This window comes from Corynebacterium faecale (assembly GCF_030408735.1).
Taxonomy (GTDB): domain Bacteria; phylum Actinomycetota; class Actinomycetes; order Mycobacteriales; family Mycobacteriaceae; genus Corynebacterium; species Corynebacterium faecale.
The window spans coordinates 690,846-806,188 of sequence record NZ_CP047204.1 but is presented as its reverse complement, the minus strand read 5'-3'; the positions used below and the strand labels follow the sequence as shown (position 1 = coordinate 806,188).

The window sequence follows — 115,343 nt, the reverse complement described above, 5'->3', positions numbered from 1 at the left end:
GTGAAATGGCTCCAGGACAACAATATCCGCATCTGGAATGAATGGGCCGATGAAAACGGCGAACTCGGTCCCGTCTACGGCGTGCAGTGGCGTTCCTGGCCCACCCCGGACGGTCGCCACATCGATCAGATCGCAGGAGCACTTGAGACCCTGCAGAACAACCCGGATTCCCGTCGCAACATTGTCTCCGCCTGGAATGTCTCCGAGCTGGAGAACATGGCCCTGCCGCCATGCCACCTGTTGTTCCAGCTCTACGTGGCCGATGGCAAGCTTTCCTGCCAGCTCTACCAGCGTTCAGCGGACATGTTCCTGGGTGTGCCGTTCAACATCGCCTCCTATGCCTTGCTGACCCACATGTTTGCCCAGCAGGCAGGCCTTGAGGTTGGTGAATTCGTGTGGACCGGCGGTGACTGCCACATTTATGACAATCACAAGGAACAGGTGGATGAGCAGCTCTCCCGTGAGGCACGCCCCTACCCCACCCTGGAGTTGAACAAGGCGGCGTCCATGTTTGACTACACCTTCGAGGACATCGCGGTCAGCGGTTATGATCCGCACCCACTCATCCGGGGCAAGGTCGCCGTATGACCCTCGGCGCGATCTGGGCCCAGAGCCTCGACCGGGTGATCGGTGACGGTCAGGGCATGCCCTGGCACATCCCTGAAGATCTCAAACACTTCAAGGACATCACCATGGGTGAGCCGGTGATCATGGGCCGAAAAACCTGGGAGTCCCTGCCGGAGCGATTCCGCCCGTTGCCGGGCCGTGAGAACTTTGTGTTATCCAGGCAGGCCGCCGGCGCCTGGTCCGCAGGCGCCACCATCATCCGAGAACTGCCTATCGACGGGTGGATCATGGGCGGTGGTGAAATCTACGCCGCCACGGTAGCTGACGCCGACGTTCTGGAAATCACCATCGTGGACGCCACTTTCGCTGAGGAACTGGGTGACAGAGCCGTCTACGCCCCGGAGATTCCTGCAACCTTCACCCTGGATGAGGAAACCGACTGGCAACAGGGTGAAACCCATCGTTTCAAGTTCCAACGCTGGGTGAAAATACAACCAACTGCTTAAAATCCAAGGAGATAACCATGTCACACGCCACTATCTACGCCACCGACTGGTGCCCCTACTGCGCATCGCTGCTCAGAGGCCTCAAAGACCTTGATCCATCCGAGTATGAGGTCATCGATGTGGACCAGGATGAAGAAGCTGGCGAGTGGGTGAAATCCGTCAATGACGGCAACCGTATCGTCCCCACCGTGAAATTCTCAGATGGCACCCATGCCACCAATCCCCCGGCTGCTGACGTGATCATCAAGATCCAAGACCTGTCCTAGCCCCCGAACCATGGGTGTGTACCCCGCCGCACCCCTTGCATCGACCCCGCAAAACAACAATGACGCCAGACAACATGACCACCCTCCATAACGAGAGTGTCCATGTTGTCTGGCGTCAACGCCGATGATGATGTTCTATCTACTCATCATCAAACATACGAGCCATGTCTTCTGGCGACAGATCCGTGTTTACACCCGCAAACGTGGCGGAGAAGATCTCCTGCAGGTAGCGATCGCAAGCAGCGCTGAGCTGCTTGGCATCGTATTTGTTGAGCAGCAGGACGCGACGGGTGGAACCGTCCTCCTGGATCTCATCAACTGCCAGTGCTGGGACATTATCCTTGGTGATCTGACGGACAACGATTGGTCGGCGCTGCACATCGTGGAACGAAGGCTTCAGCTCAGACATGATGACTCCTTGAAGTAAGTTTCGAATACCACTCAAGTCTACTGAGTAACAGCGCCTTCCGAGATAATTTCGGGGTTATCTTGCCCCATTTTTACCCCTCATGTGGTCATGCGCTAATCTAGTCCAGTACGCCTTGGTAGCTCAGTGGATAGAGCACCGCTCTCCTAAAGCGGGTGTCGCAGGTTCGATTCCTGCTCAGGGCACAATGAAGCTAAGCAATCCCCGCCCACCAGCACAGATACCGCATGGTGAGGCGGGGTTTGCTCCATCTGCCCATGTCCCAGACTGCGTTTTCATGCAAGCTGCGAACAACAGAGTCCTGCAATACAAACGATGATATTTTCCCTGCCACCCCTATATGCGAATAGGTTCCCCCTTCCCGGATCCTGCAATTTCCGCCCCGGGGGCGGACAAGTTGGGGACTTCGACCTTCGAAGGAAAATCAGCGATATACCCCGGGCCAAAGGAAAAACCATTAATTATATTCAGTTTTTATGGGTATATCTCCTCACACTCGTCAGCGGATGCCCCCTACCGTGATTCGGGAACTTATTTTGCAAGGAAAAAACCTTAATAAACCTTAAGGTTTCTGCAGCTAATGAGGGGGAAATCCCACTTCCTTGACAAGCTTGTCCACGTGGCTGGAAAGCTGCCCCTACACCCCTACACCCCTACACCCCTACCCACAACGCCAATAAATAGCATTTACCTCTCAGTTTCCTCTTTTTTTCGATGAAACCTCTTTTTCTTTAGTCGTACCATTGTTATTCTTTATAGATACTGTCGGGCTCTACTAAAGAAGGGACTAATTCTTGGCTCCGTCTATAAAGAAAGAGACGATCTCTCACACACTAGGTTTTCGTGGCTACACAGCCATCACCATGGCAGTTCTACTCTCCTTTGCCTACGGGTTGCAGATGTATGCAACCGTCCCAGCATTTGGTGCACTGTCAGAAGAATTCTCACTTGATTTAACTCAGATCGGCCTTCTGGTCTCTGTCTGGTTCCTCGGTTATGCCATCGCGCATGTGCCTGCTGGCTTTGCCGCAGCAGCCTGGGGAATAAAAAAAGTAGCAGTCTGGGGCGCTTTCGCCCTCGCTGCATCCACCCTCATCTTTGTCTTCGCTGAAAGCTACGGGATGCTGATCTTCTCCCGCGCTATCGGTGGAGTGGCAATGTCTTTCATGGCAGGTGCCGCCTTCCCGCTGGCCACTGCATGGGCCCCACCACAGCATTCACGCATCATCGTCGGCGGACTGGTCAACGGTGTTGGTTTCACCGGCGGTTCTGCACTGGGCCTTTATGTCTGGACCATGCTGCTCAATTCCTACGGGTGGCGGAATGCAACTTTCATCGCTGCCGTAGTGGCATTAGTGATAGCCATAGCCTCCATCTTTTTCGTGAGCACCCCGGCTCATCTACGTGAGCTCAACGGTGGGCATTTCTCCCTTAAATCCACCGGTCAGGTACTGCGCTCCCGTTCCATCTGGGCAATCGGCATCGGAAGTATCTGCGGCTATGGTGTCCTCTTCACCGTTTCCCAGCTTGGCCCCACGTATGTGGAATCGGAATTCGGATTCTCTGCAGAGTCAGCTGGGCTGCTTGGTGCGGTGATGTTGTTGCTGGGAATCCCGGCCGCACTCATCAGTGGTCGCATCGCAGATAAGGCACGATCTTTCCTGCCGACCCTATGGATACCAGCCGGACTGCTTGTTCTCATGCTGGCAGTTATGCCATTCATCAGTGGTACCCTCCTCTGGATTGCACTTCCCCTGGTGGGCATTCTGGGATCGATGTACTTCTCCCCCGCCACTGTTGCCCATGCTGAATACCCAGATGAGGTCTCACCGCAAAACTATGCCACCGCTTTCGGGCTGGTGCTCTCTCTGGGCAATATCGGCGCCTTCCTCTTCCCTTATGTCTATTCCCTCAGTACCGGCTATGTCGGCGCCCGGTGGAGCTGGATGGTGCTGGCTGCAATTTCTGCCGTGGCATGGCTCGGTTTCTTCTTTGCCAAGGAACCTCGTACCCCCGAGAAAATGAAATCCGAGACCCCCAAGGCTCGAAAGTCCACAGATAATTACGCATTGTGGCAATGACTTCTCATTAATTCATAATTTGGTTTTGCCACCTCGGCAGCCCCCTGGAGGATCCCTATCCTCAAAGTATCGCTCGACTAATTCACCTGTGTCCCCTGTCCCGGGAGATTCCCACGGCCAGGGGCACAGGTATTTCTTTGGCCCTAGGCCCCGAGGACATGGCCCCACAGGCCTGGGAGCCGCCCTGAATAGAGCTTTACCGGCTGGCGGGGTTTCGGCATGCCCAACAGTCAGACAGAGACTTTCGGGTATCGCGACAACCTGAGGGGACTACACCGCAGGGACGGTTCAGTACGGCTGTGCACAGTGCCTCCCTCACGCGCCAAGGAAATACCCGAGATTCACAAACAGGGGGTAGGGGAAAAGTATTTTCCCGGCCAGGAACAGCACACCCCCACACTGGGACCTTCCCCGTTACTTTGAGAGTATCCCCATAATGGGGATAGTCGCTGGGCCCGGTATGGCTTAATCGCCCTGTAGTTCACATGATCCGGGGGGTGTTGCCGCCGGGACTCCAGGACAACCGTTGACTGCTAATAGGGACACGGACGAACCAGTTGAGGTTCAGTTCTCTTTGTAACGTGGGTGCCAGCATCGGATGTCATGACACCAGCGACGAGTTTGACCCGTCACTGTTGCTACGACATTCAAGGAGGCCGGTAATGACCACCGGCAACACCCATGACGTCACCATCGGACTCGACGTCGGAAAAACCGCCCACCACGCTTGCGCGATGCTCAGCTCAGGCGAAATCATCTACGACAAACCCCTACCCCAAGACGAAACCCAGCTCCGGAAAGTCTTCACCGACCTGCAGCAACATGGCACAGTCTTGATGGTTGTCGACCAACCCAACACCATCGGTGCCCTGCCCATCGCCGTCGCCCGCGATGCCGGCTGCCTGGTTGGTTACCTCCCAGGTCTGGCCATGCGCAAGGCCGCTGATCTCTATCCAGGGCGGTCCAAAACCGACCGTCGGGACGCCTTCATCATCGCCGATACCGCACGGACCATGCCGCATACCTTGCGTGCTGTCGACCGCGACAACGAAGTCTTGTCAGCGTTGAAGATGCTGTCAGGCTTTGATGACGACATCGCCAAAGACTGCACGAGAACCATCAACCGATTGCGCAGCGTGCTCACCCAGATCTACCCCAGCTTCGAACGAGCACTGGTCGGTGATGTGATCACCCGACCCTTAGTGTTAGAGATGCTGATCCATTACGGCGGACCAACGAAGATGAAAAAGGCGGGATACCAGCGTGTTCACACCTGGATGAGTAACCGCGCGAAGAAGGATCCCACGAAGCTGGTGGATGCTATCTTCGACGGTTTGAAAGCCCAAACCGTCACGGTACCTGGAACCGCAGCTGCTGAGATCGTCATCCCGCAGTTGGCCACCAACATCAAGTCCCTGCTGGAACAGCGCAAAACTATCGCTGAACAAGTTGAGGAGTTACTCGAAGAATTCCCTCTTCACCAGGTCTTGATATCTATGCCGGGAGTTGGCATCAAGACCGCAGCCAATATCCTCCTGGCTGTCGGTGACTGTTCTGACTTCCGATCCGCAGGGCACCTGGCCGCTTATGCCGGGATCGCCCCGGTGACACGAAGATCTGGCACATCCATCCGTGGCGAGTTCCCCGCTAGATCAGGCAACAAAAGGCTCAAGAATGCGTTGTTCTACTCCGCGTTCGCATCCTTGCGATCTCATGAAGCATCGAAGACCTACTACGAACGGAAACGAGCCGAGGGCAAGCGCCATAACGCAGCCATCATGTGTTTGGCCAGGCGGCGGTGCAATGTCATCTACGCGATGTTGACCCGAGCTGAGTTCTTCCGGGAGGTTCCCTCCAGGGCCGCTGCCTAATTCACTGCCAGCACGATCAGCTGGTCAACAATGAACACGCTGACCAGCCGATCAGCCATGCTGATTACGAGAATTAGAAGTTACCCCCGAAGTGGTTTCCTGAGTACAGGGCCCACCTCTTGACAAAAACATAGGGACACCCCCCCTCTGGAAGTATCCCTACCCGCAGCCACAAATTTTCCCCCAGCAAGCAATCACCCAGGGCATCCCCCAGAAATGGCACATGAAAGCGATTCTTGGAACCTGCAGGAAAGCTCCTACCACAAGCCCCTCACACTGCCCGATAAATAGGCAACCGCACCAATTTGATAAAAATTAATAATCATATCATATTCAAAACTTAACTTAAAACCGTCAAACTTTGATTAGTTTGGATTGATAAATCCTGTTATATTGATCCAGCACTCGAATCACCCCGCAAGCAGAGTTACGTGTATTAGCTTTTAAACGGGACCGGAAAGTCGCGGCTTTTTGCCCCGACCACCTCATGCTTCGGGTTCAACTCAATACTTCGGTCCCGAAGTTATGGAGGAGATTTGGACGGCTTTCAGTTCAGTTCATGGGCGACTATTTTGATGTTAGTCGGATTCTTCGGAGTAACTTTTCTCATCACTCTGACAATCCGGGAACGTAAAGAAAACGTCGACGGTTTCATGGTTTCCAGTGGAGCTATCGGCTACGGTTTCTCAGCCTCATCAATGACCGCGACCTGGGTATGGGCAGCTTCCTTCTACGCTGCAGCCGAGGCAGGTTATATCTACGGAATCTCCGGCCCCATCCATTATGGATTGTGGGGCGCGCTGATGATTCTCTGCATTTACCCCTTCGGAATGCGTTTCCGAAAGCTTGCGCCACATGCGCACACTCTCGCTGAGCTGGTTCACGCTCGGCATGGCTCTTCAAGCCAGATGCTGCTCGCAGTGTCGAATATCGCCGGCAGTCTCATCAGTCTGACCGCCAACTTCACCGCCGCCGGTGCGCTGATCTACATCCTGACCCCCTTCAGCTTCGGCACGGGCGTCCTGGTTGTTGCAGTCGGTGTTCTCGGCTACACCATCTGGTCCGGCTTCCGTGCCTCAGTCCTTACAGACTATGTACAGCTGGTGGCCATGATGGGTGCAGCGGCGATCATCATTCCGGCGATCTTCTATGCTGCGGGCGGACCCGACATGCTCACCATGGGCATGGAGACCCTGCGGGATCAGGATCCACAGAAGGCTGACTTCTGGTCGCAGGATGCCTTCCTCTACCAGGGTGCCCCCTACATGGTTGCTGTCCTTGCCTACGCAGTTGGCAACCAGACCATCACCCAGCGACTCTTCGCTGTGCGCATTGACCGCATCAAATCTACCTTCGTGACCGCCACCCTGGGTTATGCCGGTACCGTCATCGGTCTGGGCATGATCGGTGTTCTTGCGGCCATGATCGGTATGGATCCTGCAGATGGCAACACCAATAACCTGATCCCACAGATGGCAGTGGAATTCCTGCCGGCCGCTCTGATTGTGGCGCTGTTCATCATGGTGATCGGTTCCCTGTCCTCAACTGCGGATTCTGATCTCTCCGCACTTGCCGCCATCGCCATGACCGACATCTACGGCAAGAATATTGCCCGCGGAAAGGTCAAAACCAAGACAATGCTGCTCGTGGGCCGCATGACCATGATCGGTGCAACTGCAGCCGGTGTGGGCTTGGCATTCGCCAACTTCAATATTCTGGATCTACTGGTATTCGTGGGCGGACTCTGGGGCGCCCTGGTGTTCCCGGTCATCGCCAGCTTCTACTGGAACCGCATCACCAGCCGTGCATTCGTGATCTCCGTGGCTGTTGCAGTGGCCTTCTTCCTGCTGACCCGCTTCGACCTGATCCCAATGTTCGGTGTTCAGGCAGTTATCTTCGAGCTGCTGGCTGCCACCGGTGCCGCCGTTGCAGTGGGACTGCTCGCCTTTGGTTTCCTCGGCCGCTGGGCTGGTGGAATTGCCGGCACATTGATGTTCGTGGCCATGGTGCCACTCTTCCTCGGCTTCCTGCATGACTACCCGACCCTGCTCAGTGCCCTGGTTGCCTACGGTATCAGTGCCGTGCTGTGCGTGGGCATCAGCCTGCGCAGCAATGAGCGCTTCGACTTCGATCTCATTGATGAACGTGTGATGTCCTTCCAGGGGGCTGCGGCACAGCCAACGCTTTCCACTGAGCCAACAGCTCTGATGGAAGAGGGCGCCGGAGCCACCGCCGCCCACGTTGCTCCGAAGGGAGGTACCCGATAATGGTAACCGCAATGACTTTCTACATCCTGGTCTGGCCGGTACTGGCTGCGCTGGTACTGATCCAGCTCACCATCGGTGTCATCAATGACTACCGGGATGCACACCGGGAGGGCCGCAAGGTCGTCTAAACCACCTATCCCCTTTCACCACCGCGGCAGTTGCGCACGATGCAACTGCCGCGGTGGTTTTTCTTCCTCACCGACCCCCTCGAAATCTCCCTCCCTCCCCTTCACCTGCGCGAAAAGTTCTGCGGTGAACGCAGCTGGTGTCCTTCCGTTGGGGATATGCTGGAATCAGCTGAGGTATTAAATCTGATAATCCTTAGGGGAAGGCAGCATGATGCAACCGTTCTACGATATCTCCGGGCCCTGTAAGAGAAGTGACTTCACGGAGGTGAAGGGAACCTATTATTACTCCCCTACTCTCCGCACGATGTTTGTGCAGGAAGGTGCACAGGAACGCAAAGAGTTCTTTTCCCTTGTCACCCTGGTCCCAGAACCTGATAACCCCTATAGCAGTTCCGGCCATGCGATCTCAGTTCGGTGGAATGCTCAGGTAATCGGTCATATCCCCTCAGGAATATCTACTGAGTATCGCCAGATCGGCCGTATCGCTGCCAGTGGTTTCACCGCACTGACGGTAGCCCGGGTCTGGGCTACAACCCGCTCAGATGGTCAACGCGGTTATTGGGTATCGGTGGCGCTGCCTGAACCATCCCTCCTCTATCCCATCAACGCTGCGCCATCACAAGCCTGGACGCTTCTTCCCGGGGGATCTGTTTCCCAGGTAACCAAAGAATCAGACCACAGGGATGTGCTCAGTGCTTATTGCCCGAAGACACAGGAAAACCATATTCTTGTCACCCTCCATCTGATGCCACCCACAGAGAAGCGCCCCTGGGAAGGCGTCGAGGTCCGCCTCGATGGCAACCGTATCGGTGAGCTGACACAGTTGACCAGCGGAAAATATGTTTCCACTGTCCGTCATTACAGTATTCAGGGTGTGCTCAGTGTTTCCCGGGCCACCCTTGACCGGGCCGGCGAGGTGAAACTTTTCGCCGCTACCGCTGATCTGCTCAGGCCAGAGGATCTCACCCTCAGGCCTGATCTTCCTGAACTCATCCCCTATGAGGCGGATCCCTCGAATTATGATGTTCCTCCCGCATATCAGGAAAATTCCTCTGATAAGAATAAAAAGGCAACGGTTCAGCTACCATCCAACTCTGGAGCTCTGCTGGATTCCACCCCCTGGGCGCAACTCCTCGAGCCTGATACCTCCCCCAGGGCAACGCCTTTCCAACGGGGTTATACCCGGTCCGCCATCAGCAGAAGTTTTCCCAATACCCGTGTGCCACGCTTGGATTATGCCAGTGTCGGACAGTGCGAGAAGATCCTCCACTATTTCAACCAGCCGGTAGAAAAGCTGCATCAGGGCGGACGTGATTCCCTGAAGCTGTGGTGGCTCAGCATCGTGTTCTTCCTGCTCACCGGTTTGGCGCTCTCCACAGTCATCCTGGGACAGATCATTTTGTTGCTCATGGCGGGTGTGAGCATCCATCACTTCTGGACCCGCACTAAACTTCAACCCCCCTTCCACCAACAGAGATAAAAATCCGCCCCGCACCCCTGCCCTGTTCAAAAGGAAGGAGATGCGGGGCGGATTCTTCTCTCAGGCTGGTCCCCTACCCCAGTCCGCACAACAGTGGGATGAGGGGGAAGGTGACCTGTGAAACTACCTGTTATTTGCCAGCTGGGTAGGTGCCATCAGCACCGAGGCGGGCTTCTGCGTCGATAAGCAGGTTGATCTCAGCCTGGTGTCCGCCGCGCTCAGGCAGGCGACGTCCGTCGATCTGCTCGAACAGTGGCGCACGACCGACCATGCCGGCCTCCAGGCGGTTGGCACCGGCGCGGAGACGCTCGGTTGCGCGCTTGCGCCATGCCTCGACGTCCAGGCCTGCGTTGCGCATGGCCTGCTCGAAGACACCGCTGGTGGCCATGACCACCACGGCAGCGACGTGACCGAAGCCGAGGGAGGTCAGGACGCCCGCCTTGATGGCGCCTGCTCCCAGATCCAGAGGCTCACGGAGCCAGACGAAGTTCTCGCCCTTGGCGGCCATCTCCGGATCAACGCAGTCCAGGGACGCGTTCTGTGGCAGCTTGCCGGACTCGAGCACGGACACCAGACCACCGATCTGGAACAGCGCCGCACCGCCCTTGGAGTGACCGGTCAGCGACTTCTGGGAAATGATGAACATCGGGTTGTCCGCTTCGCGGCCGATGGTCTTCCACAGGATGTTGTGCAGCTCGGACTCGTTTGGGTCGTTGGCGTTGGTGGAGGTGTCGTGCTTGGACACCACGCGGACATCGTCCGGGGTGAGGCCCAGGCCCTTGAGCTCCTTGGCCAGGCGGGAGTTGGTTCCACCGCGGGCCGCACCCAGTGCACCGAGACCCGGTGCCGGGATGGAGGTGTGTGCACCGTCAGCGTAGGACTGTGCGTGTGCCACCACGGCCAGAACCGGGAGACCCAGCTCAGCTGCGAGGGAGGCACGAGCCAGCAGCACGGTACCGCCACCGGCGGCTTCGAGGAAGCCTGCGCGACGTCGGTCGTTCGCACGGGAGATGAAGCGTGGGTCGATTCCCTTGTCCAGCATCGCCTGGGTATCGGCGGTGGCGTTCATGTCGCCGAAGCCGGTGAGGGATTCAACCTGGATGTCATCGATACCGCCGGCGACAACGAAGTCAGCCTTGCCCAGACGGATCTTGTCCACGCCCTCCTCCACGGAGACAGCTGCGGTTGCACATGCTGCGACCGGGTGGATCATCTGACCGTAACCACCGACGTAGGACTGCATGGTGTGTGCAGCAACCACGTTCGGCAGGGTCTCCTGGAGGATGTCGGAAGGACGATCCTGGCCCAGGAAGCGGTTGACGAACAGCTTGCGCAGGGACTGCATGCCACCGATACCGGTGCCCTGGGTGGAGGACACATCAGCTGGGTGGACGGACTGCAGCAGCTCAGCTGGGCTGAAGCCGGAGGACAGGAAGGCGTCCACTGCGGTGACCAGGTTCCAGGCTGCGATGTTGTCCAGCGCATCGATCATGGAGGCTGGGATGCCCCACTTGGCTGGATCGAAATCGGTCGGCAGCTGACCTGCAACGGAGCGGGTCAGGGTGGCCTTGCGTGGCACGAAGGAGGTGGAACCCTTCTTCTTGGTCACGGTCCACTCACCGTCAACCTGTGAGATCTCAGCGGTGGCGTCGGCGTCCTGATAAGCCAGGGCCTCGTCCTCGGAGGTCACGGAGAAGGTGATGTCGCGGTCGAGGAAGATCTCGGCTGCGTCCATGGAACCGCCCTCGACCAGGAATGCGTCGTTGACCAGCTCGCGGATGCCACAGCGTGCGACAACCTCATCACGGTAACGGTCGAAGATGTCCTCTTCAGGAACCTCGGTGCCGTCAACGTCGTACCAGCCCGGACGTGGATCCTCGGACCAGGTGATCAGGCCCATCATCCAGGCGAGTTCGACAACACCGGCGGCGGTCAGCTCAACGCTGCCGTCACGCTGGATGCCGTACTCGGCCTCGAAGCGGGTGCGGCCGGAACCCCATGAGGAGATCTCGCCCACGCCAACCATGACGATCATGTCATCGAGATCAGTGGTGACCTCGCCGACCTCGGCACCTGGAACCTGAACTGGGCTCTTAGGTGAAGGCAGAGCCTTGATGATGGCTGTACCGGAGTTATCTGCTGCAACCTCATCCTGCTCGAGGGAGGCAGCCAGCTCGGCGATGGAGATGCCGCCACCGAGACCACCGGTGAGGTCGTAGTCGATCGGAGCCTCGAGAGCCTTCTTGCGGGACTCTGCAGAACCCAGGCCGAGCAGCTCGGAGGAGATCTCCTCCGGGGTGTAGACGTGGATGCCCAGCTTCTCAGCGGCAGGGATCAGGACGTCGTTGCGGCCCATGAGACCGGTTCCGGCGACCCAACCGATGCGTGCCTGTGCCAGGGTGACGTGGTTTGGCCAGCCGGTCTCGGAGCCCCACTTCGCCAGGATGGCGTCGAAGGCTGCCTTGACCTCACCGTAGGCGCCGTCGCCACCGAACATGCCACGGTTCGGGGAACCCGGCAGGACGATGTGGACGCGCTCACCGGCACCACGGGATGCAAGGTCAGCGAGACCTGCGATGGTGCGCTCCACGGACCAGAGCAGCAGGCGGGCCTGGTTCTCGGTCTGTGGGCCTGCATCGGAGAGGTTTCCGGAGACAGACGGCGCGGCGAATGGGTATGCCAGGGTCGGGGTCAGAGCTGGCTTGGTCACGGTGACGGTTGAACCGACGGTGACGCGCTGCTCATTGCCGATCCAGTCGATGACTGCATCAACGTCGCGGTAGGAGGACATGTTGGCTGGGACGATCCACAGCTTCGCGCTCGGGGAGGCGTGCTGGGCGTACAGCTTACGGGCGTACTCCTTACGGGCCTGGGACACGTTGGAGGCGGTCATGATGACGGTTGCGCCCTGTGCCAGCAGGCGGCCGGCGACGGCACCTGCGATGGACTCGGGAGCTGCACCGGTGACCAGTGCGACGTCCTCGGCGTGTGGCTCATCAGCGGTTTCGAGGGCAACCTTGGCTACCTCGGAAAGGGTGGTGGCAAGGGTTGCATCCTCGACGTGATCAGCCCACCATGCGGCCTGCTTGGCCACGGTCTCGCCGGTGCCGGTGAAGCGGTCGGTGGCGATGTCTGCGCCGTTGGCCAGACGTGCCAGATCCTCGCGTGCGGAAGCCCAGCGGTCATCAAACAGGATGGCGCGCTCAGCGGAGAATACCGGGGTGACCATCTTCTGCCAACCTGCACCCAGCTCAGCCTCAACGGCTTCGTAGAGCTCGGTGTCAGCCTCTGCCGCCTCAACCTCGTTCTTGGCATCCAGGCCGAGCTGGCCGAGGATTCCGCGTGCGATATTGGCCAGTACGCCCTCTTCACCGGTGACGGTGGAGGCATAAGCGTCCAGGGCTGCGGAGTCGACGACCCCACCACCTGCGGCGGAACCACCGGCGGACATGGACACGGAGGTGCCGTTGGCTGCTGCGACGTTGTTCACAGCGGCGTCGATGAGGGAATCAACCTCACCCTTGTTGGCTGCAGACTCAGGCAGGGTGCCCAGGTTGCCGCCACGGACCGACTCGCCCTCGCGGGTACCGAGCAGGAGCTCGACCTCCACGTGTGCGACCCAGCTCTCGGGCAGACCCCAGGTACCGGTGACGCGGTCACCGACATAGGAGGCCTTCAGGCCGGCTGCACCCAGCAGGGCACGCAGGCGGGCACGGATGGCCTCACCCAGGACCGGCCCGAATGGCTTGTAGCCCGGTGCTGCGGTGACCACGCGGCCCTGAAGTGTTGCCACATCAGCGTCGGCTGCGCCGTCAATGGTCGGAACAGACAGCTCGGTGGACATGTCCATGAGCATCTGGTTACGACGTGAGGAGACACCGTTGGTCAGGGTCTCGGAGGTGTCGGCTGCGGTGATCTGATCGATCTTGATCTTGTTCTGCAGTGCGAACAGGGTCATGATCGCGTTGGAGGCGTTGTACTTCAGCTCTGGGGCGTCGGCAACGGCAACCGGTGCGGCAGCCGGAGCTGCAGGGGCCGGGACAGACTCGGTGACTGGAGCCTGGGTGGCGGCTGCGGCCGAAGCGGACTCGGCAGGTGCGTCGTCCTCTTCGATCTCAACAACCGGTGCCTGGCGGACATCATTGAGCATGACCTGATCCTGGTCGCGCTCGACGTTGAAGACCGGGCGGTGCTCACCGATGACATCCATGGTGCGCAGTGCCAGGTTGGTCAGGGTCGGGGATGCTGCGAGGCCGACCTCGATAATCTGGTCGACGGAGTCGATGATCAGGGCCTGGGTCTCGATCCAGCGGACCGGGGAGGCGAACTGCCAGGACAGCAGCTCGATCAGGAGCAGACGCGCAAGGGCGTTTTCCTCCATGTCCTCCACCTTGAGGCCCTTGAGTCGCTCGGAGGGAACGACAGCCAGGATGGTGTCCACGAAGTCCTGGGTCAGCTCGAATGGACGTGCCACCAGGTTCGGGATGTAGCGGCCGCGCAGAGCATCGATGTCGATGGTCTCCGGGAGCAGCTCATCCAGCTTCTGTGCGAAGGCGGGAACGCCAGGGCGCAGGACGCTGGAGTGGAATGGGACGTCAATGCCCGGGATGTCCACGTAGGCACGTGGGTTCGCGGTGGCGGAAGCCTTGAGAGCCTTCAGGCCCTTCAGGGTGCCGGCGACGGCGTACTGCTGGCCATCAACGTTGTAGTTGACGATCTGCAGGAACTCACCGGACTCTTCAGCAACGCGGTCGATCCAGTTCTCCACCTCAGTGCCGGACAGTCCGATCATGTTCGGACGGAAGGCCGCCAGAGCGTAGTCGGAGCGGCCCTGTGCATCACGTGGGACCAGGGAGTGCATGGCGGAGCCGCGGGAGTACACCACATCGATGACACCTTCGAGTTCGAAGATATTGCCCAGGGATGCCAGGGCGGTGTATTCACCGAGGGAGTGACCCGCGTAGAGCGAGTTGTCCACGATGGCGCCGGCGGCCTGCAGGCGTGCGGTCTGTGCGTAGGCGACCACAGCGAGTGCGACCTGGGTGAACTGGGTCAGGTTGAGCACGCCCTTCGGGTGGACGAAGGTGGTGTCACCGACCTTGAGCTCGATCGGGTTCTCATCGATGACCTGCTGGATGGAGAAACCGAGGTTGGCGCGGGTGTGTGCATCTGCACGCTCCCAGACGGCGCGGGCCTCCGGGCTGGCGTTGCGGTCGCCCTGGCCCATGCCCTGGGCCTGGATGCCCTGGCCCGGGTAGACATACGCGGTGGTCGGAGCCTTGAGCAGTGCCTGGCCACGGGAGACCACGTTGCCGTCGATGCGGCAGGTGACCTCGTAGGCAGGCTTCAGGCCGGAACGACCGACGCGCTCGACGGTGATGTCGACAACATCGTTGAGCTGGACCATGCCGTACATGGAGTAGGTCCAACCGACAACCTCGGAGCCGAGGCCGGCCAGGTGCTGGGCGGTGGCGGACAGCCACATGCCGTGCACCAGGGGCGCGTCGAGGCCGACGAGCTTGGCGGCGTTGGCGGAGGTGTGGATCGGGTTGTAGTCACCGGAGACCATGGCGAACGGGGTCATGTCGGCCGGTGCGGTGACGGTGGCGGAGCGGACGAAGGAACGAGGGGTGTCCTCGATGACCTCGTCGCGTCCACCGTAGGACTCAGCAGGCTGTGCCATGTCGGTGGTGGTGATGCGTCCGCGGATGGCGAAGCGGGTGACCAGCTTGGCCACCACCTCACCCTCGGAGGACAGGGTCAGACGCACGGTGACGATGCGGCCCGAGGAGGACTCCTCGATGGAGGCACAGCGGGATTCAACGTCGATGGTGCGGCCGTCGGCAAGCTCCTCCAGTGGGACGCGCAGGTCCAGGAGGTGGTCGAGGTGGACGGCGTTGAGCAGACCCTCGATGACGGGGTAACCGTCGGCAAGCTTGCCGGTGCCCAGTGAGGCGTAGAGGGCGGGCCAGCAGACGCCGACCAGCACGTCGCCGGTGCCGACGTTGTGCTCCTCCAGTGCTGCGCCGGTGACGGCGGTGTGCGCGACGAGCAGTTCGCGTGGCAGGGTGAAGGAGTCGCGGACATAGCCGAACTCGGTACCATCGTCGATCTTGGTGGGCAGTGCCTCGATCTTGTCGCCTGCGGCGGAGACGGATCCGACACCGGCCACGCCTGCGAGCAGTGCGTAGACGGACTCGGGCAGCTTCTCACGGGAGACAACCGGGGAGGCGCCGGTGGCCACGGCATCGCTCAGCTCGACGGGGATGTCGACGTGCTTGACCAGGTACGGGCGCTGCTCGACGGGGATGTCATCGAAGACGGAGTCGGCCAGGATGCGGATGATCCAGTAACCGTCCTCCTCGATGAGCTCGAAGGCGCCGTCCTTCAGGACGTTGGCCGGGTTGTCGATGAGGTTGCCGTGCCAGACGATATGCGGTGCGGACAGCAGCAGCTCACGTTCGTTCTTGGCGTCGTTCAGACGGGCGTAGATCTCCTCCGGCTCACCGTCGAGGGCCTCAACACAGGCCTCCTCGAAGCGGCCGAGCAGGTCGGCGACAGGCTCGTCGACGCGGTCAATGCCGGCGACGGAAACTGGTCCGGGGATAACGCGGACAGCGTTGGCATCGTAGCGCTCATTGTGTGCCTGCCAGAGGGTGTCCAGGCCCCACCAGCGGGCGAGGTCGGCATCGATGGCCGGAACCCACGGCATGGGCTTGTGGTGCTTGCGGCACAGACCGATGAACCACGCGGCGTCGCGCGCGGAGACCTTGAGCTCGCGGGCGTTCGGGTAGGTGGCAAGGAGCTTATCGACGGCTGCCGGAGCATCCTCGATGGAAGCCAGATCCGGGAACAGGGTCTCGATCTCACCGTGGTCGGCGTCATTGAGGCGTGCCTCAAGGCGGTGCACCAGGTCGAAGAGACGATCATCCCAGGTTGGATCCTGTGATGGGTGGGCAAGGTCAACCCAGCGCTCGATCCACTCGGCGTAGGTCATCTCCTCGAGATCGCCGAAGAAAGGCTTGGCGGTCTTGTTGAGTGCTGCGATGAGCTCCTCGCGGTGCTCATCAACATCATCGGAATCGATGGAGGAGATCAGACGGGATGCTGCTGCGGAGTCATTGTCCAGCTCGTACATGTCGGCGTGGAGGTGGGACAGACCGGAGGTGACGCCACCGCGGGAATCACCGCGGCCGACCCAGCCACCGGCATCCTGTGGGTCAACACCTGGGGTGTCAACGAGTGCCTGCTTGACCTGTGGGGAGGTGGTCGCCTCCTTGGTGGCCATGGCGGCGGTGCCCACGATGATGCCGTCAACCGGCATCTTCGGGTAGCCGAGGTCCTCGGACCACTGGCCGGTCAGGTAGTAGGCAGCCTTCGCCGGGGTGCCGATGCCGCCACCGATGGCGAGCACGACGTTCTTGCGGGCACGGATCTCCGCGTAGGTGGTGAGCAGGAGATCATCGAGGTTGACCCAGGAGTGGTGTCCACCTGCATGTCCGTCCTCCACCTGGATGATGATGTCGGAATCCGGGTTGCCATCAGCAATGGCCAGGGTTGCGCGGATCTGATCCACGGTGCCCGGCTTGAAGGCGATATAAGGGAAGCCGTCCTCGTTGAGGCCGTTGATGAGCTCGGTGGCCTCCTCGGCTTCAGGGATACCCGCGGAGACGACAACGCCGTCGATGGCGGTTCCGGCGGCACGCGCACGGGAGACGATGCGCTGGGCACCGAACTGCAGGTTCCAGATGTAGCGGTCGAAGAACATGGAGTTGAACTGGGCTGCACGGCCCACGTTCAACTGCTTGACCAGGCCTTCCTTGTTACGGGTGAAGACCTCCTCTGAGTACTGTCCGCCACCGGCCATCTCGGCCCAGTAGCCGGCGTTGGCGGCTGCGGCGACGATGGTCGGATCAACGGTGGTCGGGGTCATTCCGCCCAGCAGGATCGGTGAATAACCGGTCAGGCTGGAGAAACGGGTCTGGACCTTGGTTTCACCGGTGGGGAGCTTGACCAGCTTCGGTGCGAACTCGGACCAGTCGGCGGAGGTCGGGATCTGGAAGCCCGGGCGGGCCAGGTTGTCGCGTTCTGCGGCGGTGTAGGCGGGCAGCTGGGTGATGCCGGTGCCATCGAGCAGTGGCGCGGTGAACCGTGCCAGGCCGGAGTCCAGGGTGAGGACATAGTCAGCCTTGAGGTCAGCGATCTGGGCGACCCAGTCGGAGGACTCGACGAGGATGGCGTAGGCCAGCTTCTTCGCGTCAACATCCAGTCCGCAGGTGGTGGACCACTCAACAGCCAGGTCGGCTGCTTCCTGCATGGAGGAATGGTGGAAGGGGATGGCAACCGGCAGGTAGTCGAACTTCGGCTCGAGCAGGGAGCCGCCCTTGCGCTTGTCGGTGATGTCCTCGTTGAAGGAATCAGCTGCGCGCTGGAGGGCCGCTGCGGCCTTCTTCAGCTGGGCAGGCTGGGCGGAGATGACGAAGTGGGTGCGTGCGTTGCGCAGTGCCACTTCAGCACCGTCGACCTCTGCGATGGCTGCTTCGACGGTATCGCGGTCCAGGCCGCGGACGGAGAGCATGTGATCGCCCTTGCCGGCGAACTGGGATGCGGCTGCACCGAGCAGGATGGCGAAGGCGAGGACGTCTTCCTCGTTGACGGCCGCCTCGACACCGAGGATGCCCTGGGAGTGGCCCAGGCGGGTGGCATTGTCCACATCCAGACCGAGATCACGCAGCTGACGGGAGGCGGCGACCTGGCCCAGGACGATGCCCGGGATGGAGACTGCGGGCTGCGGATCGATATCGGAAGCATGGTCCGCGTCTTCACGGGTCAGCTCATCCAGACGTGCGAGGGATCCCGGCACGATGGAGGTGACCTGACGCGCGAAGGGGGCGGTCTTGGCGCGGGCGCGCGACAGCAGCTCGCGGAGGTGCGAGGCGGCGATGTGGTCGACGCTGGCGTCGGCGATCACCTGCTGCCAGGCGGATGCCTGACCTGCGTACAGAATTGCTGGTTCCTTAAAGGAATGCAGCGGTGTCAGTGAAGAGATGCTCACGAATTAAAGCTCCTAAGTCTTGGGAATGGGCACAGGTGTCCCATGACCACTTACGAATGCGTAGGTTACGCGAACGTATCCCAAGAAGGTGAACAAACCCTCACGTTTCTCTCCGTAGTGTTTGTTTCCGCAGGAAAATGATGACCCTGTGTGTGTAAAATCACAAAATCACGGCGCTTCACAGGTGCGTTTATCACGAACCCTGGCTACGCCGATTACATGTTGTTATTGTTAGCCATTGTTAAACGTGGGACCTAAGTGAAATCGGAGACCCCTTCATGAACACACCCATCAACCGCAGGACCTTTCTCAAGGTGGCCGCTGGCGCAATGGTCATTGACGCAACCGGTATCGTCGCCGCACCGAGGGCCTCTGCACGCGGGCCAGTCCTGGGAACGGTCATTGATTATGCCGCCGGTGTCCCCAGCGCAGCCTCCATCAAGGCAGCAGGGCACCTCGGTGCGGTGCGCTACGTATCCCAGCCTCGCCCGGGAACGGAAAACTGGATGCTCGGCAAACCGGTGACACTGGCTGAGACACGCAGCTTCGAGTCCCATGGCCTCAAAACCGCCTCGGTCTACCAGTTCGGCAAAGCAGACAATGCAGACTGGCTGAACGGCGCCGCAGGTGCAGCCACCCACGCCCCGCAGGCCATCGCGCTGCATGTGGCTGCCGGTGGCCCCACCGGTCGCCCCATCTACGTCGCCATCGATGACAACCCCTCCTGGAATCAGTATGCAAACCAGATCCGTCCCTATCTGCAGGCCTTCCGGGTGGCCCTGGAAAGTGCCGGATACCGCCTCGGCATCTACGGCAACTACAACGTCATCGACTGGGCGGTCAACGATGGCCTGGGTGAATTCTTCTGGATGCACAACTGGGGCTCCGAGGGCCAGATCCACCCACGCACCACCCTGCACCAGATCCGCATTGACAGGGACACCCTTGACGGCGTGGGCATTGATATCAACAATGTCTATGCACACGACTGGGGCCAGTGGACGCCGGGCGAAGTCATCGATGGTGTGATCCCGTCGATCCCGGACTATCAGTACCCCGCCCCGGACTCGCCCCTCAATCCCCAGGCCATCACCGACCTGATGAAGCTCCTGGGTAACCTCTCAAGCTAGTAGAGTGTCGTGACTAATAGTCTCGGTTGAGGGATGATGATGGTGGTGGGTTCCTTCCCCCAATCACCCACCGTAGGTGAGGGTAGTAATGGCCAGACCAAAATCCCGACCGGTCACACTCAACGAGGCTGACCGGGCATGGTTGACCACCAGAGTCCGTACCGGCTCCTTCCCGGCCCAGCAGGTACGCCGAGCCCGGATCCTCCTGGAGCTGGACGAACACCACCCCGAGCGATTGCACCGCGGTGAACCGGTACCCACCCAGGCCAAGGTCGCCGAACTCGCCGGGGTATGCACAGACACCGTGGTTAAAGTGGCCAAGGCCTACGCGCAGCGTGGCGGCGACGTAGCCGACACCGTCACCCGTAAGCGGCGTGTGACCCCACCGGTGGCACCGAAGGTCACCGGCGATGTCGAAGCCCGTCTGATCGCCCTGGCCTGCAGCAACCCGCCGGAGGGGCATGCCCGGTGGAGTCTGCGGCTGCTGGAAAAACATGTCCTGCTCACCGAGGGTCTGCCCCCGCTGGATCATTCCACCATCGGCCGGGTGTTAAAAAAACGAAATTGCAACCTCACCTAAAGGAATATTGGGCGATCCCGCCGACAGCCAACGGGGAGTTCGTCGCCCGGATGGAAGATGTCCTGGAGGTCTACGCGAGGGCGTATGACTCGGAGGTCCCGGTGGTGTGCATGGATGAAAAGCCCTACCAGCTACTGGACTACACCCGACAGGCCATCGACGCACAGCCGGGTCGGAGCCGCAAGGAAGACTACGAGTACTCCCGCAAAGGGGTGTGCTCCATTTTTGTGTGGGGCGAGCCCCTGGCCGGGCGACGCCGGGTGCACGCCAGGCCCCGGCGTACCCGGGTGGACTGGGCACATGAGGTCGAGACACTGCTCACGGTGGATTACCCCGACGTGGACAAGGTCGTGCTGGTCATGGACAATCTCAACACCCACACGCTGGGTTCGCTGTATGAAGCGTTCCCTGCGGCCAGGGCTCGGGAACTGGCCAACCGATTAGAGATCCATTACACCCCGAAGCACGGGTCCTGGCTCAACATCGCCGAGATCGAACTCTCGGCCCTGTCACGGCAATGCCTCTCCCGGCGGATCCCCGACATCGGCACTCTGAACCGGGAACTCCAGTCCTGGCAACAGGCCGTCAACACCGAGCAACGACCCGTGAACTGGCAGTTCACCACCGACGACGCCCGCACCAAACTCCGTCATCTGTACCCAGAACATTAGTCACGACACTCTACTAGAACCTGATCAGTCCTCATCCCCGTTGACCTCATCCAGCTGGTTCTGCACCAGCCGGGTGAGGTCTTCTGCATCTCCCGTCACTGCGGCCGCGACCACGAAGCCCTCCCCGAAAGACACCGAGGAATGCAGCTGGCGATCATCCGACCAACCCCATTTGGTGCCGATCACCCCGGGCAGCACATAGGTCCCCCAGTTCTGCTCATAGCCGTCCGCTGCAACCGGATCCGAAGCCGCCATGGCCACCAGGATCGGTGAGGTGGGATCCTTGTCAATGAGGGCAGCCAGGAACTTGACCACATCGTAGGTTGAGGTGACTGAATAACCCCAACGTTCCGCTCCCCTGGTGGACAGCAGCCCGTACTTGTCCGCGGTGGCGTCGATGGCCTCCGGATAAGCATCAAACAGCACCTCCGCAGAGGAATCAGAGGAGGTGCTCACCATATCCACCGCGAGATACTTCTCATCCAGGTCGCCGTGTTCGAACACATAGTCCGCGATATAGAGCTTGCTCAGGCTCAGCGCAGGACGGGCGAAACGTTCTGTCGCGGTGCCGGTGCGGAAATCATCGTTCAAGCTGAGAAAGGACACCTGTGAACCGGTGGAGTTCTCTACAAAGCTGGAGTACTCAGAATGGCCGGTGACATCAGAGCCCGCGCTCGCCTTCCGGGTGGGCGCATCCTCACTGGCAGCACTCCCCTGCTGCTGATCGTCAGATTCCGGGAGGATCAGGAAGGGACCGACCACCGCGATGACGGCGACCAGCATAAAGGTGGAGAGCCGCCACCCGCGGTGAACCTGAGAAGAAGTTGACACGCCGACTTATCCTAGTACATGCAGAAACCACCGCTGTTCCGTATGAAACAGGAACAGCGGTGGTTTCCAGTGTGTGCGGAAGGATCTGGAATCAGATCACAACCTTGAGCGGGAGATTAGTGGGTAGCTGCCTTCTCAACACCGACACCGGTGAGGGAACGAACTTCCATCTCAGCTGCCAGGTCATCCATGTTGTCAGGCTTACCAACCAGGGTGCCGATATAACCGGCGATGAAGGCCAGTGGGATGGAGATGATGCCTGGGTTCTTCAGTGGGAAGATAGCCCAGTCCGCGCCCGGAACCATGGAGGTATCGGTGCCGGAAACCGCCGGGGAGAAGAAGATCAGCAGCAGTGCGGAGATCAGGCCGGTGTAGATGGCGGCGACTGCACCGGTGGTGTTGAACTTCTTCCAGTACAGGGAGTACAGGATGGTCGGGAGGTTGGCGGACGCTGCGATAGCGAAGGCCAGGGCGACCAGGAAGGCGACGTTCTGGGTCATCGCGAGGATGCCGAGGACGATGGAGATGATACCGATCACGATAACGGTGATGCGGGAGACGCGGACCTGCTCAGCTTCGGTGGACTTGCCGTCACGGAGAACAGCGTTGTAGATATCGTGTCCGACCGCTGCAGAGGCGGTGATGGCAAGGCCTGCAACCACGGCGAGAACGGTGGCGAAGGCAACCGCGGAGATCAGCGCCATGAAGATGGAGCCGCCGAGTTCGAATGCCAGCAGTGGAGCAGCTGCGTTCTGTGCGCCCGGTGCTTCGAGGATGCGGTCCGGACCAACGAGTGCTGCCGCGCCATAACCCAGGATCAGGGTCATCAGGTAGAAGGCACCGATGAGGACGATGGCCCAGGTAACGGACTTACGTGCCTCGAGAGCGGTAGGAACGGTGTAGAAGCGCATGAGAACGTGTGGCAGACCAGCGGTACCCAGGACCAGTGCGATGGCCAGGGAGATGAAGTCCAGCTGGCTGGTCAGGTTCGCACCGTACTGCAGGCCTGGCTCCAGGATCTGGGTGGCCTCATAGCCCTTGTTGGCGAGGTTGTCGGAGACAGCGTGGGTGGCAACAGCCTCATCCAGGAGGGTGGAGATGCCGCCGCGGACCTTCCAGAAGGTGAATACGGTCATGACGCCAACGCCGCCGACCAGCAGGACAGCCTTGATCATCTGGACGTAGGTGGTGCCCTTCATGCCGCCGAGGAGAACGTAGGCGATCATGACCACGCCGACGATGGCGACCACAACGGCCTGCCAGACGAACTCGTGGATGTTGAGTAGAACGGACACGAGGGAGCCTGCGCCAGCCATCTGGGCGATCAGGTAGAAGAGGGTGACGGCCAGGGTGCCACAGGCTGCGGCCACACGGACCGGCTTCTGCTTGAGGCGGAAGGAGAGCACGTCCGCCATGGTGAAGCGGCCGACGTTACGCAGTGGCTCAGCAACCAGCAGCAGGGCGACGAGCCAGGCGACGAAGAAGCCGATGGAGTAGAGGAATCCGTCATAACCGTTCAGTGCGATGGCACCGACAATTCCGAGGAAGGACGCAGCGGACAGGTAGTCACCTGCGATGGCCAGACCGTTCTGAGTACCGGAGAAGGACGCGCCGCCGGTGTAGAAGTCGGTGGATTCACCGGAGCTCTTGCCCACGCGCATCACCACGGTCATGGTGACCACGATGAAGACGACGAAGACCGCAATATTGAGGATCGGGTTACCGACACCTTCTGGTGTCGCTTCCTGAGCGAGGAGGATAGTGGAATTCATAATGGATTAACCTTCCATCTTCTTGCGGATCGCAGCCTGACGTGGCTCCAGGTTCTTGTTCGCGAACATGATGTAGACGTAGGTGATCACGAATGTGGTGAGGAACTGAAGGAGCCCGAAGAGCAGGCCGACGTTAATGGAACCAAACACAGGAGTGGACATCCACTCTGATGCAAAGGTCGCGATCAGAACGTAGGCGATGTACCACACGAAGAAGGCAACGGTCATGGGGAATGCAAAAGAGCGGAATTTGCTTCGGAGTTCGCCGAATTCCTTACTCTCTTGCATCGCCCGGAATTCTTGAGCAGTCGGCTGGCGACGCTCCCGGATAGTAGGTTCTGCACTCACTGGAAATTCATCTCGCTTTCATATCCCTCGAGCAGGGAGTTGGTAACCGGTTACCTCGGAAAGTGCCGGCTTTCCTGGTAACTGAATGTTCTTCAAACGTCTGGCCCACGACCGCGAAGTATGTTGTCGATCACAGCTAAACGTGTGAATGTGAAGTTACCTAACTCACATTGCAATGCGATAGCGATTCGTTAAAGTTTTCCCAAATTTTCACACCCGACCCCCCAGTCAAATGCATTGACCAGCCTTTATAGCGATTTACGATCTACCCCCAAAAGGGCACCCTCGCGTGCCTTTGTTATTTTTGCAAACCTCTGCTTGCAATAGTTAACGGGCTTCACAGAAGGTGATTTTGGTTAATCTTGGGAATTTTAAACAGGAAAATTCCGTGGATCAGTGTATAGGCGACCCGATCCCCCACCGTGATCCATGGCTGTGAGGCTGGAAACCTCATCAATCGAAAGAGTGAGTTTATTGACATTGAGATTCTCCAACAGCCGTTGACGATGAGCCGTTTTAGGGATCGCCACCAACCCTGATTGCACCAGCCAACGCAGAACCACCGCGGCAGGATTCACCCCATGTTCCTGCGCGATCCCGGTGATCACCGAATGGTTCAGCACATCACCCCGCGCCAGGGGCGCCCACGCGGTGGTGACAATTCCGAGTCGCTCATGAAGGGCCCGCAAGGGAGCCTGACTGAATCCCGGATGCAGTTCCACCTGGTTGACCGCCGGCACGATCCCGGTCGCGCTCACCAGATCCTCCATCACCTCCTCGTAGAAGTTCGCCACCCCGATGGATTGCACCTGCCCCAGTCCCTGGATGGTCGCGATCGCCTCAAAGGTCTCGTTGTACAGTCCCCTCTGCGGGCACGGCCAGTGCACCAGATAGAGATCCAGATAGTCCAGACCCAGCAGAGTCAGTGAGGTCTGGAATGCCTTCTGCGCCTTCTCCCGACCCTGATCGTCATTCCATACCTTGGACGTGATGAAGAGTTCTTCCCGGGTCACCTCCCCCGCCCGGATGGCATCCGCGATGGCGCGGCCCACCTCCACCTCGTTGTCATAGAGCGTGGCCGTATCGATGTGCCGATACCCCATCTCCAACGCTGCCCGGACCACCCGATAGGCATCATCGCCATGGAGCATCCAGGTGCCCAGACCGATCTGTGGGATCTCGGAGCCATCGGCGAGGGTCAAGGTCGGGACAAAAACATCATTGTTGGCCATAAACCCCATTCAACACCACCCCATCCGGTGGCGAAACGCTGTTTTCACCCGAGTTGACCCCTCTTGAGCCGATAGTGTTTAAAACATGACACGCACTTCAGCGAAGGATCTGATCGCACAGGTTTTGGATGATGGAAGCTTTTCTTCGTGGGACACCCCACCGGAATACGGGGACATCGATGATGACTACCGTGCGGCCCTGGCCCGCGCCCGCGAGAAGTCAGGGGTTGATGAGTCAGTGATCACCGGTGAGGGCACCGTCGATGGTGCCCGGGTGGCGGTCATCCTCTCTGAGTTCGCCTTCCTCGGTGGATCGATCGGGGCAGCCACCTCCCGGCGTCTCATCCAGGCCATCCACCGGGCCACTGCGGAGCGTCTCCCGCTGCTTATCTCTCCGGCCTCCGGTGGTACGCGCATGCAGGAGGGCACCCCGGCCTTCACCATGATGATCTCCATCACCACCGCTGTGTACCGCCACAAGGATGCCCACCTCCCTTTCCTGGTATATCTGCGCAATCCCACGATGGGTGGCGTGATGGCATCCTGGGGTTCGGCAGGACATTTCACCTTTGCGGAACCGGATGCACTCCTGGGGTTCCTGGGCCCCCGCGTGGTGGAGTTGACCACAGGCACCCCCATGCCCGATGGTGTGCAGACGGGTGAGAATCTGGCGGAGCACGGGGTCATCGATGGCGTGGTCTCCCCCACCCAGCTGCGTGCCGCCGTGGTGAAGATCATGAGGGTGTTGAGTCAGGCGTCGCCAAGCACACCCCGCGAATTGGCCGCACCTAGCGGCCCACGCAGTGCCTGGGAGGCCATTGTCAAAACACGCGAACCCGGTCGCGCCGGCATGGTTGACCTGGTTGACCACCTTGGCCACAACGTAATCAAACTCTCCGGCACAGGCGACGGGCGTGTCTCCCAGGCCACCACGGTGGCCCTGGCCCGTATCGGTGGGAGGCCCGTGGTGCTCATCGGGCAGGATCGACATCACCTGCCACTGGGCCCGGCCGCACTCCGTTTCGCACGCCGCGGTATTTCGCTGGCGAAGGAACTCCAGCTGCCCATCGTCAGCATCATCGACACCCCCGGCGCGGAACTGTCCCGCGATGCAGAAGAGAAGGGCATGGCCGGCTCCATCGCCCGCACCCTGGGAGAGCTTGTCGACGCTCCGGTGCCCACCGTCTCCGTCATCCTCGGCCAGGGCTGTGGTGGCGGCGCGCTCGCCATGTTGCCCGCTGACCGCGTGCTGGCGGCGGAGAACGCGTGGCTGTCCCCGCTCCCACCGGAGGGGGCGTCCGCGATCATCTACCGCGACACGTCCCATGCGCCGGAGATGATGGAGCGGCAGGGGGTATCAGCCCATGCGATGCTGGGATCCGGCATCATTGACGGGCTGATTGCTGAAACCGATGATTTCGTGGGCGAGGTTGTCGCTGCAATCGACAACACCCTCCACGAATTGGAAACCAATCCGGAGAGGGTGGGTCGGGAACAGCGCTTCAGGCACTATGAGCGCCTGGCTGAGCTGAACTAAGACATCAGTTATGCGCTGATCAGATCGATCATGAAGACCAGGGTGCGGCCGGACAGGGGGTGTCCGCTGCCCTCTGGGCCGTAAGCGGCCTCCGGTGGGATGGTCAGCTGACGGCGTCCGCCGACCTTCATGCCCGGGATGCCTTCCTGCCAGCCGGCGATGAGTCCATTGAGGGGGAACTGTACGGACTGTCCGCGGTCCCAGGAGGAGTCGAATTCCTCACCGGTCTCGAAGTCAACGCCGACGTAGTGGACCTCGACGACACCTCCGGGCTGTGCCTCAGCACCCTCGCCCACGATGATGTCCTCGATGACCAGGTCTTCCGGTGCTGGACCGGACTGGGCGTCAATCTGTGGCTTTTCCATGTGGTTCACATACTCCTTGAAAGATCGTGAAATTTTTGGCTCCGGACACAGCGAAGGCCGGAACCATCGCCTGTCATTATGACAGATTCATGGGCTCCGGCCGAAGCTGAGTGCACGAAGGTAGCGTGATCTAGGTTTTAGCGCTCTTCGCGGGGAATGATCTTGCGTGCGGTCTCACCGGTGTAGATCTGGCGTGGGCGGTTGATCTTGGCACCAGGGGCACCGAGCTGCTCGCGGTAGTGTGCAATCCAGCCTGGAAGGCGGCCGATGGCAAACAGGACGGTGAAGAAGTCCTGTGGGAAGCCCATGGCGCGGTAGATCAGGCCGGTGTAGAAGTCCACGTTCGGGTACAGCTTGCGGGAGATGAAGTACTCGTCGTTGAGTGCGATTTCCTCCAGCTTGAGAGCCAGATCCAGCAGTGGGTCGCCACCGAGGTGATCGATGATCTCGTGTGCGAGATCCTTGACGATCGCAGCGCGTGGGTCGTAGTTCTTGTACACGCGGTGTCCGAAGCCCATGAGGCGGACACCCTGCTCCTTGTTCTTCACGCGGTTCATGAAGTCGGTGGCGTCGCCACCGTTGGCGGCGATCTCCTCGAGCATCTCGAGAACAGCCTGGTTGGCACCACCGTGCAGTGGGCCGGAGAGTGCATTGATACCACCGGCGATGGAGACGAACATGTTGGCCTGTGCGGAACCAATCATGCGGACGGTGGAGGTGGAGCAGTTCTGCTCGTGGTCAGCGTGCAGGATGAGCAGCTTGTCCAGAGCCTTGACCATGATCGGATCGATCTCGTATGGCTCGGTTGGGTAACCGAACATCATGCGCAGGAAGTTCTCGCGTGCGTTGAGGGAGTTATCCGGGTACATGTACGGAGCACCGTTGCGTGCGCGGTGAGCGTACGCGGCCAGCATGGGAATCTTCGCCATCAGGCGGACAGTTGCCTTGTCCAGCTGTGCCTCATCCAGTGGGTTCAGCTGATCCTGGTAGTAGGTGGAGAGAATATTCACCGAGGATGCCAGGGTTGCCATTGGGTGGGCGTCGCGTGGGAACACGTTGAACTGGGACTTGAAGTCCTCGTCCAGAAGGGTGTGGTGGCGGATCTCGTCGTTGAACTTATGGAGCTCTTCCGGGGTTGGTAGCTCACCGTTGATGAGGAGGTAGGAAACCTCATTGAAGGTGGCGTTCTCTGCCAGATCCGCAATGTCGTAGCCACGGTAACGCAGGATGCCTGCATCACCATCGATGTAGGTGATCTTGGATTCGGTGGAGCCGGTGCTCACATAGCCCGGATCAAAGGTCACCAGGCCGGTATCAGACAGCATCTTGCCCAGGACGACACCGGAGTTACCCTCGGTGGCCTCCATGATGTCCATCTCAAACTCGCCGCCGGGGTAGTGCAGTACAGCCTTGTTGTTATCAGTAGCCACGATTTCCCTTTCAAACTTTTTTAGTCGGTACTTCTCGGATTGCGGGAAGGTACCAGATTATAAAACCAGGTCGGACGTATCACGTGTAGTGAGATTGTTGTCGCGCGACACAAAAGTTTCCAAACTGGTCCGTTTTACACGCTATACCGACGATTGCCGTTTAGCCATATCCCGGTAGAAGGCCACTTCCCCCCTCTACAGACTTGGATCCCCATGACTCCCGGCCACCCACACCCACCGATATCAGTGAGTGCGGTCACGCCTGGGATTGTGCCGTCTTCCTGCTATGGAATTATGTTTCGTCATATCTTTCGAAGCCGTGAATCCAGGAGTGTTTCCCGCATTTCCAGACCACGTTTCCGTCACGCCAAGTGGAGCATGGCACAGTTTAGCAAAGTTTGTGATGTGCATGACATTAAAGCGGATATTTCCCCCTTCCCCACGTAGACCCAGCAGAGAAAACCCATCTACAACGGATATTCGCAGCGTTGGGAAACATTTTTCACATCACCTCCCGCAGTACCCCCATTATGGTGATAGATCACATACCGCTAATACTGCAGTGGGTGTGGGAACACGTCGAAAAGCACCGTTGCACACCACAACGGGCGGTGCACGCCGCCACCGGTGTGCGCCCATCCGGGATGCATTCAACTGGTTCCCGACGGCATACGGTTATAGTGATCAAGTCAGATAAAGGCGATGGCCGCTACGCGACCTCACACTCAAGCCCCACTTCCAAGCGCAGAAAGTTGCCCGAAGACATGACCGACTTCCCCACCCTGCCCTCCGAGTTCATTCCAGCCGACGGACGTTTTGGTTGCGGCCCGTCCAAGGTCCGCTCCGAGCAGATCCAGGCGATCGTTGATGGTGCATCCTCCATCATCGGCACCTCCCACCGTCAGCCAGCAGTGAAGAATGTCGTCGGCTCTGTCCGCGACGGCCTGTCCGAGCTGTTCTCCCTGCCTGAGGGCTATGAGATCATCCTCTCCCTGGGTGGTGCCACCGCTTTCTGGGATGCCGCAACCTTCGGCCTGATCGAGAAGAAGTCCGGACACCTGTCCTTCGGTGAGTTCTCCTCCAAGTTCGCCAAGGCCTCCAAGCTGGCCCCATGGCTGGATGAGCCAGCCGTGGTCACCGCGGAACCAGGGGACGCCCCGGCGCCACAGGCTTTCGAGGGTGCCGACGTCATCGCCTGGGCCCACAATGAGACCTCCACCGGCGCGATGGTCCCCATCGTCCGCCCGGAAGGCTCCGAGGGATCCTTGGTCACCATCGACGCCACCTCCGGTGCCGGCGGCCTTCCGGTGGACATGAAGGATGCCGATGTCTACTACTTCTCCCCTCAGAAGTGCTTCGCCTCCGACGGTGGTCTGTGGCTCGCCGCCATGAGCCCGGCCGCCCTGGAGCGCATCGAGAAGATCAACTCCTCCGACCGCTTCATCCCCGAGTTCCTCAACCTGCAGACCGCAGTGGACAACTCCCTGAAGAACCAGACCTACAACACCCCGGCCGTGAGCACCCTGCTCATGCTGGACAACCAGGTTAAGTGGATGAACGAGAACGGTGGCCTGGACGGCATGGTCGCCCGCACCACCGCCAACTCCTCCACCCTGTACAACTGGGCCGAGGCACGCGGGGAGACCACCCCGTATGTCGCCGACGCCGCGAAGCGCTCCCTCGTGGTGGGCACCATCGACTTCGATGACTCCATCGACGCCGCCGTGGTGGCCAAGATCCTGCGTGCCAACGGCATCCTGGATGTTGAGCCCTACCGCAAGCTGGGCCGCAACCAGCTGCGCGTGGGTATGTTCCCAGCCATCGACACCGTCGACGTGGAGAAGCTGACCAAGGCCATCGACCACATCCTCGATGGTGGATTCGCCAAGAAATAACCCCCTGAAGCTGCACCCTTTGTTGCAACTTTGATGAGACGCGCTGACCCCTTGGCACGGGACAGCGCGTTTTTTCGTTAAGCTTGGGCAATACATCGCGGTGGTCATACCCTAAGGAGCGGTCCGGTTCACCACCGTTCGCACAACTGCCATCACCGTCACCACCTTCATTATGTGAAGCTAAAGGAGTCAACATGCGGGAAATTTTCCTGGTCAGCGGTGATTCCACCGAATCATCGCTGGTATTCAAGTCCTCTGCTGAGGACGGCGCCGAGGAATTCTTCATCGCAGTCACCGACGATCTCCGCGCGATCGTGTCCGGCATCAGGCCTGCGGCCGACGAGGATCTGGCCGGACGGGACTGGTCCCACAACAGCAGCGAAACTTCCGGTGGCACGGAACGAGGCTCCTACACCGTGGCCACCGGTCCGACCCCCAGCTTGTCCTCCGTCGATGGCGAGGACCACACCGGGGAGAATGTGACTGCCCCCGCAGCGGAAACCGGAGCGGAGGCCGCTGAAGGCGGCACTGACCGGGTTGAGGGAGCTGCCGGCACACCAGGGGACTCCCCGGCTGTTCCCACTCCCAGCGCCGGTGCAACCCCGTTGCGACACCCCCGCGAGGAACGGGAGATTGATCCAAGGATCAGCGCACCATTGACCATGCCACCGCGTGAGATCCAGGCACGAATCAGATCCGGCGCCACCATCGTAGAACTGGCGGAGGAGAACGGTGTCACCGAGGCACGCATCGAGCCCTATGCCCACCCGGTTCTCCTGGAACGCGCCCGCATCGCGGAGCTTGCGAAACAATCCCACCCCGTGCGGGAGAACGGTCCGGCCAAGCTCACCCTCTGGGAGATCCTCGCCACGGCTTTCGCCACCCGCGGTCATGATCTGACCACCGCCAGGTGGGATGCCTACCGTGACGCCTCCAACCAGTGGATCGTGCGGGTCGACTGGAAGGCCGGCCTGAGCGACAACCACGCGGAATGGTCCCTCAACCTACACAACACCAGCTCCCCCACCTCAGACCCCCGCACCCCGGTTGCCGCCGATCTCATCGACCCTGAATTCATCCAGCCGGTACGCACACTCACGTCCATCGGCGGCGGGCAGCAGTACGCAGGTGACCATGGAGATCACTCAGGCGATTCCTGGGATGACAGCGAGCCTCACGGCGAGAGCTCAGGCAACGAAGACACCACTGATGGCTCCAGCCAGGAGTCCACGCAGGATCACAGAGACGGCCCGGAGCATGACCCCGGTGATGGATCCGCTCCGGAGCCGGGCGCAGAGGATGCGCCCCGCAACAGGCGGCGCAAGGCGGTCACACCGCACTGGGAAGATGTTCTCCTGGGAGTTCGCGCCAATACCCGGCGCCCGAAGAAATAGGACTGATGACCCATGCCCCGACAGCTGGGAGAGAATGCGGCGATCGTCACCTTCTGGTTTGTGACGGCAGCTGATCCGCAGGCAATTATCCGTTCAGGACCCCGTGCAGACAGGGGATTCGGCCGCAAGTACCTGGCCCAGTTGAATCCCTCATGGCCCATCACACCGATCGGACAGTTCTCCCTGAACAGGTCTGTCCCGGCATCGGCGAATGAATTCTACATCGCCGGCTTCCCCGGAGTGACCATCCTCCAGACCGCTCTGGAGGATGTCACCTCACTCAGCCGACTTGATCCCCGGATCCTCAACTCGATCCCGGCATCCGAAGTCTATGTTTTCGCCGTCAACGACGAGACCACCCTCGGCGGATTCGCCCACCTCAAAGGCGGAACGGTGAAAAGATCATTCATCGCACGGGAGGAACGGGTCTTTGAGGACGTCGGAGTTCCCGGCGGCTTCGAAACCCCGTACTGGGCAGGAAAAATGGGTGAACGGAGATCACCGTTGTCCCTTCCCTTCAATCCCATCGAACTGGTGAAGGAAGCGCAACGCGCCTGGTTGGGTTTCGACGTGACCAGCTCCCCGGATATCAACGTGGTGGCTTTCGCGGTGGATGGCCGCCCAGAACCCAGGATCTCCACGCCCCGGCCCCGGCCCACGATCAGCACCGTGGATGACCTCACCCAGAGCTCGGCTGAGAAACTCGGCTTCCGGGAATCCTCCGACTATGACGACTATGAACGCCATGACACCCCTGACCGCGTGGTCCCCCGCCGTGCCTCCACCAGCGCGAAGCAGGTGGCCCGCTCCGCGCAGAGTCTGGGGAAAACACTCTTCAGGGCCGGACGCGAGCTAGGTTCCACCATGGCGGAGAAACTCCGTCACACGGACCGGACCGCACCCACTGGTCGTGTCTCAGAGCCTGGTGGAACCCCCCAATCAGAGCGCCCAGACCACTCTGGCTACACTGACCACCCTGACTCAAAGCGTCCTGAACCGCGGCCCCGCCCCGGTGATGATCTCTACACCGACACCCCCGAAGAGAAGTAGGGGCAGGGCACGAAGTCAGCTCCGTGGCCGCTGCGAACGATCGCGTTCATAGAAGGCGATGGCAGCAGAGGTAGCCAGATTGAGGCTGTCGGTGCCGGGTGCCATGGGGATGCGGGCACGGACATCGGTGGCACGCATGGCGTGCTCGGTCAGCCCCGGTCCTTCCGCACCGACGAGCAGCGCCACCTTTTCCCTGCCTTCCAGTGCATCCTCGAGGTGCACCGCAGCCGGATCCGGAGTGAGGGAGACGAGGTGGAAACCGGCCTCGCTGAGTTCCTGCAACGACCGCTGCCAGGTGGTGGAACTGCCGTCGAGGTGCGCGTATGGGAGGCGGAGGACATGCCCCATGGATACACGCACCACACGGCGGTAGAGCGGATCAGCACAACCATTACCGAACAGAATGGCATCCACGCCCATGCCGGCGGCGTTGCGGAACATTGATCCGATGTTTTCGTGATCACCCACACCTTCGAGCACCACCACGGTGCGTGCGCCGTTCAGCACATCGGCCACCGTGGGTTCAGGCACCCGATCCGCGGCAGCCAGAAGACCCCGGTGCATGTCGAATCCGGCGACCTCAGCCAGTGTCTCGCGGGTCACCTCATAGATGGGGACGTCCCCCACCTCGTGCTCCGCCAGGAAAGCATCCAGCTTCGCCCGGAAACCGATCAGGGCACGCACCGGGAACCTGGATTCCAGGAGTCGGCTGATCACCAGTGGGCCCTCCGCGATAACCAGTCCCTTGCCACCGGGGAGATCAGGGCGGGAATCGGAGCGGTTGAGGTCGCGGATATCATCCAGGCGGGAGTCCGCGGGATCGGAGACGGTGACCCGGTTCGCAGCTGTCATCGTCAGGACACCGCGTCCATGATCGGATCAATGGCGAAGAACACCACGAACAGGCCGGCAACCAGCCACATCAGCCAGTGAACCTGCTTGCCCTTTCCTGCTGCCGCGGACATCACTGTGTACAGGATGAAGCCGACGCCGATGCCGTTGGCGATGGAGTAGGTGAAAGGCATGGTGACGATGGTGAGGAAGGCCGGGAAGGCAATGTAGAACTTGGAGAAATCGATGTCCCGGACCTGTGCCATCATCATCGCTCCCACGACGACCAGAACCGGTGCTGCAGCTTCGATCGGGACGATTTCATACAGCGGGGTGAGGAACATCGCCAACAGGAACATGGAACCGGTGACGATATTGGCCAGGCCGGTGCGGGCACCGTCAGCGACACCCGCGGAGGAATCGGCGAACACCGTATTGGAGGACGCGGAGACCGCCCCGCCGACGATGGCACCTGCTCCCTCCACCACCAGTGCCTTTTTGATATCCGGGAGGTTACCGTCCTCGTCGGTCAGCTTGCCCTGCTTGCCCAGGGCGGTCATTGTGCCCATGGCGTCGAAGAAGTTGGCCAGGACCAGGGTGAAGATCAGTAGCGTGGCGGCGAGGACACCGACCCGTGAGAATGCACCGATCAGATCAACGGCACCCACCAGGGACAGATCAGGCATCCCTCCGAAGGAGTCGGGAATTCCCGGAACAGCCAGGGACCATCCCTCGGGGTTGGGCTCACCATCTTCGAAGGACGGGCCGGCACCGAAGATGGCCTCAGCGATGATGGCCAGGAGGGTGGTGCCCAGAATGCCCAGGAACAGACCCCCTCGGACATTACGAACCACGAGAATGCCACACAGAAGTACGCCGAGCACGAAGACCAGGGTTGGCCAGGACGCGATGGAGCCGTCAATTCCGAGAACCACCGGGACCGTGGTGCCTGCCGCATCTGGGATACGGCGGACGAAACCGGCATCAACGAGGCCGATCATGGCGATGAACATGCCGATGCCCACGCTGATGGCGGCTTTCATTGATGGCGGGATGGCACGGAAAACCGCGACGCGGAACCCGGATACCGCCAGGATGACAATCACCACACCATCGAGAACCACCAGGCCCATTGCTTCGGGCCAGGTCAGACCTTCACCCGCAACGAGGGTGACAGCCACCATGGTGTTGAGACCGAGGCCGGCGGCGATACCGAAGGGGTACCTCGCGATCATGCCGAAGGCGATGGTCATGACACCTGCGGCCAGAGCGGTCACCGCGGCCACCTGGGGAATGCCGAGGGTGTCGCCATTAATATCCTCGGTGGTGCCCAGGATCAACGGGTTGAGGATGATGATGTAGGCCATTGCGAAGAAGGTGACCACACCTGCGCGGATCTCCGTGGCGATCGTTGATCCCCGTTCGGAGATCATGAAATAACGGTCCAGGGTGCCCCTGGTATCCGTTGCATTTTTCGACGTCATAACCGCAAACCTGATTTCTATGTCTGTGGAGCACCTCACCGAGGCGCATGGAAAACGATCTGAGTGGCACCCGCCTGATGATTCCGGCGGTGACATGGCTCAAGTGCCCCTTCTGGCTGAAAAGAGCAGAGAGTACCGGTGACAGGCGGACACTGTTGGTACTACTAGTGCGTAGAAATTGTTTCACCTGTTTGTCTGCCCAGGCAACTCCAGAGCGCTGTAGGAGGTGAAATGTGACCCGGATCAGGCAGTGCGATACTACCGATGCTACTGTTTGGCTATCTTAATAGAGGTCTTCCAGACCTTAAACCTAGTTGGAAAGGTTCAACTACGCACCGTGGTGACCACAAGTTTTCACATGGTTAACGGACGTGTCCGTTACTTTTCCGGACATCTGCGAAGGTTGACCGACACCGCCCCCTATGCCTCAACATACGAGCAGGACATCCGCCAGCGTTTAAGGGGCGCCGGTTCTGATGTATTCGCAACGGTCCAGGTGGAGAATCATACATTCAACGTGGAGATCCGTCCTCCGCGCCCGTTCCAGACCACCCTCACCGTGGATGTCCACGGCCACCGCGATGAGCGCCTGCGGCCCGGCATCAGGGGGCGCGACCAGGCCTGGCAGTCACGCACCCTCGCCACCTCACGGCGGCGTGGTGCGGATGCGGGTCTGCTTATCGACGAACGCGGACACGCCATCAGTCCCATCGAAGGATCGCTTCTGGTGTTGAAGGGTGAGATGGCCTTCCATTCCACCCATGAACGCGCATTGGCCTCCGTTCTGGAGGAACCCGTTCTGGAGTACCTGGTGAAGCAGGGATCCACCCCCAAAGCCCGCCCGGAGGGTTTCAACATCGAAGAGCTCCGTGGCGCTGAAGTCTGGTTCTTAAGCTCCTACACCGGAATCCAACTGGTGACGGCATGGCTGGAATACAGCAGCACCTTCAAGGTTCCGGAGAAGCGTCCCGTCGCCCCGTTTGTCCCCACATTCTCAGAAGTGAACCATTACCTGTGGGATACGGCTGAGGAAGTCTAGAATCCTAGGTCATGCCCCTCGCTAAACTTCTCACCTCCGCCCTGCTGTCCACATCCCTTCTATCCTCCGGTTGTTCCGTGGATGATCCCGGCCCAACGGGTCCGGATGATATCGATGACACCGGGGTTCAGCGCCTGGTACCTGAGATCGTGGACACCCACCCTTTCGATGAAACAGCCTTCACCCAGGGACTGGAAGTTGATGGCGACACCCTGATCGTGGGCACGGGCCAGTACGGCACGTCGGAGATCTACCGCACTACCCTTGATGGCGAGCGATCTGATGTCCACCGCCTGGAGGATCGGTTCTTCGGCGAGGGGATCACCCGCGCCGATGATTATGTCTGGCAGCTGACCTGGCAGGCCGGCATCGCCTTCAAACGTGATGCCGTCACCCTCGAAGAGATCGAACGTATTTCTTATGAGGGCGAGGGCTGGGGCCTGTGCTCCATGGGGGACACCCTGATCATGTCTGACGGCACCGCAGAGATACGGCATCTCGATGCCGACACCTTCACGGAATCGGACAGGATCACCGTCACACTCGATGGCACACCGGTTCCCTCCATCAATGAACTCGAATGCGTTGACGGCCAGGTGTACGCCAATCTTTTCCTGGATACCGACATCATCCGTTTCGATCCCACCACAGGTGTGGTCTCCGCGGTCATCGACGGCTCGGTTCTGCCCAACAACGCACAACCCGATCCTAATAACGTCCTCAACGGTATCGCCCACATCCCGGGCACCGACCGTTTCTACCTCTCCGGCAAGCGTTGGCCCGACCTCTATGAGGTCCGGTTCATCGAGGCTGGCTAGAATCAGGACTCATGGCGAGCCGGAGAACCAAGACCAAGAACATCATCCAGATCGGCGCACTCCTCGTGGCAGTGCTCGTGGTGGTGGTGATCTCCGTTGTGTTCCAGAACTGGTGGAACGATAGACCCGAACCGGAACCGGACACCGTCTCCATCACCGCCACATCACCTGCCGGCGAGGTTGAGGTGTTCCCCTTCAGCATCTGCGAGCCTGGTGTGGAGTGTGAAGAAAATGACATCCCCACGCTTGTCGTAGGTGAGGACGAGGAACTCCACCTGGCCATCCCGGAGACCATCCACGATCACGACTGGTACCTGCTGACCATCTATGATGACCCCGCAGCAAATGACGAGTTCTACCACACCAGCTATGAAACCACTGAGGCCACCGTCCCTGGTTCCGTCGATCCTCTGGTGGAGGGCGGTGAGCGCCCCCGCCTGATCGTGGTGGAGATCGCCTCGGTCATGATCGGAACCGACGACGAGGGAGTGGAAACCCCCTACACCACGACCTGGTCACTGACCACCGTCGAACAATAACGTTTCAGACCATCTCCCCCGAGATAGCTCAAGGCGGGTGGAACCGTAGATCATCACGGTTCCACCCGCCTTGTTGTCGTGTTATTCCTAGATTTCCAGTTCCTTGGCCACGGCGCGAAGGATCTTCGCCACCTGCTCCCCCACCTTGCGGTCCGGGTAGTGACCTTTCAGCAGAGCGGGCTGGACGGTGCCCTCGAGCATGGTGACCATGTCCGAGATGATCCCGTTGAGCTCCTCTGGCTTGTAGGTGTGCTGCGGGCGGCGGCGTGGGGTCTCCAGGACTTTGACGCGCAGAGCCTGCGGTCCCTTACGTCCGGCAGCGAAATCGAATTCGATGCGCTGACCCTGGTGAAGTTCCGTGACCCCCTTGGGAAGCACCTGCTTACCCACGAAGCAGTCCTCTTCGCCGGGATTGGAGACAAAGCCGAAACCACGCTCAGCGTCATACCATTTCACAGTTCCGACGGGCACTTGTCCTCACCACTTTCTTCTCAGTAGAACCGCCCAACTGTCATTGGGCCGAAGAAATTATTATACACTCGCTTCAGTCTGGCTGAAATTCGTAATCCCGCCCTGTTTCATTACGGATCTACCTCAAATGTGACATAGTTCATATCCTTGGTTTTATTGACCTTGACCTGCATGAACCAACTGAATGCGAGAATTCCTCAATCAAGTTCTCATAAAAAACGTGACACAATCGTGACTTTCGGTCTACGGTATCCCACAGGCACCGTGAGAGTTCATCCATTTCCGGCTCATCGCCAAACCCTGTCTGGGGCCGGCGGATGAAATTCCTATGCGGGTGCGCAGGACTTAAAACCATAAACCGCTTCTATATCAATAGAAGAAATTGCAGACAGGGACGGGGAAACCACCCGCTCATTCATGGGCACCGGAGGTAACTCCTTGGGGTGAAGCCGGATCCTTCCGGCAGGGCACATCCTCCGCCCTAACCCGACAGCTAACCTCGACGGCGACAAATGAGAGGAAACTTTTCATGGGACGTCATTCAGCCAAGACCAGCACCCCGTTCGTGAAGATGGCAGCCACCACCGTGGCCTTCGGCGCAGCCGCAGTCGCCTTCGCACCGGCCGCTTCCGCCGCCCCTGACTCCGACTGGGATCGCCTCGCACAGTGTGAGGCCGGTGGCAACTGGGCCATCAACACCGGCAACGGTTACCACGGCGGACTGCAGTTCTCCCCCTCCACCTGGCGTGCCTACGGCGGCGGCGAGTTCGCCCCGACCGCCAACCAGGCCACCCGCGAGCAGCAGATCGCTGTTGCCGAGCGCACCCTCGCCGGACAGGGCTGGGGCGCATGGCCAGCCTGCTCCCAGCGCCTGGGTCTGAACTCCGCTCCGACCCCACGTAACCTGAACGCACCTGCACCAGCTCCGGCACCGGCACCAGCAGCGGCTCCGGCCCCCGCTGAGTACCAGGCGACCGCTGGCGCGAACAACAACATCGCCATCGGCTCCACCGACCTGCAGACCATCACCAGCGTCTACGGTGCTGTCGCCGGCACCCTCGCGCAGTACGGTGTCCAGATTCCAGCTGAGGTCGAGGCCTACTACAGGTCCGTCGTCGGCTAAACAGTGTTCACTGTAGGATCCCCTACCCGGCGGATCCACAGAGCTCACAAAAGGGAGTGCACGTCACCTGGTGACGTGCACTCCCTTTTGCTTTATTGACAATCAAAACGACAGCGGGAACACGAACAGTAGGGAAAACGGTCAGAGTTGGCCGACCGTTTTCCCTACTGTTGTCTTAGCTTGTCTTAGCTGTCCGCTCCGCTGTTAGCGGTTGATGCGGGTGTATGGGTGGAGGTAACCGACGGTCTCGGCAGGAACCGGGAACTCGTTGTCATCTCCCCATGGGCTGGATGCGCCAGCGTGCGGCGCGGTGAGTTCAGTGACTACGTGACCTTCGCTCGGGTCGTGATCGGGCCAAGCCGGATCCACGTACCCCTTCTTCTCTACATTTGCCATGTGTCCCATTCTTTCAAACTCTGCGATCAAAAGTCACCTCAACTGTGCCTAAACTTGTAGACATCATGAAAAAAGACTCCCCCGTTCCCACCCTCAGGGGGTGGTTGGAACAACTCGATGATGATCAGCTGTCTGGAATCCTCCGAAACCGACCCGACACCGTACTCCCCCTCCCACCCGGAATAGGGTCCCTTGCTGCGCGTTTACAGCTCCGGGCCTCCCTCCAGCGGGCCATGCACAAGCTCAACGCCTTAGACCTCGCCGTTCTGGAGGCCGCAGCCAACGCAGGCGCGGAGCTCCACCCCGTCACTGCCCCCGAAGTGGTGGAACGCCTGGGGCGCGCACTGCGCCACCACGATGAGAAGCCCACCACGGATCAGATTCAACAGGCACTCGACAGGCTGCGTGGATGCGCGTTGATCTTCGGCACTGACCAGTTCATGATCATGCAGGAGGCCATGTCCACACTGCCCACCAGCTGGCAGCTCCTGCCGGAGGAACACGGGGCTTCCCTGTCGTTGTTGTCGTTTGAGGAGGCGTCGCAAAGCATAAAAGCCCTACCGGCGCGGCACCGTAAGATCCTGGCCACGCTGGTCACCTCCGGCGGCCTGGGGTTGACGCGGGACGCCGCGCTGTCGGCGGACCCCGGCCGACCCATTCCACAGTTGATCACGGCCGGTCTGCTCGCCCGGGTGGATGAGCAGACCGTCAAACTGCCCGCTGTGGTGCGCAGGGTGCTGGAGGGGCATGAGGCGGTGGCGTGGCGTGTGGTGCCGGTGGCACCCAATGCCATTCCAGGTGCGGATGATGCCGGTATCGCGGCCGGGTTGGAGGTGGTGCGGCAGCAACGCATGCTTATCGACGCCCTCTCCCTCGCCCCCGCCTCCACCCTGAAGGAGGGCTCCCTCGGGGTGAGGGTGCTGGCGCGACTGACCAAGGCCCTCCAGGTGGATGAGGAACACATCGCCCGTCTCGTGAGCCTGGGTGTGGCAGCCAACCTGCTGCGCCGTGGAGTTCCCGATCCTCTGCCCGAGGACGATGACGGCGGAGACTACATCGCCCCAACCGACCTGGCCGGGGACTGGCTGCAGGCTCCCCTGGGCGAGCAGCTGGCCGTGCTTCTGCGGGGTTGGTGGACACAGAACCTCGCCGCCTGGCTGGTGGGTCGGGCGGATGAGAAGGATAAACCGATTCATCTGCTCAGTCCCGCCACCAAACGCGACACCCTTCCGGAGACCCGACGCATGGTGGTGGAATCCCTGTCGCGGGTCACCGAGGCCGATTTGGAGGATGATCTCTTCTTCCACCACCCGCTGGCTGCCTCCCGCATCACCGGTGAGACCATCTCACATCTGTTGGATGAGGCCCGCTGGATCGGGGCTGTCGCCAACGGCGGGGTCACCAGCGCCGCCCGGATGCTCGTGGCTGCCCCGCCGGGTGCCGTACCCGGAGTCGACGACCTCGCCGCCGCCATCAAGGCTCCGGCACCCGTGGATTATTTCATCGTCCAGGCAGATTTCACCATCATGGTCCCGGGGCCACTGAAACCTGCGATGCAGAAAACCATGGAACAGCTCGCGGACCTGGAATCCCCGGGGCTGGCCAGTGTGTACCGCATCAACGAGAAAACCTTCCGCCATGCGATGGACCTGGGACTGACGGCCACCGACATTGAGGAGTTCCTCACCCACCACAGCGCCACCGAGGTTCCCCAGTCGGTCATGTATCTGCTCCGGGATATCGCCCGCAGGCACGGCACACTCCGCGGCGGGCCGGCGATGTGTTATCTGCGTTCTGATGACCCAGCGCTGCTGCACACCGCGGTGGAGGCTGCCACTGAGCTGGACCTGCGCCAGATCGCGCCCACCGTGGCGGTGTCACAGGCATCGCTGTTCCAGGTGATCAGCCTGCTGAGGAAGGCCGGTATGCAACCGGTGGCGGAAGATGCCCTGGGGGCCAGCCTCAGCCTGGCACCGTCACCGGCGCGCGTGCCGTCCGCGGAACAGCCCCGGCCCAAACCGCAGCTGGATGAGAGCCGCATCCGGGCTGCGGTGGCGGCCATCCGTCGGGAGGAGGCCGCTCATGCCGGCACCGTTTCCGATCAGCCCACCCTGGCTGTGCTCCAAGCTGCCGTGCGGGGCAACCGATCCGTCACGCTGGGATTTGTGGATAAACAGGGCGTGGCGGTGCACCGGGTGGTTAAACCGCTGACGGTCACTGCAGGGCAGGTGGATGCCCTCGATGAGAGCACAGGCTCGGTGCACCGGTTCATGCTGCACAGGATCACAGAAGTGATAGTGGATTAACGGGAAAACAGTGACATAATGGAGGTTTGTATATCGATAGGAGACATATTTCGTGGCCTTTGGCGATGGACCCCTGATCGTCCAGTCCGACAAAACCGTACTACTTGAGATCGGCCATGCTGCAGCCGGTGACGCCCGCGCCGCGCTCGCACCCTTCGCGGAGTTGGAGCGCGCCCCTGAGCACATCCACACCTACCGCATCACCCCGCTGGCACTGTGGAATGCCCGCGCCGCGGGCCATGATGCCGAGCAGGTGGTCGACGTGCTCGAGCGCTACTCCCGTTTCCCCGTGCCCCAGGCACTGCTTGTCGACGTCGCCGAAACCATGTCCCGATACGGTCGCGTGCGCATGCACAAACATCCCGCACACGGCCTGATCCTGGAATCCGCTGAACCTGCCATCCTGGTGGAGATCTCACGCCACAAGAAGATCAAGCCGATGCTCGGCCAGCAGCTGGATACTGAAACCATCGCGGTGCATCCGTCTGAGCGTGGCCGGCTGAAGCAGGAACTGCTCAAGATCGGTTGGCCGGCGGAAGATCTGGCCGGTTATGTCGATGGTGAGGCGCACCCGATCGCCCTGTCCACCGACACCGAGGACTGGTCACTGCGTGATTATCAGAGTCACGCCGCCGATTCCTTCTGGGAGGGCGGTTCCGGCGTGGTGGTCCTCCCCTGTGGGGCGGGAAAGACGATGGTGGGTGCAGCCTCCATGGCACGTGCCCAGGCAACCACCCTCATCCTGGTCACCAACACGGTCGCTGGCCGACAGTGGAAGGATGAACTGCTGCGTCGAACCACCCTCACCGAGGATGAGATCGGTGAGTACTCCGGCGAACGCAAGGAGATCCGTCCCGTCACCATCGCCACCTACCAGGTGGTCACCCGCCGCACCAAGGGTGAATACAAGGCCCTGGAGCTCTTTGATTCCCGTGACTGGGGCCTGATCATCTATGACGAGGTCCATCTTCTCCCCGCACCGGTGTTTCGCATGACCTCTGATCTGCAGTCCAGGCGCAGACTGGGCCTGACCGCCACCCTTGTGCGCGAGGATGGTCGCGAGGGAGATGTCTTCTCCCTCATCGGCCCGAAGCGTTACGACGCCCCCTGGAAAGACCTGGAAGCCCAGGGATTCATCGCCACCGCCGATTGCGTGGAGGTCCGCACCACCATGACGGATTCGGAGCGCATGGTCTATGCCACCGCCGAGTCAGCCGACCGTTACCGCCTGGCCGCCACCGCCCACACCAAGGTCCGTGTGGTGCGCAAGATTCTGGAACAGCACCAGGGCCAGCCCACGTTGATCATCGGCGCCTACCTGGATCAGTTGGAGGAACTCGGGGCGGAGTTCAACGCCCCCATCGTGGACGGCAAGACCTCCAACAAGAAGCGCGGGGAACTCTTTGATCAGTTCCGCTCCGGTGAACTCACCGTGCTCGTGGTGTCCAAAGTGGCGAACTTCTCCATCGACCTCCCCGAGGCCGCCGTGGCCATCCAGGTCTCTGGCACCTTCGGGTCGCGCCAGGAGGAGGCCCAACGTCTGGGTCGCCTCCTGCGGCCCAAGGCCGATGGTGGCGAGGCCCACTTCTACTCAGTGGTCAGCCGCGATACCTTGGATACCGAGTACGCCGCCCATCGCCAGCGGTTCCTGGCTGAGCAGGGTTATGCCTACCGGATCATCGATGCTGATGATCTCCTATTTCCCATTACAGAGAAAGAAAAATAAATGCCCAACTTCTCCTTCGACGTGGATGAAGCCTACGCAAAAAAGAACAACGAATTCCTCCGCGACACCAAGCGACTCCAGGTCTCTGCGTTGCTCTTCGGTCTGGTGCTCCTCGCCGTCGGTGGTGGCCTCTACTACCTCGCCGACGGTGCCGTCTGGGGCTGGATTGTGCTGATCATGATGGCCATCATGGCCCTGATCAGTTTCATCATGATCCCAATTCTGCCCCGCCAGGTCGGTTCCGCACAGTCGCTCTACAACCAGTATCCGCTGGTGCCTGCCGTGGTCGCAGAGATCAACCCCCGCGATGTGGTCCTGATGGCACTGGTCAACCTCAACGTGGATGAGACCCGTCCCCCACGCTGGGCTCTTGCCCTGCGCACCGTCACCCGCCTGGGTGTGCATCAGCGCAAGCTCGGTGAGCGGGTGCCCGCGGTTGCGGTGAGTGGTCGACGTACCGTCCGTGATCAGGAGCGTTGGGATGAGATCAGCCCCATGCCGATCACCTGGGGCACCACCGACACCGATGTTGTCCGCACTGCCGAGAAAACCATCCCCCACGACCTCTGGAACAAGCTGGAGAAGAACCGCAACAAATTTGATCAGGTCAAGGAAACCCGCATGAACCTGTTGGAGCTCTAGAAAAGCTCATAACCGGGAGCGCCCACCACATTCACGTTGGTCAGCGCTCCCGGTTTTCTCTTTCCTGGGGTACAGGATCGCAGAAAATCTCAATGAGTTGGATGCTCACCTGATTTCCCTGCACCCAATCATGTCCTCAGTGCCACATGCTGAAATCTGGACGGCTACAGATTTTTAAAGAATCCCTGCTGCCCTGAATCGTTCTGCGGCGGCAAGCATCGTGTCCTCCTTCTTACAGAAGGCAAACCGCACCTTCGAGGACCACTGTTCAGGATTATCGACGAACGCCTGCACCGGGATGGCCGCAACCCCGACCCGTTCGATCAGATCAAAACAGAACTCCGCCCCATCCCGGTTCCCGATATCAGCAACAACAAAATACGTGCCATGCGAGGCATGAACCTTCACCCCTGCGTGTGTGAGCGCTTCTGAGAGAACATCACGCTTGGTCTGCAGGTTTTTGCGCATCTGATTGATCCACGGCTTTTCATTGACAACAGCATGCGCGACAGCTGGCTGGAATGGAGTGGCCCCCACATAAGACATGAATTGTTTGGCCCTGATGATGGCATCAAGGATCGGCGCCGGCGCCAGAGCCCACCCGGTTTTCCACCCTGTGACATTAAAGGTCTTAGCCGCCGATGAGACTGTGATGGTGCGATCCCACATACCGGGGAGACTCGCCACCGCGGTGTGCTCAATCTTGTTGAAGGTCAAGTGCTCGTACACCTCATCAGAAAGCACCAGCAGATCATAGGCACGTGCAATGCCCGCCAGGGCCTCCAATGAACGCTTGGAGAAAACCGAACCAGTCGGATTATGCGGACTGTTAACAATGATCATTGCAGTTTTCTTGGTCACTGCTGCATGGAGCGCATCGATATCGAGAGCCCAGGTGTCCCCATCTTCCTTAAGCGGCACTGCAACGCGGGTTGCACCGGCCAAAGCGATGGCGGCTGCATACGCATCATAATAGGGTTCAAAGACGATCACCTCTTCCCCTGGTTCCACCAGACCGAGCACGGAGGCAGAGATCGCTTCAGTGGCTCCGACAGTAATCAGAACTTCAGTGCCCGGATCATATTCAACCTTGAAGCGTCTATATCTATCCTCAGCAATCGCAGACCGTAGCAGCGGATCTCCCCTGCCTGCCGAATATTGATTGTTGCCATCCAGGATCTGCTGCGTTGCGATCTCCAGCATGGATCGTGGACCATCCTCATCAGGAAAACCCTGCCCCAGGTTGATGGCTCCTGCGTCCGTGGCCTTTTGCGTCATGGTGGCGAAAATGGTCTCACCGAAGGGACGGAGACGATCAACAACAAATTTGTTCTTCATGCGGGCAACTCTATTGGATGGGGTAAGACAGGGCAGACATAAGTCCTGTCAACCTCAGAGCAGAAACAAAAAAAGGGGGGTGGTGGCCCCCATTCAGGACCACCACACCCACACCCCCAGAAACAACAAAAGAGGAAGGATACACACAATCACTTGTGTGTATCCTTCCTCTTCTTACATCATTAAGTTTTAGGTCGGCGGTAACCTACTCTCCCACACCCTCCCGAGTGCAGTACCATCAGCGTAACCAGGCTTAGCTTCCGGGTTCGAAATGGGACCGGGCGTTTCCCTGCTACTATCACCACCGACACAACCAACAGGCCACACACCACCAAGGGGTGTGTACGTGTGCTGTGCTAGACACTGCATAGTGGACGCGAACATCATATTGTTCTGTTTTGTTACATTGCGTTAATATCCAAACCACTAGGGTTTGTGTCGGTAAATTAGTACCAGTCACCTCCACACCTTACGATGCGTCCAGATCTGGCCTATCAACCCCATAATCTATAGGGAACCTCAAAAGAAACCTCATCTCGAAACAGGCTTCCCGCTTAGATGCTTTCAGCGGTTATCCCTTCCGTACGTAGCCAACCAGCCCTGCTCCTGGCGGAACAACTGGCACACCAGAGGTACGTCCGTCCCGGTCCTCTCGTACTAGGGACAGCCTTCCTTAAGTTTCAACGCGCGCGGCGGATAGAGACCGAACTGTCTCACGACGTTCTAAACCCAGCTCGCGTACCGCTTTAATGGGCGAACAGCCCAACCCTTGGGACCTACTCCAGCCCCAGGATGCGACGAGCCGACATCGAGGTGCCAAACCATCCCGTCGATATGGACTCTTGGGGAAGATCAGCCTGTTATCCCCGGGGTACCTTTTATCCGTTGAGCGACACCACAACCACAAGTAGGTGCCGGATCACTAGTCCCGACTTTCGTCCCTGCTCGAGCTGTCACTCTCACAGTCAAGCTCCCTTGTGCACTTACACTCACCACCTGATTACCAACCAGGCTGAGGAAACCTTTGGGCGCCTCCGTTACATTTTAGGAGGCAACCGCCCCAGTTAAACTACCCACCAGGCACTGTCCCCAACCCAGATCATGGGCCAAGGTTAAGACATTCAATCCGATCAGAGTGGTATTTCACCAACGACTCACACACAACTAGCGTCACATGATCAAAGTCTCCCACCTATCCTACACAAACCGAATCAAACACCAATACCAAGCTATAGTGAAGGTCCCGGGGTCTTTTCGTCCTGCCGCGCGTAACGAGCATCTTTACTCGTACTGCAATTTCACCGGGCCTGTGGTTGAGACAGCAGGGAAGTCGTTACGCCATTCGTGCAGGTCGGAACTTACCCGACAAGGAATTTCGCTACCTTAGGATGGTTATAGTTACCACCGCCGTTTACTGGGGCTTAAATTCTCAGCTTCGCCTTTAACAGCTAACCGGTCCTCTTAACCTTCCAGCACCGGGCAGGCGTCAGTCCGTATACATCAACTTAAACGTCTTCGCACGGACCTGTGTTTTTAGTAAACAGTCGCTTCCCTCTATTCTCTGCGACCCACACCAGCTCACAGTGTAAAACTGGTCACCTGTGTGGGCCCCCCTTCTCCCGAAGTTACGGGGGCATTTTGCCGAGTTCCTTAACCACAGTTCACCCGAACGCCTTAGTATTCTCTACCTGACTACCTGTGTCGGTTTAGGGTACGGGCCGAATATGCACTCGCTAGAGGCTTTTCTCGACAGTACAGGATCACCGAATTCACCCCAAAAGGGCTACGCATCACGCCTCGAACACAATGAGATACGGATTTACCAATACCTCGTTCTACACGCTTACACCACAATCCAATAAGTGGCTCAGGCTACCTCACTGCGTCACCCCATCACTTAGCTACTACCAGATCAGGTCCCACGCACGCCACCACCACCAACCCGAAGGTCAGTAGATGATCTTGTGGGTGGTTAGTATCACTGATTCACCATGGGCGCGCACACTCGGGTACGGGAATATCAACCCGTTATCCATCGACTACGCCTGTCGGCCTCGCCTTAGGCCCCGACTCACCCTGGGAAGATTAACTTGACCCAGGAACCCTTAGTCATCCGGCGGATGAGTTTCTCACTCATCAATCGTTACTCATGCCTGCATTCTCACTCGCACACACTCCACAACACCGTCACCAGGCTGCTTCAACGCATGCACGACGCTCCCCTACCCAACAACACCAAAAAGATGTCATTGCCGCGGCTTCGGCGGTGTACTTAAGCCCCACTACATTGTCGGCGCGGGATCACTCGACCAGTGAGCTATTACGCACTCTTTCAAGGATGGCTGCTTCTAAGCCAACCTCCTGGCTGTCTTCGCGACCCCACCTCCTTTTCCACTTAGCACACCCTTAGGGGCCTTAGCCGGCGATCTGGGCTGTTTCCCTCTCGACTACGAAGCTTATCCCCCGCAGTCTCACTGCTGTGCTCTAACTTACCGGCATTCGGAGTTTGGCTGATGTCGCTAAGATGTTGGTCCCGCTAAACCATCCAGTAGCTCTACCTCCAGTAAGAAACACACAACGCTGCACCTAAATGCATTTCGGGGAGAACCAGCTATCACGGAGTTTGATTGGCCTTTCACCCCTACCCACAACTCATCCCCTCAGTTTTCAACCTAAGTGGGTTCGCGCCTCCACGACGTCTTACCATCGCTTCACACTGGCCATGGGTAGATCACTCCGCTTCGGGTCCAAGACATGCCACTCAAAACACCCTAGTTAGGATTCGGTTTCCCTACGGCTACCCCACACGGGTTAACCTCGCGACATGCCGCTGACTCGCAGGCTCATTCTTCAAAAGGCACGCCATCACACCACAAAGGATGCTCTGACGGATTGTAAGCACACGGTTTCAGGTACTATTTCACTCCCCTCCCGGGGTACTTTTCACCATTCCCTCACGGTACTAATCCGCTATCGGTCATATCAAGTATTCAGGCTTACCGAGTGGTCCCGGCAGATTCACAGCAGATTTCACGAGCCCGCTGCTACTCGGGTATAACAACCACATCACCACAATGACCTTCATGTACAGGACTTTCACCTTCTACGGCAGGCGTTTCCACACCACTTCCACTAATCATCATGCGCAACGCCAGTGTCCGGCAGAACACAATCGTCATTACCCCACAACCACCTACATGCAACCCCTGCCGGGTATCACACACATAGATTTTAGCCATCATCCGCGTTCGCTCGCCGCTACTAACGGAATCACAATTGTTTTCTTCTCCTACGGGTACTGAGATGTTTCACTTCCCCGTGTCAACCTCCACACCGACTATATATTCACCGGCGGGTAACCACACATCACTGCGGCTGGGTTTCCCCATTCGGACATCCTCGGATCAACGCTTAGTTGGCAACTCCCCGAGGCATAACGCAGCCTCTCACGTCCTTCATCGGCTTGATATGCCAAGGCATCCACCGTGTGCCCTTAAAACAAACACTAAACACACCAACCACAAAGGCTGGTGCCACGTTCGGATACACAATAAAACTTACAAAAAATAAAGATGCTCGCGTCCACTATACAGTTCTCACACAACACAACACCCACACCAACAACAACCACACACAAGGTGATCCTCATTGATCTGAATGCCCAAGGGAATAACCAATGTCATCCCAGACACCCAACAGCATGCCAAATATTTACTTCCCACAAGTATGGGTTTGTTTGCCGAACACAGGGTCATGATCCACCCGATTATTATTTGTTGATGGCAACCACGAACGGGTTCCAACACCAACACCCCAACAACATCAACACTGTTGATCGTGGGGTTAAATTTAAAGCTCCTTAGAAAGGAGGTGATCCAGCCGCACCTTCCGGTACGGCTACCTTGTTACGACTTCGTCCCAATCGCCGATCCCACCTTCGACAGCTCCCTCCCGTAAACGGGTTGGGCCACTGGCTTCGGGTGTTACCAACTTTCATGACGTGACGGGCGGTGTGTACAAGGCCCGGGAACGTATTCACCGCAGCGTTGCTGATCTGCGATTACTAGCGACTCCGACTTCATGGGGTCGAGTTGCAGACCCCAATCCGAACTGAGGCCGGCTTTAAGAGATTAGCTCCACCTTACGGTGTGGCAACTCGCTGTACCGACCATTGTAGCATGTGTGAAGCCCTGGACATAAGGGGCATGATGATTTGACGTCATCCCCACCTTCCTCCGAGTTAACCCCGGCAGTCTCTCATGAGTGCCCACCATCACGTGATGGCAACATAAGACAAGGGTTGCGCTCGTTGCGGGACTTAACCCAACATCTCACGACACGAGCTGACGACAACCATGCACCACCTGTACACCAGCCACAAGGGAAGCTACATCTCTGCAGCGATCTGGTGTATGTCAAGCCCAGGTAAGGTTCTTCGCGTTGCATCGAATTAATCCACATGCTCCGCCGCTTGTGCGGGCCCCCGTCAATTCCTTTGAGTTTTAGCCTTGCGGCCGTACTCCCCAGGCGGGGCGCTTAATGCGTTAGCTGCGGCACAGAAGACGTGGAAGTCCCCTACACCTAGCGCCCACCGTTTACGGCATGGACTACCAGGGTATCTAATCCTGTTCGCTACCCATGCTTTCGCTCCTCAGCGTCAGTTACTGCCCAGAGACCTGCCTTCGCCATTGGTGTTCCTCCTGATATCTGCGCATTTCACCGCTACACCAGGAATTCCAGTCTCCCCTACAGCACTCAAGTTATGCCCGTATCGCCTGCACGCCCGAGGTTAAGCCCCGGGATTTCACAGACGACGTGACAAACCACCTACGAGCTCTTTACGCCCAGTAATTCCGGACAACGCTCGCACCCTACGTATTACCGCGGCTGCTGGCACGTAGTTAGCCGGTGCTTCTTCTCCAGGTACCGTCACATATTCGCTTCGTCCCTGGCGAAAGGAGTTTACAACCCGAAGGCCTTCATCCCCCACGCGGCGTCGCTGCATCAGGCTTTCGCCCATTGTGCAATATTCCCCACTGCTGCCTCCCGTAGGAGTCTGGGCCGTGTCTCAGTCCCAATGTGGCCGATCACCCTCTCAGGCCGGCTACCCGTCGACGCCTTGGTAGGCCATTACCCCACCAACAAGCTGATAGGCCGCAGGCTCATCCCACACCGCAAAAGCTTTCCACCCCCCACACTAAAGGGGGGTCATATCCGGTATTAGACCCAGTTTCCCAGGCTTATCCCGAAGTGCAGGGCAGATCACCCACGTGTTACTCACCCGTTCGCCACTAATCCACCCTGCAAGCAGGGCATCATCGTTCGACTTGCATGTGTTAAGCACGCCGCCAGCGTTCGTCCTGAGCCAGGATCAAACTCTCCACAAAATATGAAAACAAAATTTCCAAGGCCGTGAAAAGCCTGAAAAACCTAGCAAAACAAACAACACACACCCACCCTAAGATGAACTGCGTGTCTGGCTGTTTCAACCAAATAATGGTTAATAAAAAAACATTCTTCCCAACCCCCACTTAAATCCCTGACGGGGAAAAGCATGAAGGAGGCCAGGTGTTATCGTAATAAACCATGCACAAAATTAAACGACACCAAGGACCAGCCTTGGTAGCCTTTATTTACAGTGGTTAGGGTATATGCATCCCCACCACCCGGCATGACCACTACCACCCCAAAAGAGGCGATAGTACGACAAACAAAAAATAAATGGCACACTATTGAGTTCTCAAACAACATTCACACACCACATCCACACAACACATTGTGTTGGTCTCTGTTGGCAGCTTGATCGACTATATAGATTCACTTGCCAGAAGTCAAAAACCTTAACTGGAGTGTTTCTCATGTCTTCGCCACTCTGTAACCTCTCGGCTGTCTCGGTGGCGTGGTCATTAATTTACCCAAGGTTCATGTTCTTCACAAATCCGCAGGTAGAACGTCTTTAAACCCTAGAAATGACAGTCCCAAGCTCACCCGATGGCTCTTTCTTTACTGTGGGGGCCGGGTTTTTCGTCGTCAAGCAAAAAAGAAGGCCCCGGGGAGCGAACCCCGGGACCTATCTATTACGTCTTTCTTTAGTGATAACAGGCGATCCTGCCGTGTGGGCCCTCAATCACCTGAATCTCGGTGTTGAAGATATCCGAGAGAATGTCATCGCGCATGATCTCTTCCGGAGTACCCTCCTTCTCAATCTTGCCGTGTTTAACCGCCACGATGTAGTCGGCATAGCGGGCGGCGAAGTTGATGTCGTGCAGCACCACGATGATGGTACGACCGAATTCCTCAGCGGCGTGCTCGAGGTGCTTCATCATTTCAACCGAGTGCGCGATGTCGAGGTTGTTCAGTGGCTCATCAAGGAGGACATAGTCTGTCTCCTGGCATAGGACCATGGCAACATAAGCGCGCTGACGCTGGCCGCCGGAAAGCTGATCCAGGTAACGGTCTTCCAGCTCGGTGAGATTGAGGAAGTCGATATAACGGGAGATGATCAGCTCATCATCCTCCGTGAGGCGCCCCTTGGAATACGGGAAACGTCCGAAACCCACGAGCTGACGCACGGTCAGCTTGGTCACGAAATGGTTCTCCTGGCGCAGGATGGAGATGATCTTGGCCAGATCCTTTGAAGAGGTGGAGGAAACATCATATTGCGCCACCTTGATATCGCCCTCATCGATTCCGAGGAGACGTCCGACCATGGTGAGCAACGTTGATTTGCCGGCACCGTTGGGTCCGACGAGTGCGGTGATGCCCCCGGCCGGGATCTCAAGGTTAACCGGGCCGATCGCAACGGCGTCGGAATACTGCTTCCGGACGTTGGTTAATGTGATCACAGTCTGCCCTTTCTGAGGATGACGATGAGGAATACGGTGCCGCCCACCAGCTCAATGATGATGGAGACAACGCCCTGTGCGCGGAACACGTGGTTCATGATGAAATACGCACCGGTGAGGACCAGGTATCCGATCAGTGCGGCCATGGGAAAGACAAAACGATGGTCATAGGTGTCGGCGAACTGATAGGCCAGGGTGGCCACCAGGAAACCGAGGAAGGTCATCGGTCCGACCAGCGAGGTGGACACCGCCATCAGAACAGAAACGAGCACCAGGGTGAAGATCGATGCTGCGCGGTGATTGATGCCAAGGTTGGTGGCGGTATCCCGGCCCAGTGCCACCACGTTGAGTGTCTTGGAGAATCCGACAAGGAGGACGGCCGCGATGACCACGAGTGGGATCGCAATCGGGAAGTACTGCGTCTCGGCGTTGTTGACCGAACCGAAAAGCCGCGCGGAGAGAATATCGAACTCGGATGGGGTGAGCATGCGCTGCATGAACGTGGACACCGACCCCAGTCCACCGCCGATGACGATGCCCACCAACAGCATCGCGTGCATGTTGCCACGCTTGCCGGTCAGCAACCAGGTGTAAAGAGTCAGCGTCAGCAGGATCATCACCACCAGCTGCCCCACGAACATCTCCAGATTGCGGGTGGCCAACAGGGCCGTCGCACCGAAGAGGAACACCGTGCTGGTGTGGATGACCGTATAGAGGGATTCGAATCCCATGATGGATGGGGTGATGATGCGGTTATTGGTCACCGTCTGGAAGGCCACGGTGGCCAGTCCCTGACAGATGGCCACGATCAGCATCACGAAGACCGCTTCCATGCGGCGTTCCGCGATGGCTGCGAATGCGGGGTGCCCCACCGGCATGGGGTTCTTGTACCAGATCAATCCCCAGGTGAAAGCCAGTGCTGTGACCAGCAACATCGCCATGATGATCCAGTATTTGCGCTTGGATCTCGCCGTCTGGAAGGCGCCGGAAGAGCGCCTGGATCCGATCGGGTTGGCCAGCTCTGCGTCGACGTAGCCCTCCACCTCATAGGATTCACGCATGGTCTCCATGCGCTCGAGGTAGGTCGGGTCAGATGAAATGTGTTTATCCACGGCCACGCTGCCTCACAATCAGGTAAACGAAGACCACGGCACCAATGATGCCCAGCACCACGGACACCGGGATCTCAAACGGTGCGATGATGGTGCGGCTGATCAGGTCACAGACCGTCACCACCGCCACGCCGGTCAGGCAGACCCACGGGAGGTTGGAACGGAGATCATCACCACGGAACATGGAGACGATGTTGGGCACGATCAGGCCAAGGAACGGAAGACTGCCCACCACGACGGTGACTACACCGGTAGCCACGGCGATCAGGCCGGTACCGATGAGGATCATGCGGTTGTAGTTCAACCCCACGTTGGTGGCGATCTCCTCGCCCAGACCAGCGACGGTGAGACGGTCCGCGAAGATGAATACCGCGATCACGATCACCACGATGATCCAGAGCACCTCATACTGTCCGCGGTACACAGTGTTGAAGGATCCTGCGAACCAGATGCCCAGCTGCTGGAGCATATCGGTCTGCAGTGCGAAGAAGCTTGATACGGAACTGACCACGGCGCCGAGCATGATGCCGATGATCGGGACGATGAGCGAGGACCGCAGGGTCACACGCTTGAGGAACATGAAGAACACCATCGTGCCGATGAAGGAGAACAACACGGCGCCCACCATCCGGTCCAGGATGGTGGCGGCGGGGATGAAGTACATGACCGCCAGCAGGCCGAGACCTGCCCATTCCGTGGTCCCCGTGGTGGTGGGTTCCACAAATTTGTTCTGTGTGAGCAGCTGCATCACCAGACCGGACATGGCCATCGCGGCGCCCGCCAGGATCAGTGACACTGTGCGGGGGATGCGGACCGCCTCGAACATCAGCTGGCCGTCATCACCACCGAAGATGTCGTACTGCCCCGTGAACAGCGACAGCACAACCAGCAGACCCACCGCGATGAATCCAACCAGGAGTTTCCAGTCAAAGAGTTTCGTGCGGGTGCGTTTACCTCGCCCGTCGGCACCTCGTTCGGTCCCGCCGGCAGCGGTCGATGACGCATTGATGGCTTGTGACATCAGCGTCGTCCTCTCCTGCTGCGATATGCACTGGATTGTGCGTTCAACATTCGTTGTTACCTGGTTTCTAGCGGTGTTCTTCTCGGTCTGATCACTATCGCCCGGACTCTCAGAAACACCATCTCTGGCCCTCCATCACGTCCGAGCATCATTTCTGTCAATCTGCTGCAGCAGGAACTAGCGTCCCTGCTTCATATATGACAGCCTGTCATATTCAAGCCTTACCTAAGAAATCCATTCCGGATTCTTGTCAGCTCATCCCCTACGTGGGCTGCCGGCTGGGGTCGGGCGTGGGGGCTGAAGGGCCCCACACGCATGCTTATCGACGCCCCACCATTCGCCCCGGTGGGGACACTAGTCCTGCGCAGCTTCCTCGAACAGGTCTGCCAGTCCATTGAGGATCTCCGTGTAGGTGATGATGTTCTCGTTGGTGTAGGTATCCGCAGGTGCGATGTAGACCTTGCCCTCCTTGATTGCGGTCACATTGGCCATGACCTCACTCTGGGTGATGATCTGCTCGGCTGGGGTGTACTCAGCCTCATCACGGGAGGTGGTGCCGCCATCGCGGTCCATGACGAGGATGAGGTCCGGGTTGGACTGTGCGATCGCCTCGACGTTGATGTCATCTCCCTCATGGTTGGTGGAGGAGTTCTCCACCTCCAGGGCAGGGGTCAGTTCGAGCAGGTCAAAGATCGGACCGTAGGTGCGTCCAACTGATGGTGCGATGAAGTTGATATTTCCACCGGAGACATTGACGGCCATCACAGACTGGTCGGAGATCTCAGCATAAGCCGACTTCGCACGCTCCAGGGCCTCGTTGAACTCATCAACCAGGGTGGCGGCGTCGTCTTCCTGGCCGAAGATCTGGCCGAGGCTCTCCACCTGACGGATCAGTTCCTGATCCAGTGGCTCACCGTCACGTGGGTCCAGCTCCACGATGGTGGCACCCGGTGCGAGGGTCACGATGTCATCGTAGTACTGGGCGAAGCGCTGACCGTTGATCACCAGATCAGGCTGCGCGGCGGCCATGGCCTCCAGGTCGGGTTCGCGGTGGGAACCCATGTCGGCGATGTTCGCATCTTCCTTGTAGGAGGTGACGGTGAACGGAACCAGGGTGACCGGTGCTGCAACCAGGTCTACATCCCAGCGATCCAGCAGCTCGAAGGCACGGTTGTCAGTTGCGGCGACAGCGTCAGCGGAAGTGATCTCCTGGGTGCCATGGTTGTCCTCGATGGTGATGACCTCAGCTGCGGCCGAGGTGGTCGCACCGTCAGAAGAGGTGTCGTCGGTCGAAGAGCAACCGACAAGTGCGAGTGCTGCAACGGTTGCGACGGAAATGAGCTTGAAGCGAGTGTTAACCATGACGTCCTTTATGGATTCTGCATTCTGGGAGGCGTCCCTAAAGAAACGCCCCGAAGTTTGTGATGATGTACGGCCCATGTAGGCCCGTGAGCACGACAACCCCTCTAGCGATGCCACCGGCCATCATCCGTCCGGATAATAGGTGACACTTACTGAGGTTAGGGTACCTAAACCAAAAAGCTAACACAGGGAGTTAACTTAGCCAAACCTTTGCAATTCAAATCACACCCTCACCCCTTTATGATCCAAGCGATCCCGACGATGAGTCACACTGGGCCGCCCGCCACTCCCCTCCCCCACCATTGCGAATATCCCCTGCACCCCGCACCGATCACATTCCTGCCAATTATTCGCCAGCCCCCTGTGACATTGCCCCCTCCCCCTTTCATCCACACCCCCACCGCCTACACTTATTTTCCGACAGCGCTCCACAGCCTTATCCCCCTGATGTGGGTTCACGGGCGCATTATTCGTTCACGCCGGAGGTTTTCCAGTGTCCACACCAGTGTCCACACCAGTTTCCGCACCCGTGTCCACGGACACTCAGACACGCCTTCCCTCCCCACCTGCATGGCTGGGTTGGGTGCTGCTCATCGGTGGCCTCATCGGTCTGGCATGCTCGGTCATCATTATGAGTGAGAAACTCATCCTCCTGGAGAACCCGGACTACGTCACCAGCTGCGATCTGAATGAGGTCGTGTCCTGCGGGAGCGTGATGAAATCCGGCCAGGCCGCCGCCTTCGGCATCCCCAACCCCCTGTTCGGCATCGCAGGTTTCGCAGCAGTGGCAGCCATCGGCGCCGGAATCCTCGCTGGAGCACGCTTCCGCGGATGGTTCTGGTTCATCGCCGAGATCGGTCTGCTCTTAGCCACCATCTTCGTTCACTGGCTCGCTTATCAGTCGATGTTCGTAATCCGCGCGCTCTGCCCTTACTGCATGGTGGTCTGGGCTGTCACCATCATCATGTTCGTCACGGTCACCGCCTGGAATGTGAAAACCTACAGCGGATATGACAATGGCATCGTCCGTGGGCTCTACAAGTCCCAGATTGTGATCGCATTGGTCTGGTTGCTCATCATCGCCGCAACCGCCGCCTGGCAGTTCCGTTTCTACTTCTAGATTTTCTGGGGCATAGCCAATTGCCCCTACGGCCACCACACCAACGAAAGAGCGCTCCGGTCGCTCAATCACTGCTCACTCAATAGACTTCAGACATGGCAAGCACCCGCAGTCAACCCTTCTGGAAGAACGCCCTCGCCTGGCTTTCCTTTGCGCTCAGTGGAGTGGTCCTCATTATGTCCCCCACCATGGGATCCTTCCGCGATTTTCTTGCCGGGGCGATCATCGGAACGGCCATCCTTCTTCCCGGCATCTGGTGGACCATCTGCAACTTCCGGGATGCCAAAGCACGCAATACCTATATGGACAGCCTCCGGACACACGAGGAGCTCACGCTCCTTCTCGGCCCCACGGACCCTTCGGTGGTGCGCGGCATGGGTATTCTCCGCCCACCTAAACCTGTGAAGCGTCACTGGATGTACTTGAGCATCGTGTCGGTCCTGCTGGTCTTTGTCGCGGGAATGGTCGCACCTCCGGTCGAGGAAGTCGGCGAAACGCAGCCGAATATCAGCGAAAGTCCATAGCTCTCAGCCGTGCAAGGCTTTCCCAGCGCTTACGGGAATGAGAAGAGCCCCTCCCCCTGAATTACCAGGTGAGGGACTCTTTTGTGGAGCTGCCGGTCGCGGAGGATTTCTTCTCACACTTGAAGACCGAAATGTATCACCATTACGACTTTAAGAATCATCTCTCGGCTAGGACAGCGGTGATGGAATATATCAAGGGGCAGGTCACAACCGGCGCCGCCCGCATAGTAATAATAAGGGGCTGTCACCGGCGAATGCTTTGACCGCATATCAGCAGCAGTATGGATTAGCAGCAGCGTAAGAAGAATGATCAATCAAGCTGTCTCAAAAACTTGATGAGCGCACGCATTGCAGTGTGCTGGATCTGAGACTTCACCGTTGCTTTGGGCCTAAACAACTACTGGGCATTCTGCCGCCTTTTGTTGACTTCTATCTCCATGTGGAGGGTGGAAAGCTAAGCTCCTTGTAACAACCTGCAAGCGCGTGGGTTGTAGAACTGGGTGTCAGTGAGGTGGACACAGATGTCCCTTATCTCTTGTTGGCCCTACACCTCGATGTCATCGCTGATGCACTCAGCATCACCATCTTCAAGAACGATTGTGCCCAAAATGTGCCCAAAGAGAATGATTAGCCCCAAAAAATAGGGATAGAAAAGCCCCCTACCTGCATTAACAGATAGGGGGCCTCGGTGGAGCTGCCGGGAATTGAACCCGGGTCCTACGCTACTTTGCCAGGGCTTCTCCGTGCGCAGTTCGCACTATGATCTCTGCTTGGCCCTCCGGCTAGGACGAACACTTCCGGATGATGAGCCCAGTCGGCGGTAAGAGTCCCATCCAAACCCCGCTGACGCGGTCGGATAGCAAGTTCCTAAGTCGATGCCAGGATCCAGGGCAGGAACATCCCTGGGCTGACAGACACGCGGTCGCTACTTAGGCAGCGAGGGCGTAGTCGCGCTGAGACTTCTCGGCGCTTATTGGTTTGCTGCGACGCTCACGGTGGTCTCCAGCCTTCACCGGCACGCTTCCCCTGGCTCAATCAACGTAGTCGAAACCATGTCAGCCCCGTTGGTTGTCTGCGGTGGGCTCGTGCGAGTTCCGCAGGATGCTCCACGTTACTGCATCCGCCCCTATTTTGGCAAGGGTGTTTCATTAAGCCATTCCATCAACACCACCGCGTGGTTGTGTTCGCGGTCGGCGGCGCCATAGAGCAAGGTGACATCCACTCGGGCGGCCTCACCCAGCAACTTGTCCAGATCCTCCGCGTCGCGATCATCCAGTTCGGCCCGGTATCTCAGGCTGAATTCCTCGAACTTTTCCGGATCATGGTTGAACCACTGTCGGAGCTCGCTACTGGGTGCAACATCCTTCAACCAGTAATCGGGCTGGAGTTCCTCTTTGGACACACCACGCGGCCACAGCCGATCCACCAGGATGGTGGTGCCGTGAGTCGGTGCGCCCTTGAGCACATCGTGAACCTTCGCGATGTGGATGGGCATCAACCGGTGATGCCCTTGATACGGCGGCCCAGTTCGCGGGTCACTTCGCGTTCCTCGGTGCGGCGTTTGATGTCCTGGCGCTTGTCGTAGTCCTGCTTACCCTGTGCCAGTCCCAGTTCCAGCTTGACCCGGCCGTTCTTCAGGTACAGCTTCAGTGGAATCAGGGTGCGGTTGCCATCGCGGACTTTACCCATCAGCGAGTCGATCTCCTTGCGGTTGAGCAGGAGCTTTCGTGTTCGCTTCGGGGTGTGGTTGGTCCAGCTGCCCATTGAATAGGTGGGGATGTGCAGACTGTGGAGCCAGACCTCGCCGTTGTCGATGATGGCAAAAGCATCAACCAGAGATGCCTTTCCTTCACGCAGGGATTTGATCTCAGTGCCCACCAGCACCACGCCCGCCTCCCAGGTGTCAAGAATCTGGTAGTCATGGCGGGCCTTGCGGTTGGTTGCGAGAACCTGGTTGTTCTCATCAACTTTCTTCTTTTTCTTCGCCATAGTCTTACCAGTGTACGGCAGGGCCTCTACTTGCGGACGTAATACCTCAATGTCACCTGCGCGATGAGTCCTGCCACGACCACTCCGATGCCGGAAATGACGGGCGCGATGGTCCAGATGTCGGTGGTGGTCACCGGGGCGATCAGCTGTGATTCATACAGCCCACGCAGGGCCTTGTCGATCACCAATTCCTTGCCCAGGAACAACCCTGCGGTGGCCAGGACCGCTCCGATGAGCGTGGCCAGCACCGCTTCCAACACAAACGGTGCCTCGGTGTACCAGCGCGAGGCGCCAACAATACGCATGATCTCTGTTTCCTCACGCCTGCTGTAGGCGGCGATCTGCACCATGTTGGCAATCAGGAAGATCGAGGCCAGGATCTGTACAGCCGCGATGAGGAAGGTGGCGTTGCGGATGGAATCCAGGTTGTCGGTGGCACCGCGGAGATCATCAACCTGGTCAATGACAGCGGTGACCTGGGGTAATTCACGCAGCGGGTCCAGCACATCCACGGCCAGTGGGTCCTCGAGACGGACATGGAAGGCCGCCGGCAGTGCATCCGGGGAGGTCTCGGCCACCAGGATCGGGTCGGTGTATTCGAAGACCTCCACAAACCGTTGATAGGACTGCTCACGGGAACGGTAGGTGATGGAATCAATGCCGTCCAGGCCCTCGAGCTGTTCACGGACCTCCACGCAGGACTCATTCAGGCAGTCAGCATCGGTGGCGGAGGTGTCCTCATCCAGCTGGATCATCACTTCAACGCGGTCGAGGTAGATGTCCTTGGTGCGGTCGGTCATGTTGGTCACCAGGAAACCGGTGGCCAACAGGGCCAGGGAGATGGAGGTGGTGATGACCAGTGCGAGCGTCATGGTGAGATTGCGACCCATGCCGCGCAGGGCCTCACGGAGAACGTAGAAGAATGACATGTCAGATCCGCCCTATCGCATTTCGCCGTAGACACCGTGGGCATCATCGCGGACCAGCTTGCCCAGACGAAGCTCAATCACACGGCGACGCATGTCATCAACAGTTCGGGCGTTGTGGGTGGACATGATCACGGTGGTGCCCAGTCGGTTGATGCGGTTGAGCAGGATCATGATCTCATCAGAGGTGTCCGGATCGAGGTTGCCGGTTGGTTCGTCGGCAAGCAACACCAGCGGGCGGTTCACAAACGCGCGCGCAATGGCAACGCGCTGCTGTTCACCGCCGGAGAGCTCATTGGGCATGCGGTTGGCCTTGCCTGCAAGGCCAACCATCTCAAGGGTTTCCGGCACGAGATCGGAGATGCGGTCCTTCTTCTTCCCGATCACCTCGAGGGCGAAGGCCACGTTGTCGTAGACATTCTTGTTCTTCAACAGTCGAAAATCCTGGAAAACATATCCGATCCGCTGACGCAGCCTGTTCACCTGCGCGCCTTTGAGTTTGTTCACGTGGAAGTCAGCAATGTGGAGATCACCGGAACTCAGGTTCTCCTCGCGGGTCATCAGCTGTAGGAAGGTGGATTTACCGGAACCCGAGGGGCCGATGAGGAAAACGAACTCGCCTTTGTCAATGGTCAACGAAACGCTGTCCAGAGCCGGGCGGGTTGATGTCCTGTAATTTTTGGTGACATTCTCGAACGTGATCACGCGTCACACTCTATCCAACCCCGGGTGCCCGGTGAAACGCCTGCGGTCATATTAGCCGGGTATTGGCAGAAACAGGCCTTAATTCTCCTGCTGCTGCGCCATGCGCCAGCGGATGCCCGCCTCCAGGAGACCATCGATATCACCATCGAGGACCTTGGATGGGTCTCCCACCTCATAGTTGGTGCGCAGATCCTTGACCATCTGGTACGGGTGCAGCACATAGGAGCGCATCTGGTTACCCCAGGATGCGTTGCCGCCAGCGCCCAGGGCGTCCATCTCGGCGCGTTCCTCCTGGCGCTGCTTTTCCAGAAGCTTTGCCTGGAGAACCCTCATGGCCGAAGCCTTGTTCTGGATCTGGGATTTCTCGTTCTGGCAGGTCACCACGATTCCGGTCGGGATGTGGGTGAGGCGGACGGCGGAGTCGGTGGTGTTCACGGATTGACCACCCGGGCCGGAGGAGCGGTAGACATCCACGCGGACATCGGCGTCCGGGATGTCAATGGAGTCCACATGTTCCACCACGGGCAGCACCTCAACCTCGGCAAACGAGGTCTGGCGGCGGCCCTGGTTGTCGAAGGGACTGATGCGGACCAGACGGTGGGCACCCTGCTCCACCGAGAGTTGGCCGTACATGTAATCACCGTGCACCACGAAGGTGGCGGACTTGATGCCGGCTTCCTCCGCGTATGAAATGTCATAGACATCCACCTTGTGACCATTCTTCTCAGCCCAACGGGTGTACATGCGCATGAGCATCTCAGCCCAGTCAGCGGCATCCACACCACCGGCACCGGAGCGGATGTTAATCACTGCTTCGCGGGCATCATATTCGCCGGAGAGCATGGTCTTGACCTCCAGGGCGTCAATGCCCTTGCGGAGATCAGCCAGCTCCTCGTCCACGATGGAGGTATCGTCGCCCTCCTCCTCCGACAGTTCATACATGATCGGAAGATCGTCCAGTCGCTGACGCAGGTCGGTGACTTTACGCAGTTCGGCCTGCACATGGGACAGTTCTGAGGTGACCTGCTGTGCGTGGTCGGGGTTATCCCATAGACCCGGATCGGCGGCCTGTGCCTCCAGTTCGCGAACGCGGTCGGACAGCTCCTCTGGGTTGAGGATCTTCTCAATGGTGGTGAGGGTGCTGTCGAGCTCGGAAAGTTCTGCAGAGATTTCGGGACGCATATCTGAATATGTTACCTGCTCTCAGTTTTCACTCCTCTATTCCTCTCTGATCCAACCCGCCCCCACATTCAGCAGAGTCAACAGCCACGATGCACAATAGAGGGCATGAGTAATACTGAGCAGGCGCATCCGGCCGCAACACTTGATGACATGATCGCCACCATCACCAAGACCTTCGTGATCGCCCATGAGCAGGACTCGGATGAGCACCTGGCTCAGGCACTGGTGTACAACGCCGGCCGTCTGGCCTGGCGCATGCGCGAAAACGGACTGGATACCGACTTCAAAACCTCGGTCTCCGACGTGGTCACGGATGCTGACCGCGCAGCGGAAGCTTTCGTCGCCGGTGCGTTGGAGGCCCTGCGCCCCGAAGACGGTGTCGTGGGTGAAGAGGGTGCCAACCGGGCGTCGCAAAGCGGGCGTTTCTGGGTCGTTGACCCGGTGGATGGCACCTATAATTTCACCCGCGGATCTGATTATTGGTGCAGCGCCATCGCGCTGGTGGAAGGCGATCCCAGCGCTCCGGAGCGTCTGCTGTTCGGTGCGGTGCACCGCCCCGCGATGGGTTATACGTGGTTCGGGGGGCCGGGAATCCGGACCACCCGCGATGGCAGGGAACTACCTGTGCTTATCGACGAACCCCTCTCCCGCACCGCCCTAGCCACCTACATCCACCCCACGTGGCTGGCCAACAGCGAGGTCAGCGCCGCGTGGAATGCGGTCGCCACCCAACCTGCGTCCCTGCGCATGCTCGGCGCCGGGTCCGTTGATCTGGGTGGTGTGGCCGATGGCACCAGCGGGGTGTGGATGCAGCACAGCGTCGCTGACTGGGACTGGCTGCCCGGCCGTGCGCTCGTGGAGGGTGTCGGCGGCGCCGCCATCAAGGTAGAGGCCGGAGGCGTGGAATGGTGTGTCGCGGGCAATGTTCAGGCGGTATCCGAGGTCGCGGATACCCTCGGCGAACTAGGATAGTTCCTTATGAGTAATTATGCAGACGATCTCGCACTAGCACTCGAACTGGCAGAGCTTGCCGATTCGATCACCCTCGACCGCTTCGAGGCCACCGATCTTGATGTATCCACCAAACCAGATATGTCCCCGGTCAGTGACGCCGACCTGGCTGTGGAAACCGCACTGCGGGAAAAAATCGCAGCAGCCCGCCCCGCCGACGCCATCCTTGGCGAGGAGTTCGGTGGCGAGGCGGAATTCTCCGGCCGCCAGTGGGTCATCGATCCGATCGACGGTACCAAGAACTTCGTCCGTGGGGTTCCCGTGTGGGCCACCCTCATCGCCCTGCTTGATAACGGCCGCCCCGTCGCCGGTGTCATCTCCGCACCGGCACTCGCGCGCCGCTGGTGGGCCGCCGAAGGCTCCGGTGCCTGGCGCACCTTCAACGGCAGCTCCCCCCGCAAGCTCTGTGTCTCCTCCGTCACCGACATCACGGATGCGTCCCTGTCCTTCTCCTCCCTCGAGGGCTGGCAGGCCCGTGACCTTCGGGAGAATTTTGTTGCACTCTCCGACACCACCTGGCGCCTGCGCGGTTATGGTGATTTCTTCTCCTACTGCCTGGTCGCCGAAGGAGCCGTGGATATCGCCGCGGAACCTGAGGTATCCCTCTGGGACCTGGCGCCGCTGTCCATCCTGGTCACCGAAGCCGGCGGACGTTTCACCTCCCTCGCGGGTGAGGACGGCCCCCACGGTGGCGATGCCGTGGCCACCAACGGCGCACTCCATGACGATGTGCTGAAGTGCCTCAACGGCTAACTCTCTGCCTGGGTCAAGATGGAAAAGGCACCCCACGGATCTCCCGTGGGGTGCCTTCTGTTTTAAGTGATTCCTATCGCCGGGAGCTACTCCCCCGCGAGGGTGAACCCACGCCCGGGGCCTTCCTGAAGCTCCATCTCGGTGAGGATGCGATCCATGTTCACCGACAGGGACGGCATGAAGAATGGCCCCTGGAGAGGGGTTCGGCAGGACAGATCGTGGTTGGGCAGTACACCTCCGGAGACCAGCCCCACCACTCGCCCATTGACGATCACCGGCCCACCGGAATCACCCCGCATGGCACACAGCTGTGACATGGTGAGACGCTCATCGGCGGTCCACACCAGACCACAGGTGAATCCGGTGGCCACACCGGACTTGCACACCTCCTGCAGATTGGAGGTCTTTCCGCCCAGACCGTTGACCGTCACGCCGTTGTAGGAATTGGAGATATCCGCATTGGAGCCGAACTCGATCACGGAATAATCATCATTGGCGCCATTGGACACGATTGTGCCGGCCTCACCCACCCAGAATGAGTCCGCGGAACGGACAGCGTCACCGGGTTTTCCGCAGTGTCCCGCGGTGATACCGATCTTGCGACCATCCGCATCCGTGCCGGTCACCGCGAGGGTGCACAGCGAGCTCTGACCGAGGTAGATCGGGGTGCCGGGGCCGAATAATGACCTGCCCTCCGCCTCTGTGGCCTTGGAGTCGGCAGGAACCGCGGGCTGGTTGAACCAGGATCCCGGCACCCGGTGGATGACCTCACCAGGGGTCATCGCCATGATCTGGGCCTGAAGGTCAGTGCGCACCGTGTAGTTGGGCAGTGGCTGTTCCACCCGGGGCAGGTCAGGGGCCAGCAGCGGGGTTTCCACGATCACACTCGCCCCCGGGGTCTCCCCCACGGTGCCGTATGGGTTGGAGGATGGGCGGGCGTCGGCTGGCAGCAGGCCAGCGTCAATTCCCGCGTCCACCCCAGCGGCGATGCTGGCGTTGATATTGCTGTTGGCGGCCTCGTCGAACTGCTCGGCCGGGGCGCGGTCAACGGTGATCCCGAACTGGGAAAGTGTCACATTCGCCTGATCAACCACTGCGGCGGTATCCACCCACTGCGCGGCATGCGCGGTCGGTGCCAAAAAGGTCACCCCGGCCGCCAGAATGGAGGTTGTCAAGACGGTACGGCGTGAAACCGGGAGGCGCATGTGTATCTTTAGTTCACTTTCACAACGAAAAAACGGGCAATGGAGTACATATTGCCATGCCCGTCGTTATTTTCGTCGCGCTAAACGCAAACTGTGATGCAATCGTCCGGAAGGGGCGTCGCTAACTGATCTCGATGAGTGATTGCCCTCCCTGGACCGCCTCACCCTCCTTGACGTTGATGGCACCGACCACGCCTGCAGCCGGTGCGGTGATCTCAGTTTCCATTTTCATGGCTTCCAGGATCAACAGCACCTGACCTGCTTCGATGGCATCTCCTTCAGCGACCAGGACCTTGAACACCGAGCCTGCGAGAGGGGCGACAACCGCGTTGGCGGCCACACCCTGAATGGAGGCGGTGGTGGGGGCAGCGGGGGTGTTTCCACGTGAGGAGCCGATGATGATCTGGCCGAGCGGTTTCTGCTCCTCCTCCACCTCCACCTCGACGCTGTATGCGATTCCGTTGACAGTTACCTTGAGTTTCATTGGTGGTGCCCTTTACAGACGATTCGAGTGGTCCTGGACGCGCTGCCTACCCTGCGCGGCCCAGGTGCGGTGACGGTGGAGTTTCACGGCTTTCACCTTGCCGCGGTTGCCCAGATACGCGGACACAGCCGCGGAGATCGCCATGAGGATGTCCTCCGGGATGTCGGCGTCGGAGCGTGCGCGGAGCTCTTTGAGCTCCGCCTCCACGGTGTCCAGGCGTTGCGAGAGCTTATCGACGAGTTCCTGAAGCTGCTGCTGATCCATGATCTATTCCCCTATGCCGGTCCGAGTCCGTGTTTCTTGGACGGACGGTGGGTGCGCTTGTTCGCCAGCACCATGAGTGCATCGGCGATCTGGAGGCGGGTTTCAGCAGGATCGATGATGTCATCGACCAAACCGCGGGAAGCCGCCATGAATGGTGAGGAGAAGGTGTCCTTATACTCCTGGATCAGCTCTTCCCGGCGCGCCTCCTGGTCTTCGGCTTCTGCGATCTCGCGTCGGAAAACCACATTGACAGCACCATCGGCGCCCATGACGGCGATCTCTGCGGTAGGCCAGGCGAACACACGGTCCGCGCCGAGGTCCTTGGAGCACATCGCGAGGTGCGCCCCACCGTAGGACTTGCGCAGCACCACGGTGATCTTCGGGACGGTGGCTGCGGAGTAGGCGTAGAGCATCTTCGCGCCGTGCCGGATGATTCCGCCATGTTCCTGTGCCACACCCGGCATGAATCCGGGGACATCCACCAGGGTGACCAGGGGGATGTTGAAGGCGTTGCAGAAACGGATGAAGGAGCTTGCCTTGTCGGAGGAGTTGATGTCCAGAACTCCGGACATCACCTGTGGCTGGTTGGCCACGATGCCCACGGTTCGTCCGACCACGCGGCCGAATCCGACCACGATGTTGCGGGCGAAACCTTCCTGGACCTCCAGGAAATCGGCGTTGTCTACGATCCGGGCGATTACCTCGCGGACATCGTAGCCCTTCTTGCCGTCGATGGGGACGATGTCCAGGAGGCTCTCATCAGGTTCTACCACCGGATCCGGGTCAACCACCGGGGGTTCCTCGGTGTTGTTCTGGGGCAGGAAACTCAGGAGCTTCTGGGCGATGAGGATGGCCTGCTCATCATTGTCGGCCTCGAAATGGATGTTGCCGGCCTTCGCCATGTGGGCGTCCACGCCACCGAGCTGTTCCGCCGTAACATCCTCGCCGGTGACGGACTTGATCACACCGGGGCCCGTGATGAACATCTGGGCCCCACGGACCTGGATGATGAAGTCGGTCAGTGCCGGCGAGTATGCCGCGCCACCGGCACAGGGGCCGGCGATGATGGATACCTGCGGCACCAGCCCGGAGAGCAGGACATTGTGGTAGAAAACCTTGCCGTATCCGGAGAGGGAATCAATGCCTTCCTGGACGCGGGCTCCACCGGAATCGTTGATGAACACGAATGGGGTGCCGGTGGTGGCGGAGGCGTCCATCATGGCTGCGACCTTCTCGGACTGCTTCTCACCTGCGGAGCCGCCCATCACGGTGAAGTCCTGGCTGGCAATGTGGACGGGGCGTCCGTAGACGGCGCCCACGCCGGTGACCACACCGTCGGCCGGGGCATCTGCCTTGTCCATGCCGAAATGGGTGCTGCGGTGTTTCGCGAACATCCCCGTCTCGCGGAAGGTTCCCTCATCCACCAGGTTGCTCACACGTTCACGTGCAGACAGCCGGCCCTTTTCGTGTTGCTTGTCAATCCTCGCCTGTCCTCCGCCGAGGCTGACGCGGCTTCGTTCCTCAGCCAGCGCCTCGAGGCGTTCCCGCATGCTTTTTTCCTGTGCCATCTTCTTCTACTCTCCCGGCTCTACCTTGACGGTCTGGCTACGGCCACCAACGGTGACCTTGTACGTGATGGGCTCCTGCAGTGCATTTGACTGCCCCTTGGCCGCAGCTTTCTCCTTCTCCAACTGCTCAGCGGTCTTGCCCACATTCTTCGGCCCCTCAGGACGAGTGGTGAAGAAGCCCGGGGCGACACCCGGGAACAGAGCATTGGTGAGCACATCCTCATCGGAGCCGTCGAATCCCTCGAGTCCTTCAGCCTGGGTACGGAGTTCGTCCCATTCCGGTTCCAGCAGGTCTGCCGGACGGACCGTGATCGGTTCCTTCTTGGCCTGGGCCTGGGCCTGGCTGATCAGGTCTGCATTTCTCTCACCGATGCACTCGCCGTAGTAACCGAGCATGAGGTCGGCGAACTCCGCAGTCATGACCTTGTAGCGCCCCATGAGCACGTTGAACACAGCCTGGGTGCCCACGATCTGCGAGGACGGTGTGACCAGTGGCGGATAACCCGCATCCTTGCGCACCAGTGGCACTTCAAGCATGACCTCCTCCATGCGGTCCTCTGCACCCTGGGCGCGGAGCTGCCCTTCCATGTTGGAGAGCATTCCTCCGGGGATCTGGGACTGGAAGATGTTGGTGTTGATCAGGGTCTTGGATTCAAATTCTGCATACTTCGGACGCACCGACTTGAAGTGGTCGCGGACCTTGAGCAGTCGATCCATGTCCAGGCCGGTGTCGTAGTCTGTTCCTTCCAGCATTTCGACCAGCGCTTCGGTGGGGTTGTGGCCCGGGCCGAGTGACATGGATGAGATCGCTGTGTCCACCACGTCTGCACCGGCCTCGATGGCCTTCTGCAGGGTGACCATGGTGACACCGGTGGTGGAGTGCGCGTGGACGTTGATCTGGGTGTCCTCACCGTAGGTCTCTTTGATGCCACGGATGATGTCGAATGCCGGTTGGGGTTTGAGCAGTGCAGCCATGTCCTTCAAGGCGATGGAGTCCGCACCCATGTCCAGGAGACGTCCGGCCTGCTGGATGTAGCCCTCCACATCGTGCAGGGGTGAGGTGGTGTAACAGATGGTGCCCTGGGCGTGCCCGTCCACCTTCTTCACTGCCTTCATGGCGTGTTCGAGGTTCCGGGGGTCATTGAGGGCATCGAAGACACGGAAGATGTCCATGCCGTTCTCCTTGGACTTCTCCACGAACTTGTCCACCACCATGTCCTCATAGTGACGGTAGCCCAGGAGATTCTGCCCACGCAGCAGCATCTGCAGCTGAGAGTTGGGCATCAGCTTCCGGAAAGTGCGGAGACGCTCCCAGGGGTCTTCGTTGAGGAATCGGATGCAGGCATCGAAGGTGGCACCTCCCCAGCACTCCACACTCCAATAGCCGGCCTTATCGATATCTTCACACGCATCAACCATGTCCTCCATGGCCATGCGGGTTGCCATCAGACTCTGGTGTGCATCACGCAGAGCAACTTCAGTTACGCCAATTTTTCGTGGGCTCATAACTTTCAATCTAGAGGTGTTATGCAGTTCTCGCCACGAAACTAAGAGTGTTATTGGTCATACCTACCGTTTAGGGCGGGCATCCGGTATCAGATTCCAGAACATATCGCTTAAGTTGTCATCCCCCCACCGCTGAAACCAAGGGAACCCCCACGGGACTAAACTGGCGGCATTGATCATTCCATAGAGATAAGGATCATTCCGATGAATACCCCTGGGGCACCCAAGAAACGTCTTCCCAGCGCTTTGAAAAAAGCCTCGTCCGGCGAACGTTCCATTCACCCCGCACTGGTACCGGGTATCAGCGTGGATGACACAGATGCGAAGTTTCCCACCAGCAAATCGGTGTTCGCTGTAGCACTGCTCTTTTCCGCCGCAGTCTTCATCTGGGCGGTCATCTCACCCACCGGCATCAATCAAGTGGGCACCACCATGCAGGGTTGGGTGGTGGAGAACTTCGCCTGGTTCTTCGGCGCTCTCATCGTGGCGGTCACTCTCTTCATGCTGGTGATCGGTTTTGCCCCCACCGGCAGAATTCCCCTCGGGGATGATGACAGCGAACCGGACTATTCCACCACGTCCTGGATCTCCATGCTGTTCGCCGCAGGTCTGGGCATCGGTCTGATCTTCTACGGGCCGATGGAACCGCTCATCCACTTCCTCACTCCCCCGCCGGGTTCCAGCCTCGAGGCGGAATCCAGCGGACTGGTCACCCAGGCCATCGCGCAGGCCATCCTGCACCAGGCATCCCTGGCGTGGCCCGTCTACGCACTCGTCGGCGGATCCATCGCATACGCCTCCTACCGACGGGGTCGCCTGCCACTGATCTCATCCCTGTTTGAACCTGTCTTCCCCGGTGGCAACAACCGTGTCCTGGGAAAGATCATTGATATCTTCGCCGTGCTGGTCACCCTCTTCGGCACCGCCACCTCCCTCGGCATCGGTGCCCTGCAGATCCAGACCGGCACCTCGATCGTCACGGGCCAAGATGTCAGCGGTGATACCTTCCTCATCATCGCGATCACCCTCCTGACCGTGATCTTCATCTTCTCCGCGGTATCCGGTGTGAAGAAGGGCATCCGCATGCTCTCCAATGCGAACATGCTGTTGGTCATCGGCTTGACCCTGTTCGCGCTGCTCGCGGGCCCGACTGTGTTCCTGTTGGACCTCGTACCCGCCACGCTGCTCACCTTTGTCGACGGTCTACCCGCCATGCTCACCGTCTACCCGAGCGAGGGCGAGACAGAGAAGATCTTCCTCCAGAGCTGGACCACACTCCTGTGGGCATGGTGGATCTCCTGGTCACCTTTCGTGGGCATGTTCATAGCCAAAATCTCCCGGGGCCGGACACTACGCGAGTTCGTCGTCGTGGTGGTGCTCGTCCCATCGGGCATCTCCATGCTGTGGTTCATCATCTTCGGTGGCTCCACCATCTGGCAGCGCATGAACGGCGGCGACATGGAGATCAAGGGTTCCGGCGAGAACGTCATGTTCGACCTGATGGGCAATCTGCCGTTCGCAACCATTACCTCCATCATCGTCCTCATTGCGATCGTGATCTTCTTCGTCACCGCGGCGGATTCCGCCACCAACGTGATGGGATCGATGTCCCAATCCGGCCGCACCGTCCCATCCAAACCGGTCACCATCATCTGGGGCTCCATGCTGGGCCTGGTGGCAATGTCGCTGCTGTTGGCCGGTGGTCAGAATGCGCTCTCTGGACTCCAATCCATCATGGTCACGTGCGCACTCCCCTTCGCGATCATTCTCGTCGGCGTGATGATCTCCTGGGCCATCGACCTGAAAAACGATCCGATGATGATCCGCCGAACCTACGCCCTCGCCGCGATCCGGAAGGGCGTGACGCAGGGTATCGATGAACACGGGGATGACTTCATCTTCGGTGTCACCCAGGTGAAGAAGGACGAGGGTGCCGGCGCTGACTTCGACAGCGAGGATCCGAGTCTCACGGAATGGTTCACCGATGCCACACCCGATGACCCGGAGGATCCCGACGTCATCGTCAAACGCAAACCGCGCTGACCGTCGCCCGCCCCGCGACGCAGGCGGGGCGTCGACAAGCGTGCTTAACGACGAAAAACATCAAGCTAAGTAAAAATATGTGCTTTTACCTGTCTAGATTCCACAGACAAACTTCTTGATGCCTCCCGACCCCCAGAATCCGGGTAAATCCCGAAACGCCAGAATCCCCTTCAACCGAAGCTGAAGGGGATTCTGGGAAGTAGTAGCGGGGGCAGGATTCGAACCTACGACCTCTGGGTTATGAGCCCAGCGAGCTACCGAGCTGCTCCACCCCGCGACGCGGTGCTGTATAAACATCACCTGAACCATCAAGCAATCTTGCTGGCTACGAGTGATGACTATACATGAGAACCCGATAAACCCCAATTATGGGTACCCACCAGGCAGTTATCCGTCAAGAAAAATAGATCTTCAACCCGGATGTGCCTTAGCGGTTTTGCTGCTATTATTCACGCGTAGCGCACCGGGAAGGTTTCCCTACGTAGAAGCACAGTATGCCTCTCGCTTTCCCGCCCTCCTTGAAAGGACTCCCGTTGACGGATTTCACCGCCTTCCAACAGATGGCACAGGCAATCGCCAATAACATCCTCGAGTTTCCACTTCTCATCGAACTCGTAGTTGGCACCATCATGCTCGCCCCGTTCTTCGATGCCGCCCTGCAGACCTTCGGGGCATCTTCTTAAAAATCGGTACCCTCCCCACCCCTATCTAGGAGTCCTTTCGTGCATTATTTTGAAACCTTCGCTGGCTTCTACTCCAACCTCCCGATAATCGGAAGTAGCCTCGGGCTGGTATTCAGCGCCATCAGTGGCCTGCTGTCTCTCTAACCCCAAGCATCACATTACAAATCCTCCAGGGCCCACCACGGCGCTGGAGGATTTTTCCTATCTTCCTGGGGCCCTGTCAGCTGATCTCATTGTCTTCTTGATCTTCACTGAACATGCTGAAATATTCCACGCCGTCAAATTGCCCGATAACTCTTCTCACTGCCCCATAGACCTGCATGCTCAGGGCATCCAAACCTGGATCACGCGCACTAGTGAAAACCAACCGGTAATTAATTGAGGAAAGCACATGATGGGCAGGGTCAACAGTCCCACCGAACTGTTCGTGCCAATAACCCTTCAACCCCATGATGTCTTCGTTCGATGGCGTGATAGCGGGACTCTGGTTCGCGGGCAGGAAACCCAGTTCCTGCAATTCATCCTGCAGCATGGTGGCGATGGTGTGCGTCTGGTTCTCACTGGCATATAAAAACAACTCTTCCAGATATCTCCAGCGGGTGATCATGCCCCCAAGATACAGCAGCTGGAACATCCCCGATCAACGCCAAAATCCCCTTCAACCGAAGTTGAAGAGGATTCTGGGAGTAGTAGCGGGGGCAGGATTCGAACCTACGACCTCTGGGTTATGAGCCCAGCGAGCTACCGAGCTGCTCCACCCCGCGACGCGGTGCTATTAAATTTCACCTTAATTGACAGGCACTGGAACTAACTTCCGTGTTCCTGACGACATTGAATAACTATACAGGCCACGTCAGATACGACCAAATCCCCTGATCAACACGTATGGCCCCGCCACTGTTCAACAGTGGCGGGGCCATACGGAGATCTCACTCAGGGAGTCCTGGCGGGGAATTTACTCTCCGGCGCCAGCACCCTGGTAGCCCTCGACTGCACGGTCCAGCGCATCGAGTGCACGGCCGTACTCTTCGAAGGAGCCATCGCGGGCGGTCTCCAGGTTACGGAGTGCTTCGTTGATGGAGTCGATACCTTCAGCTTCAGAACCAGCTGGAGCGGTCGGGGTTTCAACCTCAGCAGGGGTGTCTCCATCTTCAACAGGAACGTCAGTCTCAGGGACAACGACGCTGCCGTCTTCCTGAACCACTTCGATGTCCTGGGCTGCAGCCGGGTCGATTCCCGCCTGGGACAGAGCCTCAGCGATTGTCGGGGCGTAGCCAACCTGTCCCTTGTAGAAGACCAGAACACGCAGCAGCTTCGGGAACGCTGATTCCTGATCCTTACGCTGAGAGTAGATCGGCTCCACATAGAGGATCTCTCCACCGCCAACTGGCAGAGTCAACAGGTTGCCGTTGTAGAGGTCGTTGGATCCACGCCACAATGTCTGGTCCTGAGCCACCTGGTCAGAGGACATCATCGCATCCTGCGCCTGCTTCGGGCCCTGGGTCACAGCGCCGGTAGGAAGAACGCGGACGGTGATCTGACCGTAGGTGTCAGGATCAGAGGATGCTGACATGTGTGCGGACAGGTACTCACGCTGCAGACCACGGAACGGGGTGATCAGCTGGAAGCTGGACTCACCGGTCTCCGGATCAGCGGCGACAATGTAGTACGGAGGCTGCTTGAGCTCCTGGCGACCCTCAGGTGCGGTCGGGTCATTGGGAACAGACCAGAAAGCATCGTTGGTGAAGAAGGTGCCGGCATCATCGACGTGGTACTGGGCGAGCATGTCACGCTGGATCTTGAACAGATCCTCCGGGTAACGCAGGTGGTTGCGGAGCTCGTCAGAGATCTCAGATTCCGGCTGGATAACATCGGGGAATACACCCTGCCAGGCCTTGAGCACAGGATCCTCCGTGTCGAACTCGTAGAGCTCAACGCTTCCGTCGTAGGCATCCACAACCGCCTTGACGGAGTTACGGATGTAGCCGACACGGTCGGTGATCAGCGGCTGCTGGAACTCATCAACCACCACGGAGTCAGCGGTGGCCTCATCCAGTGATGAACGGGTGGAGTACGGCAGGCTGTCCAGCGTGGTGTAACCGTCCACGATCCACTTGATACGACCGTCGATGACGGTTGGGTAGGACTTGGAATCGGTGGTCAACCAGGGGGCGACCTTTTCCACGCGGGTGCGCGGGTCACGCTCGAAGAGAATCTTCGATTCAGAACCGACGCGGTCGGAGAGAATCATGTTCATCTCCTGGTAGCGCAGGGCGAAAGCCGCACGGTTGACCATGTTTCCGATGCCAACGCCGCCATCACCGTCGTAGGTGTAACTGGTGGAGTCGGTGTCATACTCGACCGGGCCGTCGCCGGTGTCACCGACGATGGCGTAGTCCGCACCATCCGAAGCGGAGGCGATCAGTGGGCCGTAGTAGACGCGTGGCTGATCAACCATGATGCCGAGTTCTTCAGCGTTTTCGCTCTCAGCGGCACGGGCATTGGACTGAAGATCGGACACGGTGTACACCGGGTAACCACCACGGGTGGATCCGACATCGCGTGCAACCTCATCGACCTGGTTGGCCTGTGCTGCGATGAAACCGTTGCCGTGGGTGTACACGGTGTGGCGGTTAATCCAGTCCTGCTGGTTCTGCTGCAGGGAGTTCGGATCCAGTTCGCGGGCTGCCACGACGAAGTCACGGAGTTCGCCGTCAACTTCATAGCGGTCCATGGCCAGCTGCTCCGGGAATCCATAGAAGTTCCTGAGCTGCTGCTGCTGGGTGAAGGTCGGGGACAGAATCTGCGGATCCAGGAGACGGATATTGGAAATGGTCGCCTCATCGGCTGCCACTTCAGCGTTTGTAGCGCCGCCAGAACCCCAGTTCTCAAGGTAGGAGACCTCTTCATCCGTGATGCCGTAGGCATAACGCGTGGATTCGATGTTCCGCGAGATGTACTCGGATTCTTTCTCAGCACGGTTCGGCTGGACGGAGAAGCGCTCCAGCATGAGTGGCCAAGCAGCACCCACCACGATCGAGCTGAGCACCAGAAGCACCACAGCCAGTCCGGGGATACGGAGATCCTTGAGGAAGATCGCGGAGAAGAATGCCACTGCCACGATGGCCGCGATGACCATGAGGATGATCTTGGCCGGCAGCTGTGCGTTGATGTCTGTGTAACCGGCACCGGTGAAGGTCTGGTTCTCCTTGATCAGGAGGTCATAACGATCGAGCCAGTATCCGATGACCCGGATGATCATCCACAGGCCAGCGGTGACCGCCAGCTGGATGCGTGCGCCACGGGAGATGAAGGGCTTCTGACCGGTCATCTGATTGCCCGCACGGATGCCACCCAGAAGGTAGTGTCCGACCAGGGCGATGATGAAGGCAACGACCAGCAGCATTGATACTGAACCGGTGATGAGTCGGAGCATCGGCAAGGCGAAGGCGTAGAACCCATAATCCATGCCGAACTGCTGGTCCTCCACGCCGAAGGACTGACGGTTGAGGAACAGCTGGACGGTGCGCCAGGAACGCTGACCAACCAGGCCGGCGAGCAGGCCGACGAAGACCGGGACGATGATGAGAATGCGACGGAGGCTGTTCTCAATCATCTGGCGGTACTGGAAGACAGGTGATTCCGCGTCGAAGGCGGTCAGTTCATCGGGACGCAGTTTGATGGTGAAGTAGCCGGCCAGCCAGGTAATGAGACCTGCCAGGAGCGCGAAGACTATGAACAAGATGATGCGGGTGACAATGACGGTGCTAAACACGCCACGGTAATCCACTTCACCGAACCACAGCCAGTCAGTGTAGAAACCGACAGCCAGCGGGGTGATCAGGACCAGCAGCGCGATGATGCCGATGATCCACGTCACTACTTTTGGCGGTCGCTTGATCGGTTGGGGTGGGGGTGTGAGACCAGTCGCCAAGACAATATCCTTATGTAAATGCGATTTTCTTCGTTTCTCCCCTACTCTACGGTTTAATCGCATTCAAAGACCAACAAGACGATTCTTTAAGGAAAAAATGATGAACGACGCTGTTTTCAGTCCGCAGGCTCTCAACAAGGCGATGTTGGAGGCAGTCGACTTCATCCACGCTGAAGGATGGGATCAGGGCCCCACCCTGTTTGCACTGGTCCCCACTGAAATGTTGGTGGACACCCTTGACGAGGACATCGAGGATTCACCCCTCACCCTCGTGGTTCAGGACAACCTTCCCGATAACCTACTTCCGGGGTCGGAAGCACTGGGGGATTATGTCTCGCGCCTGGCGTGGCCCGCCCAGATTGCAGGTGCGCTACTGGTGCAGGAGATCATGTTCACGGACTCCTCCATTCCAGGTTCGGAACCCCGCCCGGCCCGCCTGTTCTCTGGCGTGTTGCGCGGAGAAGCTGAGTTGACGCTGTTGCAGCTACGCCCCACCGATTCCGAATTAGCTGCTCGCGGGCCGTTCTCCGAGGATGAGATTGAGCTTCGTGGTGGTCCGGGGGTGGCTCCTGGTGTGATCGCGGCACTGCGGTACACCCTGGAAGCAGACCCGGAGGAGTTCTAACCGTCTCAGATTCACTCCGGTTAGCTAGAATTGGACCAGTTAACCTGTAGTAAAGGCAGCACGATTCCAAGGAGAACCAGACAGTGGCGTCGACCCCACGTACCCGCATCCGCTTTGCAACGGGACTAGTGGCGCTCATCCCTGTCCTCGCCTCCTGCTCCTCCGGGGAGGAACAGGACCCCGGCCCGGCCACAACAACCCAGGTCAGTCCCACCACCACCGCCACCTCCACCACCACGCCCAGCCCCACCACGCCTTCGGCGTCCCCCTCGCCCACCGGTTCGCCCTCGGCAGAAACAACGACCACGGAGGTGGTCGAGACGTCGACAAGCGCACGTCAGGATGAGCTGGATGAGGAGATCGAGGACATCTACGAGGTGTTCCAATCGCTCGCGCCGCGGAGTCTGTTCGAGCAGTTTGATACCTGCGATCCGAATGGCGTGGAGAATTCCTCCGCGTGTACAGGTGCCGAGGTGGGACAGTTCCAGTTCTTCGCCAACAATGCCAAGGCGGCATCCACAACCCAGCTATTGACGGAACTCCGCAGCTCACGGGTGGTGGAGGATACAGGTTCGAGGATCGTGGGGTGGACGACGATGGGCACGATGTCGATCATCACCGCGGTGGACAATGAGGAGGGCCTGGTGCTGCAGCAGATGGTGTCCTCGGATCGCATTGACCCTGAGGAGCGCATCTATGAGCTCGGTCTGGTGACACCCCCGGATGGGTGGGAGCCATCGCCGACCTCCACTGTGGAGACCAGCGTCAGCAAGGACTAGCTGCAGGCCTCGAAGTCCCGGCCACTGTTATAGTTCTCCATCTGTTCGACGGCATGCTCGAGGGAATCCACCTTCAGAATCGTCATGTCACCCGAATCGGCGGTGAGTGCCTCAGCGCAGTTGGCTGCGGGAGCCAGGAAGATGTCAGCGCCTTCCTCCTCTGCTGCGCGCACCTTGTGGGAGATGCCACCGATCGGGCCCACCGTGCCGTCCTCGGCGATGGTGCCACTTCCCGCCACGAACCTACCCCCGTTCAGGGGGCCTTCGGATAATTTGTCCACCACCGCGAGGGAGAAGATCAGCCCCGCGCTGGGGCCGCCGATGTCCTCGAGGTTGTAGGAAACTTCCGCCTCAGAGGTCGGGACGGATGTCATGGAGATACCCAACAGTGGCAGGGCGGCATCCTGGGGATGCTCGCCAAGGGTCACCGTCGCGCTCCCCGGCTCGCCGCCGCGGGTGTAGGTGATGGTGACCTCGTCCCCCGGGGACATCCCCCGGATGATCTCCTGGACCTGACCCGGCGTGGTGACGGGGGCGCCGTTGACGTCGATGAGGGTGTCGCCTGGCTCGAACTGTCCGGCAGCGGCACTATCCTCGACCACTTCAACCACCTCCGCCTCCACCGGCAGACCGAGGAAATTCATGGCGGCGATCGTCGCGGCTGCCTCAGAGGCAGTGAATGCCAGGGTGTTGGACTCCTGGACCTCTTCCATGCTCTGCCCCGGAGGGAAGATCTGCTCGATGGGCACGATGGTGTCATCGGTGAACAGCCAGCGGGTCAGGGCCTGCGACAACGTCATGCCGGTGCGGACGGACACCGTGGTCATATTGAAGTTGCCCTCCACATCATCAGTCTCCACACCGGTGATCTCCACGACCTCCACCCCGTCGACGTCACCGAGGGTGTTGAACGTGGGGCCGGGTCCTTCCGCCGCGTATGGAACGGTGAGACTGATGTCGGTGCCCGGGATATGGTCGATGCTGACAAGGGATGCCAGCGCCACGAGTGGGACTGCTCCCCAGGCGAGGGTCTTGATTCTGCGGTTCACGGATATCCACCCTACAACCTGTGTTCGCTCATAGCGTTGCCCGGATCATGGCATTCGGGTTTGGGTGCCTTGTAGATTGGGAGATATGAATTCCAATGGCTTCGGTTTCTCTTTCCCGAATAACGACGACGATGACAACGACAGGGACCGTAATAACAACGATCCTTTCGGTTTCTTCGGCGGCGGCGCCGGTGGGTTCGGCGGCGGCGGATTAGGTGATCTCCTCAACCAGTTCGGTCAGATGCTGTCCGGCATGGGCGATTCCATGAACAGCCCCGAGGCTGGCGGTCCGGTCAACTATGAACTGGCAGCACGCATCGCCCGCCAACAGATCGGCCGGGCTCCTGAGACCAAGCAGTCTGACAGGGATGCGGTCACCGAATCCATCCGTCTCGCCGAACTCTGGTTGGATGACGCCACCCAACTGCCCACCTCCGGTCACCGCCCCGAGGCCTGGAACGCCGAGGCCTGGTTGGAGAACACCCTGCCCATGTGGAAGCGCCTCGTCTCACCTGTCGCTGCACATATGAACCAGGCCCAGCTGGAGAACCTCCCCGAGGAGGCGAAGGAAATGATGGGCCCGATGTCATCGATGATGAACCAGATGTCCTCCATGAACTTCGGCATGCAGCTGGGCAACGCACTCGGCGATCTGGCCAAGCAGACACTGTCCGGTTCAGATTTCGGTCTGCCCGTGGCTCCCACCGGTGTCGCCGCAATCCTGCCCACCAACCTGGCTGAGGCATCCAAGGGCCTCAACGTTCCAGCCCAGGAGATGCTCGTCTACATCTGTGCCCGCGAAGCTGCGCGTCAGCGACTGTTCAAGCATGTGCCCTGGCTGATCGAGCGACTGGTGTCGTCGGTGGAGGAATACGCCGCCGGTCTGGAGATAGACACCTCACATATTCAGGACGCCATGGGCCAGTTCCAGATGGACAACCCAGATCCGCAGCGCCTTCAGGAAATGATGAGCGAGCTGCAGGGCATGGACCTCTCCCCCCGCATCAGTTCCCGCAACGCCGCGGCTGTCTCCCGCCTGGAGACCCTGCTCGCGCTCATCGAGGGTTGGGTTGACCTGGTGGTCACCCAGGCGATGTCCGAGCGCATCCCCTCCACCTCAGCTATCAACGAGGCATGGCGTCGCCGCCGCGCCACCGGTGGTTCCGCGGAGAAGGCCTTCGCCAAGGTCGTCGGCATCGAGTTCAACGCCCCGAAGGTCGCCGAGGCCACCGAACTGTGGCGCCGCATCGAGGTGGCTGTCGGTGTTGAGCGCCGTGACGCCGTCTGGGACCACCCTGACTTCCTGCCCGTGGCTGAGGATCTGGACAACCCAGCGCAGTTCATCGACGGCCTCCTCGACGAAGGCAGCTCCGACGGTTTCGATCCCATCGCCGAGATCAACAAGCTCGAGCAGTTCCTTGCCGATGAGGCCGGGAAGAAGGATTCCACCGACGAGTCCGATGAATCCGACGACTCCGATGAGGACAAGCCCGAAAAATAGCCCTATCTAGCCCCAGCGCTGATACGCCTCAAGATAGCCCCTGGCCCGCTCGGCCAGGGGCGTTTTGTCTGCCCAACTCCAGAATTCCGCGGAGTGATCCGGGATGAAGGTATGCGTCAGCTCGTGCACCAGCACCGCATCCAGCACATAGTCCGGAACGTGACGCAGCCGGTCAGAGATACGGATGTCGGCGGTTGCGACCGTGCATGACCCCCACCTCGATGTCTGGTTGCCCACCCACCGAACCGACCCCACCCGGGCACGCCCCTCCAGCACCGTCTCATTGAGACGGTGCGCGCGTTCCACGAGGGCGGCGTCGCTGTGCGCGGAGGAGGTGGTGCGCTTTTTAAGCTTTGCGACGATCTCCTCCACCGCCTTCTCCTCCTCCCCCTTGGTCATCCTCGCCGGAATCCTGACCTCGACTTTCCCATCGACGATCCGCGCCTGTACCGTCCTGGTCCGCCGTGCAGAACGGATCACCACAATCTCGTGCATGACAGGTGATTGTATCTGTGATGGAATGGTGTGGACACGGGGGTGTGTCCGGAAATCGGGGTAGTTGTCCATGACTCATGTCGTTCTTTCACCATCGGTTCAGATACTCATCCGTCCGGGTCCCGCGATCCAGTTCGGGGTGGATGCCACGCGTGCCGGCGTGCTTGAAGTGGATTCCACCGAGCTTGCCTCACGGATTGTTCCCGTGCTGCTGGGAATTCGGGGAGGGCAGGGGGTTGAGGTGGTCGTCGATAAGCTCATCGCCGCGGGCCTGGGGCCCGCAGCCGCCACCAGCCTGCTCGAGGACCTGCTCGCTTTCCGGGTGTTGCGGGAAACCGCGCCGGGTGAGGTGCTGCTATTCGGGCGCGGCACGCTTCTCGACGCCACCGCCACCCTCGTCGAATCCCTCGGTCTGGTTCCGCGCATTGCTCTGCGCGATGATCGCCCATCTGTGTTTCTGACCCGCCCGGCGCGGCATGTCGTGGTGCTCAACAGGTTGGCGCACACCCGGCATCTGGCGCCGTTGCTCGCACGCCGGGTTCCCACGTATCTGACGGCATCACTCATCGATAACCGTGGTCTCATCGGGCCGGGGCGCCGCGGACACAGCGGTCCGTGTCTGATGTGTGTGGATCTGCACCGCTCTGATGTTGATCCGCACTGGCACACTCTGGTCACTCAACAACCCAACGGCCCCACCAATCCGGATGCGATCACCGAGGCCGCCACCGCCGCGCGCCTCGCCGCGATTCTGCACACCGATGACTGGCAGGCCGGGGATGTCGAGGAGATCGATCCTTATGCGGGTTCAGGGCACCGTGGGCAGGTGTCGGGGCATCCGAGATGTCCAGTATGTTTCTTCCCCGCGGGTTAAAGTGAATTATCAAAGGGGATAACACTTCGGCGTATCTCCCTATCCGCCCAGGGCGAAAGGTACACCGCACTCATGTCCAGGATCCAATCATTTCGCACTGTAATAATAGGACTCGTCGTGGCGATGGGGCTTGTCAGCTGCGCCGACTCCAACAGCAACCAGGCTCCATCTACCACCACCGTCACCAGTACCCGGAGTATCGCTCCAACTACAGAGGAAGACACCACTGTTGTTCCCTCCCGGACAGATACAGCCCGCGACCTCTACACCGACGTGCTGGACAATCCCGAACAATACAATTTCCAGGGCGGTGCCGGCTATAACCTGACCGGCCAGTACCAATACGCCTTAATCGAGATGACCGGCGATGACATACCTGAACTACTACTGGTAGCGGAAGGCGCTGACTACATCAGTCCGGTCCGGGTCTTCAGTACATCCGAGAATGGTGCTCTCCTGACATCAGATGACACCCTTGTGAGTGGGGCCAGCAGCGGCGGTGGATATCGGGCACGCGTGGCCGAGTCGCCCGAGGGTAATCAGATTTTCCAGGTGGAGGGAAACGCCTCCCGTGCTGGAACCACCGTCCGCGGATTCATCCTCGAGGGCGACCGTCTCGTACCAAACGGTGTGGAATTCCAAGACAGTTTGACAGCGCCCTCTGAAAGTACGTCCACCATCACCTTCTACCCGGTTTCTGATCGCAGCGCCCTCGAAACGATCGGCCAGACAAGCAATCAGGCAGACATCCAGGCAGATACACAGGCAGATAGGCAGGTTCTGGCTCCCCAGCCAACCCTTGGGGAGGATCCCCCCACAGATCCCGGCGCTGATGGATACACAGCAGCCGGAACAATCCGGGTCATGACAGCCCCGCAGCTCGCCCGCCACCAGGGCCTGGAGCGAACACCCAATGGCGAGGACGACACTTTCCGTTTCGCAGTCCTGATCTTTGACTCCCCCACCATGTTCACAGCGCGGCAGTCAGGCAACCCGGATGGGCCGATGCCGCGGGAAGCGAAAATGGTTCTCCTGGGAGAACAAACTCCTTATGGATCGAACGACACAGCGTTCGACTTGGACGGACAGCGTGCGACCATCACCTACATCCCGGAGGAGTGTTGGTTCCCCTCGGATGCGTCACTCCCCCTCGGTGCACCACGGTGCGGCGGAGTCTCCATCAACTGAGACAGGCTCAGTTTGCCAGGATGCCCAGGATCGCATCACCGTACTTCTCGATCTTCATCGGCCCGATACCGGGGACATTGAGCAGCTCATTCTCATCGGTGGGCATCGTTTCGGCGATCGCCATGAGCGTGGCGTTGGTGAACACGATGTAGGCGGGCACATTCTCCCGCTGGGCGGTGTCATTGCGCCACGTACGTAGCTGTTCGAAGATCTGTTCATCGCCCTGCGGAGGGCAGGATCCGCAGCGTCCCACCACCCGTTCGGCAGGGGTGTCCAGGGGGTTGCCGCACACCCGGCAGTTTCGCTGACGGTTCGCCCGCGGGGTGCCGGATTCCGGTTCGGTGTCAAAGACGATGCCGTCGAGGAACCGACTGCGTTTACGCGATTTCCGGCCACCTTCCTGCCTGGACAGTGCCCATGAGCCGTGGAGGTGTTCGCGGGCACGGGTGACACCGACGTAGAAGAGGCGTCGTTCCTCCTCGATCGCCTCATCACCCGCCTTGATCGCGTGACTGATGGGCAGGGTGGAATCAACGAGCCCGACCAGGAACACCGCGTCCCATTCGAGACCTTTCGCGGCATGGAGCGAGGCGAGCGTGACGCCCTCGACGGTGGGCGGGTGCTTTGATTCCTGTCGTTCGTGGAGTTTGCGGAGCAGTCCCTGCAGCGTCAGGTCAGGGGTGGCGGTGACCAGTTCCTCGACCAGATCAACGAGCGCGTTCAGCGACTGCCATCGTTCGCGTTCCTGCGCGCCTTCGGGTTCCTCGGTGGACAGGCCGAGGGGCACCAGGGTGCGACGGACCAGACGGACCAGGTTGGTTTCATCGATGTCCCGCTGCGATGCCCGCACCAGTTGGGTGAGCGCCTGACGGATCTCACTGCGGGTGAAAAACCCTTCGCCGCCGCGAACCTGGTACATGATCCCGGCATCCGACAGTGCCTGCTCGAACACCGCCGACTGTGCGTTGATGCGGTAGAGCACGGCGATCTCAGAGGCTGGAATCCCCTGGTCAAGCAGGGTGAGGATCTTGCCCGCCACCTCGCGGGCCTCGGTGGGTTCGTCATCGTAGGAGGTGAACTCCGGTTCCGGTCCGGGTGCACGCATGCCCTCCAGTTCCAGGCGTGTGCCCGCCACACGCCCCCTGGCCTGACCGATGACGGTGTTGGCCAGGTCGGTGACCTGCGGCGTTGAGCGGTAGTCCCGCTGCAGCTTGACGACGGTCGCATTCTCGTATGTGCGGGAGAAGTTAAGCAGATAACTCGGCGTGGCCCCGGTGAAGGAGTAGATCGTCTGGTTGGCGTCACCGACCACGGTCAGATCATCACGGTCGCCGAGCCACGCCTGCAGCACCCGCTGCTGGAGCGGGGTGACGTCCTGGTACTCATCCACCACGAAGCTGCGGTACTGTCCGCGGAACTCCTCAGCCACGGCCGGGGAGTTCTCCAGGGCGCCGGCGGTATGGAGCAGGAGATCATCGAAGTCCAGCAGTATCCCGTCCCCGGTGGACTTCATCCGTTCATAACGGGCATAGACTTCCGCGACCTTTTCCGCGGGCGCGGGCGGGGTGCGGGATCCAAGTTTCTCCGGATACTGCTCCGGGGTTATCAGCGAGGCCTTCGCCCATTCGATTTCGCCGAGGATATCGCGGACTTTCTCCGTCTGGGATTCCATCCTCGCGCCACGTACCGCACGGCCAACGAGCGGGAACTTGTTGTCCAGCAGTTTCCACGGCAGGTTGCCCGCCACCTGTGGCCAGAAGTAGATCAACTGTTTGCGCGCCGCGGCGTGGAAGGTGCGTGCCTGGACTCCCCCGATGCCCATGAGGCTGAGGCGGTGTCGCATCTCCCCGGCGGCGCGGGAGGTGAAGGTCACCGCGAGTACCCGGTTGGGACTGACGAAACCCTGATCGATCAGGTGCGCAATGCGATAGGTGATGGTCCGGGTCTTACCCGTTCCGGCGCCGGCCAGGATGCACACCGGACCACGGGGTGCGGTGGCGGCGATACGCTGGTCCTCATCGAGGTCCTGCAGGTTGATCACAAAATCCCCTTCATTGGAAAAGTCAGTGTTGTTTCTCATTCGCCCACTTGTGGATCATGTCGTGGGCGATGGATCCGGGTGGGGCGATCGGGATCCGACATTCCAGGATATCGCGTGCCCCCACCCAGATCATCTCGGCGAGTTCACCATCGGTCTCCGCCTGTTGATCCTCATCCTCGGTGAATCCCCGCATGCCCACCATCAGGGAACCGGACACCGGCCACGGCTGGCTCGCCACATAGGTGATGTCACCGACGCGACGACCGGTCTCCTCCAGCACCTCACGGGCGAAGGCGTCCTCGAGGTTCTCACCATGTGAGACATAACCCGCGATCAGGGAGAAATAATTCTTTCGCTGGGCATTCATCCCCAGCAGAATGCGCTCCGCACCGGTTAACTCCACGATGCCGATCACCGCGGGGTCCAGACGGGGAAACAATGGTCGGCCGCTGGCACCATAGGCGACCCCGCTATCGGCGTAACGGAGTTCACTGCCATCTGATGGGTCGAAACGGACACGCTCGCTGTTGCGGAGGAGGCTGACGGAGGCGTCGACAAGCTTATCTCTCAGGTCGCGCGGCGCGACCGCCTGTCCCAACCGCGACACGTCGGCATGCGTGACGCGTACCGCGAAGAAGCCCGGCGCGACAGAGACCGGGTTCCCAGGGTGGTCGTTGAGGAAAACGGGACGGCCATCGCGGACTGGAATCTCGTCACGGGGGCCAATGGGGAGAATGTGCATGTTAATCCTTCACATCATCGCTGAAGACTCGGCGGACATACAAGAGCCGGTCGCCCGGCTCGACGGTTTCCGCCTCCGGGGAGTCAATGCGGTAGAGCTCACCGGAACGGACCACCCCGAGGACGATGTCGGCGAGGTGCCGGGGGTTGGAACCGACCTCATCCTCCGCGACGGGACGTTCCGCCACCGAGAAACCCTCATCGGGTGAGAGCAGGTCCTCCATCATCTCCACCACGGACGGGGTGACGGTTGCGAGCCCGAGCATGCGGCCGGCGGTCTCAGAGGAGATGACCACGGAATCCGCACCGGATTGTTCCAACAGGTGCTGATTCTCGGATTCACGGACAGATGCCACGATCATGGCGCGGGGAGCGATCTCCCGCACAGAAAGAGTGACCAGCACGGCGGTGTCATCCAGGTTGGGTGCCACGACCACTGCGCGGGCCCGCTGCACCCCGGCGATCCGGAGCACATCGGCCTTGGTGGCGGTACCCCGCACGGTGACCAGTCCGTCATTGTTGGCGGCGTCCAGTGCGACGGGGTCGGTGTCGATGACCACGATCTGATTTGCGGCGACACCATCGGCGAGCAATGCGGCGACAGCGGAACGGCCCTTCGTCCCGTATCCGACAACAACCGTGTGATTGCGCATTCGTCTCCTCCAACGTTGGATCTGCAGAGCCCGGCGCGATTCCTCGGTGAGCACGGACAGGGTGGTTCCGACCAGCAGCACCAGGAAGGCGATGCGGAACGGGGTGATGACCAGCACGTTGAGCAGGCGTGCCTCCTGGGTGATCGGGGTGATGTCGCCGTAACCCACCGTGGTCAATGACACGGTGGAGTAATACAGTGCATCCACGAAGGTCAGTTCCTCCGAGTATCCACCGCGATCAAAGTAGACGATGAGAGTGACCACGAGGGTGAGCAGCAGGGCATAGGCGACACGTCGCAACATCAACCACCATGGACTGATCTTCGCGGCCGCCGGCATCCGGATGATGCTCAGCAGCGCATGGTCGGGTAGACCCGACAGGTCACTGTCGCGGCGGGAATGTCTGCTCATCCCTCACATCCTCTCTCATTTCCCTCTAGATCATATGCGTTTACTCCCCATCCAGAAGTCGGGCGAGTTCACTTACTTCAGGTAGATGGTCCGGTTCAAAGGTGTGATTGTGTGCCACATAATGGAAAGCACCTCGGACCTGCGCCGAATCGATCTTCCGCAGGCTCGCCCACGCGATGCGGTATACGGCCAACTGGATGATCGCGGCGGCCATCTCCGGGCCTTTCGGGGTCTGTCCGGTCTTCCAGTCCACCACCAGCCAGGTGCCGTCAGGTTCCTGGAACACAGCATCCATGCGTCCGCGGATCACGTGTCCGCCGATGACCACCTCGAAGGGGTGCTCCACAAAAGTGGGGGTGCGATCCGACCACCGGGATTGGAGGAAGGAGTCCTTGAGTTCAGCGAAGGTGCTCGCGGATTCCTCCTCATCCATGCCGGGCAGCTGATCCTCATCCAGCAGGGCGGTGGCGCCGAAACGATCCTCCAACCACTGGTGGAACTGGGTGCCGCGTTTGGCGTAGGTGTTCGGTTTGAAGGGCACGGGTCGGCGTAGCCTCCGGGCGAACTGCTCCGGGTTGTTCTTCAGACTGACCAGATCAGTTGCGGTCAGTTCACGGGAGATTTCCACGGCGAGGGTGGGCGATTGGAGGCGGTGGTGTTCGTCGATAAGCACCGTCACCTCGCGTTCCCACAGCTCCTCCAGGCCGCCATCCTGCGACGCCGCCACCGGCGTCGCCCGCACGAGGGCCGCCCCCTCAGCCATGCCGGCCGATGCGGCCACCTGCGGGTAGATCCCCTCCTCGGGGGGCAGCTTTGCGACGTCCGCCTCATCCCCCTCCCACCACGTCACCACCGCATCAGGCGCCGTGGACTTCAGGATCTCCAGGTGGGAATATGGGGATTTGGGTTTGACCGTGGTGCCATCAATCGCCGAACCCGTCACCATCAACACACGTTCACTGCGCGTGATGCCCACATAGAACAGCCGTGAATTCTCCTCTGCCAGACCCTCACGAACCTCAGCGATATAGTCCTTACAGGCATTCTCCAATTCTTTACGATCCTCCGCACCCGAGGTGTCCAGCACCGGGGTACCCTCCCCGGCATCGCCACGCAGGGTCGAGGGCACCGCCGTGACATTGGTCAACCACGTCGATGCCTTCGCATCATAGGTACCGGCGTCCGCGTGGAGAACGGACACAATATCCCACTCCAGGCCCTTCGCCTTGTGCACCGTGAGGATCTGCACACGATCACTGCGCACCGTCACCTCACCCGGTTCCAGACCATCCTCCTGATTCTGCGCCAACTGGAAGTAATCAAGCAGCTCAGGCAGACCGATACTCGAATGTGCCGCCACCTCATCGGCGAAACGATCGAGGTGAACCGTTCCCACGGCACCATCAGCCCGGGGGTTCTCACGGGCGAGCACCTCGGTGCGGATCCCAAAGACATCCTCGATGTCCGCGAAGATATCCGCCACGGACCTACCCAGACTCGAGGTCCTCAGATGACGGAGTTGGGCGGACAGTCGACGCAACCTCCGCAGTCCCTCCTCGCTGAAATCAGTGGCCTCACCCAGATCCGATACGGCATCCGCCAGTCCGACGATCTCCTCCGGTTCCGCAGGGACGGTATCTGCGATCTGGGCGGCGAGCTTCTCCAGTGGATCCTCCGGCTGGAGTTTCTCCTCCCAGGAACGGACACGTCCCGCGATATTCGCGGCGCGTTTCTGCAGCACCTGGATATCGGCGACACCCAGGCCCACATGCGGTCCCCCCAGGATGCGAAGCGACGCGCGGTTGTCCTGCGGACGGACCAACATCGTCGCGATCGCCACCATGTCAGCGACCTCAGGCACATCGAGCAGGCCGGACAGTCCGACGATCTCCACCGGAATGCCCCGTGCGCGCAGCTCCGCGGCCATCGGTTCGGAATGTCGACGTTTACGGACCAGCACCGCGGCGGTGAATTTCTCACTGCGGGCATCCCAGTACTTCTTGATCTCATCAGCCACGAAGGTCCGTTCCTCCTGTGCGGTGGCGAACCAGCCGATCGATACTTCACCTGTCGGTGCGCCGGGCCGTGGCTGCAGAGGTTGAACGGTGCGGGTCGGTCCCGGACCAAGGACTTCGGCGGATACGGCATTCGCCAACTCCAGCACCTCCGGCGGATTACGCCAGCTGGTGGTCAGTTCGCGTTTCGGTGCATCGGTGCGGGTCTCCAGGGAGATCTTGGGGAAATCACCGATGAAGTTCTCCAGGTTCGCAGCCGTAGCCCCCCGCCATCCGTAGATCGCCTGCATCGGGTCACCCACCGCATTGACCGTCAGCCCCGGATCAGTTCCGCCGAAGAGACTGCGCAGGAGCACCCGCTGGGAATGGCTGGTGTCCTGGTACTCATCAAGCATGACCACCCGGAAGCGACGACGCTGCGAGTACCCCACCTGTGGATGCGTGGATGCCAGGCGTGCCGCCTTGCTCATCTGTTCGCCGAAGGTGATCACAGCCCGGTCATGGAGTTCCTGTTTGAGCTGTTCCACCAGGGGCAGATACTGGAGGCGGGTGATCTGGGTGTCGCGCCAACCCACCATCGTCTGGGAGAGGGCATCCCTCTGCCGGGGGCCTTTGGGCAGCTCATCAAAGAGGTTGATGAACGGCCAGGACTCATCGACGATGTCCTCCGGATCCACCATGTGGTTGTCCATCTCCGAGACAAGCTTGAGCAGGTATTCCGTCACTGTGGCGGGTGATTGGCTGGCGGTGAGTTCACCCCGGTAGTTGTCCACCACCTGTCTCGCGATGTGATAAAGCTCCGTCTGGGTAATCAGACGGGCCGATGGTTCCACGGGCAATAGCAGTCCGTATTCGCGGATGAGACTGCCCGCATAGGAGTCATAGGTGGACACCGTGGGTGTGATCGCCTGGAGATCACGTGCGATGCCCCCGGTGGGATCGATGTCACGCAACGTGGGGATGCCAGCGAGGGTCTCCAACCGGTGGCGGATACGCTGCGAGAGCTGCTGCGCAGCCTTACGGGTGAAGGTGAGCCCGAGGACCTGGTCCGGGGCGACCAGACCATTGGCCACCAACCACACCACACGGGCGGCCATCGTTTCTGTTTTTCCTGCACCGGCACCGGCAACCACGAGTAGCGGCCCGGGTTCGGAACCGATGATGGCGGCCTGCTGATCGGTGGGGGCATGTTCCTGCCCCAGCATCCGGGACAACAGCACCGGGGAAACCTTAGCCATGGATGAGACGTCCTTCCGGTTGAACTGGGCAGAGACTTCTGACGGGACAGTTACTGCAGGTGGGATTCACCCGCGCGAGGAGGTTCGGCCCCCGGCGCAGGTGTGCGAGTTGGGGAAGCAGAGCGGCGAACTCATCGAGTTCCGCCTCCGACTTGGGAGCCTGGTCACGGGTGGTGATGCCCTTGGCATCATGTGCCGGATACACCAACACGCCACCACCGACCGGATCCGGGGTCTCTCCAGGAAGCGGATCCTCGATGCGATCGCCGTGGAGCACACCGCGGGACAGAGCCAACTGATAGGCGGACAGCTGGGCGTGTTCGGCCATGTCCTTCTGTGTCGCGGCGGAACGACCTGTCTTCAGATCCACCACCACGAGTTCACCGGCCGCGTTGCGTTCGAGCCGGTCCATGCGACCACCGATGGATACATCCTCATCAATGTTGACGAGGACGTCTGTTTCGATGCCGACGAGGTCGAAGGTCGCGCGGGAGGTGAGCAACCAGGTGTGGGTGCGGTTGACGGTGCGTCGAAAAGCGTCTTCCGTCGCCTCGCGCGACCAGCTGGGCACGTTGGCCAGGTCCATGTATGCCTCAGTGACCATCTCGGCTGAGCGGTCAGGGTCGGCGCCGCGGGCCACGGCCTCCGCAAACGCGTGGACGAGCGTGCCACGCAGCATCGCCACCGGGGTCTCATCCTCGCTGTCGAGCCGGTCGAGCGCGGCGCGCAGCGGGCAGTTCATGAGCGCCTCGATGCGCGACGGCGACAGTCGCACCTGCCCCGGAGGCACCAGCTCTTCAGTGGTGGAGGGCTCACGGAGAGCGAGCCAGCTCCCCGGGTCCGCGCCGGGGATGCCCGCTGCGGCCAAGCGGTTGAGCTGCCGGGCCGCCTGGCTGCGCCGGCTCCCCAGCTCTGATGAGTCGGTCACTGTCCGTCGAAGTTCCGCAACGAGGGCGGGCACAGACAGCAATCGGTGTCCGAGGATCTCCGGTTCAGCGAGCGTGGTGTCGCCGGTTCCCTCGACGTGGGTGATCTCACGGCCGGTGTTCTCCGCGAGTTCAGTGAGGAACCGTGAGGGCTCGAGCACCTCATCGGAATCTGGTGAGTTCACCGCTGTGACCAGGAGTTGTTCGCTGGCACGGGTGGTGGCGACATGGAACAGGCGCCGTTCCTCCGCCAGACGGTCCACCGACCGGGAGATGAAGATGTTGGGGTCGATGTCCTCATCCACCAGATCCACCAGCTCCTCCTGTCCGAGCAACGTGCCGGTCTCCCCCAGCGACGGCCAACTCCCCTCCTGGACTCCGGCGACGATGACATGTTTCCATTCCCGCCCTGTCGTCGCATGCGCGGTGGTCACGGTGACGGCCTCAGGTGAGATGCCGCGACGTTCACGGACACCGGTGGGCAGTTCCTGTTCAGAGATGTGGAGGATGAAGGAGCGCAGACTCGCGGAGCGGTAGCGCTCGACGTAGTCGCCGGCGGCGTCGAAAAGCGCCATCATGGCGTCCAGGTCACGGTCAGCCTGGGAACCAGCCGCGCCACCTCGGAGGCTGGCAGCCGAGAGATGCTCGGACAGCCCGGTCTCCGACCAGATCGCCCACAGCACCTCCTCGATGCTGCCGTCCAGAGCTGAGCGGCCCGCAGCGAGCACCGATCTGACCCGCTCCAGCAGCTGGAGTTCGCGCTCGGTGAGATAACTCAGCAGCGCATCATCACCGTCGCCCTTCAGCAGGACACGCAGCACCTCGATCGCACGACAGTGCCCGCCTGCACGCATCTCCGCCTGCCGCAGACCGCGGAGGAGGCGACGCAGCGTCACCGGATCGGCACCACCAATCGGGCCGAGCAGCAGATCCTCCAACTCCAGCGGGGTGAGATCCTCGGTCAGCGCGCGCAGCCCCAGAATCATGGCGGCGACGATACGTTGCTCGGACAGCACCACATCAGTTGGGCTGATGTGCACCGGCACACCCGCCGCCAGCAGCACCCGCCGCACGGGCGCGATCATGCCGGCCGAACGCACGATCACCGCGATGTCCGACCAGTCCACATCTTCAATCAGATGCGCGCGCCGCACGGTGTCAGCGAGCACGTCATTGTGCGCCGATGCGGTCTCAGCGACCGCAATGCTTATCGACGCCCTCCTCCTGCTCTCCTCCAGATGAAGCGAATTCTCCGCCGGAAAGTCAATGAGGAAATCCGGGTTGGCACCGCGGAAGTGGAACACCGACTGCTCCGGGTCACCTGCGATCACCGTGAGTTCGGCGGATGGGATGAACCTGGCAATCAGCTCCGCCGACTTCGGATCAAGGTGCTGCGCATCATCGACAAAGACACCACGGTATGTCACGCGCGGATCCGGACATGCCAGTGCCTCGGTGACAAGTTCAGACGCTGAGTAGCTATGGCTGCCCGACAACGCCATGATCTGCTTATATTCGCGGAGAAACTCACCTGCCGCCACCCAGTTGGGGCGATCGAAGTGTTCGCCATAACCAATCAGGTCATCGGGCCCGACACCACGTTCCACCGCACGCAACAGAAAATCACGCAGCTGCCTGGCGAAACCCACCATCCGAAGGCCCTCACGCTGCTCCGCTGGCCACCCACCACGATTGGTGTCAGCGTGGCCGCGGAGCAGTTCACGGATCACCGCATCCTGCTCCGCACCCGTGATCAGACGGACATCCTCATCGGTGCAGTCACGGATGAGAGCGAACGCCAACGAGTGGACGGAACGGACCATCGCCCCCTCGGAAACATAATCCAGTTCGGAGACCAGTTCGGAGATCTCCCTCCTCAACCGCCCCGCTGATTCCTTTGATGCGGCGACAATCAGGATGGAGGACGGATCCCAGCCCATGCGAATCCGTTCAATGACGGTATCGATGACCAGGGAACTGACACCGGCACCGGCGACACCGGTGACCCGCCAGGTGGAGGTGCCAGTACGGATGAGCTCTTCCGCAGGCCCCGACCACACGCGTGGCTCAAGGCTCGGGGTTGCCCGTACAAGACGGACATCAGGATCTTTCGGGATGAATGGTTGGTACTCCGACATACCTAGAGTTTGTCAGAAACATACGACACGAGTGTCGCTTCAGCCCTGTCCAGGTTAGAAAGTACATTCGGGTCACTGTTGCCTGACAGCTCCTGCACATTACGGCGATACAGGAATGCACGGAGCAGAAGCTGTTCGATGTCCGGCAGATGTGAGAACCGACGCAGAATCCCCTCATCTGCAGCGCCGAGCAGCAGACCATCGACCATCACCAGCGCCGCCGTGAATCCATGCGGGCGCACCACAGGAACGATATCGGTGACCACCGGCGGCTGCGCACCCGAGAACAACGTGGTGGCCAACATGTCGGCATGACCGACCTGATCGAGACGATCAATAGGGTGCAACAGTGCCCCGATACGGCCCGACTGATCATCCCACGCACGGACATCTGCGCGGGTGAACAGACTCAGCGGCGCGAGTTCGGGTCTGGGGGCATCAATGAGTCCATCCGCCAGACGCAAAGCGGCAACCACAGTCTCATCCACCCGGTGGCTGATAACACCTGTCGAAAATACCGATGCCCGCCACCCCGACACCACGAACCGGCCATCTGTGGAACGGATTGGCCGAACCACCCGGACACCCTCCGGCCGCAGCCCTTCACGCACCTTGGATGACCACGAAGCGATCTCCGGGTTGATCACCCGGGAGAAGACAGTGTTTCCGACACGGAAACCATGGTCCCACGCTTCACCCAACCTCTCAGCAGGACCGACACCGACCTGGAAGGCATCGCGGATGTGATCAGGAAGTTGCTCGGACATGATTCTCCTCAAGGTCAGACATCACAGTCCCCGCGGATACGGCCACGGGTTGAACACACAGGTTGCGCCATCATCCGGATAGACCTCACCGGGATTGATGCGGAACAGTTCCGAGTTGTTCACACTCAGCGTCTGCTGCATCATGATCGGCGCGAGCTCACCATCGGCAGCGCAGAAATCATGGGCGGCATACCCGAGACCGTGACCGACCTCGTGATTGATCAGGTACTGGCGATAGGAACCAAGGTCCCCGTCGAATGGGATGGCACCCCGAACCCACCTGGATTCGTTGATGAGTACCCGATTCCCATCAGAATAGAAACAACTGGTCTCCATCGCGATGTCATTCCCACACAATGCATGGGTGGTCTCCAAGGAGGTGAGCTGGATACGGAGATCCGGGTCCTCATCGGGAGCCACATGCTGGAAAGCGAACTGGGGATCGGCGATCCAACCCTTGGGGTTGGACAGGGTGGCATCCACGATGGAAACAAAACCGTCATCACCGCCGTACGCTGCCGTATTGATACCGTTCTCGACCTCAACGATGTAGGTGAAGGTCCGGCCCTCACCCACCCTGGGCAGTGGATCACCGATATGACGGAACGTGCCTTGTCCCTGTCCGGTGAAAGGCCCGCCCGGTGGGAGCTCAGTGGGAGGAATGGACAGAGGATCCGCATCTGCAGGGTCCGGACCTGCGAGTGGGGTCGGGTCAGGGGTGGGTGTGGATAAGTTCGGCGTCTCCGGCGCCGCCTCCGGGGAGGCGTTGCCGGTGGAGAAGACGTCCATCAACACCCAGACCGTGATCACCGCCAGCACTGGGATGGCGTAGGCACGCCAGCCGTAGTCGCGGGCGAACCGCACCAGAAATGGTTCCTGTGCCACTTGCTCCAACTACCCCGTTTAAGCGCCGGCGAAGCCGACAGTGCGCGGGGTGTTGGTTCCGACCTCAACGTAGGCAATGCGGTTGTTGCGGACCAGGTAACGGCGGCCCTTATCGTCGGTCACGTCGAAGACACCGGAGTCGTCGGCCAGGGCCTCAGCTACCTTTGCAGCCACCTCATCCTGGCTGGAATTGGAGGAAATAATGAGTTCACGTGCGGAATCAGCGAAACCAATCTTGATATCCATGCTTCTCCTAAAAGACTCGTATGTTTGGAATGACCCTATTGTAACCGTGCAACGATAGTATCTAAGTTGTGTCTTCTGAAAGCCCTCGCCCCACGTTCACAGAGCTCGGTGTCGCAGTAGAAATTACCGACGCTCTCGATGCCCTCGGTATCTCCCACACTTTCGCGATCCAGGAGTACACCCTTCCCATCGCGCTCGATGGGCACGACCTGATCGGGCAGGCGCGCACCGGCATGGGAAAAACCTATGGTTTCGGTGTTCCCCTCCTTGATCGGGTGTTTGACTCCGCCGATGTCGATGAGATCGACGGCACACCCCGTGCCCTGGTTATCGTTCCCACCCGTGAACTTGCCGTCCAAGTTGGCGAAGATCTCCAGCGCGCCGCGGTCAACCTTCCGCTCAAGGTGTTCACCTTCTATGGTGGCACCCCCTATGAAGAGCAGATCGACGCGCTGGAAACCGGTGTCGACGTAGTGGTGGGAACCCCTGGTCGACTCCTGGATCTCTTCCAACGCGGGGCCCTGCGGCTGGATAAGGTTGCTATTCTCGTGCTGGACGAAGCCGATGAGATGCTGGACCTCGGGTTCCTGCCGGACATCGAGAAGATCATGACAGCGCTCACCCACCAGCACCAGACCATGCTGTTCTCCGCGACCATGCCCGGCCCAATCCTCACCCTTGCACGCAGCTTTTTGACGAAACCCGTCCATATCCGGGCAGAATCTGCAGATTCCTCCGCCACACACGCATCCACACGGCAGGTGGTGTTCCAAGCGCACCGCATGGACAAGGAAGCGGTGACCGCCCGTATCCTGCAGGCTCGCGGACGTGGAAAAACCATCATCTTCGCCCGAACCAAACGCACCGCAGCTCAGGTGGCCGAAGATCTCGCGGCGAGGGGCTTCACCGTGGGTTCCGTACACGGCGACATGGGTCAACCTGCCCGAGAACGTTCACTCAATGCCTTCCGCAGCGGCAAGATCGATATTCTCGTGGCTACGGATGTCGCCGCCCGCGGAATCGATATCGATGATGTCACCCATGTCATCAACTATCAGACTCCAGACGATCCCATGACCTACGTTCATCGGATCGGACGAACCGGACGCGCAGGTCACACCGGAACCGCGGTCACCCTTGTCGGATACGACGAACTACTCAAGTGGACAGCGATCGATAGTGAACTGCAACTTGGCCAGCCCAGCCCGCCACAGTGGTTCTCCACCTCACCAGAACTCTATGAATCACTGGACATCCCCGAAGGCGCAACTGACCGTGTCGGGCCATCTCAAAAGGTCCTCGGAGGCGGCAGCACCGCACGTCCACCCCGTCGCAGGAAGTAGATACAGATGACCGGCACACCACTGCGGAGAACCAGAAACGATCTGATCGCCACCGCTGTCATCAGCACCGTCTCGGTTCTGGCCGTGGGCACTGTCTGGCTTACCGCGCCCATCCGCGGATCTGAATTGACCAGTGCCCCTGAACCCTTCGTGGCCAGCATCGCACTCACTTCCGTGCCGGCATCACTTGACGAGACATGGCGTGCACCCGACACCACGCCGGGAAACCATATGCCCTCCATCACCGGAGGTGTCATCATCGGCGCAGACGGCAACACCCTCCACGGGTACTCCCCCGATGGAGACATGCTGTGGACCTACGAACGTGATGTAGAGCTCTGCACCATGTCCCCCGCCTTCGATGCAGCGATAGCCACCTACCGCACCGGGATGGGCTGCGGAGATGCGATATCCATCAGTGTCAGCAGCGGTCAATTCAAGGCCACACGCAGCGCCATTGCCAGCGACGAAGTTGCCCCTCTCCTATCCAATGACCGCGTGGGCACCGTGGGAACCGAGCGGGTGGAGCTCTGGCGATCCGACCTTGTCCGGACGGTTGAGTACGGCGAAGTGGACGCAAAACAGGAAGCCGACCAGCAACCCCACCCCCAGTGCACCATTTCCTCAGCCATGACACGCAAGGATCTCCTCGCAGTCACCGAAACCTGCCCGGACGGAAGCACCTTCCTCCGCTTACAGCCCACAACACCTGAGGATTCACGAGCCCCTGAGGTTGCACAGAATATCCGCATCGATGCTCCCGATGCCCGGCTAGTGGCCATCGGCGAACAAGCAGCTGCTGTCTACGTGGATGACCCCGCACCCACCATCATTTCTTTTAACAAAGAGGGAGAAACACTGCATAGCCAGATGGTCGAAGAAGCCATTTGGCCCGATGCCCCCCACAATGCAGCGACAGCCGATCTACCTCACCACATGTCCTGGTTTGACGGTGAGCGCCTGACGCTCTTCTCTCCGGACAGACTCGCTGTTGGTCCGATTCTGGAGGATGCTCTCGGAACAGGCATCGCCATCGACGGGCAGCTCCTCTACCCAGTGATTGATGGCATCGCTGTAGCAGATTGGGATACTGGCGAAACTCTCCGCACCATCCCTGTGGACCGCGCTGACTACAGCGGTGAGGTATCACTGGGACTTGCGGGAGGGGCAATCGTCGAAAAGCGTGGTTCTGAGCTTGTCGGTTTGGCCTGACGGCAAACCGAGCACGCCCGTCTAATACTGGTTCGCCATCCAGTGCAGCGAGCGGGCATTGAATAGCATCGCCATGCAGGCTACTGCAGACGCTGCGACGATCACAGCCCAGATATACCGGCCCTCGCTGAACATGTAATACGCGACGGGGAAAAAGATGATGTTCAACATGATGATCGGCCCGCGCCCCCAGCGCCTGCCCATCATCATGTTGATGGCGCCGGCGAACACAGTTCCGAAGATGATCATGAAGAATGCGGCAGTTCCGTATCCCACCCATGTATTGGCTTCGGTGGATTCGTAGACGATGCTCGGGTCCTTCTGTCCTGTCATCTCCCGATAAACAAGGAAGAATGCGTAGGCCAGGCCGATACCTGACTGGATGAGGGCGATGATTCCGCCCCAGCGAATGGAGGGAGGCACGATTGGAGAGGTCACGTGAAATGAGTCTAGCTGTTTACCTGCTCTTCACCCATACAGGTTTAACACTCATACCCTATCCAGGGGTTTCTTAGTTTTAATAAGACACCTTTCTCGGGAGTAAATCCATTAAGGCAAAGCGCAAGATGACTTTAGTTTCTGCGTTTAGTGAATGTGAACTTGACAGTGTGAGCTTGACCTCTTTCCCTTCCCTTTGTGCAAAACCACAGGTAGAAGAAATATTCAGCAGTGATAGACGGGGCAAATAATGTGATCCGGCCCACGCAGCCTCCACCTATCGGTGCGATTATATGCATATTACTGGTGACTTTGATCACAAAAGGGGGTTTAGGTCTAGCCAACGCTCGGTGTACATGACATGATTTCTAAGTACCAAAGAGAACGCAGTTGGAACTGATTCTTAACTTCGGTGCAGCGCAACATGAACCCCAGGTAAACAACGAGACGCAAGCAGCGTCCTTGTAACCATGTCCGGGATTGTTAAAACCCATTAATGACCTTTCAAGGTCTTATGTAGCGCGCCCGAAAATTACCCACAGGCTTTATCGAAAAGGAGTTATCGAAATGGATTGGCGCCACGAAGCAATATGCCGCGAAGAGGACCCAGAGCTGTTCTTCCCTGTCGGCAACTCTGGTCCCGCACTGGCCCAGATCGCATCCGCAAAGATGGTGTGCAACCGTTGCCCCGTCACCACCCAGTGCCTGGCATGGGCACTTGAGACCGGCCAGGACGCCGGCGTGTGGGGTGGCATGAGCGAAGACGAACGTCGCGCACTGAAGCGTCGTAAGAACCGCGGCCGTGGTCGCGCTCGCGTCGCAGTGTAAAAACAGCAGTGTAAAGCAACAACATAATTTCATCACACGGTAAGTTCCGGAACGCCGGATTAAATATAAAACTTCATAACCCCATACCGCCACCGGTATAACTTATGACCTCAGCTTTGTTCCCCTGACGGGCACCGACTAATGTGTTGTAGGTTGATCAACATTAAGAAAAAGGAGGACCTCATGAGCAAGCGAGGACGTAAGCGTAAGGATCGTCGCAAGAAAGGCGCAAACCACGGTAAGCGCCCAAATTCCTAAATAAAGAAAACCACCCGGAAGAGAAACTTTCTCTTCCGGGTGGTTTCTTTTCGGGATAGTTGCTGGAATCGTGGTGGCACAGAGCCGGGAAACTCAGCCTCTCCGGTACTCCACCCTGATCTGGTACGAGATCCTCTGCCTCAACTCGACAGGTGCCGGCGGGCAGCAGCATTTACGCAGAAGATCCCGAAATTCAGCCTCTGCCGAGAGCAGCTGAGCGCACTTCGGGCACCCAGCTGCATGAGCCCGAAGCCTACTGCACTCTTCGGCAGTGAGCTGGTCATCGAGTAGAAGGTACATGGTGTCGTAGAACTCGGAGCAGCCACAATCATTCTGCGGACAACCGCATCCGCAATTGCTGTCTGTCATTTCTTCGCCTCCGACGATTTTTTCATGTCGGGATGGTTCAAACCGATCCCCTGTTCTTGCGCTACTTCTTTCAACATCCCGCGAAGCTGTTTTCTTCCACGGTGGAGTCTGGACATCACGGTCCCAAGAGGAATATCCATGATTTCCGCAATCTCCTTGTAGGCAAGTCCGTCTACATCGGCATAATAGACCACCATCCGGAACTCGGGGCTGAGTTCGTTCATTGCATCGGCAATCTGACCGTCAGGAAGGTTCTTCAGCGCCTCGACCTCAGCGGATTCAAGTCCGGTTGAAGTGTGGGAGAAGGTATCCACGAGCTGATAGTCGGTGATCTCCTCGGTCGGTGTCTGCGCTGGCTGCCGCTGCTTCTTCCGATACATGTTGATATATGTATTGGTCATGATTCGGTAGAGCCAGGCTTTGAGGTTGGTCCCTGGCCTGAAACTCGCAAACGCCTGAAATGCCTTGATGTAGGTGTCCTGGACAAGATCTTCGGCATCCGCCGGGTTGCGGGTCATGCGGAGGGCACCACCGTAAAGCTGATCTAGGAGAGGTAGAGCCTGCTCCTCGAAGCGGGTGGCCAGCTCATCTTCATCGACTATGCCGGATCGGTTTTCAGCCATGGGGCCCCTTTCAAAACGCGTGTCGTCCATTCTACGTTGAGCCGGTTATTCACCTCGCGGGGGTGGGGAGAAAAGGGCCTGAGCACTATGTTCGCAAAACAGATACCCCCGATGTCCTGCCCATGGGTTAGAACATACGTACAAGAACCCCTACTGCAAGGAACAGGTCATGACCAGCATCTTTTATTACGGCGTCAACGATCCAGGCGATGATCTCAGCGCTGAAATCATCGAAAACAACCGGAGTGAACTGCGCTTCTGGCAACTCCGACTCCCTGATGACAAAGACGACCTCGCCACCACCATTCTTAAATTAAATATCAGAACCGGAATACCAAGAAAATACATTGCCAGTTCTCTGTTCACTGTCCGGTTCCTCCCCAAACTTCCCAGTTTGTCCGCTCTCATCGAAGAACTCAACCATCTCGATATGGCACGCCTCAACACCATCACCCGAGCGCTCAGCAAAGTTCCTTCCACGCTTCTTGAGCTTTTCGACGAACACGTCACCTCCTACCTGACCCCCAGGATGCAGCACCAGGTGCTGCCACAACCCGGTTCCATCGCAGCTACGCTGCGCCGCTTAAGAGACAAACTAATTCCTGAGGATGACCCCCCTACCAAGCAGCACACAGGTGTCTGCTTCGCCCGTCATGACAGCCTGGTCAGGATCTCTGTCTCCGTCACCGCCGACCGGGCTGCAGTCTTCAACGAAGCAATTAACCGGATAGTCAAAGAGCAGAAAATTACCCCTGCCGAAGCATTCACCGGGTTGATCACCGGCAACATCCAGACAGGGGTGACCATGAACGTCTATGGCACCCGCGATGAACCCGAATTTCTCGCGGGTGGCGACTGGTTCACCGACAGTCAAATTCAATACTGGAAAACCAAGATCACAGCGTCACGAGACATAGAGGCGATCGCTTTCGAGGAGACCTCCGACTACTCCCCGACCAAGGAGATGAAACTCTACGTCCGCGGCCGAGATCTCACGTGCAGAGTCCCCGGGTGCACTGTATCCGCATCCAATTGCCAGATCGACCACATCATCCCCTTCGCGGACGGTGGCCCCACCACACCATGGAATCTCCAGTGCCTCTGCATATTCCACCACAACATGAAGACCGATGGCCGGCTCGAGGCAGCGCCACTCCCCAATGGCGAAGTCCTCTTCATCCTGGATGGACTGCCCTTCCGATCAAGCGGGGACGGCCCTCTGTCCCGGCCCAACAGAACCTGGGGAACACGCTTCGGGGATTATATGGACCGCAAAATCGCTGCCTAACCAATCAACCCAGCATGGTCATGTCGGACATTGCCCACATCCGTCGACACTTCCCGGATCGTCAGTTGTTCCACCCATTCCACTGGCGTGGGGTGCAACAACTCCCGAGCATCGTCAGCTGTCCCAGCAAGCCAGGGTTCAACCTCATCCGCGGTGAGAAAGCGTGGCAAACGGTGATGCAACCAGGACAAAGGCTCTACTGAATCCGTGGTCACCATCGTTGCGGACAACTGATCCAACCCCGTTGCCCACAAACCTGCTGCCCACATCAGCCCATCCCCCAGCGATACATAATGTGGCCTCTTCTCATGCCATTCGTAGTACCCGTCCATGGGAATCACACATCGTTGTTTCTTGAAAGCATCCCTGAAGGAGGGTTTCTCTGCGATAGTCTCAGCACGGGCATTAAACAACGGTGGGCCTGAATCATCCTTCTTCCAGTGGGGGAACAACCCCCACCGGGCAGGATCCAGCATGGCTTCCTCACCAAGGCGAACGATCGGCACGATTTGGGTTGGAGCGAGGTTGTACCGAGGTCCCGGTGTGCCCTGGGGAGCGCTGACAGGTCGCCCCACCGCCTGAGTAGCAGCCTCGATTAAGGACGCACTGGTGGTGAACAAAACAAATCTTCCGCACATACCCCCTATTATGTACTGTGTGACCGAAACGCCTTCTTCTCTGCCCATATGGGATGCCCCGCATGCGAGTGGCCCCATCGTCTGGAACCAGGTCATCCCTGGTTCCAAGTCCATTACCAACCGCGCCCTGATTCTGGCGGCGCTGGCTTCCGGGCCTTCAACCATCCACGGTGTGCTTCGCAGTCGTGACACAGACCTGATGGCCGATGCACTTCGAAGCCTCGGGGTCAAAATCGTTGAAGAAGCCCCAGACCGTTATCGGGTTGAGCCTCCGAGTGAGTTGACTACAGGATCCGTTGAATGCGGTCTCGCAGGCACCGTCATGCGGTTTGTGCCACCAGTGGCAGCGTTTGCTGATGGGCCGGTCTCCTTTGACGGCGACGAGCAGGCTCGAAGCCGCCCTATGACCAGCATCCTCGAAGCACTCCGCGCCCTGGGGGTCCAGGTGGACAATAACAGTCTGCCGTTCACCGTCACATCAGACGGAATCCCGGAGGGCGGCATCGTGGAGATTGATGCTTCTGGATCCTCACAGTTTGTCTCCGGCCTACTCCTATCGGCGCCACGGTTCAAAAACGGTGTAACAGTCAAACACACCGGTGACCGACTTCCAAGCATGCCCCATATCGAGATGACAGTGGAGATGCTCCGCGACGTGGGAATCCGGGTGGATGTCACTCCCAACCAGTGGGTTGTTCATCCAGGAGAGATCCTCGGCCGGACCTGGCGAATTGAGCCTGACCTGTCCAATGCGACGCCCTTCCTCGCTGCTGCAGCTGCAACCCGGGGAACCGTCACAATCAGGAATTGGCCTCAGGTGACCACCCAGCCTGGTGACACAATCCGCCCGATTCTCGAAGAAATGGGTTGCTCAGTAGAACTCATTGCCAACGGCTCCACCTTTGATCTCGAAGTCACCGGACCTGTGGAGCTCACGGGTATCCACATTGACATGTCCGACATCGGTGAGCTCTCCCCGACTGTCGCAGCCCTGGCTGCGCTGGCCACAACTGAGTCCAGGCTGTTTGGCATCGCGCATCTCCGAGGTCATGAAACTGACCGTCTGGAAGCTCTCACCACAGAGATCAACCGGCTCGGGGGCAAATGCACCGAACTGCCAGATGGCTTGCATATTGAACCTGCCCAGTTGACCAGTAACGTCTGGCGATCATACGCAGATCACCGCATGGCCACCGCTGGTGCCATCATCGGCCTTGTTGTCGAAGGGCTGCAAGTAGAGGATATCCAGACCACCTCGAAGACCTTCCCGGGATTCGAAAACCTCTGGGAGGAAATGGTTGGCTAGGAAACACTGGGACGAATCCGATGTGAGGGTTCGGCCGGGCAGAGGAACCAGGCCCCGTACCAAAGACCGTCCTTCGCATGAGGATGCGCTGGTGGGAATGGTTGTGACCAAGGACAGGGGTCGCTGGGGAGTGGTGCTCGATGGTCGCTCCGATGCGATCATCACGATGCGAGCCCGTGAACTGGGCCGTACCGCAATCGAAGTGGGTGACCGTGTCGGAATCGTCGGCGATACCTCAGGAAATCCTGGCACGCTCGCCAGGATCATCCGACTTGAGGAGCGCACCAGTGTGCTCCGTCGTACTGCGGATGACACTGACCCCTACGAGCGGATTGTGGTTGCCAACGCCGATCAGTTGTTGATTGTTTCCGCTGTGGCGGATCCTCCGCCGAGGGCTGGGTTCGTGGAACGCGCACTCATCGCCGCATTCGTAGGAAATCTTCAGCCAATCCTGTGTCTGACAAAGTCAGATCTTGCGGATCCGAAAGAATTCGCTGCTGAGTTTGAGGCTCTTGAGGTCCCGGTTGTGGTGTGCGGCGTGGATGATCCCCTGGATCCAGTGTTGGAGGTCGTCGAAGGGCACGTGACGGCGCTGATTGGCCATTCAGGAGTGGGTAAGTCGACCTTGGTGAACCGTCTAGTGCCGGATGCGGATCGTGAAACCGGGTCGGTGTCTGGTGTGGGGAAGGGACGACACACTTCGACGCAGTCGGTGGCGCTGCCAATTGAGGGCGGCTGGATCGTCGACACCCCGGGAATTCGTTCCTTCGGTCTGGCTCACGTGGATGCCGATACCGTGGTGGGTGTTTTTGAGGATTTGGCCTCTGCCGCGGAGAGTTGTCCCCGGGGATGTACCCATATGGGGCCTCCCGCAGATCCGGAGTGTGCACTGGATCGGCTGGAGGGTGCCTCTGGGCGTCGTGTGGAGGCGGTCAGGACGTTGCTGGGGGCTTTACGCAGTAACGATGCCTGGGATCTCTAGAGGAGCTGTACGAGGAAGGGCAGCTCTTCGGGGTCATACCAGGCCATGAAGTTATCCTGGGCGTCTCCGACGGTGAGTTCAGCGTCTTCCTCACCCAGATCTGAGGCGTCGATGACCTCGATGGCTGCCTTCGTGTCGGGTTCGGAGCTTTCCACATCGATGTGGATGGCTGCGATGTCGACGAGGTTGACGTGTGCAGGTGAGATCTTAACCACGGATTCGCCGTTCTCTGGGACGAAGGTGAGGTTCTTTTCGTTGATATCGGCCGAGACGACAACACGGCGGTATGGGAACTGTTCTTCATCGCCTATCGCCAGGAGTCGGAGTGAGGCTTCTGCTGCATCCTGAAAGGCCGCGTGGGCGATTTCTTCCTCATCGCCTTCAATGTAGAACTCGGTCAGTGCCGGGGTGACGGCGAAGCCGTATCCGGAGCGGGCAGTGATGACTCCGGATTCGTTGAGTCCGCAGAGAGTACTGAAAGTGGCGGGTATGTAAACTCGCACGGTTAGAATTCCCCTTCGAGCCCGAAAAGGCCGACAATCTCCACGATTGCCCGGTCAAACTGCTGGTAGTACACACCAACGAGGCCGTTTTCCACGGCACCCCGGACGTTGAGGATGGAATCATCAACGAGGACGCAGTCACGCATGGGAAGATCCAATGCGTCGGCAGCTGCCTGGAAGGCTTCGGTTTCTGGCTTCTCGGCACCGATCTCGCCGGAAAGAAGAACCTTGTCCACGATGCCCTGGTTCTCCAGATCACGGATAGGTGCTGCTGAGAGCCCACCCGGGTCGTTGCTGAGAACGGCGGTTCCCACTCCGTTTTTCTTGGCCGCTGCGAAGAGGTTTCTCCAGCGTCGCTGGTCCTCGTCTGTTCCGTCAAGCACTCCAGCGTAATCAACAATCAGTCCGCGCACTTTATCCCTTTCATTTTTGTGATTCTCATGCCATATTAGTCATACTCTGTGTTTCAAGATTGTCGCACAGGTGTGGGGTGGTTTGTCTCTGGGCCTTGGGGCTGAATGTCTCAAGGAGTTTTGTCATGCTTCAACCCATCCCTGGTTTGTCTCATTTGAAATATCTCGTACCGGAGCTGATTCCCGCTCCGCATCCGCAGAAGGAACCGGTTCCGAAGGAGGTGTCGGGGTTGGTTCGGGTGGCGTTGGATTCGGCTTTCGGATTGCGTCCACTCACCCAGCTGCATCCCCGGCGATTTGATACGCCGGTGCGTGCCCACATCATCGCTCGGCAGAAGGCCGGGCACGTGGGCGTCGCAAAGCTTATCTCGTGCCATATCCAGATGAACGGTGCGGTGGCTGAGGCGTTCGGCAGTGTCCGTTTCGGGGAGTCCACAACGGCCTATGCCGCCCGGCTCAGTGAGTCAGACGGCATATGGCGGATGCTTAACTTCCGGGTCTTAAGTTAGGCGTTTGCTTCCTCGTCCTGCTTGATGAACTGCTTGCGCATGAGGAAGAGCTGGCGGACGGTTTCTTCCTTGATGCCGTCCTTCATGGCGTTGAACATGTCTCCGCCTTCCTTCTGGTATTCCACCAGGGGGTCACGCTGGGCCATGGCACGGAGGCCGATGCCTTCCTTGAGGTAGTCCATCTCGTAGAGGTGTTCGCGCCACTTCTGGTCGATGACGGGCATGAGGACCATGCGTTCGATGTTGCGCATCTGCGCTTCGCCACCGAGGTCGGCCACGACCTGCTCGAGGCGGGTGTACTCGGACTTGGCGTCTTCGAGGAGGGCGGTGCGCAGGTTCTCAGCGGAGAGCTCGCCGGGGGCTCCGTAGTCGGAACCGTCGACAAGCGACTGCCAGGTGAAGGTCGGGCCGTAGAGCGCTTCGAGGGCATTCCAGAGTTTGTCCAGATCCCAGTCCTCGACATAACCGTTGGCGGTCGCCGCGGTGACATAGGCGGACACGGTCTCCTCGATCATGTTCTTGATGTATCGGGAGATGTCGGCGGATTCGAGGATCTCGCGGCGTTCACCGTAGATCACCTTGCGCTGTTCGTTCATCACTTCGTCGTACTTCAGGACGTTTTTGCGCATCTCGAAGTTCTGGTTCTCCACCTGTGCCTGTGCGCCCTTGATGGAGTTGGTGACGGTCTTGGATTCGATGGGGACATCGTCGGGAACGTTGAGTCGGTTCATCATGTTTTCCATGGTGGGGCCGACGAAACGGACCATGAGGTCATCACGCATGGAGAGGTAGAAACGGGTGGCTCCCGGGTCGCCCTGTCGGCCGGCGCGGCCTCGGAGCTGGTTGTCGATGCGTCGGGATTCGTGGCGTTCGGTGCCCAGCACGTAGAGACCACCTGCGGCGCGTACCTCTTCGGCGCGCTCCTCGCAGCGCTTCTTCATCTTCGGCAGTTCTTCATCCCAGGCCGCCTGGTAGGCTTCCTCATCCTCGAAGGGATCAAGGCCACGATCACGCAGTCTGATGTCGAGGAGGATGTCGGGGTTGCCACCGAGCACGATGTCGGTTCCACGGCCTGCCATGTTGGTGGCCACGGTGACGGCGCCGGGCAGACCGGCCTGCGCGACGATCTGCGCTTCCTGCTCGTGGTGCTTGGCGTTGAGCACGTTGTGTTTGATGCCACGGCGGGTCAGCAGCTGGGAGAGGTACTCGGAGCGTTCGACGGAAACGGTACCAACCAGGACGGGTTGTCCCTGCTCGATGCGTTCGGCAATGTCATCGACCACAGCTGCGAACTTGGCTTCCTGGGTCTTGTACACCAGGTCGGTGAGGTCATCGCGCTGGTTGCCACGGTTGGTGGGGATCTGGATGACGTCGAGTTTGTAGATCTGGTGGAGCTCGGCGGCCTCGGTTTCGGCGGTACCGGTCATGCCTGCCAGCTTGTTGTAGAGGCGGAAGTAGTTCTGGAGGGTGACGGTGGCCAGGGTCTGGTTCTCGTTTTTGATCTCCACGCGTTCCTTGGCCTCGATGGCCTGGTGCATGCCCTCGTTGTAGCGGCGACCCGCCAGGACACGGCCGGTGAAGCCGTCAACGATCATTACTTCGCCGTTTCGGACGATGTAGTCCTTGTCGCGTTCGAAGAGCTCCTCCGCCTTGATGGCGTTGTTGAGGTAGCTGACCAGCTGGGAGTGCTCGGGGGCGTAGAGGTTGTCAATGCCGAGGAGGTCCTCGACCTTCTCCACGCCGTCTTCCTTGATGCCCACTGTCTTCTTACGGTGGTCCACCTCGAAGTGGATGTCCTTGGTCAGCTGCGGGACGATCTGTGCGAAGACGTTGTACCACTGGGAGGTTCCGTCGACAGGGCCGGAGATGATCAGTGGGGTTCGGGCCTCATCGATGAGGATGGAGTCAACCTCATCCACGATGGCGTAGCGGTGACCACGCTGGACCAGGTCATTGAGGGACCGGGCCATGTTGTCACGCAGGTAATCAAAACCCAGCTCGTTGTTGGTGCCGTAGGTGATATCGCAGTCATAGGCGGCCTTGCGCTCGGCGGGGCGCAGCTCGGAGAGGATCACGCCAACGGAGAGCCCCAGCCAGCGGTGGACACGTCCCATCCATTCGGCGTCGCGCTTGGCAAGGTAGTCATTGACCGTGACCACGTGGACGCCCTTGCCTTCGAGGGCATTGAGGTAGGCGGGAAGCACACAGGTCAGGGTCTTGCCTTCACCGGTGCGCATCTCTGCCACGTTTCCGAAGTGCAGAGCTGCACCACCCATGATCTGCACCTTGTAGTGCTTCTGGCCCAGAACACGCCAGGAGGCTTCGCGGGCGGTGGCGAAAGCATCCAGGAAGAGATCATCAAGGGTTTCGCCCTTACTGAGTCGTTCCTTGAACTCTCCGGTCTTGGCCTTGAGCTCCTCATCGGTGAGGTTGGCATACTGGTCTTCGAGTGCGATGACCTGGTCAGCGATCTTCTGGAGTCGCTTCACGGCACGGCCTTCGCCGACGCGGAGCATCTTGGACAATCCAAACACGAGCAGTCGTCCTTATTGATAGCGATACGGAAATTTGATAATGAACCTACAGTGTACGCACGGTTCCTTTGAAACACAGTACCCGCCACCCACGGAATGTGGGTGGCGGGTAAAGGTTACCTAGACGGAAATACGACTAGGATTATTCGTTTGCGGCCAGGGAAATCAAGCCGTAGTCGAATGCATGACGACGGTAGACAACCGACGGCTGCTGAGTCTCCTCATTGACGAAGAGGTAGAAATCATGGCCGACCAGTTCCATCTCGGACAGCGCATCATCCACGCTCATCGGGGTGGCGGGGTGCTCCTTGGTACGTACGACCTGACCTGGAACCACCTCGTCGATCTGGTCCGCGTATGGGTCAACATCGTACTTACCCAGATCGTTCGCACCACGTGCTTCCTGGGACTCTGCCACAAGCTGCGCTCCGAGTTCACCGGTGCTCAGGGGCGCGCGGTGTCCGGAACGGGAAATGCTGCGGCGCGCCTTGACCTTGCGCAGTGAGCGCTCCATCTTGGCCAGCGCGGTTTCCAGTGCAGCGTAGAAGCTGTCTTCCTTTGCCTCCGCACGGGCGATGTGGCCCTTGCCGGTGGCGGTGATCTGGATGCGGTCGCTCTCATCGGCGCGACGTGGGTTCGGCTCGTGCTGGAGCTCGACGTGGAAGAAGGTCAGGGTCGAATCGAGGCGCTCAATCTTTGCCAGCTTCTTGTGCACTCGCTCTGCGAAGTGCTCAGGTACCTCAACGTTTCGTCCTGTAATGCTCACCTGGGTGTCAGGGCTCAAGGTGTCGTTGGTGTCAGCAGGTGTAGTCACGCTACTTCTCCTCCCAGTATTGGTCATCACTTTCGTGTGAGTGGGATTACTTCCACGGTGATGACGGGATCAACTTCACTCTTTATATTACTTCTGGTCATAACCATCGTGCCAACCGGGGCCCCTATTTATGCATGGCAAAAGGTTAATGCTCCCCTGACCTGCACACCTGCTGTTCTCAAACTGTTCACCGAAGCCGAGAGCGTCGCCCCCGTGGTCACAACGTCGTCGATGAGCAGCACCGGCGAGGGCGGAACCCTGATCAATTCGACGCGGAGACTGCGTCGGCGCTCCTCACGTCCGAGACCAACCGAATCCGGGCTGGAGGAATCGATGCGGAGACAGGTGGACGTCGATAAGCCTGTCTGAACACACACCCGCTCCACCGGATCGCCGCCCCGGAGACGCCGGGAACGCGCGCGGGTGGGCGCCGGCACCAGGTGCACGGTGGGTTCGATGTCGCCATGCGCGACCAAAAAGCTTATCGACGCCCGTATCACCGCCCCAACATGCGCGGCCACGTCGCGCCGTCCCCGCTCCTTCATCGCGATCATCACCTTCCGGTGCGGACCGTCATAGGGAGACAGTGACCACACCGGAAAATCCACATCCACCGACACCCGCTGGGGCGTGGCACGCCACACCTCCCGGCAGGTCACACACAACGCCGCCCCGGGTGCGCCACAACCGGCGCACGTCACCGGAAGCAGCAGCTCCACGTCAGTAGGCCACGATCGCGGCGGAGCGCACGCCCAACAGCCCCGGCACCTCACGCCAGATCGTGGTGTCAGACGCAGGGAGGTGGAGCAGCGCATGGAAATCCGTGGCGTAGATGGTGGACGCGGAACTTGCGACGGACACCACCGGGGCGGACAGGTTGCCGCTGGGCAACGCACTGGTTGCAGAGCCGTCCATCTCAACACGCCAGATCGGCATTTCCGGCATGGAGGTGCCCACCAGCAGTGATCCGTCCTGTCGCCAGGTCAGGCTCAGTGCGGTGCCTGCCAGTGAGGGGGCGACCTCAACGATGTTGGTGATGCGTCGCTCCGCCGGCCCGGGTCTGGTGATCACACCCACATACACCCGGCCGTCCATGATCATGGCCACGCGGGTTCCCGTCCTGGAGAGCTGGAACTCTGAGATCGCCCCTGCTGCCCCGACGGGCAGGGCGATGTCCGCCTCCGCCTGGACCAGTTCGCGGGTCGTGGCCGAACGGGTCACCCGCACCGGGGTATCACCGTCGACCACCACCCAGATGGCATTGGCCGCATACTCAAAGGTGGGCCGGGTGATGGTGTCCGCGGTGAGAACATCACTGTAGGTTCCCTCAAGCGAACCGACGGTCAGCCGCGGGCTGTCGCCACCCCTGACCGCTGCGGCGACATTCGCCGATGTGGAGATGGCCGCTGAATCAATCCCACCCTCACCCAGGAACCCGGTCAACGGAGTGACCGTGCCGGAACTGACCCGCGAGATCACGCCGTCACGCAGAGTGAACAGCGTGGACACCGCATTGGTGGAGGCCGCCGGATTGAATTCAGCGACATCATCGATGGACAGCAACGGAAAATCAGCGATCAGCGGCGAACCATCGGCCATGATGGAATACGGGCCGGGGATATCCGCGTTGGCGAGCGCCCACACCACCTGGGCCGCAAAACTCAACCGGGCCTCCTCGCTGAGAGTGCTGAAGCCGGTGAACTGATAGGAGCCCTCATTGAGCCCGACGAAGGACGCGCCGGGTGGCAGTTGATTGACCACACCGGGTTCCAACTGCTGGGAGGGTCCGGTGACCAGCAGCGACATCAAGGTCGTATCCAGGGCCTGCACCCCGTTGTAGATCCACCGCCTGTCCCCCACCAGCACCTGGCCGGACAGGTCGAAGAAATAGAGATCCCGTGGCGAATAGTGGTTGCGCATCTCGGTGCGTTCCAGCACCACACCATCAGGAAGATCGTCAATGCGCCATTCATCATCAACCCGGCGCATCACGATCTCCGCCTCATAGCTGGAGTCCTCCGCCTGATAGACGCCTCCACTGCCCAGGGTGCCAACCTGGGTGCCTCGGATGACAATGCGACGTTCATCCGCGGTGGAACCCGGCTGGGTATTGAGGTCGATACGTTCCAGGATCCGGGTGATCACAGAGGGATTCCACTCCCGGCTGGCAGACTCGGTGAGGTAGGCACGGGATGCCTGGTACTGCTGGGAAGGGAACGCCCCGGCGGAGAAGAAATTGCGCAGCAGAATATCCGGATCCGCCCCCGGGGTGGGTCCGGCCACCTCAATGGGACTATCCGCCACATCGAAGGACCTCAGGACCTGGGGATCGGTGTCACGGGGCAGCGTGGAACATCCCGCCAGCAGAACCGTGGCGGACAGTGCCGCGATGAGTCTGGTCAGGTCCGCGCGCTTCATGATGCGGAGCATCAGGCCTCCACCTCCCGGGGTTGTTGTGGTGCAATGAGTTCCAGGGGTGCTGTGCGGTAATGGCCGTGGGGTTCACGGGGGATGACGAGACGGAACATGGAACCCACGCCGAGATTACCGGCGGCATCGAGGCTTCCTCCGTGGAGGATCGCATCCTCACGGGAGATCGCCAGTCCCAGTCCTGTGCCACCGGAATGACGGACACGGGAGGGATCGGCACGCCAGAAGCGGTTGAAAACCAATTCCTCCTGACCTTCCTTCAGTCCCACCCCCTGGTCGGTGACGGTGATCGCGATGGCATCGTCGTTGGAGGCCAGGAGGATGTGCACGGGATTGCCCCGGGCGTGATCAATGGCGTTGGCCACCAGGTTGCGGATGATGCGTTCGATGCGTCTGGAGTCACCGTTGATCATGACCGGGTCATCGGGGAGTTCGACATCGAGGGGCACATCGAGTTCCCCCGCGAGCACCGCGACCTGCTGGATGGCGGAGTTCACCGGACCGCGGGCATCATGTTGTGTGGTGGACAGATCCGCCACACCGGCATCGTGTCGGGAGATCTCAAGCAGATCACCGAGGAGAGCTTCGAAGCGATCCAGTTCCCTGGTCATGAGTTCGCTGGCGCGTCGGGCGGCCGGCGAGAGTTCATCGGAGTTATCCGCGATGAGATCCGCCGCCATGCGCACGGTGGTCAGTGGTGTCCGAAGTTCGTGCGATACATCAGAGGTGAACTGCCGTTGCAGGTTGCCGTACTCCTCCAGCTGTTTGATCTGTGCGGACAGTGATTTCGCCATGGCGTTGAAGCTCATGGCCAGGCGTGCCATCTCGTCTTCGCCATCGACCACCATGCGTTCCCGCAGTTTGCCCTGGGCGAAGCGTTCCGCAATGCGGCTGGCGGAGCGCACCGGAGCGGTGACCTGCTGGGTGGCCAACCAGGCGATACCCACCAGCAGAACCACCACGACCACGAGTGCGGCCGACAACAGACCCCGCATGAGGGCGAGGGAGGCCTCGTCGTTTTCCATCGAGAAGACCAGATACACCTGGAGATCAGGGATGTCGCTGTCGGTGGGGGTGCCGACGATCAGCGCGTTATAGGATTCCCCTCCCCCCTGATCGATCGTGGTGAACTGGTAAGACACCTGGTTCTCCGACACGAAATAACGGAGCCTGTCCGGAATGTGATACCCCTCCGGGGAGACCACTATGTCCTCGGAATTAACCAGCACCACCGGTTCATAGACCGCGGTGACATCCGCCCCCGAGCCACTGCTGCCCAGGCTGGCCAGACCGGCACGTGCGGCATTCAACCGCAGCTGGATCGAACTTGAGGCGCCGGAGGCAGCGATCTGCTCCTCCACCACCACGCGGGCACGGTCAATCTCTGAGCCTGCGATGTCGATCTTCTGGTCCACGAGCCGCTGGGTGAATACGGTGAGCATGCCCAAGGCGAGCAGGAGCATCACCACAGCCGACGCCGTGAAGATCGAGCCGAGGACACGGACCTGCAGGGAGGTCCGCCATTTGTCCATGAAGCGGTGACGAAGCCGCTTGAACCAGGTCAGAATTGGAAAATTATCCCTTCAATGTGTGGTTATTCAACGTTTCCGGTCTTATAACCGACACCTCGAACGGTGAGCACGATCTGTGGGTTCTCCGGATCCTTCTCGATCTTCGCGCGCAGCCGCTGCACATGCACATTGACCAGGCGGGTATCGGATGCGTGACGATATCCCCACACTTTACCCAGAAGTTCCTCACGGGTGAATACCTGCTGCGGTTTGCGGGCCAGCTCCAGCAGGAGATCAAATTCCAGCGGGGTGAGCGAGATTTCCTCATTGCCCCGTTTGACGGTGTGGCCTGGAACATCGATGGTGAGATCGCCAACCTCGAGGGTCTCGGCGGGCTCATCATCGGTGCGGCGCAGGCGTGCACGGATGCGCGCGACGAGTTCTTTGGCCTTGAAGGGCTTGTTCACATAATCATCAGCACCGGATTCCAGGCCGAGCACCACGTCAACGGTGTCGGTCTTGGCGGTGAGCATGATGATCGGGACGGCGGAATCCTGACGGATGGACCGGCAGATGTCAATGCCGTTCATGCCGGGAAGCATCAGGTCCAGAAGGATGAGATCGGGGTGCTCGCGCAGTGCGGTCTCCACGGCGAGGGCGCCGTCGGTGACGGCGACGGTATCGAAACCCTCGGCGCTGAGCACGATGGTCAACATCTCGGAGATCGCGGGATCATCATCGACGACAAGAATTTTCTGCGGCATGTCAAACCTTCCGGATAGATGGGTTAACTCATGTTATCTATAAAGTCGACGATTCTGGCTGCAACGTGGCCGGGGTCGTCTTCGGGGGCAGCCACGATCCACGGCGACTCCCACCCTTTTGCCGCCAGGCGGCGGTACTGGGCGGCGGTGCGTTCCTGGAGACCGGAGTCCGCCTCATAGCGGTCCCGGGTGCGGGACGCATCAATCGCTTCTCGACGCCTGGCCCGTTCCTGCGCAAGGTCCGCAGGGGTGTCCAGGAGTACCTGGAGCACGGGGCGCGGCAGAGCCAGACGCCCGAATTCAAGCTCAGCCACCCAGGTGGCCGCGGCGTCGTCAAGCAAACGGGCCGCGGTATAGGCGGCGTTGGAGGCGACATACCGGTCGAGCAACAGCAGACCCGGCGCAGTCAGCTCCGCGTGGGCGCCGTGGCGGTCCAGGGCGAACAGGGTCGCCATCGCATAAGCGCTGTCAGTGAGGTCACCCATCCGGCCGTGGAGAGCCTCCGCGGCCAGTTGGGCGTGGATCGACGTGCCATAGCGCGGGAAGGAGATCACGCGAGCATCAATACGCTCGGTCAGCGCACGGACCAGGGTGTTCTTTCCGGCGCCGTCAATTCCCTCAATACTGACAATCATTAGTAGCGGTAGTGCTCCGGCTTGTACGGTCCTGCGACATCGACACCGATGTACTCGGCCTGCTCCTTGGTCATCTCGGTGAGATTACCGCCGAGCGCCTCGACGTGGATGCGTGCGACCTTCTCATCGAGAATCTTCGGCAGGCGGTAGACGTCATTGGCGTACCTGCCGTCGTTCTGGAACAGCTCGATCTGCGCGATCGTCTGATCAGCGAAGGAAGTGGACATGACGAAGCTGGGATGTCCGGTGGCGTTGCCCAGGTTGAGCAGACGGCCCTCAGACAGCACGATGATGGACTTGCCGTTGGTGAACGTGAACTCATCCACCTGTGGCTTGATGTTGGTGCGGATGACATCATCGCGGTGGAACAGGGAGTGCATGTCGATCTCATTGTCGAAGTGACCGATGTTGCCCAGCAGGGCGTGGTCCTTCATCTGCAGCATCTGCTCATAGGAGATGATGTCCTTGTTGCCGGTGGCCGTGATGATGATATCGGCCTCACCGATCGCCTCATCCACGGTGACCACGGAGTAGCCGTCCATCAATGCCTGGAGGGCATTAATCGGGTCGGCCTCAGTGACCTTGACGCGTGCGCCCTGGCCATCGAAAGCCTCGGCGCAGCCCTTGCCCACATCGCCGTAACCACAGACCAGGACGTTCTTGCCACCCATGAGCATGTCGGTGGCACGGTTGATGCCGTCGATCAGGGAGTGGCGGGTGCCGTACTTATTGTCGAACTTGGACTTGGTCACGGCATCGTTGACGTTCATCGCCGGGAAGGGCAGGATGCCCTCCTCTGCGAAGTGGTACAGACGGTGGACACCGGTGGTGGTCTCCTCGGTGACACCCTTGATGGACTCACCCAGGGCGGTCCACTTGTTCGGCTCAACGGCCAGAACCTCGCGGAGCATGCCCAGGAAGGCGATGTACTCATCGGAGTCATTGTCCTCCGGCTGCGGAACAACGCCGGCCTTCTCATACTCGCGTCCACGGATGACAGCCATGGTGGCATCGCCGCCATCATCGAGGATCATGTTCGGCAGCTCACCTTCCCAGCTGAAGATCTGGTTGATGCACCACCAGTACTCATCCAGGGTTTCACCCTTCCAGGCGAATACCGGAACACCCTTCGGATCCTCCGGGGTGCCCTGGCCGACGACGATCGCTGCCGCGGCCTCATCCTGAGTGGAGAAGATATTGCAGGAAGCCCAGCGGACCTCTGCGCCGAGAGCGGTCAGGGTCTCAATCAGCACAGCGGTCTGCACCGTCATGTGAATGGAACCTGCGATGCGGGCACCCTTCAGCGGCTGCTCCTCTGCATATTCCTTACGCAGCTCCATCAGACCCGGCATCTCGTACTCAGCGAGACGGATCTGGTGACGACCAGCTTCCGCGAGGGACAGATCCGCGACCTTGAAGTCCGTGACCTTTGCCATATTCTGGCACTCTCCTTTTAATACTTGTGAAAAGAATCAGTAAAACCGTTGCCCACTCTACTAGGTGGATCAGATATCAACGGTGTCCGTGAGGCTCACGCGGG

At 59.6% G+C, this 115,343-nt stretch carries 94 protein-coding genes, 3 tRNA genes, 3 rRNA genes, 1 other RNA gene, 1 pseudogene and 1 riboswitch (1 of these 103 only partly in view); of the genes and pseudogenes, 43 read left to right on the top strand and 59 right to left on the bottom strand.

Translation table 11 applies throughout. From position 1 onward, the window contains the following. The 3 genes in view from CFAEC_RS03710 to CFAEC_RS03700 are tightly spaced (at most 17 nt apart) and all read left to right on the top strand, a layout consistent with a single transcriptional unit that may run on beyond the window. Positions 1-588, top strand: partial view of a thymidylate synthase gene (locus CFAEC_RS03710; protein WP_290278943.1) — the 3' portion only. It extends 216 nt beyond the left edge of the window; 588 of the gene's 804 nt are visible here — the last part of the coding sequence; its start codon lies off the left edge, out of view; it ends in the stop codon at positions 586-588. Continuing rightward, a complete protein-coding gene (locus tag CFAEC_RS03705; RefSeq protein ID WP_290278941.1) occupies positions 585-1,073 on the top strand; it encodes a dihydrofolate reductase in 489 nt (162 codons plus the stop codon). Before CFAEC_RS03710 ends, CFAEC_RS03705 begins: the two co-directional genes overlap by 4 nt. Before the next feature lie 17 nt (positions 1,074-1,090). After that, entirely contained in the window at positions 1,091-1,339 is a 249-nt protein-coding gene (locus CFAEC_RS03700; protein WP_290278939.1) for a mycoredoxin, read from the top strand. Positions 1,340-1,478: 139 nt separating this feature from the next. Here CFAEC_RS03700 and CFAEC_RS03695 read toward each other — a convergent pair whose 3' ends face one another. After that, complete coding sequence (locus tag CFAEC_RS03695; RefSeq protein ID WP_290278938.1) at positions 1,479-1,748, bottom strand: cg0963 family protein; 270 nt, start codon at positions 1,746-1,748, stop codon at positions 1,479-1,481. 130 nt (positions 1,749-1,878) lie between these two features. Between CFAEC_RS03695 and CFAEC_RS03690 the strand changes: the two genes are divergently transcribed. The 6 genes from CFAEC_RS03690 to CFAEC_RS03665 all read left to right on the top strand — a co-directional run bounded on the left by CFAEC_RS03690 (position 1,879) and on the right by CFAEC_RS03665 (position 9,593). After that, positions 1,879-1,951: transfer RNA gene (locus tag CFAEC_RS03690), tRNA-Arg, on the top strand. A 678-nt stretch (positions 1,952-2,629) separates the two neighbouring features. Further along, positions 2,630-3,847: an MFS transporter gene (locus tag CFAEC_RS03685; protein WP_290278936.1), complete on the top strand. Its 1,218-nt coding sequence runs from the start codon at positions 2,630-2,632 to the stop codon at positions 3,845-3,847. A 662-nt stretch (positions 3,848-4,509) separates the two neighbouring features. Beyond that, the gene (locus CFAEC_RS03680) at positions 4,510-5,718 is read left to right on the top strand and encodes an IS110 family RNA-guided transposase (protein ID WP_290278933.1); all 1,209 of its coding nucleotides are present in this window, start codon (positions 4,510-4,512) and stop codon (positions 5,716-5,718) included. Between the two features lie 575 nt (positions 5,719-6,293). Next, positions 6,294-7,985: a sodium:solute symporter family transporter gene (locus CFAEC_RS03675; RefSeq protein ID WP_290278931.1), complete on the top strand. Its 1,692-nt coding sequence runs from the start codon at positions 6,294-6,296 to the stop codon at positions 7,983-7,985. Positions 7,986-7,996: 11 nt separating this feature from the next. After that, positions 7,997-8,113 carry a putative transporter small subunit gene (locus CFAEC_RS03670; protein WP_290278929.1) on the top strand — a complete coding sequence of 39 codons (117 nt, stop codon included), beginning with the start codon at positions 7,997-7,999 and terminating at the stop codon, positions 8,111-8,113. A 208-nt stretch (positions 8,114-8,321) separates the two neighbouring features. Beyond that, a complete protein-coding gene (locus CFAEC_RS03665; protein ID WP_290278927.1) occupies positions 8,322-9,593 on the top strand; it encodes an HIRAN domain-containing protein in 1,272 nt (423 codons plus the stop codon). Between the two features lie 130 nt (positions 9,594-9,723). Here CFAEC_RS03665 and CFAEC_RS03660 read toward each other — a convergent pair whose 3' ends face one another. Continuing rightward, positions 9,724-18,648 (bottom strand): type I polyketide synthase, encoded by an 8,925-nt coding sequence (locus CFAEC_RS03660; RefSeq protein WP_290278925.1) that lies wholly within the window; start codon positions 18,646-18,648, stop codon positions 9,724-9,726. Between the two features lie 278 nt (positions 18,649-18,926). Here CFAEC_RS03660 and CFAEC_RS03655 point away from each other — a divergent pair, with 278 nt between their 5' ends. The 3 genes from CFAEC_RS03655 (at position 18,927) to CFAEC_RS03645 (ending at position 21,029) form a co-directional block, all read left to right on the top strand. Beyond that, complete coding sequence (locus tag CFAEC_RS03655; protein ID WP_290278924.1) at positions 18,927-19,778, top strand: DUF1906 domain-containing protein; 852 nt, start codon at positions 18,927-18,929, stop codon at positions 19,776-19,778. Positions 19,779-19,866: 88 nt separating this feature from the next. Beyond that, entirely contained in the window at positions 19,867-20,358 is a 492-nt protein-coding gene (locus tag CFAEC_RS03650) for a helix-turn-helix domain-containing protein (protein WP_290278922.1), read from the top strand. After that, positions 20,343-21,029, top strand: a complete 687-nt coding sequence (locus CFAEC_RS03645; protein WP_290278920.1) for an IS630 family transposase — start codon at positions 20,343-20,345, stop codon at positions 21,027-21,029. The genes CFAEC_RS03650 and CFAEC_RS03645 overlap by 16 nt, the downstream gene beginning before the upstream one ends. A gap of 24 nt (positions 21,030-21,053) precedes the next feature. Here the strand turns inward: CFAEC_RS03645 and CFAEC_RS03640 are convergent, their stop codons facing one another. The 4 genes from CFAEC_RS03640 to CFAEC_RS03625 all read right to left on the bottom strand — a co-directional run bounded on the left by CFAEC_RS03640 (position 21,054) and on the right by CFAEC_RS03625 (position 25,221). Then, the gene (locus tag CFAEC_RS03640; protein ID WP_435384273.1) at positions 21,054-21,812 is read right to left on the bottom strand and encodes a hypothetical protein; all 759 of its coding nucleotides are present in this window, start codon (positions 21,810-21,812) and stop codon (positions 21,054-21,056) included. Positions 21,813-21,976: 164 nt separating this feature from the next. Next, positions 21,977-23,632, bottom strand: a complete 1,656-nt coding sequence (locus tag CFAEC_RS03635) for a monocarboxylic acid transporter (RefSeq protein ID WP_290278916.1) — start codon at positions 23,630-23,632, stop codon at positions 21,977-21,979. A 6-nt stretch (positions 23,633-23,638) separates the two neighbouring features. Then, positions 23,639-23,920 carry a DUF485 domain-containing protein gene (locus tag CFAEC_RS03630; protein ID WP_290278914.1) on the bottom strand — a complete coding sequence of 94 codons (282 nt, stop codon included), beginning with the start codon at positions 23,918-23,920 and terminating at the stop codon, positions 23,639-23,641. Between the two features lie 431 nt (positions 23,921-24,351). Continuing rightward, positions 24,352-25,221 (bottom strand): aldo/keto reductase, encoded by an 870-nt coding sequence (locus tag CFAEC_RS03625; protein ID WP_435384255.1) that lies wholly within the window; start codon positions 25,219-25,221, stop codon positions 24,352-24,354. Between the two features lie 76 nt (positions 25,222-25,297). Here CFAEC_RS03625 and CFAEC_RS03620 point away from each other — a divergent pair, with 76 nt between their 5' ends. Beyond that, positions 25,298-26,749, top strand: coding sequence for a carboxyl transferase domain-containing protein (locus tag CFAEC_RS03620; RefSeq protein ID WP_290278909.1), 1,452 nt, complete (start codon positions 25,298-25,300; stop codon positions 26,747-26,749). An 8-nt stretch (positions 26,750-26,757) separates the two neighbouring features. Here CFAEC_RS03620 and fkpA read toward each other — a convergent pair whose 3' ends face one another. Together fkpA and CFAEC_RS03610 are read right to left on the bottom strand one after the other, a co-directional pair. Continuing rightward, entirely contained in the window at positions 26,758-27,114 is a 357-nt protein-coding gene (gene fkpA, locus CFAEC_RS03615; protein ID WP_290278907.1) for an FKBP-type peptidyl-prolyl cis-trans isomerase FkpA, read from the bottom strand. A 137-nt stretch (positions 27,115-27,251) separates the two neighbouring features. Next, positions 27,252-28,544 carry a citrate synthase gene (locus CFAEC_RS03610; RefSeq protein ID WP_290278906.1) on the bottom strand — a complete coding sequence of 431 codons (1,293 nt, stop codon included), beginning with the start codon at positions 28,542-28,544 and terminating at the stop codon, positions 27,252-27,254. Between the two features lie 764 nt (positions 28,545-29,308). Here CFAEC_RS03610 and serC point away from each other — a divergent pair. The 3 genes and pseudogenes from serC to CFAEC_RS03595 form a co-directional block, all read left to right on the top strand. Next, positions 29,309-30,439, top strand: coding sequence for a phosphoserine transaminase (gene serC, locus CFAEC_RS03605; RefSeq protein ID WP_290278904.1), 1,131 nt, complete (start codon positions 29,309-29,311; stop codon positions 30,437-30,439). 194 nt (positions 30,440-30,633) lie between these two features. Next, positions 30,634-31,833: a septation protein SepH gene (gene sepH, locus CFAEC_RS03600; protein ID WP_290278902.1), complete on the top strand. Its 1,200-nt coding sequence runs from the start codon at positions 30,634-30,636 to the stop codon at positions 31,831-31,833. A 12-nt stretch (positions 31,834-31,845) separates the two neighbouring features. Beyond that, positions 31,846-32,727, top strand: a pseudogene (locus CFAEC_RS03595) (DUF6928 family protein); the annotation flags it as partial. A gap of 171 nt (positions 32,728-32,898) precedes the next feature. Here CFAEC_RS03595 and CFAEC_RS03590 read toward each other — a convergent pair. Beyond that, entirely contained in the window at positions 32,899-33,735 is an 837-nt protein-coding gene (locus CFAEC_RS03590) for a TrmH family RNA methyltransferase (RefSeq protein ID WP_290278897.1), read from the bottom strand. A 2-nt stretch (positions 33,736-33,737) separates the two neighbouring features. After that, on the bottom strand, positions 33,738-35,198 hold the full coding sequence (locus CFAEC_RS03585) for an NCS2 family permease (protein WP_290278895.1): 1,461 nt from the start codon (positions 35,196-35,198) through the stop codon (positions 33,738-33,740). Positions 35,199-35,556: 358 nt separating this feature from the next. Here CFAEC_RS03585 and CFAEC_RS03580 point away from each other — a divergent pair, with 358 nt between their 5' ends. From CFAEC_RS03580 to CFAEC_RS03570, 3 genes are read left to right on the top strand one after another with little or no spacing between them, the layout of a single operon-like run. Then, complete coding sequence (locus CFAEC_RS03580; RefSeq protein ID WP_290278894.1) at positions 35,557-36,237, top strand: aminotransferase class IV; 681 nt, start codon at positions 35,557-35,559, stop codon at positions 36,235-36,237. 11 nt (positions 36,238-36,248) lie between these two features. After that, a complete protein-coding gene (locus tag CFAEC_RS03575; protein ID WP_290278891.1) occupies positions 36,249-37,055 on the top strand; it encodes a glutaminyl-peptide cyclotransferase in 807 nt (268 codons plus the stop codon). 11 nt (positions 37,056-37,066) lie between these two features. After that, entirely contained in the window at positions 37,067-37,594 is a 528-nt protein-coding gene (locus CFAEC_RS03570) for a DUF2771 domain-containing protein (RefSeq protein WP_290278889.1), read from the top strand. A gap of 87 nt (positions 37,595-37,681) precedes the next feature. Here CFAEC_RS03570 and CFAEC_RS03565 read toward each other — a convergent pair whose 3' ends face one another. Then, the gene (locus CFAEC_RS03565; RefSeq protein WP_290278887.1) at positions 37,682-38,065 is read right to left on the bottom strand and encodes a cold-shock protein; all 384 of its coding nucleotides are present in this window, start codon (positions 38,063-38,065) and stop codon (positions 37,682-37,684) included. A 349-nt stretch (positions 38,066-38,414) separates the two neighbouring features. Next, a riboswitch (cyclic di-AMP (ydaO/yuaA leader) is annotated at positions 38,415-38,589 on the top strand. 5 nt (positions 38,590-38,594) lie between these two features. Here CFAEC_RS03565 and CFAEC_RS03560 point away from each other — a divergent pair. Then, positions 38,595-39,188 (top strand): resuscitation-promoting factor Rpf1 domain-containing protein, encoded by a 594-nt coding sequence (locus tag CFAEC_RS03560; RefSeq protein WP_290278886.1) that lies wholly within the window; start codon positions 38,595-38,597, stop codon positions 39,186-39,188. A gap of 204 nt (positions 39,189-39,392) precedes the next feature. Here CFAEC_RS03560 and CFAEC_RS03555 read toward each other — a convergent pair whose 3' ends face one another. Continuing rightward, positions 39,393-39,584, bottom strand: a complete 192-nt coding sequence (locus tag CFAEC_RS03555) for a hypothetical protein (protein ID WP_290278885.1) — start codon at positions 39,582-39,584, stop codon at positions 39,393-39,395. Between the two features lie 65 nt (positions 39,585-39,649). Here CFAEC_RS03555 and CFAEC_RS03550 point away from each other — a divergent pair, with 65 nt between their 5' ends. The 3 genes from CFAEC_RS03550 to CFAEC_RS03540 are packed head-to-tail and all read left to right on the top strand — an operon-like array spanning position 39,650 to position 44,258. Further along, positions 39,650-41,890: a helicase-associated domain-containing protein gene (locus CFAEC_RS03550; protein WP_290278883.1), complete on the top strand. Its 2,241-nt coding sequence runs from the start codon at positions 39,650-39,652 to the stop codon at positions 41,888-41,890. 52 nt (positions 41,891-41,942) lie between these two features. Beyond that, positions 41,943-43,616 (top strand): DNA repair helicase XPB, encoded by a 1,674-nt coding sequence (locus CFAEC_RS03545; RefSeq protein WP_290278881.1) that lies wholly within the window; start codon positions 41,943-41,945, stop codon positions 43,614-43,616. Continuing rightward, positions 43,617-44,258: a DUF3239 domain-containing protein gene (locus CFAEC_RS03540; RefSeq protein ID WP_290278879.1), complete on the top strand. Its 642-nt coding sequence runs from the start codon at positions 43,617-43,619 to the stop codon at positions 44,256-44,258. Positions 44,259-44,432: 174 nt separating this feature from the next. Here the strand turns inward: CFAEC_RS03540 and CFAEC_RS03535 are convergent, their stop codons facing one another. The 8 genes from CFAEC_RS03535 to CFAEC_RS03500 all read right to left on the bottom strand — a co-directional run bounded on the left by CFAEC_RS03535 (position 44,433) and on the right by CFAEC_RS03500 (position 55,936). Next, positions 44,433-45,596: a pyridoxal phosphate-dependent aminotransferase gene (locus CFAEC_RS03535; protein WP_290278877.1), complete on the bottom strand. Its 1,164-nt coding sequence runs from the start codon at positions 45,594-45,596 to the stop codon at positions 44,433-44,435. 192 nt (positions 45,597-45,788) lie between these two features. Continuing rightward, positions 45,789-45,905, bottom strand: a 5S ribosomal RNA gene (rrf, locus tag CFAEC_RS03530). Between the two features lie 117 nt (positions 45,906-46,022). Continuing rightward, positions 46,023-49,103, bottom strand: a 23S ribosomal RNA gene (locus tag CFAEC_RS03525). A gap of 356 nt (positions 49,104-49,459) precedes the next feature. Continuing rightward, positions 49,460-50,983: ribosomal RNA gene (locus tag CFAEC_RS03520) — 16S ribosomal RNA — on the bottom strand. Together the 16S, 23S and 5S rRNA genes form the textbook arrangement of a ribosomal RNA operon. Positions 50,984-51,685: 702 nt before the next feature. Further along, the gene (locus CFAEC_RS03515; protein WP_290278874.1) at positions 51,686-52,441 is read right to left on the bottom strand and encodes an iron ABC transporter ATP-binding protein; all 756 of its coding nucleotides are present in this window, start codon (positions 52,439-52,441) and stop codon (positions 51,686-51,688) included. Then, complete coding sequence (locus CFAEC_RS03510) at positions 52,438-53,502, bottom strand: iron chelate uptake ABC transporter family permease subunit (RefSeq protein ID WP_435384272.1); 1,065 nt, start codon at positions 53,500-53,502, stop codon at positions 52,438-52,440. Before CFAEC_RS03510 ends, CFAEC_RS03515 begins: the two co-directional genes overlap by 4 nt. A gap of 43 nt (positions 53,503-53,545) precedes the next feature. Continuing rightward, entirely contained in the window at positions 53,546-54,574 is a 1,029-nt protein-coding gene (locus tag CFAEC_RS03505; protein WP_290278869.1) for an ABC transporter permease, read from the bottom strand. Positions 54,575-54,928: 354 nt separating this feature from the next. Then, entirely contained in the window at positions 54,929-55,936 is a 1,008-nt protein-coding gene (locus CFAEC_RS03500; protein WP_290278866.1) for a siderophore ABC transporter substrate-binding protein, read from the bottom strand. Between the two features lie 505 nt (positions 55,937-56,441). On the opposite strand from CFAEC_RS03500, the gene CFAEC_RS03495 reads away from it, so the two are divergent. The 3 genes from CFAEC_RS03495 to CFAEC_RS14265 all read left to right on the top strand — a co-directional run bounded on the left by CFAEC_RS03495 (position 56,442) and on the right by CFAEC_RS14265 (position 57,843). Continuing rightward, a complete protein-coding gene (locus CFAEC_RS03495; RefSeq protein ID WP_290278864.1) occupies positions 56,442-57,056 on the top strand; it encodes a vitamin K epoxide reductase family protein in 615 nt (204 codons plus the stop codon). A 95-nt stretch (positions 57,057-57,151) separates the two neighbouring features. Next, a complete protein-coding gene (locus CFAEC_RS03490) occupies positions 57,152-57,580 on the top strand; it encodes a hypothetical protein (RefSeq protein ID WP_290278861.1) in 429 nt (142 codons plus the stop codon). A gap of 68 nt (positions 57,581-57,648) precedes the next feature. Beyond that, positions 57,649-57,843, top strand: a complete 195-nt coding sequence (locus CFAEC_RS14265) for an IS3 family transposase (RefSeq protein ID WP_353960116.1) — start codon at positions 57,649-57,651, stop codon at positions 57,841-57,843. A gap of 423 nt (positions 57,844-58,266) precedes the next feature. On the opposite strand, the gene ssrA is transcribed toward CFAEC_RS14265, so the two are convergent. The 6 genes from ssrA to prfB form a co-directional block, all read right to left on the bottom strand. Next, positions 58,267-58,643: a transfer-messenger RNA gene (gene ssrA / locus CFAEC_RS03485) on the bottom strand. A gap of 63 nt (positions 58,644-58,706) precedes the next feature. Next, positions 58,707-59,075, bottom strand: coding sequence for a DUF488 domain-containing protein (locus CFAEC_RS03480; RefSeq protein ID WP_290278858.1), 369 nt, complete (start codon positions 59,073-59,075; stop codon positions 58,707-58,709). Next, complete coding sequence (gene smpB / locus CFAEC_RS03475) at positions 59,075-59,569, bottom strand: SsrA-binding protein SmpB (RefSeq protein WP_290278857.1); 495 nt, start codon at positions 59,567-59,569, stop codon at positions 59,075-59,077. Before smpB ends, CFAEC_RS03480 begins: the two co-directional genes overlap by 1 nt. 26 nt (positions 59,570-59,595) lie before the next feature. Beyond that, positions 59,596-60,498, bottom strand: coding sequence for a permease-like cell division protein FtsX (gene ftsX, locus CFAEC_RS03470; protein ID WP_290278855.1), 903 nt, complete (start codon positions 60,496-60,498; stop codon positions 59,596-59,598). A 12-nt stretch (positions 60,499-60,510) separates the two neighbouring features. Then, on the bottom strand, positions 60,511-61,200 hold the full coding sequence (gene ftsE, locus CFAEC_RS03465; RefSeq protein ID WP_290278853.1) for a cell division ATP-binding protein FtsE: 690 nt from the start codon (positions 61,198-61,200) through the stop codon (positions 60,511-60,513). Between the two features lie 78 nt (positions 61,201-61,278). Then, a complete protein-coding gene (gene prfB, locus CFAEC_RS03460) occupies positions 61,279-62,382 on the bottom strand; it encodes a peptide chain release factor 2 (protein ID WP_290278851.1) in 1,104 nt (367 codons plus the stop codon). A gap of 105 nt (positions 62,383-62,487) precedes the next feature. Between prfB and CFAEC_RS03455 the strand changes: the two genes are divergently transcribed. Together CFAEC_RS03455 and hisN are read left to right on the top strand one after the other, a co-directional pair. Then, positions 62,488-63,354, top strand: coding sequence for an inositol monophosphatase family protein (locus CFAEC_RS03455; protein ID WP_290278849.1), 867 nt, complete (start codon positions 62,488-62,490; stop codon positions 63,352-63,354). 6 nt (positions 63,355-63,360) lie between these two features. Then, positions 63,361-64,146, top strand: a complete 786-nt coding sequence (hisN, locus tag CFAEC_RS03450) for a histidinol-phosphatase (RefSeq protein WP_290278847.1) — start codon at positions 63,361-63,363, stop codon at positions 64,144-64,146. Positions 64,147-64,232: 86 nt separating this feature from the next. Here hisN and CFAEC_RS03445 read toward each other — a convergent pair whose 3' ends face one another. From CFAEC_RS03445 to CFAEC_RS03425, 5 genes are all read right to left on the bottom strand, one after another. Continuing rightward, entirely contained in the window at positions 64,233-65,321 is a 1,089-nt protein-coding gene (locus CFAEC_RS03445; protein WP_290278846.1) for a S1 family peptidase, read from the bottom strand. A gap of 151 nt (positions 65,322-65,472) precedes the next feature. After that, on the bottom strand, positions 65,473-65,835 hold the full coding sequence (locus tag CFAEC_RS03440) for a biotin/lipoyl-containing protein (protein ID WP_290278844.1): 363 nt from the start codon (positions 65,833-65,835) through the stop codon (positions 65,473-65,475). A 12-nt stretch (positions 65,836-65,847) separates the two neighbouring features. Beyond that, a complete protein-coding gene (locus CFAEC_RS03435; protein WP_290278841.1) occupies positions 65,848-66,099 on the bottom strand; it encodes a hypothetical protein in 252 nt (83 codons plus the stop codon). An 11-nt stretch (positions 66,100-66,110) separates the two neighbouring features. After that, complete coding sequence (locus tag CFAEC_RS03430; protein WP_290278839.1) at positions 66,111-67,667, bottom strand: acyl-CoA carboxylase subunit beta; 1,557 nt, start codon at positions 67,665-67,667, stop codon at positions 66,111-66,113. Positions 67,668-67,673: 6 nt separating this feature from the next. After that, positions 67,674-69,173, bottom strand: coding sequence for a methylmalonyl-CoA carboxytransferase subunit 5S (locus tag CFAEC_RS03425; RefSeq protein WP_290278837.1), 1,500 nt, complete (start codon positions 69,171-69,173; stop codon positions 67,674-67,676). A gap of 204 nt (positions 69,174-69,377) precedes the next feature. Between CFAEC_RS03425 and CFAEC_RS03420 the strand changes: the two genes are divergently transcribed. Then, complete coding sequence (locus tag CFAEC_RS03420; protein WP_290278835.1) at positions 69,378-71,216, top strand: BCCT family transporter; 1,839 nt, start codon at positions 69,378-69,380, stop codon at positions 71,214-71,216. A 203-nt stretch (positions 71,217-71,419) separates the two neighbouring features. On the opposite strand, the gene CFAEC_RS03415 is transcribed toward CFAEC_RS03420, so the two are convergent. Beyond that, a tRNA-Met gene (locus CFAEC_RS03415) sits at positions 71,420-71,493 on the bottom strand. Positions 71,494-71,749: 256 nt separating this feature from the next. Here CFAEC_RS03415 and CFAEC_RS03410 point away from each other — a divergent pair. Beyond that, positions 71,750-71,899, top strand: a complete 150-nt coding sequence (locus tag CFAEC_RS03410) for a hypothetical protein (RefSeq protein WP_290278834.1) — start codon at positions 71,750-71,752, stop codon at positions 71,897-71,899. A 220-nt stretch (positions 71,900-72,119) separates the two neighbouring features. On the opposite strand, the gene CFAEC_RS03405 is transcribed toward CFAEC_RS03410, so the two are convergent. From CFAEC_RS03405 to CFAEC_RS03395, 3 genes are all read right to left on the bottom strand, one after another. After that, complete coding sequence (locus tag CFAEC_RS03405; protein WP_290278832.1) at positions 72,120-72,506, bottom strand: hypothetical protein; 387 nt, start codon at positions 72,504-72,506, stop codon at positions 72,120-72,122. An 83-nt stretch (positions 72,507-72,589) separates the two neighbouring features. Further along, positions 72,590-72,663, bottom strand: a tRNA-Met gene (locus CFAEC_RS03400). A gap of 191 nt (positions 72,664-72,854) precedes the next feature. After that, positions 72,855-75,833, bottom strand: coding sequence for a UPF0182 family protein (locus CFAEC_RS03395; protein WP_290278830.1), 2,979 nt, complete (start codon positions 75,831-75,833; stop codon positions 72,855-72,857). A gap of 100 nt (positions 75,834-75,933) precedes the next feature. On the opposite strand from CFAEC_RS03395, the gene CFAEC_RS03390 reads away from it, so the two are divergent. Continuing rightward, the gene (locus CFAEC_RS03390; RefSeq protein ID WP_290279794.1) at positions 75,934-76,458 is read left to right on the top strand and encodes a PPA1309 family protein; all 525 of its coding nucleotides are present in this window, start codon (positions 75,934-75,936) and stop codon (positions 76,456-76,458) included. A gap of 83 nt (positions 76,459-76,541) precedes the next feature. Then, positions 76,542-77,237 (top strand): hypothetical protein, encoded by a 696-nt coding sequence (locus CFAEC_RS03385; RefSeq protein WP_290278827.1) that lies wholly within the window; start codon positions 76,542-76,544, stop codon positions 77,235-77,237. Here the strand turns inward: CFAEC_RS03385 and CFAEC_RS03380 are convergent. Further along, entirely contained in the window at positions 77,234-78,286 is a 1,053-nt protein-coding gene (locus tag CFAEC_RS03380; RefSeq protein WP_290278825.1) for a YlbL family protein, read from the bottom strand. The two genes, CFAEC_RS03385 and CFAEC_RS03380, sit on opposite strands and share 4 nt — an antisense overlap. Before the next feature lie 85 nt (positions 78,287-78,371). On the opposite strand from CFAEC_RS03380, the gene CFAEC_RS03375 reads away from it, so the two are divergent. Continuing rightward, the gene (locus tag CFAEC_RS03375) at positions 78,372-79,787 is read left to right on the top strand and encodes a zinc-dependent metalloprotease (RefSeq protein WP_290278823.1); all 1,416 of its coding nucleotides are present in this window, start codon (positions 78,372-78,374) and stop codon (positions 79,785-79,787) included. A 6-nt stretch (positions 79,788-79,793) separates the two neighbouring features. Here CFAEC_RS03375 and CFAEC_RS03370 read toward each other — a convergent pair whose 3' ends face one another. Beyond that, entirely contained in the window at positions 79,794-80,282 is a 489-nt protein-coding gene (locus tag CFAEC_RS03370; protein ID WP_290278820.1) for a M48 family metallopeptidase, read from the bottom strand. Positions 80,283-80,352: 70 nt separating this feature from the next. On the opposite strand from CFAEC_RS03370, the gene CFAEC_RS03365 reads away from it, so the two are divergent. Next, entirely contained in the window at positions 80,353-81,156 is an 804-nt protein-coding gene (locus CFAEC_RS03365) for a hypothetical protein (RefSeq protein ID WP_290278818.1), read from the top strand. Positions 81,157-81,273: 117 nt separating this feature from the next. Further along, complete coding sequence (locus CFAEC_RS03360; protein WP_290278816.1) at positions 81,274-82,344, top strand: hypothetical protein; 1,071 nt, start codon at positions 81,274-81,276, stop codon at positions 82,342-82,344. Between the two features lie 7 nt (positions 82,345-82,351). Here the strand turns inward: CFAEC_RS03360 and CFAEC_RS03355 are convergent, their stop codons facing one another. Genes CFAEC_RS03355 through CFAEC_RS03320 form a run of 8 tightly spaced genes read right to left on the bottom strand, consistent with a single transcriptional unit; the run spans position 82,352 to position 94,405 of the window. Next, complete coding sequence (locus tag CFAEC_RS03355) at positions 82,352-84,385, bottom strand: ATP-dependent DNA helicase UvrD2 (RefSeq protein ID WP_290279793.1); 2,034 nt, start codon at positions 84,383-84,385, stop codon at positions 82,352-82,354. A 22-nt stretch (positions 84,386-84,407) separates the two neighbouring features. Beyond that, complete coding sequence (locus CFAEC_RS03350; protein ID WP_290278813.1) at positions 84,408-85,127, bottom strand: NAD(+) diphosphatase; 720 nt, start codon at positions 85,125-85,127, stop codon at positions 84,408-84,410. 1 nt (position 85,128) lies between these two features. After that, entirely contained in the window at positions 85,129-86,190 is a 1,062-nt protein-coding gene (locus tag CFAEC_RS03345) for a potassium channel family protein (protein ID WP_290278811.1), read from the bottom strand. Between the two features lie 40 nt (positions 86,191-86,230). Then, entirely contained in the window at positions 86,231-89,443 is a 3,213-nt protein-coding gene (locus tag CFAEC_RS03340; RefSeq protein WP_290278809.1) for an ATP-dependent helicase, read from the bottom strand. Then, positions 89,436-92,507, bottom strand: coding sequence for a PD-(D/E)XK nuclease family protein (locus CFAEC_RS03335; protein ID WP_290278807.1), 3,072 nt, complete (start codon positions 92,505-92,507; stop codon positions 89,436-89,438). The genes CFAEC_RS03340 and CFAEC_RS03335 overlap by 8 nt, the downstream gene beginning before the upstream one ends. A gap of 2 nt (positions 92,508-92,509) precedes the next feature. Next, on the bottom strand, positions 92,510-93,274 hold the full coding sequence (locus CFAEC_RS03330; protein ID WP_290278805.1) for a TIGR02569 family protein: 765 nt from the start codon (positions 93,272-93,274) through the stop codon (positions 92,510-92,512). Positions 93,275-93,295: 21 nt separating this feature from the next. Then, positions 93,296-94,159: a DUF3152 domain-containing protein gene (locus CFAEC_RS03325; RefSeq protein ID WP_435384254.1), complete on the bottom strand. Its 864-nt coding sequence runs from the start codon at positions 94,157-94,159 to the stop codon at positions 93,296-93,298. Between the two features lie 18 nt (positions 94,160-94,177). Next, the gene (locus CFAEC_RS03320; protein ID WP_290278800.1) at positions 94,178-94,405 is read right to left on the bottom strand and encodes a DUF3107 domain-containing protein; all 228 of its coding nucleotides are present in this window, start codon (positions 94,403-94,405) and stop codon (positions 94,178-94,180) included. Positions 94,406-94,473: 68 nt separating this feature from the next. On the opposite strand from CFAEC_RS03320, the gene CFAEC_RS03315 reads away from it, so the two are divergent. Together CFAEC_RS03315 and CFAEC_RS03310 are read left to right on the top strand one after the other, a co-directional pair. After that, positions 94,474-95,748 carry a DEAD/DEAH box helicase gene (locus CFAEC_RS03315; protein WP_290278798.1) on the top strand — a complete coding sequence of 425 codons (1,275 nt, stop codon included), beginning with the start codon at positions 94,474-94,476 and terminating at the stop codon, positions 95,746-95,748. Positions 95,749-95,754: 6 nt separating this feature from the next. Next, positions 95,755-96,960 carry an Rv3212 family protein gene (locus tag CFAEC_RS03310; protein WP_290278796.1) on the top strand — a complete coding sequence of 402 codons (1,206 nt, stop codon included), beginning with the start codon at positions 95,755-95,757 and terminating at the stop codon, positions 96,958-96,960. A gap of 21 nt (positions 96,961-96,981) precedes the next feature. Here the strand turns inward: CFAEC_RS03310 and CFAEC_RS03305 are convergent, their stop codons facing one another. After that, on the bottom strand, positions 96,982-97,398 hold the full coding sequence (locus tag CFAEC_RS03305; RefSeq protein ID WP_290278794.1) for a hypothetical protein: 417 nt from the start codon (positions 97,396-97,398) through the stop codon (positions 96,982-96,984). Positions 97,399-97,965: 567 nt separating this feature from the next. On the opposite strand from CFAEC_RS03305, the gene whcE reads away from it, so the two are divergent. Beyond that, on the top strand, positions 97,966-98,226 hold the full coding sequence (whcE, locus tag CFAEC_RS03300) for a WhiB family transcriptional regulator WhcE (RefSeq protein WP_290278792.1): 261 nt from the start codon (positions 97,966-97,968) through the stop codon (positions 98,224-98,226). 183 nt (positions 98,227-98,409) lie between these two features. After that, positions 98,410-98,484: a 50S ribosomal protein bL37 gene (locus tag CFAEC_RS14315; RefSeq protein ID WP_096877815.1), complete on the top strand. Its 75-nt coding sequence runs from the start codon at positions 98,410-98,412 to the stop codon at positions 98,482-98,484. Positions 98,485-98,577: 93 nt separating this feature from the next. Here CFAEC_RS14315 and rsrA read toward each other — a convergent pair whose 3' ends face one another. Both rsrA and CFAEC_RS03290 read right to left on the bottom strand, forming a co-directional pair. Further along, positions 98,578-98,853: a mycothiol system anti-sigma-R factor gene (gene rsrA / locus CFAEC_RS03295; protein ID WP_290278790.1), complete on the bottom strand. Its 276-nt coding sequence runs from the start codon at positions 98,851-98,853 to the stop codon at positions 98,578-98,580. Then, positions 98,850-99,476, bottom strand: a complete 627-nt coding sequence (locus CFAEC_RS03290; protein WP_290278788.1) for a sigma-70 family RNA polymerase sigma factor — start codon at positions 99,474-99,476, stop codon at positions 98,850-98,852. The genes rsrA and CFAEC_RS03290 overlap by 4 nt, the downstream gene beginning before the upstream one ends. Before the next feature lie 169 nt (positions 99,477-99,645). Here CFAEC_RS03290 and CFAEC_RS03285 point away from each other — a divergent pair, with 169 nt between their 5' ends. Then, on the top strand, positions 99,646-100,764 hold the full coding sequence (locus CFAEC_RS03285; protein WP_290278786.1) for an HNH endonuclease signature motif containing protein: 1,119 nt from the start codon (positions 99,646-99,648) through the stop codon (positions 100,762-100,764). Here the strand turns inward: CFAEC_RS03285 and CFAEC_RS03280 are convergent. Then, positions 100,761-101,402, bottom strand: coding sequence for an SOS response-associated peptidase (locus CFAEC_RS03280; protein WP_290278784.1), 642 nt, complete (start codon positions 101,400-101,402; stop codon positions 100,761-100,763). The genes CFAEC_RS03285 and CFAEC_RS03280 overlap by 4 nt on opposite strands. Positions 101,403-101,412: 10 nt before the next feature. On the opposite strand from CFAEC_RS03280, the gene aroA reads away from it, so the two are divergent. Both aroA and rsgA read left to right on the top strand, forming a co-directional pair. After that, positions 101,413-102,708, top strand: a complete 1,296-nt coding sequence (gene aroA / locus CFAEC_RS03275; RefSeq protein WP_290278783.1) for a 3-phosphoshikimate 1-carboxyvinyltransferase — start codon at positions 101,413-101,415, stop codon at positions 102,706-102,708. Further along, complete coding sequence (gene rsgA, locus CFAEC_RS03270; RefSeq protein ID WP_290278782.1) at positions 102,701-103,690, top strand: ribosome small subunit-dependent GTPase A; 990 nt, start codon at positions 102,701-102,703, stop codon at positions 103,688-103,690. The genes aroA and rsgA overlap by 8 nt, the downstream gene beginning before the upstream one ends. Here the strand turns inward: rsgA and CFAEC_RS03265 are convergent. Both CFAEC_RS03265 and CFAEC_RS03260 read right to left on the bottom strand, forming a co-directional pair. Then, positions 103,687-104,193 carry a DUF6912 family protein gene (locus CFAEC_RS03265; protein WP_290278780.1) on the bottom strand — a complete coding sequence of 169 codons (507 nt, stop codon included), beginning with the start codon at positions 104,191-104,193 and terminating at the stop codon, positions 103,687-103,689. The two genes, rsgA and CFAEC_RS03265, sit on opposite strands and share 4 nt — an antisense overlap. A gap of 2 nt (positions 104,194-104,195) precedes the next feature. Beyond that, the gene (locus CFAEC_RS03260; RefSeq protein WP_290278779.1) at positions 104,196-104,606 is read right to left on the bottom strand and encodes an HAD family hydrolase; all 411 of its coding nucleotides are present in this window, start codon (positions 104,604-104,606) and stop codon (positions 104,196-104,198) included. A 125-nt stretch (positions 104,607-104,731) separates the two neighbouring features. Between CFAEC_RS03260 and CFAEC_RS03255 the strand changes: the two genes are divergently transcribed. Then, entirely contained in the window at positions 104,732-105,115 is a 384-nt protein-coding gene (locus CFAEC_RS03255) for an Rv3235 family protein (RefSeq protein WP_290278778.1), read from the top strand. Here CFAEC_RS03255 and secA read toward each other — a convergent pair. The 8 genes from secA to ahcY form a co-directional block, all read right to left on the bottom strand. Continuing rightward, entirely contained in the window at positions 105,112-107,649 is a 2,538-nt protein-coding gene (secA, locus tag CFAEC_RS03250) for a preprotein translocase subunit SecA (RefSeq protein WP_290278776.1), read from the bottom strand. The genes CFAEC_RS03255 and secA overlap by 4 nt on opposite strands. Positions 107,650-107,791: 142 nt before the next feature. Continuing rightward, on the bottom strand, positions 107,792-108,463 hold the full coding sequence (gene hpf / locus CFAEC_RS03245) for a ribosome hibernation-promoting factor, HPF/YfiA family (protein WP_290278775.1): 672 nt from the start codon (positions 108,461-108,463) through the stop codon (positions 107,792-107,794). Positions 108,464-108,591: 128 nt separating this feature from the next. Beyond that, complete coding sequence (locus tag CFAEC_RS03240; RefSeq protein ID WP_290278773.1) at positions 108,592-109,182, bottom strand: ComF family protein; 591 nt, start codon at positions 109,180-109,182, stop codon at positions 108,592-108,594. Between the two features lies 1 nt (position 109,183). Continuing rightward, complete coding sequence (gene lpqB / locus CFAEC_RS03235) at positions 109,184-110,893, bottom strand: MtrAB system accessory lipoprotein LpqB (protein ID WP_290278772.1); 1,710 nt, start codon at positions 110,891-110,893, stop codon at positions 109,184-109,186. Next, the gene (gene mtrB, locus CFAEC_RS03230; RefSeq protein ID WP_290278770.1) at positions 110,893-112,425 is read right to left on the bottom strand and encodes an MtrAB system histidine kinase MtrB; all 1,533 of its coding nucleotides are present in this window, start codon (positions 112,423-112,425) and stop codon (positions 110,893-110,895) included. The genes lpqB and mtrB overlap by 1 nt, the downstream gene beginning before the upstream one ends. A 62-nt stretch (positions 112,426-112,487) precedes the next feature. Next, a complete protein-coding gene (gene mtrA, locus CFAEC_RS03225; RefSeq protein WP_290278768.1) occupies positions 112,488-113,168 on the bottom strand; it encodes an MtrAB system response regulator MtrA in 681 nt (226 codons plus the stop codon). A 23-nt stretch (positions 113,169-113,191) separates the two neighbouring features. Further along, positions 113,192-113,803: a dTMP kinase gene (locus tag CFAEC_RS03220; RefSeq protein WP_290278766.1), complete on the bottom strand. Its 612-nt coding sequence runs from the start codon at positions 113,801-113,803 to the stop codon at positions 113,192-113,194. Further along, positions 113,803-115,239, bottom strand: coding sequence for an adenosylhomocysteinase (gene ahcY, locus CFAEC_RS03215; protein WP_290278763.1), 1,437 nt, complete (start codon positions 115,237-115,239; stop codon positions 113,803-113,805). The genes CFAEC_RS03220 and ahcY overlap by 1 nt, the downstream gene beginning before the upstream one ends. Positions 115,240-115,343 lie beyond the last annotated feature (104 nt).

Bases quoted from the DNA above. Each gene is read 5' to 3' on its own strand.
- CFAEC_RS03705 (WP_290278941.1), top strand. From the start codon at position 585: ATGACCCTCGGCGCGATCTGGGCCCAGAGCCTCGACCGGGTGATCGGT.
- CFAEC_RS03700 (WP_290278939.1), top strand. From the start codon at position 1,091: ATGTCACACGCCACTATCTACGCCACCGACTGGTGCCCCTACTGCGCA.
- CFAEC_RS03695 (WP_290278938.1), bottom strand. From the start codon at position 1,748: ATGTCTGAGCTGAAGCCTTCGTTCCACGATGTGCAGCGCCGACCAATC.
- CFAEC_RS03685 (WP_290278936.1), top strand. From the start codon at position 2,630: ATGGCAGTTCTACTCTCCTTTGCCTACGGGTTGCAGATGTATGCAACC.
- CFAEC_RS03680 (WP_290278933.1), top strand. From the start codon at position 4,510: ATGACCACCGGCAACACCCATGACGTCACCATCGGACTCGACGTCGGA.
- CFAEC_RS03675 (WP_290278931.1), top strand. From the start codon at position 6,294: ATGTTAGTCGGATTCTTCGGAGTAACTTTTCTCATCACTCTGACAATC.
- CFAEC_RS03670 (WP_290278929.1), top strand. From the start codon at position 7,997: ATGACTTTCTACATCCTGGTCTGGCCGGTACTGGCTGCGCTGGTACTG.
- CFAEC_RS03665 (WP_290278927.1), top strand. From the start codon at position 8,322: ATGATGCAACCGTTCTACGATATCTCCGGGCCCTGTAAGAGAAGTGAC.
- CFAEC_RS03655 (WP_290278924.1), top strand. From the start codon at position 18,927: ATGAACACACCCATCAACCGCAGGACCTTTCTCAAGGTGGCCGCTGGC.
- CFAEC_RS03650 (WP_290278922.1), top strand. From the start codon at position 19,867: ATGGCCAGACCAAAATCCCGACCGGTCACACTCAACGAGGCTGACCGG.
- CFAEC_RS03640 (WP_435384273.1), bottom strand. From the start codon at position 21,812: ATGCTGGTCGCCGTCATCGCGGTGGTCGGTCCCTTCCTGATCCTCCCG.
- CFAEC_RS03635 (WP_290278916.1), bottom strand. From the start codon at position 23,632: ATGAATTCCACTATCCTCCTCGCTCAGGAAGCGACACCAGAAGGTGTC.
- CFAEC_RS03630 (WP_290278914.1), bottom strand. From the start codon at position 23,920: ATGCAAGAGAGTAAGGAATTCGGCGAACTCCGAAGCAAATTCCGCTCT.
- CFAEC_RS03625 (WP_435384255.1), bottom strand. From the start codon at position 25,221: ATGGGGTTTATGGCCAACAATGATGTTTTTGTCCCGACCTTGACCCTC.
- CFAEC_RS03620 (WP_290278909.1), top strand. From the start codon at position 25,298: ATGACACGCACTTCAGCGAAGGATCTGATCGCACAGGTTTTGGATGAT.
- fkpA (WP_290278907.1), bottom strand. From the start codon at position 27,114: ATGGAAAAGCCACAGATTGACGCCCAGTCCGGTCCAGCACCGGAAGAC.
- serC (WP_290278904.1), top strand. From the start codon at position 29,309: ATGACCGACTTCCCCACCCTGCCCTCCGAGTTCATTCCAGCCGACGGA.
- sepH (WP_290278902.1), top strand. From the start codon at position 30,634: ATGCGGGAAATTTTCCTGGTCAGCGGTGATTCCACCGAATCATCGCTG.
- CFAEC_RS03590 (WP_290278897.1), bottom strand. From the start codon at position 33,735: ATGACAGCTGCGAACCGGGTCACCGTCTCCGATCCCGCGGACTCCCGC.
- CFAEC_RS03585 (WP_290278895.1), bottom strand. From the start codon at position 35,198: ATGACGTCGAAAAATGCAACGGATACCAGGGGCACCCTGGACCGTTAT.
- CFAEC_RS03580 (WP_290278894.1), top strand. From the start codon at position 35,557: ATGGTTAACGGACGTGTCCGTTACTTTTCCGGACATCTGCGAAGGTTG.
- CFAEC_RS03575 (WP_290278891.1), top strand. From the start codon at position 36,249: ATGCCCCTCGCTAAACTTCTCACCTCCGCCCTGCTGTCCACATCCCTT.
- CFAEC_RS03570 (WP_290278889.1), top strand. From the start codon at position 37,067: ATGGCGAGCCGGAGAACCAAGACCAAGAACATCATCCAGATCGGCGCA.
- CFAEC_RS03560 (WP_290278886.1), top strand. From the start codon at position 38,595: ATGGGACGTCATTCAGCCAAGACCAGCACCCCGTTCGTGAAGATGGCA.
- CFAEC_RS03555 (WP_290278885.1), bottom strand. From the start codon at position 39,584: ATGGCAAATGTAGAGAAGAAGGGGTACGTGGATCCGGCTTGGCCCGAT.
- CFAEC_RS03550 (WP_290278883.1), top strand. From the start codon at position 39,650: ATGAAAAAAGACTCCCCCGTTCCCACCCTCAGGGGGTGGTTGGAACAA.
- CFAEC_RS03540 (WP_290278879.1), top strand. From the start codon at position 43,617: ATGCCCAACTTCTCCTTCGACGTGGATGAAGCCTACGCAAAAAAGAAC.
- CFAEC_RS03535 (WP_290278877.1), bottom strand. From the start codon at position 45,596: ATGAAGAACAAATTTGTTGTTGATCGTCTCCGTCCCTTCGGTGAGACC.
- CFAEC_RS03510 (WP_435384272.1), bottom strand. From the start codon at position 53,502: ATGCGTGAATCCTATGAGGTGGAGGGCTACGTCGACGCAGAGCTGGCC.
- CFAEC_RS03505 (WP_290278869.1), bottom strand. From the start codon at position 54,574: ATGTCACAAGCCATCAATGCGTCATCGACCGCTGCCGGCGGGACCGAA.
- CFAEC_RS03500 (WP_290278866.1), bottom strand. From the start codon at position 55,936: ATGGTTAACACTCGCTTCAAGCTCATTTCCGTCGCAACCGTTGCAGCA.
- CFAEC_RS03490 (WP_290278861.1), top strand. From the start codon at position 57,152: ATGGCAAGCACCCGCAGTCAACCCTTCTGGAAGAACGCCCTCGCCTGG.
- CFAEC_RS03480 (WP_290278858.1), bottom strand. From the start codon at position 59,075: ATGCCCATCCACATCGCGAAGGTTCACGATGTGCTCAAGGGCGCACCG.
- smpB (WP_290278857.1), bottom strand. From the start codon at position 59,569: ATGGCGAAGAAAAAGAAGAAAGTTGATGAGAACAACCAGGTTCTCGCA.
- ftsX (WP_290278855.1), bottom strand. From the start codon at position 60,498: ATGTCATTCTTCTACGTTCTCCGTGAGGCCCTGCGCGGCATGGGTCGC.
- prfB (WP_290278851.1), bottom strand. From the start codon at position 62,382: ATGCGTCCCGAAATCTCTGCAGAACTTTCCGAGCTCGACAGCACCCTC.
- CFAEC_RS03455 (WP_290278849.1), top strand. From the start codon at position 62,488: ATGAGTAATACTGAGCAGGCGCATCCGGCCGCAACACTTGATGACATG.
- hisN (WP_290278847.1), top strand. From the start codon at position 63,361: ATGAGTAATTATGCAGACGATCTCGCACTAGCACTCGAACTGGCAGAG.
- CFAEC_RS03440 (WP_290278844.1), bottom strand. From the start codon at position 65,835: ATGAAACTCAAGGTAACTGTCAACGGAATCGCATACAGCGTCGAGGTG.
- CFAEC_RS03435 (WP_290278841.1), bottom strand. From the start codon at position 66,099: ATGGATCAGCAGCAGCTTCAGGAACTCGTCGATAAGCTCTCGCAACGC.
- CFAEC_RS03430 (WP_290278839.1), bottom strand. From the start codon at position 67,667: ATGGCACAGGAAAAAAGCATGCGGGAACGCCTCGAGGCGCTGGCTGAG.
- CFAEC_RS03425 (WP_290278837.1), bottom strand. From the start codon at position 69,173: ATGAGCCCACGAAAAATTGGCGTAACTGAAGTTGCTCTGCGTGATGCA.
- CFAEC_RS03420 (WP_290278835.1), top strand. From the start codon at position 69,378: ATGAATACCCCTGGGGCACCCAAGAAACGTCTTCCCAGCGCTTTGAAA.
- CFAEC_RS03405 (WP_290278832.1), bottom strand. From the start codon at position 72,506: ATGATCACCCGCTGGAGATATCTGGAAGAGTTGTTTTTATATGCCAGT.
- CFAEC_RS03390 (WP_290279794.1), top strand. From the start codon at position 75,934: ATGAACGACGCTGTTTTCAGTCCGCAGGCTCTCAACAAGGCGATGTTG.
- CFAEC_RS03375 (WP_290278823.1), top strand. From the start codon at position 78,372: ATGAATTCCAATGGCTTCGGTTTCTCTTTCCCGAATAACGACGACGAT.
- CFAEC_RS03370 (WP_290278820.1), bottom strand. From the start codon at position 80,282: ATGCACGAGATTGTGGTGATCCGTTCTGCACGGCGGACCAGGACGGTA.
- CFAEC_RS03365 (WP_290278818.1), top strand. From the start codon at position 80,353: ATGACTCATGTCGTTCTTTCACCATCGGTTCAGATACTCATCCGTCCG.
- CFAEC_RS03350 (WP_290278813.1), bottom strand. From the start codon at position 85,127: ATGCACATTCTCCCCATTGGCCCCCGTGACGAGATTCCAGTCCGCGAT.
- CFAEC_RS03345 (WP_290278811.1), bottom strand. From the start codon at position 86,190: ATGAGCAGACATTCCCGCCGCGACAGTGACCTGTCGGGTCTACCCGAC.
- CFAEC_RS03340 (WP_290278809.1), bottom strand. From the start codon at position 89,443: ATGGCTAAGGTTTCCCCGGTGCTGTTGTCCCGGATGCTGGGGCAGGAA.
- CFAEC_RS03335 (WP_290278807.1), bottom strand. From the start codon at position 92,507: ATGTCGGAGTACCAACCATTCATCCCGAAAGATCCTGATGTCCGTCTT.
- CFAEC_RS03330 (WP_290278805.1), bottom strand. From the start codon at position 93,274: ATGTCCGAGCAACTTCCTGATCACATCCGCGATGCCTTCCAGGTCGGT.
- CFAEC_RS03320 (WP_290278800.1), bottom strand. From the start codon at position 94,405: ATGGATATCAAGATTGGTTTCGCTGATTCCGCACGTGAACTCATTATT.
- CFAEC_RS03310 (WP_290278796.1), top strand. From the start codon at position 95,755: ATGACCGGCACACCACTGCGGAGAACCAGAAACGATCTGATCGCCACC.
- whcE (WP_290278792.1), top strand. From the start codon at position 97,966: ATGGATTGGCGCCACGAAGCAATATGCCGCGAAGAGGACCCAGAGCTG.
- rsrA (WP_290278790.1), bottom strand. From the start codon at position 98,853: ATGACAGACAGCAATTGCGGATGCGGTTGTCCGCAGAATGATTGTGGC.
- CFAEC_RS03290 (WP_290278788.1), bottom strand. From the start codon at position 99,476: ATGGCTGAAAACCGATCCGGCATAGTCGATGAAGATGAGCTGGCCACC.
- CFAEC_RS03285 (WP_290278786.1), top strand. From the start codon at position 99,646: ATGACCAGCATCTTTTATTACGGCGTCAACGATCCAGGCGATGATCTC.
- CFAEC_RS03280 (WP_290278784.1), bottom strand. From the start codon at position 101,402: ATGTGCGGAAGATTTGTTTTGTTCACCACCAGTGCGTCCTTAATCGAG.
- aroA (WP_290278783.1), top strand. From the start codon at position 101,413: ATGTACTGTGTGACCGAAACGCCTTCTTCTCTGCCCATATGGGATGCC.
- CFAEC_RS03255 (WP_290278778.1), top strand. From the start codon at position 104,732: ATGCTTCAACCCATCCCTGGTTTGTCTCATTTGAAATATCTCGTACCG.
- lpqB (WP_290278772.1), bottom strand. From the start codon at position 110,893: ATGCTCCGCATCATGAAGCGCGCGGACCTGACCAGACTCATCGCGGCA.
- mtrB (WP_290278770.1), bottom strand. From the start codon at position 112,425: ATGGACAAATGGCGGACCTCCCTGCAGGTCCGTGTCCTCGGCTCGATC.
- mtrA (WP_290278768.1), bottom strand. From the start codon at position 113,168: ATGCCGCAGAAAATTCTTGTCGTCGATGATGATCCCGCGATCTCCGAG.
- CFAEC_RS03220 (WP_290278766.1), bottom strand. From the start codon at position 113,803: ATGATTGTCAGTATTGAGGGAATTGACGGCGCCGGAAAGAACACCCTG.
- ahcY (WP_290278763.1), bottom strand. From the start codon at position 115,239: ATGGCAAAGGTCACGGACTTCAAGGTCGCGGATCTGTCCCTCGCGGAA.